At 42.7% G+C, this 115,343-nt stretch carries 110 protein-coding genes, 1 other RNA gene, 1 pseudogene, 1 riboswitch and 1 other annotated feature (1 of these 114 running past the window's edge); of the genes and pseudogenes, 24 read left to right on the top strand and 88 right to left on the bottom strand.

Features of this window, described 5'->3' with window-relative positions; genetic code table 11:
* Together ABE021_RS10645 and ABE021_RS10650 are read left to right on the top strand one after the other, a co-directional pair.
* On the top strand, window positions 1-442 hold a 442-nt coding region (locus ABE021_RS10645; RefSeq protein ID WP_430288606.1), incomplete at its 5' end, for a BclA C-terminal domain-containing protein.
* A gap of 903 nt (window positions 443-1,345) precedes the next feature.
* Window positions 1,346-1,510 carry an aspartyl-phosphate phosphatase Spo0E family protein gene (locus tag ABE021_RS10650; protein ID WP_430288607.1) on the top strand — a complete coding sequence of 55 codons (165 nt, stop codon included), beginning with the start codon at window positions 1,346-1,348 and terminating at the stop codon, window positions 1,508-1,510.
* Between the two features lie 233 nt (window positions 1,511-1,743).
* Here the strand turns inward: ABE021_RS10650 and ABE021_RS10655 are convergent, their stop codons facing one another.
* The 26 genes and pseudogenes from ABE021_RS10655 to purE all read right to left on the bottom strand — a co-directional run bounded on the left by ABE021_RS10655 (window position 1,744) and on the right by purE (window position 26,404).
* Window positions 1,744-2,610 carry a GNAT family N-acetyltransferase gene (locus tag ABE021_RS10655; protein ID WP_430288608.1) on the bottom strand — a complete coding sequence of 289 codons (867 nt, stop codon included), beginning with the start codon at window positions 2,608-2,610 and terminating at the stop codon, window positions 1,744-1,746.
* A gap of 218 nt (window positions 2,611-2,828) precedes the next feature.
* Complete coding sequence (locus ABE021_RS10660) at window positions 2,829-4,100, bottom strand: RidA family protein (RefSeq protein WP_430288609.1); 1,272 nt, start codon at window positions 4,098-4,100, stop codon at window positions 2,829-2,831.
* A 325-nt stretch (window positions 4,101-4,425) separates the two neighbouring features.
* Window positions 4,426-4,677 (bottom strand): hypothetical protein, encoded by a 252-nt coding sequence (locus ABE021_RS10665; RefSeq protein ID WP_430288611.1) that lies wholly within the window; start codon window positions 4,675-4,677, stop codon window positions 4,426-4,428.
* 800 nt (window positions 4,678-5,477) lie between these two features.
* Window positions 5,478-6,545, bottom strand: coding sequence for a beta-carotene 15,15'-monooxygenase (locus ABE021_RS10670; RefSeq protein WP_430288613.1), 1,068 nt, complete (start codon window positions 6,543-6,545; stop codon window positions 5,478-5,480).
* 87 nt (window positions 6,546-6,632) lie between these two features.
* On the bottom strand, window positions 6,633-6,947 hold the full coding sequence (locus tag ABE021_RS10675; RefSeq protein WP_430288614.1) for a hypothetical protein: 315 nt from the start codon (window positions 6,945-6,947) through the stop codon (window positions 6,633-6,635).
* Between the two features lie 139 nt (window positions 6,948-7,086).
* Entirely contained in the window at window positions 7,087-7,257 is a 171-nt protein-coding gene (locus ABE021_RS10680; RefSeq protein WP_430288615.1) for a hypothetical protein, read from the bottom strand.
* 226 nt (window positions 7,258-7,483) lie between these two features.
* On the bottom strand, window positions 7,484-8,104 hold the full coding sequence (locus ABE021_RS10685) for an FMN-binding negative transcriptional regulator (RefSeq protein WP_430288617.1): 621 nt from the start codon (window positions 8,102-8,104) through the stop codon (window positions 7,484-7,486).
* Window positions 8,105-8,336: 232 nt separating this feature from the next.
* On the bottom strand, window positions 8,337-8,528 hold the full coding sequence (locus tag ABE021_RS10690) for a DUF6366 family protein (protein ID WP_430288619.1): 192 nt from the start codon (window positions 8,526-8,528) through the stop codon (window positions 8,337-8,339).
* A gap of 331 nt (window positions 8,529-8,859) precedes the next feature.
* Window positions 8,860-9,417, bottom strand: coding sequence for an isochorismatase family protein (locus ABE021_RS10695; RefSeq protein WP_430288620.1), 558 nt, complete (start codon window positions 9,415-9,417; stop codon window positions 8,860-8,862).
* 223 nt (window positions 9,418-9,640) lie between these two features.
* A complete protein-coding gene (locus ABE021_RS10700; protein ID WP_430288622.1) occupies window positions 9,641-9,808 on the bottom strand; it encodes a hypothetical protein in 168 nt (55 codons plus the stop codon).
* A gap of 163 nt (window positions 9,809-9,971) precedes the next feature.
* Window positions 9,972-10,686: pseudogene (locus ABE021_RS10705) on the bottom strand (tyrosine-type recombinase/integrase).
* Between the two features lie 476 nt (window positions 10,687-11,162).
* Entirely contained in the window at window positions 11,163-11,702 is a 540-nt protein-coding gene (locus ABE021_RS10710; protein WP_430288624.1) for a GNAT family N-acetyltransferase, read from the bottom strand.
* 733 nt (window positions 11,703-12,435) lie between these two features.
* Complete coding sequence (locus ABE021_RS10715; protein WP_430288625.1) at window positions 12,436-12,666, bottom strand: hypothetical protein; 231 nt, start codon at window positions 12,664-12,666, stop codon at window positions 12,436-12,438.
* Between the two features lie 661 nt (window positions 12,667-13,327).
* Complete coding sequence (locus ABE021_RS10720; RefSeq protein ID WP_430288627.1) at window positions 13,328-13,621, bottom strand: DUF3784 domain-containing protein; 294 nt, start codon at window positions 13,619-13,621, stop codon at window positions 13,328-13,330.
* A gap of 453 nt (window positions 13,622-14,074) precedes the next feature.
* Complete coding sequence (locus tag ABE021_RS10725) at window positions 14,075-14,548, bottom strand: N-acetyltransferase family protein (RefSeq protein WP_430288628.1); 474 nt, start codon at window positions 14,546-14,548, stop codon at window positions 14,075-14,077.
* A gap of 358 nt (window positions 14,549-14,906) precedes the next feature.
* Complete coding sequence (purD, locus tag ABE021_RS10730; protein ID WP_430288629.1) at window positions 14,907-16,178, bottom strand: phosphoribosylamine--glycine ligase; 1,272 nt, start codon at window positions 16,176-16,178, stop codon at window positions 14,907-14,909.
* Window positions 16,179-16,229: 51 nt separating this feature from the next.
* Window positions 16,230-17,762: a bifunctional phosphoribosylaminoimidazolecarboxamide formyltransferase/IMP cyclohydrolase gene (gene purH / locus ABE021_RS10735; RefSeq protein ID WP_430288631.1), complete on the bottom strand. Its 1,533-nt coding sequence runs from the start codon at window positions 17,760-17,762 to the stop codon at window positions 16,230-16,232.
* 84 nt (window positions 17,763-17,846) lie between these two features.
* Window positions 17,847-18,434, bottom strand: coding sequence for a phosphoribosylglycinamide formyltransferase (gene purN, locus ABE021_RS10740; RefSeq protein ID WP_430288633.1), 588 nt, complete (start codon window positions 18,432-18,434; stop codon window positions 17,847-17,849).
* On the bottom strand, window positions 18,431-19,465 hold the full coding sequence (purM, locus tag ABE021_RS10745; RefSeq protein WP_430288634.1) for a phosphoribosylformylglycinamidine cyclo-ligase: 1,035 nt from the start codon (window positions 19,463-19,465) through the stop codon (window positions 18,431-18,433). The genes purN and purM overlap by 4 nt, the downstream gene beginning before the upstream one ends.
* Before the next feature lie 19 nt (window positions 19,466-19,484).
* Entirely contained in the window at window positions 19,485-20,897 is a 1,413-nt protein-coding gene (gene purF / locus ABE021_RS10750; RefSeq protein ID WP_430288636.1) for an amidophosphoribosyltransferase, read from the bottom strand.
* Window positions 20,882-23,101 carry a phosphoribosylformylglycinamidine synthase subunit PurL gene (gene purL, locus ABE021_RS10755; protein ID WP_430288638.1) on the bottom strand — a complete coding sequence of 740 codons (2,220 nt, stop codon included), beginning with the start codon at window positions 23,099-23,101 and terminating at the stop codon, window positions 20,882-20,884. Before purL ends, purF begins: the two co-directional genes overlap by 16 nt.
* Window positions 23,085-23,771: a phosphoribosylformylglycinamidine synthase subunit PurQ gene (purQ, locus tag ABE021_RS10760; RefSeq protein ID WP_430288640.1), complete on the bottom strand. Its 687-nt coding sequence runs from the start codon at window positions 23,769-23,771 to the stop codon at window positions 23,085-23,087. Before purQ ends, purL begins: the two co-directional genes overlap by 17 nt.
* The gene (purS, locus tag ABE021_RS10765; protein WP_430288641.1) at window positions 23,768-24,022 is read right to left on the bottom strand and encodes a phosphoribosylformylglycinamidine synthase subunit PurS; all 255 of its coding nucleotides are present in this window, start codon (window positions 24,020-24,022) and stop codon (window positions 23,768-23,770) included. The genes purQ and purS overlap by 4 nt, the downstream gene beginning before the upstream one ends.
* Entirely contained in the window at window positions 24,015-24,734 is a 720-nt protein-coding gene (purC, locus tag ABE021_RS10770; RefSeq protein WP_430288643.1) for a phosphoribosylaminoimidazolesuccinocarboxamide synthase, read from the bottom strand. Before purC ends, purS begins: the two co-directional genes overlap by 8 nt.
* Before the next feature lie 64 nt (window positions 24,735-24,798).
* Window positions 24,799-25,932 carry a 5-(carboxyamino)imidazole ribonucleotide synthase gene (gene purK, locus ABE021_RS10775; RefSeq protein ID WP_430288644.1) on the bottom strand — a complete coding sequence of 378 codons (1,134 nt, stop codon included), beginning with the start codon at window positions 25,930-25,932 and terminating at the stop codon, window positions 24,799-24,801.
* Complete coding sequence (gene purE / locus ABE021_RS10780) at window positions 25,916-26,404, bottom strand: 5-(carboxyamino)imidazole ribonucleotide mutase (RefSeq protein ID WP_430288645.1); 489 nt, start codon at window positions 26,402-26,404, stop codon at window positions 25,916-25,918. Before purE ends, purK begins: the two co-directional genes overlap by 17 nt.
* 130 nt (window positions 26,405-26,534) lie before the next feature.
* A riboswitch (purine riboswitch) is annotated at window positions 26,535-26,636 on the bottom strand.
* A gap of 491 nt (window positions 26,637-27,127) precedes the next feature.
* On the opposite strand from purE, the gene ABE021_RS10785 reads away from it, so the two are divergent.
* The gene (locus ABE021_RS10785) at window positions 27,128-27,553 is read left to right on the top strand and encodes a ferritin-like domain-containing protein (RefSeq protein WP_430288646.1); all 426 of its coding nucleotides are present in this window, start codon (window positions 27,128-27,130) and stop codon (window positions 27,551-27,553) included.
* Between the two features lie 190 nt (window positions 27,554-27,743).
* On the top strand, window positions 27,744-28,010 hold the full coding sequence (locus ABE021_RS10790; RefSeq protein ID WP_430288648.1) for a translation initiation factor 2: 267 nt from the start codon (window positions 27,744-27,746) through the stop codon (window positions 28,008-28,010).
* A gap of 530 nt (window positions 28,011-28,540) precedes the next feature.
* Here the strand turns inward: ABE021_RS10790 and ABE021_RS10795 are convergent.
* Both ABE021_RS10795 and ABE021_RS10800 read right to left on the bottom strand, forming a co-directional pair.
* Window positions 28,541-28,864, bottom strand: a complete 324-nt coding sequence (locus ABE021_RS10795; RefSeq protein WP_430288649.1) for an ArsR/SmtB family transcription factor — start codon at window positions 28,862-28,864, stop codon at window positions 28,541-28,543.
* Between the two features lies 1 nt (window position 28,865).
* Window positions 28,866-29,267 carry an SRPBCC family protein gene (locus ABE021_RS10800; protein WP_430288651.1) on the bottom strand — a complete coding sequence of 134 codons (402 nt, stop codon included), beginning with the start codon at window positions 29,265-29,267 and terminating at the stop codon, window positions 28,866-28,868.
* A 327-nt stretch (window positions 29,268-29,594) separates the two neighbouring features.
* Between ABE021_RS10800 and ABE021_RS10805 the strand changes: the two genes are divergently transcribed.
* Window positions 29,595-30,563 carry a linear amide C-N hydrolase gene (locus ABE021_RS10805; RefSeq protein WP_430288652.1) on the top strand — a complete coding sequence of 323 codons (969 nt, stop codon included), beginning with the start codon at window positions 29,595-29,597 and terminating at the stop codon, window positions 30,561-30,563.
* Window positions 30,564-30,844: 281 nt separating this feature from the next.
* Here ABE021_RS10805 and ABE021_RS10810 read toward each other — a convergent pair whose 3' ends face one another.
* From ABE021_RS10810 to ABE021_RS10820, 3 genes are all read right to left on the bottom strand, one after another.
* Window positions 30,845-31,810: an alpha/beta hydrolase gene (locus tag ABE021_RS10810; RefSeq protein ID WP_430288653.1), complete on the bottom strand. Its 966-nt coding sequence runs from the start codon at window positions 31,808-31,810 to the stop codon at window positions 30,845-30,847.
* 129 nt (window positions 31,811-31,939) lie between these two features.
* On the bottom strand, window positions 31,940-32,488 hold the full coding sequence (locus ABE021_RS10815) for a hypothetical protein (protein ID WP_430288655.1): 549 nt from the start codon (window positions 32,486-32,488) through the stop codon (window positions 31,940-31,942).
* A gap of 178 nt (window positions 32,489-32,666) precedes the next feature.
* Window positions 32,667-33,314, bottom strand: coding sequence for a DedA family protein (locus tag ABE021_RS10820; protein ID WP_430288657.1), 648 nt, complete (start codon window positions 33,312-33,314; stop codon window positions 32,667-32,669).
* Between the two features lie 704 nt (window positions 33,315-34,018).
* On the opposite strand from ABE021_RS10820, the gene ABE021_RS10825 reads away from it, so the two are divergent.
* Window positions 34,019-34,738 (top strand): YqcI/YcgG family protein, encoded by a 720-nt coding sequence (locus tag ABE021_RS10825; protein ID WP_430288935.1) that lies wholly within the window; start codon window positions 34,019-34,021, stop codon window positions 34,736-34,738.
* Between the two features lie 104 nt (window positions 34,739-34,842).
* Here ABE021_RS10825 and ABE021_RS10830 read toward each other — a convergent pair whose 3' ends face one another.
* The 5 genes from ABE021_RS10830 to ABE021_RS10850 form a co-directional block, all read right to left on the bottom strand.
* Window positions 34,843-35,493 carry a hypothetical protein gene (locus ABE021_RS10830; RefSeq protein WP_430288658.1) on the bottom strand — a complete coding sequence of 217 codons (651 nt, stop codon included), beginning with the start codon at window positions 35,491-35,493 and terminating at the stop codon, window positions 34,843-34,845.
* A gap of 149 nt (window positions 35,494-35,642) precedes the next feature.
* Window positions 35,643-36,965 carry a sodium-dependent transporter gene (locus tag ABE021_RS10835; RefSeq protein WP_430288659.1) on the bottom strand — a complete coding sequence of 441 codons (1,323 nt, stop codon included), beginning with the start codon at window positions 36,963-36,965 and terminating at the stop codon, window positions 35,643-35,645.
* 32 nt (window positions 36,966-36,997) lie between these two features.
* Complete coding sequence (locus tag ABE021_RS10840) at window positions 36,998-38,242, bottom strand: hypothetical protein (RefSeq protein ID WP_430288660.1); 1,245 nt, start codon at window positions 38,240-38,242, stop codon at window positions 36,998-37,000.
* Between the two features lie 20 nt (window positions 38,243-38,262).
* Entirely contained in the window at window positions 38,263-38,637 is a 375-nt protein-coding gene (locus tag ABE021_RS10845; protein ID WP_430288662.1) for a nucleotide excision repair endonuclease, read from the bottom strand.
* A 119-nt stretch (window positions 38,638-38,756) separates the two neighbouring features.
* Window positions 38,757-39,548, bottom strand: a complete 792-nt coding sequence (locus ABE021_RS10850) for a VLRF1 family aeRF1-type release factor (RefSeq protein ID WP_430288664.1) — start codon at window positions 39,546-39,548, stop codon at window positions 38,757-38,759.
* 215 nt (window positions 39,549-39,763) lie between these two features.
* Between ABE021_RS10850 and ABE021_RS10855 the strand changes: the two genes are divergently transcribed.
* Entirely contained in the window at window positions 39,764-40,456 is a 693-nt protein-coding gene (locus ABE021_RS10855) for a YjjG family noncanonical pyrimidine nucleotidase (RefSeq protein WP_430288666.1), read from the top strand.
* Between the two features lie 359 nt (window positions 40,457-40,815).
* Here ABE021_RS10855 and ABE021_RS10860 read toward each other — a convergent pair whose 3' ends face one another.
* The 4 genes from ABE021_RS10860 to ABE021_RS10875 form a co-directional block, all read right to left on the bottom strand.
* Entirely contained in the window at window positions 40,816-41,799 is a 984-nt protein-coding gene (locus tag ABE021_RS10860) for a YecA family protein (RefSeq protein ID WP_430288667.1), read from the bottom strand.
* A gap of 71 nt (window positions 41,800-41,870) precedes the next feature.
* Complete coding sequence (locus ABE021_RS10865; protein WP_430288668.1) at window positions 41,871-43,436, bottom strand: sensor domain-containing diguanylate cyclase; 1,566 nt, start codon at window positions 43,434-43,436, stop codon at window positions 41,871-41,873.
* A 91-nt stretch (window positions 43,437-43,527) separates the two neighbouring features.
* Entirely contained in the window at window positions 43,528-44,436 is a 909-nt protein-coding gene (locus ABE021_RS10870; RefSeq protein WP_430288670.1) for a patatin-like phospholipase family protein, read from the bottom strand.
* 415 nt (window positions 44,437-44,851) lie between these two features.
* Window positions 44,852-46,045: a CynX/NimT family MFS transporter gene (locus ABE021_RS10875; protein WP_430288671.1), complete on the bottom strand. Its 1,194-nt coding sequence runs from the start codon at window positions 46,043-46,045 to the stop codon at window positions 44,852-44,854.
* A gap of 83 nt (window positions 46,046-46,128) precedes the next feature.
* Here ABE021_RS10875 and ABE021_RS10880 point away from each other — a divergent pair, with 83 nt between their 5' ends.
* From ABE021_RS10880 to ABE021_RS10890, 3 genes are all read left to right on the top strand, one after another.
* Window positions 46,129-46,380: a hypothetical protein gene (locus tag ABE021_RS10880; protein WP_430288673.1), complete on the top strand. Its 252-nt coding sequence runs from the start codon at window positions 46,129-46,131 to the stop codon at window positions 46,378-46,380.
* Between the two features lie 127 nt (window positions 46,381-46,507).
* Window positions 46,508-48,115, top strand: coding sequence for an ABC-F family ATP-binding cassette domain-containing protein (locus tag ABE021_RS10885; protein WP_430288674.1), 1,608 nt, complete (start codon window positions 46,508-46,510; stop codon window positions 48,113-48,115).
* A gap of 138 nt (window positions 48,116-48,253) precedes the next feature.
* On the top strand, window positions 48,254-48,997 hold the full coding sequence (locus ABE021_RS10890) for a hypothetical protein (RefSeq protein WP_430288676.1): 744 nt from the start codon (window positions 48,254-48,256) through the stop codon (window positions 48,995-48,997).
* 48 nt (window positions 48,998-49,045) lie between these two features.
* Here the strand turns inward: ABE021_RS10890 and ABE021_RS10895 are convergent, their stop codons facing one another.
* Both ABE021_RS10895 and ABE021_RS10900 read right to left on the bottom strand, forming a co-directional pair.
* A complete protein-coding gene (locus tag ABE021_RS10895; RefSeq protein ID WP_191689461.1) occupies window positions 49,046-49,246 on the bottom strand; it encodes a cold-shock protein in 201 nt (66 codons plus the stop codon).
* A 203-nt stretch (window positions 49,247-49,449) separates the two neighbouring features.
* Window positions 49,450-49,755 carry a DUF1033 family protein gene (locus ABE021_RS10900; RefSeq protein WP_430288678.1) on the bottom strand — a complete coding sequence of 102 codons (306 nt, stop codon included), beginning with the start codon at window positions 49,753-49,755 and terminating at the stop codon, window positions 49,450-49,452.
* Window positions 49,756-49,961: 206 nt separating this feature from the next.
* Between ABE021_RS10900 and ABE021_RS10905 the strand changes: the two genes are divergently transcribed.
* Together ABE021_RS10905 and ABE021_RS10910 are read left to right on the top strand one after the other, a co-directional pair.
* Window positions 49,962-50,636 (top strand): 5-bromo-4-chloroindolyl phosphate hydrolysis family protein, encoded by a 675-nt coding sequence (locus ABE021_RS10905; protein WP_430288679.1) that lies wholly within the window; start codon window positions 49,962-49,964, stop codon window positions 50,634-50,636.
* Entirely contained in the window at window positions 50,611-51,807 is a 1,197-nt protein-coding gene (locus ABE021_RS10910) for a toxic anion resistance protein (protein WP_430288681.1), read from the top strand. The genes ABE021_RS10905 and ABE021_RS10910 overlap by 26 nt, the downstream gene beginning before the upstream one ends.
* A gap of 17 nt (window positions 51,808-51,824) precedes the next feature.
* On the opposite strand, the gene ABE021_RS10915 is transcribed toward ABE021_RS10910, so the two are convergent.
* The 6 genes from ABE021_RS10915 to ABE021_RS10940 all read right to left on the bottom strand — a co-directional run bounded on the left by ABE021_RS10915 (window position 51,825) and on the right by ABE021_RS10940 (window position 60,369).
* Window positions 51,825-53,729, bottom strand: a complete 1,905-nt coding sequence (locus ABE021_RS10915) for a vWA domain-containing protein (RefSeq protein WP_430288683.1) — start codon at window positions 53,727-53,729, stop codon at window positions 51,825-51,827.
* Window positions 53,730-53,738: 9 nt separating this feature from the next.
* Entirely contained in the window at window positions 53,739-54,602 is an 864-nt protein-coding gene (locus tag ABE021_RS10920; RefSeq protein WP_430288685.1) for an ATP-binding protein, read from the bottom strand.
* Between the two features lie 98 nt (window positions 54,603-54,700).
* Window positions 54,701-54,901, bottom strand: a complete 201-nt coding sequence (locus ABE021_RS10925) for a DUF6501 family protein (RefSeq protein WP_430288687.1) — start codon at window positions 54,899-54,901, stop codon at window positions 54,701-54,703.
* A 76-nt stretch (window positions 54,902-54,977) separates the two neighbouring features.
* The gene (gene odhB / locus ABE021_RS10930) at window positions 54,978-56,216 is read right to left on the bottom strand and encodes a 2-oxoglutarate dehydrogenase complex dihydrolipoyllysine-residue succinyltransferase (RefSeq protein ID WP_430288688.1); all 1,239 of its coding nucleotides are present in this window, start codon (window positions 56,214-56,216) and stop codon (window positions 54,978-54,980) included.
* Window positions 56,217-56,264: 48 nt separating this feature from the next.
* Window positions 56,265-59,087 carry a 2-oxoglutarate dehydrogenase E1 component gene (locus ABE021_RS10935; protein ID WP_430288689.1) on the bottom strand — a complete coding sequence of 941 codons (2,823 nt, stop codon included), beginning with the start codon at window positions 59,085-59,087 and terminating at the stop codon, window positions 56,265-56,267.
* A gap of 199 nt (window positions 59,088-59,286) precedes the next feature.
* Window positions 59,287-60,369 carry an undecaprenyldiphospho-muramoylpentapeptide beta-N-acetylglucosaminyltransferase gene (locus ABE021_RS10940; RefSeq protein WP_430288690.1) on the bottom strand — a complete coding sequence of 361 codons (1,083 nt, stop codon included), beginning with the start codon at window positions 60,367-60,369 and terminating at the stop codon, window positions 59,287-59,289.
* 306 nt (window positions 60,370-60,675) lie between these two features.
* Here ABE021_RS10940 and ABE021_RS10945 point away from each other — a divergent pair, with 306 nt between their 5' ends.
* Entirely contained in the window at window positions 60,676-62,031 is a 1,356-nt protein-coding gene (locus tag ABE021_RS10945; RefSeq protein WP_430288691.1) for an MATE family efflux transporter, read from the top strand.
* Window positions 62,032-62,077: 46 nt separating this feature from the next.
* On the opposite strand, the gene ABE021_RS10950 is transcribed toward ABE021_RS10945, so the two are convergent.
* From ABE021_RS10950 to ABE021_RS10995, 10 genes are all read right to left on the bottom strand, one after another.
* On the bottom strand, window positions 62,078-62,938 hold the full coding sequence (locus ABE021_RS10950) for a CAP domain-containing protein (RefSeq protein ID WP_430288693.1): 861 nt from the start codon (window positions 62,936-62,938) through the stop codon (window positions 62,078-62,080).
* Window positions 62,939-63,131: 193 nt separating this feature from the next.
* Complete coding sequence (locus ABE021_RS10955) at window positions 63,132-64,028, bottom strand: CobW family GTP-binding protein (RefSeq protein ID WP_430288694.1); 897 nt, start codon at window positions 64,026-64,028, stop codon at window positions 63,132-63,134.
* Between the two features lie 60 nt (window positions 64,029-64,088).
* Window positions 64,089-65,585, bottom strand: a complete 1,497-nt coding sequence (locus tag ABE021_RS10960) for a S41 family peptidase (RefSeq protein WP_430288695.1) — start codon at window positions 65,583-65,585, stop codon at window positions 64,089-64,091.
* Between the two features lie 78 nt (window positions 65,586-65,663).
* The gene (gene deoD, locus ABE021_RS10965) at window positions 65,664-66,368 is read right to left on the bottom strand and encodes a purine-nucleoside phosphorylase (protein WP_430288697.1); all 705 of its coding nucleotides are present in this window, start codon (window positions 66,366-66,368) and stop codon (window positions 65,664-65,666) included.
* A gap of 81 nt (window positions 66,369-66,449) precedes the next feature.
* Window positions 66,450-66,671: a YozE family protein gene (locus tag ABE021_RS10970; protein ID WP_430288699.1), complete on the bottom strand. Its 222-nt coding sequence runs from the start codon at window positions 66,669-66,671 to the stop codon at window positions 66,450-66,452.
* Between the two features lie 16 nt (window positions 66,672-66,687).
* Window positions 66,688-67,110 carry a peptide-methionine (R)-S-oxide reductase MsrB gene (gene msrB / locus ABE021_RS10975; protein WP_430288700.1) on the bottom strand — a complete coding sequence of 141 codons (423 nt, stop codon included), beginning with the start codon at window positions 67,108-67,110 and terminating at the stop codon, window positions 66,688-66,690.
* Window positions 67,111-67,112: 2 nt separating this feature from the next.
* The gene (gene msrA, locus ABE021_RS10980; protein ID WP_430288936.1) at window positions 67,113-67,637 is read right to left on the bottom strand and encodes a peptide-methionine (S)-S-oxide reductase MsrA; all 525 of its coding nucleotides are present in this window, start codon (window positions 67,635-67,637) and stop codon (window positions 67,113-67,115) included.
* 12 nt (window positions 67,638-67,649) lie between these two features.
* Entirely contained in the window at window positions 67,650-68,228 is a 579-nt protein-coding gene (locus tag ABE021_RS10985; RefSeq protein WP_430288702.1) for a YpmS family protein, read from the bottom strand.
* Window positions 68,229-68,239: 11 nt separating this feature from the next.
* Window positions 68,240-69,058 (bottom strand): SGNH/GDSL hydrolase family protein, encoded by an 819-nt coding sequence (locus tag ABE021_RS10990; protein ID WP_430288703.1) that lies wholly within the window; start codon window positions 69,056-69,058, stop codon window positions 68,240-68,242.
* A 61-nt stretch (window positions 69,059-69,119) separates the two neighbouring features.
* Window positions 69,120-69,959 (bottom strand): DegV family protein, encoded by an 840-nt coding sequence (locus ABE021_RS10995; protein WP_430288704.1) that lies wholly within the window; start codon window positions 69,957-69,959, stop codon window positions 69,120-69,122.
* A gap of 73 nt (window positions 69,960-70,032) precedes the next feature.
* On the opposite strand from ABE021_RS10995, the gene trhA reads away from it, so the two are divergent.
* Window positions 70,033-70,668 (top strand): PAQR family membrane homeostasis protein TrhA, encoded by a 636-nt coding sequence (gene trhA / locus ABE021_RS11000; protein WP_430288706.1) that lies wholly within the window; start codon window positions 70,033-70,035, stop codon window positions 70,666-70,668.
* Between the two features lie 32 nt (window positions 70,669-70,700).
* Here trhA and ABE021_RS11005 read toward each other — a convergent pair whose 3' ends face one another.
* The 5 genes from ABE021_RS11005 to ABE021_RS11025 all read right to left on the bottom strand — a co-directional run bounded on the left by ABE021_RS11005 (window position 70,701) and on the right by ABE021_RS11025 (window position 74,336).
* Entirely contained in the window at window positions 70,701-71,189 is a 489-nt protein-coding gene (locus ABE021_RS11005; RefSeq protein WP_430288707.1) for a dihydrofolate reductase, read from the bottom strand.
* A 16-nt stretch (window positions 71,190-71,205) separates the two neighbouring features.
* Entirely contained in the window at window positions 71,206-72,162 is a 957-nt protein-coding gene (locus ABE021_RS11010) for a thymidylate synthase (protein WP_430288709.1), read from the bottom strand.
* Between the two features lie 97 nt (window positions 72,163-72,259).
* The gene (locus ABE021_RS11015; protein WP_430288710.1) at window positions 72,260-72,856 is read right to left on the bottom strand and encodes a YpjP family protein; all 597 of its coding nucleotides are present in this window, start codon (window positions 72,854-72,856) and stop codon (window positions 72,260-72,262) included.
* 263 nt (window positions 72,857-73,119) lie between these two features.
* The gene (locus ABE021_RS11020; RefSeq protein WP_430288712.1) at window positions 73,120-73,902 is read right to left on the bottom strand and encodes a class I SAM-dependent methyltransferase; all 783 of its coding nucleotides are present in this window, start codon (window positions 73,900-73,902) and stop codon (window positions 73,120-73,122) included.
* Window positions 73,899-74,336, bottom strand: a complete 438-nt coding sequence (locus ABE021_RS11025; protein WP_430288713.1) for a BrxA/BrxB family bacilliredoxin — start codon at window positions 74,334-74,336, stop codon at window positions 73,899-73,901. Before ABE021_RS11025 ends, ABE021_RS11020 begins: the two co-directional genes overlap by 4 nt.
* A 160-nt stretch (window positions 74,337-74,496) precedes the next feature.
* On the opposite strand from ABE021_RS11025, the gene ABE021_RS11030 reads away from it, so the two are divergent.
* The gene (locus ABE021_RS11030; RefSeq protein WP_430288715.1) at window positions 74,497-75,150 is read left to right on the top strand and encodes a hypothetical protein; all 654 of its coding nucleotides are present in this window, start codon (window positions 74,497-74,499) and stop codon (window positions 75,148-75,150) included.
* 320 nt (window positions 75,151-75,470) lie between these two features.
* On the opposite strand, the gene ABE021_RS11035 is transcribed toward ABE021_RS11030, so the two are convergent.
* Window positions 75,471-76,598, bottom strand: a complete 1,128-nt coding sequence (locus tag ABE021_RS11035) for a virulence factor (RefSeq protein ID WP_430288717.1) — start codon at window positions 76,596-76,598, stop codon at window positions 75,471-75,473.
* A gap of 15 nt (window positions 76,599-76,613) precedes the next feature.
* The gene (locus tag ABE021_RS11040) at window positions 76,614-78,512 is read right to left on the bottom strand and encodes an ABC-F family ATP-binding cassette domain-containing protein (RefSeq protein WP_430288718.1); all 1,899 of its coding nucleotides are present in this window, start codon (window positions 78,510-78,512) and stop codon (window positions 76,614-76,616) included.
* Between the two features lie 299 nt (window positions 78,513-78,811).
* Here ABE021_RS11040 and ABE021_RS11045 point away from each other — a divergent pair, with 299 nt between their 5' ends.
* Together ABE021_RS11045 and ABE021_RS11050 are read left to right on the top strand one after the other, a co-directional pair.
* Complete coding sequence (locus tag ABE021_RS11045) at window positions 78,812-80,305, top strand: peptide MFS transporter (RefSeq protein WP_430288720.1); 1,494 nt, start codon at window positions 78,812-78,814, stop codon at window positions 80,303-80,305.
* A gap of 119 nt (window positions 80,306-80,424) precedes the next feature.
* Window positions 80,425-81,432: a DUF1646 family protein gene (locus ABE021_RS11050; RefSeq protein ID WP_430288722.1), complete on the top strand. Its 1,008-nt coding sequence runs from the start codon at window positions 80,425-80,427 to the stop codon at window positions 81,430-81,432.
* Between the two features lie 100 nt (window positions 81,433-81,532).
* On the opposite strand, the gene ABE021_RS11055 is transcribed toward ABE021_RS11050, so the two are convergent.
* On the bottom strand, window positions 81,533-82,507 hold the full coding sequence (locus tag ABE021_RS11055) for a proline dehydrogenase family protein (protein ID WP_430288723.1): 975 nt from the start codon (window positions 82,505-82,507) through the stop codon (window positions 81,533-81,535).
* A gap of 115 nt (window positions 82,508-82,622) precedes the next feature.
* Window positions 82,623-84,371 carry a methyl-accepting chemotaxis protein gene (locus ABE021_RS11060; RefSeq protein ID WP_430288725.1) on the bottom strand — a complete coding sequence of 583 codons (1,749 nt, stop codon included), beginning with the start codon at window positions 84,369-84,371 and terminating at the stop codon, window positions 82,623-82,625.
* Window positions 84,372-84,628: 257 nt separating this feature from the next.
* On the opposite strand from ABE021_RS11060, the gene ABE021_RS11065 reads away from it, so the two are divergent.
* The 3 genes from ABE021_RS11065 to ilvA all read left to right on the top strand — a co-directional run bounded on the left by ABE021_RS11065 (window position 84,629) and on the right by ilvA (window position 87,408).
* The gene (locus ABE021_RS11065; RefSeq protein ID WP_430288726.1) at window positions 84,629-85,072 is read left to right on the top strand and encodes a MarR family winged helix-turn-helix transcriptional regulator; all 444 of its coding nucleotides are present in this window, start codon (window positions 84,629-84,631) and stop codon (window positions 85,070-85,072) included.
* A 27-nt stretch (window positions 85,073-85,099) separates the two neighbouring features.
* Window positions 85,100-86,002, top strand: a complete 903-nt coding sequence (locus ABE021_RS11070; protein WP_430288728.1) for a diacylglycerol/lipid kinase family protein — start codon at window positions 85,100-85,102, stop codon at window positions 86,000-86,002.
* 134 nt (window positions 86,003-86,136) lie between these two features.
* Complete coding sequence (gene ilvA, locus ABE021_RS11075; protein ID WP_430288729.1) at window positions 86,137-87,408, top strand: threonine ammonia-lyase IlvA; 1,272 nt, start codon at window positions 86,137-86,139, stop codon at window positions 87,406-87,408.
* A 65-nt stretch (window positions 87,409-87,473) separates the two neighbouring features.
* On the opposite strand, the gene ABE021_RS11080 is transcribed toward ilvA, so the two are convergent.
* The gene (locus ABE021_RS11080) at window positions 87,474-88,892 is read right to left on the bottom strand and encodes an NAD-dependent succinate-semialdehyde dehydrogenase (protein WP_430288731.1); all 1,419 of its coding nucleotides are present in this window, start codon (window positions 88,890-88,892) and stop codon (window positions 87,474-87,476) included.
* Between the two features lie 196 nt (window positions 88,893-89,088).
* On the opposite strand from ABE021_RS11080, the gene selD reads away from it, so the two are divergent.
* Both selD and mnmH read left to right on the top strand, forming a co-directional pair.
* Complete coding sequence (gene selD, locus ABE021_RS11085; RefSeq protein WP_430288733.1) at window positions 89,089-90,132, top strand: selenide, water dikinase SelD; 1,044 nt, start codon at window positions 89,089-89,091, stop codon at window positions 90,130-90,132.
* A gap of 12 nt (window positions 90,133-90,144) precedes the next feature.
* Window positions 90,145-91,188 carry a tRNA 2-selenouridine(34) synthase MnmH gene (gene mnmH / locus ABE021_RS11090; protein WP_430288734.1) on the top strand — a complete coding sequence of 348 codons (1,044 nt, stop codon included), beginning with the start codon at window positions 90,145-90,147 and terminating at the stop codon, window positions 91,186-91,188.
* 146 nt (window positions 91,189-91,334) lie between these two features.
* Here mnmH and ABE021_RS11095 read toward each other — a convergent pair whose 3' ends face one another.
* The 4 genes from ABE021_RS11095 to hisS form a co-directional block, all read right to left on the bottom strand.
* Complete coding sequence (locus ABE021_RS11095; RefSeq protein WP_430288735.1) at window positions 91,335-92,105, bottom strand: tRNA threonylcarbamoyladenosine dehydratase; 771 nt, start codon at window positions 92,103-92,105, stop codon at window positions 91,335-91,337.
* 82 nt (window positions 92,106-92,187) lie between these two features.
* A non-coding RNA gene (ssrS, locus tag ABE021_RS11100) (6S RNA) lies at window positions 92,188-92,369 on the bottom strand.
* 88 nt (window positions 92,370-92,457) lie between these two features.
* Complete coding sequence (gene aspS / locus ABE021_RS11105) at window positions 92,458-94,224, bottom strand: aspartate--tRNA ligase (RefSeq protein ID WP_430288737.1); 1,767 nt, start codon at window positions 94,222-94,224, stop codon at window positions 92,458-92,460.
* Between the two features lie 20 nt (window positions 94,225-94,244).
* Window positions 94,245-95,507, bottom strand: coding sequence for a histidine--tRNA ligase (hisS, locus tag ABE021_RS11110; RefSeq protein ID WP_430288739.1), 1,263 nt, complete (start codon window positions 95,505-95,507; stop codon window positions 94,245-94,247).
* Between the two features lie 65 nt (window positions 95,508-95,572).
* Window positions 95,573-95,807 (bottom strand) — a binding site (T-box leader).
* A gap of 116 nt (window positions 95,808-95,923) precedes the next feature.
* On the opposite strand from hisS, the gene ABE021_RS11115 reads away from it, so the two are divergent.
* The gene (locus ABE021_RS11115; RefSeq protein ID WP_430288740.1) at window positions 95,924-97,471 is read left to right on the top strand and encodes an N-acetylmuramoyl-L-alanine amidase; all 1,548 of its coding nucleotides are present in this window, start codon (window positions 95,924-95,926) and stop codon (window positions 97,469-97,471) included.
* Window positions 97,472-97,517: 46 nt separating this feature from the next.
* On the opposite strand, the gene dtd is transcribed toward ABE021_RS11115, so the two are convergent.
* The 7 genes from dtd to ABE021_RS11150 form a co-directional block, all read right to left on the bottom strand.
* Complete coding sequence (gene dtd, locus ABE021_RS11120) at window positions 97,518-97,958, bottom strand: D-aminoacyl-tRNA deacylase (protein WP_430288742.1); 441 nt, start codon at window positions 97,956-97,958, stop codon at window positions 97,518-97,520.
* Between the two features lie 16 nt (window positions 97,959-97,974).
* Entirely contained in the window at window positions 97,975-100,173 is a 2,199-nt protein-coding gene (locus tag ABE021_RS11125; RefSeq protein ID WP_430288743.1) for a RelA/SpoT family protein, read from the bottom strand.
* Window positions 100,174-100,361: 188 nt separating this feature from the next.
* Window positions 100,362-100,874 carry an adenine phosphoribosyltransferase gene (locus tag ABE021_RS11130; protein ID WP_191689504.1) on the bottom strand — a complete coding sequence of 171 codons (513 nt, stop codon included), beginning with the start codon at window positions 100,872-100,874 and terminating at the stop codon, window positions 100,362-100,364.
* Window positions 100,865-103,216, bottom strand: coding sequence for a single-stranded-DNA-specific exonuclease RecJ (recJ, locus tag ABE021_RS11135; protein ID WP_430288744.1), 2,352 nt, complete (start codon window positions 103,214-103,216; stop codon window positions 100,865-100,867). The genes ABE021_RS11130 and recJ overlap by 10 nt, the downstream gene beginning before the upstream one ends.
* A 104-nt stretch (window positions 103,217-103,320) precedes the next feature.
* The gene (locus ABE021_RS11140) at window positions 103,321-103,665 is read right to left on the bottom strand and encodes a LapA family protein (RefSeq protein WP_430288746.1); all 345 of its coding nucleotides are present in this window, start codon (window positions 103,663-103,665) and stop codon (window positions 103,321-103,323) included.
* A 126-nt stretch (window positions 103,666-103,791) separates the two neighbouring features.
* Complete coding sequence (gene secDF / locus ABE021_RS11145; protein WP_430288747.1) at window positions 103,792-106,068, bottom strand: protein translocase subunit SecDF; 2,277 nt, start codon at window positions 106,066-106,068, stop codon at window positions 103,792-103,794.
* Window positions 106,069-106,193: 125 nt separating this feature from the next.
* A complete protein-coding gene (locus ABE021_RS11150) occupies window positions 106,194-106,511 on the bottom strand; it encodes a post-transcriptional regulator (RefSeq protein WP_430288748.1) in 318 nt (105 codons plus the stop codon).
* Window positions 106,512-106,611: 100 nt separating this feature from the next.
* Between ABE021_RS11150 and ABE021_RS11155 the strand changes: the two genes are divergently transcribed.
* Complete coding sequence (locus tag ABE021_RS11155; protein WP_430288749.1) at window positions 106,612-108,132, top strand: putative polysaccharide biosynthesis protein; 1,521 nt, start codon at window positions 106,612-106,614, stop codon at window positions 108,130-108,132.
* Here ABE021_RS11155 and ABE021_RS11160 read toward each other — a convergent pair.
* From ABE021_RS11160 to pheA, 9 genes are all read right to left on the bottom strand, one after another.
* Window positions 108,123-108,764 carry a DUF421 domain-containing protein gene (locus ABE021_RS11160; RefSeq protein WP_430288751.1) on the bottom strand — a complete coding sequence of 214 codons (642 nt, stop codon included), beginning with the start codon at window positions 108,762-108,764 and terminating at the stop codon, window positions 108,123-108,125. The two genes, ABE021_RS11155 and ABE021_RS11160, sit on opposite strands and share 10 nt — an antisense overlap.
* 114 nt (window positions 108,765-108,878) lie before the next feature.
* Window positions 108,879-109,154 carry a preprotein translocase subunit YajC gene (gene yajC, locus ABE021_RS11165; RefSeq protein WP_430288752.1) on the bottom strand — a complete coding sequence of 92 codons (276 nt, stop codon included), beginning with the start codon at window positions 109,152-109,154 and terminating at the stop codon, window positions 108,879-108,881.
* A gap of 35 nt (window positions 109,155-109,189) precedes the next feature.
* Window positions 109,190-110,329 carry a tRNA guanosine(34) transglycosylase Tgt gene (tgt, locus tag ABE021_RS11170; protein WP_430288753.1) on the bottom strand — a complete coding sequence of 380 codons (1,140 nt, stop codon included), beginning with the start codon at window positions 110,327-110,329 and terminating at the stop codon, window positions 109,190-109,192.
* On the bottom strand, window positions 110,329-111,381 hold the full coding sequence (gene queA, locus ABE021_RS11175; protein ID WP_430288755.1) for a tRNA preQ1(34) S-adenosylmethionine ribosyltransferase-isomerase QueA: 1,053 nt from the start codon (window positions 111,379-111,381) through the stop codon (window positions 110,329-110,331). The genes tgt and queA overlap by 1 nt, the downstream gene beginning before the upstream one ends.
* Before the next feature lie 28 nt (window positions 111,382-111,409).
* The gene (gene ruvB, locus ABE021_RS11180) at window positions 111,410-112,414 is read right to left on the bottom strand and encodes a Holliday junction branch migration DNA helicase RuvB (RefSeq protein ID WP_430288756.1); all 1,005 of its coding nucleotides are present in this window, start codon (window positions 112,412-112,414) and stop codon (window positions 111,410-111,412) included.
* Window positions 112,415-112,448: 34 nt separating this feature from the next.
* Window positions 112,449-113,057 carry a Holliday junction branch migration protein RuvA gene (gene ruvA / locus ABE021_RS11185; protein ID WP_430288758.1) on the bottom strand — a complete coding sequence of 203 codons (609 nt, stop codon included), beginning with the start codon at window positions 113,055-113,057 and terminating at the stop codon, window positions 112,449-112,451.
* A 115-nt stretch (window positions 113,058-113,172) separates the two neighbouring features.
* Window positions 113,173-114,060, bottom strand: a complete 888-nt coding sequence (locus ABE021_RS11190; RefSeq protein WP_430288760.1) for a phosphotransferase — start codon at window positions 114,058-114,060, stop codon at window positions 113,173-113,175.
* A gap of 6 nt (window positions 114,061-114,066) precedes the next feature.
* Window positions 114,067-115,161 (bottom strand): SafA/ExsA family spore coat assembly protein, encoded by a 1,095-nt coding sequence (gene safA, locus ABE021_RS11195; protein WP_430288761.1) that lies wholly within the window; start codon window positions 115,159-115,161, stop codon window positions 114,067-114,069.
* 141 nt (window positions 115,162-115,302) lie between these two features.
* Window positions 115,303-115,343 carry the end of a prephenate dehydratase gene (pheA, locus tag ABE021_RS11200; protein WP_430288762.1) on the bottom strand. It continues 844 nt past the right edge of the window, so the window shows 41 of its 885 coding nt (coding positions 845-885); its start codon lies off the right edge, out of view; its stop codon occupies window positions 115,303-115,305.

The following is a 115,343-nucleotide window of genomic DNA, read 5'->3' on the forward strand; positions in this document are numbered from 1 at the left end:
TGGAGCTACCGGTGCAACGGGAATGGCTGGTGGATTGTCAGAATTCGGATATGTTTACAATCTAACTCCTAGAACGGTAGCCATCGAGGAAGATGTCATTTTTGACTCGAACGGAATAATAACACCTGGAATTACGCATATTCTAGGAACTACTGACATAGTAGTTACTACTCCGGGAAACTACGAGGTTACTTTCTCCGTGTCGGGTACAGAACCCAACCAATTCGCATTATTCATAAATGGGGGACTAGTTGCAGGAACAGTTTATGGTTCAGGTGCGGGCACGCAGCAAAACAACGGCCAGGTTATAATGACCATGTCAGCTGGAGATGTTCTAACTCTTCGAAATCATTCGTCTGCAGCAGCAGTTGGCCTTGCCTCTAACATCGGGGGCACACAAGAAAACGTAAACGCATCTATTGTCATAAAATTATTAAGTTGATTCCACTGAATACAGAACTCTCACAAGATCACTGTGAAAACGCAAATAATTTTCAAACTTTTGATTGAGCGTGTCTGTCTGAATGAATTCATGAGTAACTCCTATGAATCTCATTATACAAATACTAATCTGTCAATATTGTACTTTAGTATCCGGAAAATGTATGATCCTGCGGAGGTAAATCTCTGCAGGATCTTTTTCTATTGTATTTGAAATCAGAAATCCTGCAATTGGTCTAGCTTTCTCTTTTCCTATTCCCGTTAATTTTTTTACTAAAAAACTGGATAGAAATTTTGTAGAATCTTTTCATTTTCTATCTTTTTCTTACGTATTTTCCTAAAGAATAAAAACTCATCAAATTCTTAATACTAAAAGATTTGAGAAGTTTTTAATTGGCTCACACTTATTCTATCTGAACCTTGTAACGTCCCAAGAGGACGTCATCATGACATCTTATGTGCAATAATAAAGGACTTTTAGAAAGTTTGTGTAGCGTTCGACCGCATCACAAAAACCCACTCATGGTACCATCATTCTTCGGATCAGGTTCAATATGCACCTGAGTCGGCGTACTCATAACACAAATAAAAAAGAGAAGGCATCTGCAGCTCTTTTTTTTCATATTAATTCTGTTGACAATTAATGTGCTAAAGCCATGATGTTGTAAGGTTAAAAGGAGAATTAACGAATCTGTAAGTTGTGCAAATTAGTCTTATCTGAAATTTTAATTGAATAGTTAGATTTCATTCACACTATCGTCATAATTCCACAGTAATTTGGAATTCACACATAATACGACATACTTTTCATACTGTATTTTATAAGATGGACAAGTTGCTTCTACTACTTAGAAGAAAGTGACTCCAAGACTTGAAGCGTAACCATTATTGCGGAGGCGTAGAGATGATTAATGCTGTGAAAAAGAATTTATTGTTGTTAAGAATTAAAGTTAAAAGAATTGGAATGTATAAGAAAGCGGAACTCTTCGGATTGACACATCCCAGCGTTGTAGAATGCAGTCAAGAACTGGATACCTTACTGAACAAAGCGCAGCGAATTTGTTCATAACTATAGAAATTGAAACCATACGGTCAATATATGAATCCAGTTTTCCAGAACCAACCTTTCAAATATTGTTTAACTTTAAGTGTCTTTTCGATTCAAGATAACTCAGTAACATGGTCGCTACTGGATTAAAGCCATTTGTTTTCCGGCGGCGAATTCTTCAGCAAGGCTCCACTTAAACTGAACGGTTCTGAACAGCAAAAGAGGGGCATCTGTCCCCTTTTTGCTCAACTTTTCTACATCCATTTCGTCATGAAGACCTGTGAAATTGAAGTATTTTCAAAACCACTTTCCCGTAACGATGATACTGCACGACCATTCCCTTTTAAGAAGTTATAAGTTGTCCGCTCTATGGCTTGATCATATTCTAATGCGTGAGCAAGCAGTTTGTTTAATGCTTCTTCATTGCCATTTTCCTTCACTTGAAATAAGGTGATGTTTTCCGGCTGATTGCCATACATACACTTTTTTCGAATAAGACAAGCCGCCTGTATTTCTCCATTTTTTGAAATCATCACGGCTTCTCCCCCTATTTTAGGTGTGTTGCTAGCATCCGTTTGCCAAGGGACGATATGTGGAAATAACTTTGTTCCAATAGTTTGGATCGCAGGAATTCTGATAAGTTCATAAGTGTCAAGATCGGGTAACTTCCTTTCTAACATACCATCTGCACGTAAAAAGAGTAACTCGTCCTCTACTTGGTAACCACAATTTTTATATAACGAAATAGCTGCCTTATTTTCAGAAAGAGATTCTAATGTTGCTAAGGAAACATTCAGTTCCTTTAAGAGTTTTTCCGCTTCACCTATCAAAGAATAACCTAATTTCCTCCCCCTGTATTCAGGAATAATCCCTGTTCCGCCATTCCACGAAAACTTTTGACCCTCTGCCTCCCTAATTCCTTGGAGCACAAAGCCAACCGGTTCTGTTCCATCAAATGCAACGATGGAAAGTGCCGGAGATAATCCATCGTTACTAAAACGACTCATGAATGTGTCAAAAGACAAATTCATCGGCACTAAATAACCTTCAAATCCTCGATTAAATAGGGCATGCGCGTCTTCAAAGCTTAATGAAGACATCAATTTATACGAAATGTTCATCGTTTTCCCTCACCTTATTAGAGAAGTTACTTGAAGTATGTAAGCCAAGTATAAAACTCTTCTGCATAGCAGGTATCTTTCCCTTTTTTTCGGTCTAAAAAAGGATGTCTCAATTTTCATTTGAGACATCCTCTTTTTGTGTATAGGAACAGCAATTTTGTACTCACCATAGGCATAACAAAACACCTATGTTGTCCCCTTATTACAATAAACTCCTATTATGCTTTTGGAGGTGTACCTTCAGCATTTCCTACAACTGCATCTATTTGGATTAATGCATCATTAGGTAAAGCAGACACGCCAACAGTTCTTCGTGCAGGAACACCGCCTGGGAAGAACGTTTTATATGCTTCGTCCACCGCATCCATGTCTTCGATATTTTTAACGAATAGATTCACTTTAACGATATCCTCCAAAACGTGATTGATACTTTCCACGATTGCCTTGATATTATTCAAGCACTGTTCAGCCTGCTCTTTCACACCACCTGCTACCAATTCTCCAGTTTTTGGATCCAACGGCAATTGAGCGGAAAGGTGATTGTAATGAGAGAATGCTACAGTTTGTGTAGATAGAGAATTCTTTGGTGCGTTCTCTGTGTTGTTTGCCCAAATAACGATACCATGTCTGTCTTCAATAGCTTGTGGCGGTGTACCATCTCCGTGGGAAACCACTGCTTCGATTTGTACCAAAGCACCCATAGGCAAAGCTGAAGCTTCAACAATTGTACGGGCAGGTACATAAGCTACAGCTCTCGCGATTGCTGAGTCCGGGAAGAATGTGGAATACACTTCGTTTACTGCTTCCGTATCCGATAAGTTTTTAAGGAAGACATTTACTTTTACAATATCGTCAAAAGGAACATCGATACTTTCTAAAATCGACTTGATATTTTTCAAGCTCTGAGCCGTCTGTTCTTTCACACCGCCAGTCACCAATCTTCCAGTTTTCGGATCGATCGGCAATTGAGCGGAAAGATTATTGTAATGAGAGAAAGATACGGTTTGCGTAGACAGAGGAGTTGTTGGTGCATTTACTGTGTTATTAGTAAGTTTAATAAGGTCGCCTGCTTGTGGTGCATTTGGAATTGTCCCTTCGCCGTGTGCAACAAGTGCTTCAATTTGCACCAAAGCATCCATAGGCAAGGCTGCAACTGCAACGGTTGTCCGTGAAGGAACATAGGTAGGGAAGAATGTTTTATATACTTCGTCTACAGCGTCAATATCTTGGATGTCTTTAACGAACACAGTGATTCTAACAATATCGCTCATCACATGATCGATGCTGGTTACAATCGCTTCGATATTCTTAAAGCACTGTTCCGCCTGCTCTTTAATGCCCCCAGGTACCAGTTTACCAGTTGCAGGATCGATCGGTAATTGAGCTGAAAGATTATTGTAATGGGAAAACGCAACTGTTTGTGAATATAGACCGTTTCCGTTTGGTGCGTTTTCCGTGTTTTTTGCTGATACTGCGTTAAAGTTAGTCATGAAAGTATTCCCCTTTTAGATGATTATTTATATACATGTTTATTAGCCCACGTTTCGCAGCGTTATCCGCGCTAAACGACGGTACGTGATTGCCAAGACAACGGTTTACGATTCGTGTTCATAGGAATCCACACCAGTCTCAAAATCAGTATATAAAATCACCTTACCATGGATATTCAAATAATCTATATGTTTAACGAAATTGCAATACTCTCGAAGCCGATTTTAATGTTTTTCAATACCTATCTCGAAATTTTAATACTAACGGCCTCGCATTTTTTCACATAGAAAAAGAACGTCTGAAAAGACGTTCCCTAGTTCCACCTTATTTGACTTGCTTATTCTTAATGGAATCCAAGCCTTTTGGAGTGATGGACAAAACCAGATTATCCGATCCTTCCCCATTGTCAAGAGCATAACCGTTTTCAATAAGATAGTCGATGGCTAATTTGCTCGTTACATCAGCATTCAGCATAGTCTTGGGCAGCGTGTAACTTCCTCCATTGTAAGCGAAGTGATAGTCATACAGGCTTTGCAACAGTACATCCGACATTTTAGTTACGTCTTCATTTGTCATAAGTAATCCCTCCTTCTTTCTATCTTACAATAAACTAGAAAAGAATCCTTCATATTTGAACTTCATAGCTGCGTAGTAGGATGAACTATTAAATTAAGTTAAATATATTCTCCTGATGAGACATTAAAGGACGTGGATTGGAATGACATCACAAAAATCGGACAATTTTTACAGCATTACCATAATAGCTATTTACATGAATCTATAATTGACTATACAAAAAGATTTACAATGTGAAAAGAATAAGCTTTATCATAAAATGCCTACACCAAGACGTTTCAAAATACTCCCCCACTTAATAGGCTATAGAAAAGGCAGCTACTCGACAACAACAGCCCCTTTGAAACGAAGACTAACTAACCACCTCATTAAGCCTTTGTTTACGGTTTAAGGTTATCTATTTTCTTCTCAATTCTATCGAGTTGCTTTTTACGTTTCTTGTTAGATCGAATCAATAAAGCTATCAAGACTATTATAATTACTGTAAAACCAAGTAAAACCAGTGTAAATGCGATATCCCCTATGTTTATTGTGCTATTAATAGAGTCTAATTTAAATGTTCTCTCCTCCTTCTAAACTTATAAAATAGCCTGACGGTCGAATAACAACATGTATTCCTTATACCAGAAAAACCCACTTTACAATGATTGAAAAACAGCTCATATAAGGTGTTTTACGAAACGTTATGGTCCGAATGCGTCATAAAAAGCTAACAGTTCACTGTTGACTTTGATTTCGCTTATGCAACAATCGCGCACGTTTGCGGATATACTTAATATTACTAAGTATACAGTTATCATTCAGATTGTTTTTTGTGATTTTATTTTTAGTAATTCCTTGAACTTTTCGGAGTCATCTACTCGAATAGCAACTTGCTCATATTTTTTCTTAATTCCCATAAGCAAAGTTGCTTCTTTTGGATGTTTTAATTTTAATATGACATCCGGGTAAGCTTTTTCAAAATCACGTGCTACAAAATCTATAGTGTCTTTAGTAAGCTTTTTCTCTAATGCGGTACGGTCTTCTATGATCTCGTCAATATCCTCCCACCTTAGTTCCATGCGTTTCAGTAATCCTAATGAGACATACATGCAATCATTATCAATTTGCAGAGGGTTAAAGCGTATAGCCTGGATATCGCCTAAAAGTAAAACAACTGAATAAATATTTACAGCTAATAATAGTAACGACAATATCAATGACTTATCATGTAGCCACCAATGAACTCCCAAAGTTTCGACTACAATTGCATGAATCATCATCACTTGAAATGCAATCAGACTTGATTTCTGATGAAGCGTAAACGTATTTTCTTTATTTACAGGCTCTTTCTTCCAAAGGAAAAAAGCATAATAGAACATCAGCATTTCTGAACAGATAGCTTGTATAACCGGATGCTTTCTTACCTTTTGGTCTACTGCATTCGAAAAAGAAAATAAAAGTGGTAAAGAACTATTTTTCACACTTCGGATAATTTCAGGCAAATATTTAAAGAGAGTTAACAACAATAATATCTCAAGTAAAATGAACGCAGCTTCCACTACAAAGCCCATTAGTGTAAGTGTCTTAAATGGAGTTAAATATTGCATTGGGATCATAAAGCGGGCGACAATTAGTCCTCCCGCCATTAAGGTGAGAAGATACTTCCAACTTAATTTTCTTTGCCAAGCTAAAAATGATACCGGAGCTACAATAGTTAGATCGATGAGAGAACCCATAACCACAGGATTGGTATTAGCCGGCAATATGCTGATTCCTAATGAAGAGCGATATAAAGCAAAGTTGGAAGCAAGTACAAGTAAAAATAGGGTAGGCCATATCATGCGTAGTGAGAATTTATTAAACACCATACTTTTCACCTCAGTCATTTTTAATTCTTAACTCCTTAGTTCTGCAATCTGGCGCGATTGTAGCACTACGTTGTATGACAATCGCGCCAGATTGCGGAAGTTCTTTTACCAATTAAATATCAACATTATGACGCTTGATAGAAGGAATACAGCAAAAAATGCAAGTATGTAATAAGTCTTTCCTTGTTTTTGGGTTTTATTTTTCTTTTCGTAATCCTTCCAACCAATAAATAAACCTACAAGCATTCCTATAATTCCTAAGCGTAAAATCAAAATTACATAGTCATAAATGGGCTTGTAAGAAATTTCGTAACTACCATTACCCAAATCTTGTACATCTTTATAACTAACAAATAGAATTGAAACAGCTAATCCTATTAGTAACCCATATAAGCCTGACCTCTGTAACTTCTTTTCCATATTTGTCCTCCATCATTTTCTAAAATTTGGCCCGATTTCAGAACAGACGAAAATTTTATTCGCAATCGCGCCCGATTCTGGATGGAACCCCATATACTACAACAGCCATTATTAATACTAGAATAATAATTCACTTTCTTTAATCATCTAAATCGTTTTTTATAAACGGTTTTTCATCTTCCTTGGAATTGTATTTTTTCTCAATAAGTTGACCAACAATGGACATGTTGATTCCATCTTTAACTGCTGTACGAATTAAGAAATACAGAATAAATAAACCTACTAACCAAAGGATAATAGCTCCACTCATTATTATTTCTCCTGTCTTTGATTAAGTTAAATGGCCCGAGTGCGGAACAACATTTATTTATCCACCATACCATAATCACCCAATTTAGAGTAATTAAAAAACACCTTATATAAGGTGTTGGTAAGACATGTTATGACCGTGATGCGCAAATCAGAGGTATATCTCTTTTATAACTAACACCTCTTTTTATTCAATATCCTTACACCATCCCATAATATTGAAACTGTTATCTAAATGACTCTCTTTTTCTCATCACATCTGCGATTTGATGAGAGTTATCACCTTTTTCTTCACTCAGCTTATCTATAATATTCGTGTAATCCTCTTCATTTCGGTTTTGGCTTAATTTATAGGCTGCTTGAACTTCTTGTATTTCAATCTTAAATCCAACAATGCCTTTTAGCTCTTTTTCTAATAGTTGAGGAGAAAGTTTATCCCATAGTACTGAATCTTTACGCTGTTTTTCGTACTTTTGCAGCAACCTGGTCAGATCCTGTTTTAACTCCTCTTCGTTCAAAATGCTAGCTACACCATATACATGTACAGATTGATAATTCCATGTCGGAACATTTTCTTCTTTATACCAGGAAGGAGAAATATAAGCGTGAGGACCTTGGAACATAACCAAAACATCGTCACAGGTTTCAAATGTTCTCCATTGAGAGTTCCCATATGCCATATGCCCTGTTATATAGGATGTGTCTCCTTCTGTACTTACCTGTAATGGCAAATGAGTAGCGATAGGTTTCCCTTGCTCTGTTGTTACAATCGTGCCAAAAGAGTTTTCTTGAACAAAGTCGAAGATTTCATCAAAATTTTCGACTTTAAAATACTTTGGAATATACATAGAAATCCACCTTTCTGGCCCGATAGCTTATTCACAATTCCCCACTACTTCATCGATAAATGTTTCTACTCGGCCAAAAGTTAGTAGAAGTACTTTTCATTTGAATAGTATCATAACTAGTAACTTAGTGGAACGTCTCTTTTAAAGTGTCGATACTCCACTTTATGGTCCGGGTGCGTCATAAAAAACCCCGTCTGTAAACGATCTCTTGCTGTTCAACTAATGTCCATGATTAACGAAAGAAAGTGGCGTATATAAGAAATCCAATTATCAATATAAGAATCATCAGTCCAGTACCTTTCCAACCTAAACCACCTACTAAATCTGAAAGTACGCTTCCGTGAATACTGCTTGCGGGATGCTTTAATTCCTTCTGCCTTAATCTTTCACGTCTTTCTTCAGGAGTTTCGTTATCTTTACTCATTTTATCACTCCCTATATATTCTTTAGGATGTTGAAAAAAGGCCTTATTGCAGAACAAAATCTGTTTATTACTTCACACCCTAATTCAGAAGAATTAAAAAAACATCATGATGGCTGTTGTTATGACTCGTTAAGGTCTGGATGCGTCTTTAATAAGAACGTCAAAAGATAAACTTATTGCGCCTTACAAACTGTGAGTACTAAAAATACACTTAATATAAGGTGTTGATACGACACGTCATGGTCCGGATGTGTTTTTAATAAGACCGTCAATAGATGATCTTATGTTGTTCTAAAACGCCCCATATTGAGAAGAATAATTTTATTAATATTTATCGATAATCATCGTGATTAGGTATAAATAAATTTTCAATCATATTTCTAACCACTGAAAAATTATCGACATTGTAATGTCCATGTAGGACTTCGTTATGATGGTCGATAATCTGCTCGGCAGTTATAGACTGGGAATCTGTTGTTGAGTGACCATCTCCAACTAAGGTGACATCGAAACCATTTATTGTTGCTGTTCTAACTGCTGTATCAATACAATGCTCTGTCTTGCAACCCATAACAACCAGGTGTTCAACCATGTTATCTTGTAAAAAATCCAATAATGGAGTGCCGTAAAACGAATTTGTTGCCTCTTTATCAAATATCTTTGCCTCTTTAGGAATATCAATCTCGGGATGAATCTCGAATCCTTTACCATGACCCTCTGCAACATCTTTATCTCTTATGAAAACAACAAAACTATCTGAGTCTAATGCCTTCCTCAACACTGAATTAATATTACCCAACAGATTACCTTTATTAAAAACACTTTTCTCTTTTTCATTACCGTTAATCAATTCTTGTTGCGCATCAATGACTAGTAAAGCTTGTTTCAATAAAAAAACTCCCTTTGTATTTAGTATTCTATTTTCGTTTATTCCCAAGATAATGGCCCGATTGCAGAACAGACGAAAATTTCTTTTTCGCGATCGCGCCCGATTGTTTAAGACTTCTTCTCGAACAACCACGTTTTTGATATATCTTGGTAACCTAGCTTTAAATACAAAGGATTTCCCATTTGACTAGAAACAAGGACAATTATGCAGAAGATCCAAAAATTCATTTTTTATTTTCCTTTACTACTAAATAAAACAGGAAAGTGATGATCACACTGCCTTGGATAGCTAAAACAACAAACCCTGTTTTAGCTTCCAAAGTACTTTCTACAATCACATAACTAGTAGAATTCAATGCTATTAGACCGATAAATATCCAAATAAACTTCATACAATTCTCCTCATTCTTGCGGGGTTCACTTTAAAATTTGGCCCGATTATGAACATCAACTACTTAAAATCTCTTTCCATCAGACTCATACGAACTGTTTAGATAATTCTAACATACATATAATTGAGTTGTTGAAATACTATACAAATAACAAGAGATATCTTTAAATATACTTGTTATAAAATTCATATCTTAATTTTCCGCTAAGATGAGCGTAAATCCTTGTCGTTTCACTTTTTTCATGACATAGAAGACTTTGAATCACTTCAAATGGAGCTCCATTGTCAACAAGATGTATAGCGTAGCTGTGACGTAATTGATGAGGATGAATTGTTTAGTTGATTCCAGCGCGTTTAGAAATACGTTTAACCACGTATCTCAAAGAATCTACACTCATACGTCTAATTGGTTTACGCTCTGTGACAAATAGATAGAGTTCTTCATCGTCGCGTTCGTCTAAATACCTTTTCAGCCAAATCGCACAGCGTATATTAAAATAAACATCTCTTTCCTTATCACCTTTCCCATGGATAATTACTGAGTTCCCCGCGAAGTTAATATCATTTCGATTTAATTTCGCAATTTCACCGATTCGACAACCTGCTGAATAAAAAAATTCAAATGAAGCATTCTCCAGCGATGTATCACAACCTTCCCGAAGAAGTTCAATCTCATGTTTGGAAAGAAATTTTGGAATTCGCTTTCCTAATTTAGGCTCTTTTAATTTTGCGGCCGGATTTTTAAAGATAAAACCTTCCTCATGAGTCCATTTAAACAACGACTTAATAAAGCGTACACGGTGACCCAAGCTAGCTGGTTTCAAATGTTCTCCAGCCTCCAAAGTATTGCTTGAGATTTTCGGTTGTAATGTCACCCATTATGACAGCACCAATATAACGCTTTAGAAGATTACATTGAAAGCCATACATCTTTAATGTTAAAGGTAAGTAACCTTCAATTCTTATGTCAAACTGATACTTTTCCCATGCTTCCTATAACAACATGTTATTCACGCTTCCATACTATAAATCAATTAATTTGATTACAGTATGATCGGTTTACTCAATCTCTATTCGATAATCGGAATGTATAATAGAGTACAAGCCCTTAGGATATCGAATAAGTTCAGATAAGGCGCCTTTGCTATTCAGGAAAAGCGTATTCTGGCACAACATTATTCAATTAACGCGCCCGTTTGCTGAAGATTGTTATTGAAGTAATCTGCTCTACATTACTGTTCGCGGAAGCATGCACTTTTTTGCACGGCTAATGTTGTGCTTTCATTTTGCATTTTTGCTATTGACTTCGCATAGTTGGTCTTATACTGTACGATGCATTATTCAAATTGTTAGCTTTATAATCCGAGTCTGGCTCCTACTTCTGCATACTCTATATCTTTTCTTTCTGCATTCCAATTACCCCCTGTTTGTCCGTCCCATATCGCTCCTGTTTCAACGAAACCGACAGACGCAAACAACTTCCGGACGGCTTCGTTTACCATCCAATATGATGTAGCAACTGCATCGGCTTTTCCTTGTGGAAACGACTTTATGTAATGAATAACTTTCATCATTGCTTGTTTGCCAAATCCTTTGCCTTGATGCTTTTTATCAATCATAAAGCGATTAAGTCCATAAGTAGATTTATCTCCATATTTTTCACATAAAATAGAACTTTCCGCCAATTCGTAAAATCCAATATCGACATATCCTATGACTTCATCATTGTTGTATATAGCGAAGATCATAGGAGGTTTTTCGTCGTTGAGTATCTTTACATAGGCTTTAGCCAAACAATATATGCTGGAATCCACATTTCCTTTCTGCTCGTCTGTTATGCTTAAATTCAACACTGCCTCAAGATTATCGTGGGTAATCTTTCTTAATTCAATCATTTTTCTTCCCTACTTCCTAAAAATTCTATTATTCGCCCTTTGTTATTCAAGTATCCTGACCCGTTAGCAGAAAGGTTGCTGCCTAATTTAACAATTGCACTCATTTTATTTCTCGCCTATTAGTATTCAACATAATGGCCCGATAGTTGTATAACAGTTTCTAATCCCTAGTACCATAATCACCCCATTTGGAGTAATTTAAAAACCTAATTATAGGGTGGTGTTACGACATGTTAGGGTCCGGATGTGTAAAAAAAGCCAACAGATCACTGTTGACTTCGATTACGCTCCTTCAACAATCGCCCCCGATTCTAGAACACTTTTCGTAGCTAAATCTCCTCATATTTCTTTTTGAAAAGAACAGCCGGTCTTTAAAAAAGGACTGTACAGCACGCAACTATTATAGTTTGGTTTGAGATTGTTGATGGATATTTATCAATAGCTGTGGTGAGGACTATAAAAAACACTCCAATATGAAATAAGCGAGGTTTTCTCATCAACCTCTACTCAAATTCAGTCAGATAATTGAATTACAGTATTTATTCCATCGTGTCATAATCAAAAAAACGGAGTAATTAAAAAACCTAATATAAGGTTTTGTTACGACAGGTTAGGGTCGGATGTGTCATTAGTAAGAACGTCAATAGTTGATCTTATGTTGTTCTACAAACACGCCCGATTTTTTTAATACAGTCTTTCATAAAAATGGATTACTTCATCCCCAAAATCCATTTTACGGATAGGCTGAAAAAGACCATGCGATTAAAAAGATGCTTATTATTCCCCAAAGAAAAGCTCCCCATATCCACCATACAACGGGGCTAGGTAATATCTGTTTGCCTTCCATACTGTCCTTGTATTCGATTGCTAAAGCAACTCTTTTCTCCATGTTTTTTTTCATTGAAATAAAAACAAAAAATCCGACTATGATAAAACCAACAGTTATCCAAGGTAACAAATTCATTTTAACACCCCATTCGTATACGTTACTTTCTATTCCAGCTCTCCCTAAATTATGTTCAAATTGAATCTTCTAGTTTTATTCCGTTAAATGGACCGTTTGAGGAATAAAGTTTATCTCATCACACCATGTCCTTCAGAGTCGGAGAAATTAAAAAACTTCTGAAATAAGATGTTGCTACGACACGCTATGTTCCGAGTGCGACATAAAAAAACGTCACTCGACGATCACTTGTTGTTCAACCAACGTGCACGCTTATTGAATATAGAAATTACATGGCTTTAATTTCGCTAATGAATAACAAGAGAATAAATCCACCAACAACTACAAAGCCTAAAATGAGCCAAATCAATAAAAGACCACTCGCGGTAAAAAATATTTTTTCAAACCATTTGCTATTGATAAACCTCATTTTCTACCTCCGTCCATAGTGAATCTTGCCCTTTTACGGAACGAAACTTATTTATTCCATCGAACCATAATCAACCAATTTTGAGTAACAAAAAACCTTATATAAGGTGTTGTTACGACAAGTTAGGGTCCGGATGCGCCATACAAAAGACCATCAATAGACAATCTCTTGGTGTTCAACTCCTACCCTTTAGTGTAAGTACAATTACCCACAATGACTTCACTTGGAATAGAAATTGTTACATTTTTATTCTTAAAATTTTATATACACAAAACAAGCTATTGTGCTAATGACAACAATGACTCCGTATAACGCGCCTGTAATAGAACCAATAAATTCCAAACCGAACGGTAGAAAAAAAGTTAAGATACCGGTTTCGAGTAAAAGAATCCCAACTCCCTTAGCTAACTTTTCTTTATCGCCGCTATAAGTTTTTTCGTTATATCCGGATATTAATGAGAGTTCCTTTTTCCTCCAAATTAAAAAGCTGAACAAAAAACAAAAAACACTGACAAATAAACAAGCAATAAAACCACTTAAAAACATTCTCTTCAGCACCTCCTACTCAAGGAAATACGATCTTTAATAAGTTAAACCTTCGTATATTTAGCTCTTATGATAATATATTCTGTTATTTTAAATAATAATTCCGTAAAAAACTGGCCGATTGCGGGATAAGCCGTAACAATTTATCATAGAAATGTAAAAAAGATACAATCCTTTTAAAGATACCCTGATATTCCTTACTATTTATTTGAGTGGAGTATTTATTTTATTTAATGCTAACTACTTCAACTAAATGGCCGGATAAATGAATAACAATATTTAACCCATCGTACCATAATCACCCAATTTCTAGTAAAAAAAACATCTAATATTAGTGTTACTACGACATGTTATGGTCCGGGTGCGACATAGAAAGCCAACAATTCGTATATGGACTTGAGTAATCCTTATTAAACATACGCACCCGATAGCTTGAAACAGTCTTCTTAATTCTTATAATCTTAAAGACATCTTCCTGCTGAGATTTTCCATTGCGTGGCTTTTATAAAAACCAATGGCTTTCTCGTTAAACTCCCAAACATTTAAGTCTAATGAAGAGGCTCCCTTTTTTTTAGACCATTCCACGCACGCTTCAAATAACTTGCTTCCGATTCCTCTTTTTTGGCAACTATTTTTAACTCCGAAATCATTCATATAGGCAAATGTTCTTTTCGACATAGATTGGAATGATGGGGATTCGTTCAGTTCCATCACTGCATATCCGACTACTTCTTCATCTATTTTTGCAACTAAAATATCAGTATTTGGGTCTTCCAATAATTCTCGGAAATAACTTTCAGGCATTACTTCATCAACCTTCGTAAAGATATCGGGTAATACTTCTGAATGTTCGTCATGTCCTTCTTTTACAATTAAATTAATATCTGTAAAGTCTTCGAAATTGGCAAGTTCTAAATTAATCCCCATTCTAATCCCCTTCCATCCTCTATCAGAATCAATACAAGACATTTCCCACATAATGGAGAAATAGTTGAATAACAGTATTTATTTTATAATACCATAATCAACCAATTTAGAGTAATTAAAAAAACACCTCATATAAGGTGTTAATACGACACGTTATGGTCCTAATACGTCGTAAAAGCAAGTCAATTTGAATTGCATTGCTTATTTTTCTTTCCATGCCCCAATGACAAAAAACCACAGTTTGTAGATTTATCTACAAACTGTGGTTTTACATAGTGATAACTCCCCAAAAGAGAATTACCTATTTTAGACGTGTTATAAAAAATTAGACGTAGGTCTCAAACAGTCATTATAGTTCTCACGAAAAATCATACTGAATGGCACGATGCCCAATATCACGTCTCCAGAAAACTCCCTCTTTCTCAATCTTTTCTAACTCCGTATAAACTAACGTACGTGCGGCAAGAAGATCCTCACCCTTCGCAGTCGTGAGCAACACTCTTCCGCCATTCGTCACGTACTTCCCGTTTACATTCTTAGAAGTTCCTGCGTGATATATGTCTACATCTGGGCCGATTTTATCCAATCCAACAAGCGGAGTCCCTTTGGTATATACACCCGGATAGCCTTCCGCAGCAATGACCACTCCTATCACCGATGCTTCATCCCATTCTAGCTCGCAATGCTCTCCTGCGAGGACAGCGAGCAACGTTTCGACCAAATCATTCTTCAATCGTGGAAGTACGACTTGGGTTTCGGGATCACCGAAGCGTGCATTGAATTCGATGACTTTCGTTCCTTGTTCCGTAGCGATCAAACCTGCAAAGAGCACACCGGTAAAAGGACGATTTTCTGCTGTCATGGCGTTTGCAGCAGGTTTAACGACTCGTTCGATCGCTTCAGAAATCGTGCTTTCCGGAATTTGCGGTACTGGAGAATAGGCACCCATCCCTCCCGTGTTCGGTCCAGTATCTCCGTCGAATGCTCGCTTATGGTCTTGAGCGATCACCATAGGATAGACATTCTGTCCATTTACAAAGGCCATTAACGAAAACTCTTCACCTTCCAGGAATTCTTCCATGACAACAGATGCGGACGCTTCCCCGAACTTCGCCTGTACGAGCATATCTTGAAGTGCTTCCGCTGCTTCTTCTTTCGTTTGAGCGACGACAACGCCTTTGCCAGCTGCGAGCCCATCTGCTTTGATGACGATGGGAACGCCGACTTCATCTAAATACTTCATGGCGGGTTCTAGATCGGTAAAGGTTTCGTAGGCGGCAGTAGGGATTCCATATTTCTTCATTAACTCTTTTGCGAAGGTTTTGCTTCCTTCAATAATGGATGCGCGTTTGTCAGGTCCGAATACCGGCAGACCTGCTGCGTTGAAATCGTCCACTATGCCATTGACCAAAGGCACTTCGGCTCCTATGATGGTTAAGGAAATGTTCTGTTCTTTAGCGAAAGCAATGAGTTCCTGATGATTCTCTTCAGCAATCGGAACAAGTTGTGCGACATCTTCCATACCTGGATTGCCCGGGGCTACAAAAACCGTTTGGACACGTGGACTCCTCGTGCATTTCTTCGCGAGCGCGTGTTCGCGACCGCCTCTGCCAATCACTAATATGTTCATGGAATCACCTCTGTGTATAATCGAATTATGTACGGTTTCTTCTTAAGGAACTTAGTGTTTAAAGTGTCGGACGCCTGTAAAGACCATTGCAATTCCGTATTCATCTGCTTTTTTAATGGAATCTTCGTCGCGTACTGAACCGCCTGGCTGGATAATCGCAGTAATTCCTGCTTTGGCTGCCACTTCGACTGTATCATCCATCGGGAAAAATGCATCGGATGCGAGTGCGGCTCCAGTTGCTTTTTCACCTGCTTGTGCGAGCGCAATGTTCGCAGCCCCGACGCGGTTCATTTGCCCTGCGCCAATTCCATATGTCATCTGTTCTCCGCTAACGACTATGGCGTTGGATTTCACGTGTTTCACGACTTTCCATCCCAGTTTCAAAGCCGCCCACTCCTCTTCAGAAGGCTCGCGTTTTGTAGGAATCGTAATGGTTGCCTCATCTAGTCCGTATGTGTCCAAATCCTGTACTAATAATCCGCCTAGGATTGAAGTAGTTTTCCGCTCGGTTTTCCGTTCCCCTCCGAAATCGACAGTCAAAAGACGGATATTCTTTTTAGCCGTCAAGACTTCCAACGCTTCATCTGTAAAAGAAGGTGCAATGATGATTTCCAAGAAGATTTCACGAAGCATGGTTGCCGTTTCTAGATCCACTTCACGGTTCAACGCGATGATTCCACCAAAAATCGAAGTCGAGTCCGCCTCGTACGCTTTCTTGAATGCTTCAGTCAGTGTTTCCCCGACACCTACACCGCATGGATTCATATGCTTCACTGCAACTGCGGCTGGTTGGTCAAAATCACGGACGATCAGCAACGCTGCGTCTGCATCATTGATATTGTTATAGGAAAGTTCCTTGCCGTGCAATTGGTTACTGTAGGCAACAGAGAACTTCGAGCCTAGTGGTTTTTGGTAAAATGAAGCGTGTTGATGTGGATTTTCTCCATATCGAAGGGATTGTTTCAAGTTATATGTGAGTGTCAAACTTTCCGGGTTCTCTTCTTCAGCCAGCTGGGTCATATACTCGGATATCACGGCATCATAAGCTGCAGTATGACGGAACACTTTTGCAGCGAGCTGACGTTTCTTCTGCTTTGTCACGTCACCATTTTCCGCTAGCTGCGTTAAGACCGCTTCATAATCTGAAGGATCCACGACTACAGTGACGAATTCGTGGTTTTTCGCAGCGGAACGGAGCATGGTAGGACCGCCAATATCGATGTTTTCAATCGCTTCTTCAGAAGTCACGTCAGGTTGTGCAATCGTCTGCTGGAAAGGGTATAAATTGACGCACACGAGGTCGATCGGTTGAATATGGTGTTCTGCTAATTGTGCGAGATGGTGATCATCATTCCTTTTCGCCAACAATCCGCCATGGACATTCGGATGCAATGTTTTCACTCTGCCATCCATGATTTCAGGAAATTTTGTTACTTCCTCAATCCCGATGACTTCAATTCCATTATCCGCAAGTGTTTTTTTCGTCCCCCCTGTAGAAACGATTTCAAATCCTGCCTCTTTCAGACCTTTTGAAAACTCAATTATCCCTGTTTTATCGGAAACACTGATCAATGCTCGTTTCATTCGATAATTCCTCCCTATTTTTGCGAAAGTGTGCTGCTCCCCTCGAACTGTTTCTGCCGCTCAATAAAATAATTGACTTCTCTATTAGAGAGATACACTTGTTTTCCCTTTAGTGAAAAGTTCCTGGAGTATTTCTGGGTAAATCAAGTGCTCTTGTTGCTGAATGCGTTTTTGCAGGTCAACCTTTGAATCATCGGAAAGGATCCTGATTTCTTTTTGAGCGATAATCGGACCTGTATCCATACCGGCATCCACATAATGAATGGTCAGACCGCTTACCTGGACCCCTGCATCAAGTGCTTGTCCGATTGCATCCTTACCGGGAAAAGCTGGAAGTAAGGAGGGATGGATATTGACGATTGCTCCGGGATATTCCTGTAATAGCGTGGGTCCGATGAGCCGCATATACCCTGCTAAAACGATGAATTCCACATCCCGTAATTTAAGCTGCTGGACGATTTCCGTTTCAAAAGCTCCCTTATCAGGGAAATCCTTCGGTGAAATGGATAACCAGTCGATTTCTTCTTTATGGGCTCTTTGTAGGACACTTGCAGACGGCTGATCACATACGAGCAAACGAATATCCGCTTCAAGTGTGCCGGCTTTCACCGCATCCACCAATGCTTGAAAATTACTTCCCGTTCCGGAAGCGAATACTGCAATTTTTTTCATGACTCACCCAGGATCGTCACACCGGATCCGTTTACAACGTGACCAATTCGATAGGCGTGTTCTCCGTGTTTTTCAAACAAATCAAGGAGTGCATCCGCCGTTTCCTCTTGCACTACAAGGGCCATGCCTATTCCCATATTGAAGATATTATACATATCCTCACGGGCGATGTTCCCTTTTTCCTGAATAAGCTTGAATATAGGCTGGATTTCCCACGTACCGGACTCAATTTCAACACCTAAATCCTCTGGCATCATCCTTGGGAGGTTTTCGATGAATCCGCCACCTGTAATATGTGCCATTCCTTTGATGTCAAATTCTTTCATTGCAGCCAAAATGGATTTCACATAGATTTTGGTAGGTTTCAACAGCTCTTCTCCAAGAGAACAACCAAGTTCGGGAACGACTTCCGTGAGATCCATTTCTGAATCCTCGAGCAAAACTTTTCGTACGAGCGAATAACCGTTACTATGAATACCGCTAGAAGCCAAACCGATTATACAATCGCCAGGTTGAATGTTCTGTCCTGTAATCAGGTCTTGCTTTTCACAGGCCCCAACAGTAAATCCTGCTACGTCATACTCTTCCTCGCTATAAAGGCCAGGCATTTCAGCTGTTTCCCCGCCAATCAACGCGCAGCCAGCTTGTGCGCAGCCATCCGCAATTCCTTTCACAATGCTCTCTATCTTTTCAGGATCCGCTTTTCCACAAGCGATGTAGTCCAGAAAATAGAGTGGCTCTGCACCTTGTACAATGATATCGTTCACACACATGGCCACACAGTCGATTCCGATGGTATCATGTTGGTCCATCATCATTGCTAGCATCAGTTTCGTCCCTACTCCATCTGTTCCTGAAACAAGTACTGGCTCCTGTAAATCCAGCTGGGATAAATCGAATATTCCACCGAAACCGCCCAGTCCGCTCAGCACTTGGGGACGCATCGTTTTCAGTACATGTTTTTTCATGCGTGATACAGCTTCGTAGCCCGCTTCAATATCTACTCCCGCTGATTTGTATGCTTTTGACATGGATTGAAATCTCCTTCGCTCAGCTTTTTATGAAATCTATTTCTTGGTCCGAAAAGATTTCTGTAGGATACTTTCCGTTAAAACAAGCCAGACATTGTCCCCGGTTCTCACCTTCAAACTGCCTTCCAATCGCTTCAACAGTACCTTCGACACTTAGAAATGTCAGAGAGTCCGCTCCAATCAGTTCGCGAATTTCTTCTACTGATTTTTTAGCAGCGATCAGTTCTTCCTTATCGGATGTGTCAATTCCATAAAAACATGGATTTTTAATCGGTGGTGAGCTGATCAATACGTGTACTTCCGTCGCTCCCGCTTCCTTCAGCATTCTGACAATCCGTTTGCTTGTCGTACCACGGACAATGGAATCGTCCACCATGACAACTCTTTTCCCTTCCACAACTCCGCGGACTGGTGAAAGTTTCATTTTCACCCCTTGTTCTCTGAGGGATTGGGAAGGCTGAATGAACGTCCTCCCAACATATCTATTTTTAAGTAAACCCATTTCATATGGGATGCCACTTGCTTCGGCATACCCGATCGCAGCGGAATTCCCTGAATCCGGAACCCCTGTAACTACATCCGCTTCGATTAATTTTTCGACTGCGAGTTGCTTTCCAAGATTCTTCCGGGCTGTATGGACATTGATGCCATCAATGTTGCTGTCTGGGCGGGAAAAATAGACATATTCCATCGTACACATCGATCGTTGTGAACAAGTGGCGAATCGTTCACTTGTGATTCCTTCATCATTGATAACCAGAAGTTCGCCGGGTTCAATATCCCTGAGAAAATCTGCTCCTACAATATCCAGCGCACACGTTTCGGAAGCCACGACATATGCCTCACCTAGCAATCCAAGAGATAAAGGTCTGAGCCCATTCGGGTCCATGGCGACGAATAGTTCCGAATCCGTCATGATTAAGTAAGCATAAGCGCCTTTTAATGAGCTAAGCCCATTTGTTATGCGCTGTTTCAATTCTGAAAAGCCGCCTTTTCGGATTAGATGCGCCAATACTTCAGTATCAGAGGTGCTATGAAAGATACTTCCTTGACCTTCAAGCTGGGCTTTCAACTGATCAGCATTCACGATATTCCCATTGTGGGCCATTGCCATGGATTCACTTTGAAAGTTGAATAATAGAGGCTGAACGTTCTCATAACCACCCCCGCCTGCTGTTGTATAACGGACATGACCGATTGCTGCATTACCGGATAAGTTTTGCATTTTCTCCTCAGTGAAAACTTCTGTGACCAAGCCCTCACCTTTCGAACTGATCAGTTTTCCATCTTGAGCGAGAACCATTCCAGTACCTTCTTGGCCACGATGCTGAAGACTATGCAATCCGTAATAGGTAACTTGCGCGGCATCCGGGTGTCCCCAGATGCCGAACAAGCCGCATTCCTCATTCAATCCCTTTAGTTCAGCAAGCATGGAATCGCACCTTTCCAAGCTTGCTCTAATGATTGGACAGGTGTATCGATTAGAAGTCCTTCTTGCTCATGGGAGATGGTCAAAAACCGATTATTTGTGACAGTACCTACACACCTTGCATCTTGCACGATCGCTTCAAAAGCATCACGGTGTTCCGGTGCAACGGATACAACGAACCGGGATTGGGTTTCACTGAACAATTCCGAAACTGCGTCCATATCCACAATAATCCGAGCACCTAGCTCCGTTCCAAACAAGGATTCTGACAAAGCAACAGCAAGACCGCCTTCAGAAAGATCGTGAGCTGACGCGACACATCCTTTTTGAATCGCTCTCAAGAGCTGCTGTTGGCGAAGCTTTTCAAGTTCCAAGTTAATAGAAGGAGATTTTCCGGAGATTTTCCCTTCCGTCATTTTTTGCAACTCACTGCCGCCGAACTCAGTTTTTGCATCCCCGATCACATAGATCAGATCTCCGGGCTTTTTGAATTCCTGGGTTGTGATATGAGCCAGATCCTTGATGAGCCCTACCATCCCAATAACAGGAGTCGGATAAATCGACACACCATTCGTCTCGTTATAAAGGGATACATTCCCTCCGATTACAGGAGTGCTTAACACTCTGCAAGCTTCACTGATCCCGTCTGCGGATTTCTCGATTTGCCAGAAAATCTCCGGCTTCTCGGGATTTCCAAAGTTCAAGTTATCCGTCACTGCCAGGGGTTCTGCACCTGAACAGATGATATTACGAGCCGCTTCAGCTACAGCGATTTTCCCTCCTGTTTCCGGGTCAAGATGAAGGTAACGGGAATTGCAATCGGTCGTCATGGCAAGCGCCTTATTCGTTTCACGAATCCGTACTACAGCCGCATCCGAACCTGGAGGGACGACCGTATTTGTCCTTACCGTATGGTCGAACTGCCGGTAAACCCACTCCTTACTTGCAATGGTCGGCTGTGAAAGCAATTTAACGAGTGTTTCATTAAAGTTAACAACGATAGGGGCAGAGTTTGCCATCGCTTGGAAATCACGGAAGTATTGCGGTTCCGCAGAGGGTTTGTGGTAGACTGGCGCTTCTTTCACTAAGGCGTCCACAGGAACGAAAGCAGCCACTTCCCCTTGATGGGTAAGCTTCAGCATCTTTTCTTCTGTAACGAAACCGACAGCCACTGCTTCAAGACCATACGTTGAAAACAACTCAGCAATTTCCTGTTCGCTTCCCTTTTCAACTACAATGAGCATCCGCTCTTGCGACTCTGACAACATCATTTCATAAGCGGTCATACCAGGTTCACGCTGTGGGACGAGGTCAAGGTTCATCTCGATTCCCATACCAGCTTTAGAAGCCATTTCCGCCGATGAACTCGCAAGTCCCGCTGCACCCATATCCTGGATTCCGATAAGTGCATCATGTTGAATGAGTTCAAGGCACGCTTCCAGCAGCAGTTTCTCCATGAATGGATCTCCTACTTGCACTGCCGGGCGTTTCCCATCAGACGAATCCGTCAATTCTTCAGACGCAAAGGTCGCTCCATGGATGCCATCGCGTCCTGTTTTCGCACCTACATGCATGACAATATTGCCGGCACCGTGAGCTTGACCTTTTTGGATATCTTCATGGTTGATCAAACCGACGCACATTGCATTGACTAGCGGATTCCCCTCGTAGGAAGGATCGAATTGAATTTCACCGCCGACTGTCGGAACTCCAATACAGTTCCCATATCCGCCAATTCCTGCAACCACTTCTTTGAACAAATACTTGACACGAGCACTCTCCAGTTCACCGAAACGGAGTGAATTCAAAACCGCGATTGGACGAGCCCCCATTGAAAATACATCCCGTATAATCCCACCGACTCCAGTTGCCGCACCTTGATAAGGTTCAATTGCAGAAGGGTGATTATGGCTTTCAATTTTGAAGACAACCGCCTGACCATCACCAATATCCACAATCCCTGCTCCTTCACCAGGTCCCTGGAGCACGTTTTCCCCGGTAGTGGGGAACTTTTGTAAAATGGGTTTAGAATTTTTATAGGAACAGTGTTCAGACCACATCACTGAAAACAAACCCGTTTCTGTATAGTTCGGTGTCCGTCCCAGAATGTTCTCCACCATCGCAAACTCTTCATCCGTAAGACCCATTGCTGCATATTCCCGCTGTGATTTAATCATTTCGGGGTTTGGTTCAAGCATTAACGACATGATTTTCCCTCCAATTTCTTACGATTGATTGAAATAGTTTTAAACCGTCAGCACTTCCTAATAATTCATCGACGGCACGTTCAGGATGGGGCATCATTCCAAGCACATTTCCTTGCTCATTCGTTATTCCTGCGATATCTTCGAGACTGCCATTCGGGTTTTCACCATGATACGTAAACGTGATTTGGTTGTTTTTCTTTAACATGGCCAACGTTTCTTCATTGCAATAGTAATTGCCTTCTCCATGAGCAATCGGCAAAGTAATCGTTTCGTCTTTTTCGTAACTGCTCGTAAACATCGTGTTGTTGTTCACAACTCTCAGCTGGGTCGGTTTACAAATGAATGCAAGGTCTCGATTTTTTCTCATCGCACCTGGCAGCAATCCTGCTTCCAGTAAAATCTGGAACCCATTACAAACTCCTAGTATCGGAACCCCTTCATTCCCCGCCTTCACCACTTCTCCCATCACTTTTGAGAAACGTGCAATGGCGCCTGTGCGCAAATAGTCTCCGTACGAAAAACCGCCAGGCAAAAGAATGCCATCATAGCCTTCTAAGCTTTCTGCTGTATGCGGAACATATTCAACTTCTTCACCTAGTTCGTCCTGAATAGCATGAAACATATCGATATCACAGTTGGAGCCCGGAAACACGATCACGGCAAATTTCACAGCGCGACAACCTCCTCGATTTCATAGCGATAATCCTCAATAACTGTATTCGCTAACAGACGTTCGCACATTTCTTTCACGATTTCATCGATGTCCTGATCGCTCTTTTCGATCGTCAGTTCCATATATTTCCCGATCCGCACATCAGAAACGGTTTCATACGACATGCTGTGAAGGGATGATTTCACGGCTGCTCCTTGAGGATCCAAAACATTTTCTCTTAACGTGATATAGACCTTTACTTTAAACATACTGACGACCTCCTAGTTTTGTATAAATCGTTTCATAGACATCTACTAAACTTCCCAAATCACGACGGAATACATCCTTATCAAGCTTTTCTTCTGTTTCGGAGTCCCACAAGCGGCACGTGTCCGGGGAGATTTCATCTGCTAACAGAATCTCACCATCTGCAAGTTTTCCGAATTCAAGCTTAAAGTCTATTAAACGAACTCCTAGATCAGCAAAAAGGCTAGATAAAACGGTATTCACTTCCAAAGCTTTTTGCTGTAAGAGTTGGACTTCTTCTTTAGTCGCAAGATCCAATTCCTGTATATGGGCTTCTGTCAGCAGTGGATCACCAAGCGCATCGTCCTTGTAATAGAATTCAACGAGTTTGTGTTTTAACAACTGTCCCTCATCCAGCCCGAGTCGCTTGGATAGGCTTCCCGCAACTACATTGCGTGTCACCACTTCAAGAGGGATGATCGAAACTTTCTTTACAAGCTGCTCTGTGGAGGAAATCCGTTTAATGAAATGAGTAGGAATTCCAGCCTCATGGAGCTTTGAAAATAGCAAACTCGTAATTCCATTCGTCAATGCACCTTTGCCGACAATTTCCTCTTTTTTCTCACCATTGAAAGCTGTTGCCGCATCTTTGTATTCCACCCAGGCGACACCTTCGTCAGTTGTTGCATAAATCTTCTTCGCCTTACCTTCATACAGCAATTCTCGCTTTTCCATTTGAAGAACCTCCGCAGTAAAGAATAATGTTATGTTCCAGCAGCCACTTGCTAGCTCTTTCTGGTCAATGACTCCAAATCCCACTCACTTCAATTTCATCAAGAGCTAGCTCCACCGAGTCTCTCAACACATTGACATGACCCATTTTTCGTTTAACAATCGCGTCTTTCTTCCCGTAAAGATGAACTTTCCAATCTTCTAATTCCGAAATTGCGTTTAGGATGTCTTGCAGATGTTCACCAAGAATATTGACCATCACAACGGGACTCATTAAATCCGTTTTTCCTAACGGCCAATTGCAGACTGCCCGTATGTGCTGTTCGAACTGTGATGTCAGACAAGCTTCCATCGTGTAATGACCTGAATTATGGGGTCGCGGTGCCAATTCGTTTACAATAAGCTCTTTCTGTTCAGTCACAAACATTTCAACAGCTAGCGTTCCAACGAGGTGAAGCTGAGTGGCTAGTTGCTCAGCAAGTTCCACAGCTTTCCGTGATACTTCTTCACTGATACGTGCAGGAACGATGCTTTTGTGCAAAATGTTTTCGTGATGGATATTTTCTGCAACAGGGAAACACTTCATCATGCCATTCGTTTTCCTAGTGACGATTACAGAAATCTCTTTTGTAAAAGGGATCCACTTTTCAATGACACACGTGCTATTATTCAGGAGCCCTGAAGCCAGCTCAATATCAGATTCTGAATGAATGACAATCTGTCCCTTACCGTCGTATCCCCCACGTGTTTTTTTCATCACACACGGATAGCTTACCTTGCTGACAACTTCATGAATGTCACTTACATTTTTCACGACGCCGTAGGGAGCTACTGGAACTCCCGCTTTTGTGATCGCTTCTTTTTCAGTGATCCGATCTTGAGTGATTTTTAAAAGTTCCGCTCCTTGAGGCAAATAACTATTTTCTTTTAACCAAGCTAATGCTTCAAAACTCACATTTTCGAATTCATATGTAACGACATCGCTCACTTCAGCAAGTTGTCGGATCGCCTCCAAGTCGTCATAATCACCATGAATTTCAATATCTGCAACTTGCCCGCACGGACAGTTCGGTGTTGGATCTAAAACCGCAATACGAAATCCCATAGCTTTTGCCGACAAAGCCATCATGCGGCCAAGCTGGCCCCCGCCGATGATTCCAATCGTTTGTCCCGGTAAAATCACCTTAGATAAGTTGTTCATTGCTTTTTAACACCTTTTCTTTCGTTTCATTTCGAAGGGTTTCCAATCTTCCTGCAATTTCCATGTCATTGCTGCCTATGATCTGTGCAGCCAGTAATCCAGCATTGACAGCACCTGCTTTTCCAATCGCGACTGTCGCTACAGGCACTCCGCCAGGCATCTGAACGATGGAAAGTAAGGAGTCCATCCCTTTTAACGCCTTCGTTTGAACAGGGACACCAATGACTGGCAATGTGGTTTTGGCAGCTGTCATACCCGGCAGATGAGCCGCACCGCCAGCACCCGCGATAATGACTTTAATACCTCGGTCACGTGCGCTTTCTGCATAATTGAAAAGTAAATCCGGTGTACGGTGTGCCGAAACCACTTTTTTTTCATAAGGAATCTTCATTTGTTCCAATGCTTCACACGCATGTTTCATCGTTTCCCAATCGGAAACACTTCCCATAATGACTCCAACTTGTGCGTTCACTGTCTTCCCTCCCACGTTTGGATAGATAGGTATCGAGTAGAAAAAAAGACAGGAAACTTTCTCGTAGAAGAGAAAGTTCCCTGTCCGGGATAAGTCGCCTTTAAGAAAAAAGGACAGTCCTATCCTGTGTTAAGGATGCACTTTCTCTCATAGTCCAACAATTTACGGTTATTGGGTAGAAACGTCCGGGCCATATTCCCGAGTATATATGAGAGATATTAGTAAGTTCGTAATCATCTTAACAATCACTTGAACTGTCGTCAACAGAAAAGGCGAATATAATTCACCAATAAAGTTTTAACGTTCGTATAAATGCGTTTTTTGGATGCAAAACAAGCTGATATACCAATGTTTATCATCATTTTGACGGAAACTCAGTTTTACCCTTAGAGATCATTGTGGATACCACAACTAGTAGCGCTTCCTCTATACCGGGTCACATTGACATTTCAAACTCTTTCTTTTTTATTGCTACAGTCAATTTTGCAAGAGATTTAGTCTTTACTCACTAAAAATAAAGTTAATTCCATATTTAAATTTTTTCTAAAAAGAGGAGTTTAATCCCGTCAATATAATCGACAACATAACTGCACCTCATCAGTTTGGCTATGTCCTGTTTCAACAATGGAATCTTCGGATTCTGGTAAAAGATCCTTCGTCCTTCCTAATACAAGCTACAAGTTGTTAGGTTGACTCATACTATGGGGAAAGGGGGATTTCAAATTGAATCAAAGTTCTATGCGAATTTCTAAAGACACGAAAATTTTGGACGACATTTCGAAAGCGATTGACGGTGAATATACTGCGATAGCTTGTTATGAAATATTGGCTAATCAGGCTCCGAATGATGAAATAAAGAAACGAATTTTAGAAATCAGAAAAGATGAAATCAGGCACTACGAAGCTTTTTGGTACCTTTATCTTTCACTAACGGATAAGAAACCAACACCCAAAGTAACGAAACAATGTCCTGCAGATTATAAAACTGGAGTGATAGATGCATTCATCGATGAACAGGAAGCCGTTGATTTTTATCACACAGTCGCAAGAAGTACGGATAATCCAATTATAAAAAATCTATTTACTCAAACTTCTGCTGATGAACAAAATCACGCAGTCTGGAATTTATATTTTATCAATCTACTCTAATCCGAAAAAACGTGGTTTCTCAATTTTTCTCGAAATTTACATTCTTATGGTGTAGGAGATTGCCTTTACGGGCCTGAAAGATATTCGTCAGATTATATGTAAACCAGTGAATGACTCTCAATTAACCACATCATTTACTCATGATTTCATACTATACTTAGAAACCATTATTCAATAAAGGGCGTGTAACATGAATAACTTTAATAATAATCCGCAAGGTGTAAATAATCCCTCACCAGAAATTTACGCCGCAAGGATTGGATTTATTGGAACGATACTCTCAACCTTAGGTGATGGTCTTCAGTCGATTGGAGCTGGAATCACATTACAACAATTAGAGGTTTCCAGTATTCAAGATGCACAAACGCAAACAGATCAATCCGACCAATTTGACTCCATGCAAAAACAAATTGATCAATTAACTAGAAAAATTGAAGAAATGGAGAGAAAGAGGTAAGTGAAATGAATAGTGTACAAAAATCCTCAACTTGATCAGGTACTACTTATATATGGTATCGTACGAATCTCCTTTCATTTCAGGATGTCAGTATTCCAGTACCGGATGGAATACTGACACTTTTGCGGATCACTGTCACTTTCTTCACTTCAAATTGTGAGGGCACTCTTGAAGCTTTTAGAGTGTTGAACATACAAATACCCCATCAATGGATGATGGGGTCATACTGTAAGCAATCTATGGAAATCACGGGATTGTTTGCAGTCATTTTAAAAAAAACAGTACAAACTCTGAAGCTATGATTCGCCCGGAGACCGAACGGCTTGCTCGCCTCTGAATTCTCCAGTTCCCCCACACTTTCTAATAAGGGGTGGATATGTTTACGGTTGAATAGGCAGTGCTGAATGACTAATGAGGCCTTGCATACGATGCAGCAAACTTCTTCACTGCTGAGAAACCTACTGGATCAACCACTTCTTACTTCTTTTAGAAAAAAACCAATATATCCCTGCTGCTTCGATTTTTTGAATTTAATCGCTAGTGCCCTCGACAAACTTCTTGAGCGCAGCTAGCTGGTCATCCCAATAGGGTTCAAAAAATTCCAGATAATTTTGTACCTCAGTGAGTGGTTTCGCTTTCAAGGTATACCGGGTTTCCCGTCCGAATTTACGACTTTCCACAACTCCTGCATTGGAAAGAATCGTTAGATGCTTATTAACTGCGGTCCTACTGACCGGGAATTGAGCGGCTATCTCAGCTATGGACATGTCTTTATCCACCAACCGTTTTAAAAGTACACGCCTAGTTGGATCGGAAATAGCCTGGAATACATCGTGTTTTTTCTGACTAGGCATATTAAGCCTCTATATATGCTGGTAATTTGTTATTCACGATGTTTTCCCAACCACCGTTCATCGTTACACGTTTCGAAGCTTGTTCTTCAGTCCATCCCGAGTGGATGAGGGTGAACTCCGTTTGTTGGTCGCCTGCTTCTTTCAATTCAAATGCCAGGTGCCAGTCTTTGTCCCAGTCAAATCCTACACGATATGGGGGTTCCAGTTCGGTCACAGTGCACGGTGAGTCCCCAAAGGGTCCTGCATGAAGGACAAAATCCTTTCCTAACACGGGTTCAAATGTATTGGGCATCCACCAGGCCGCCAGTCCTTCCGACGTGGAAACAGCCTTCCATACTTTTTCAATCGGAGCGTTCAGGACAATGGTTTTTCGGATTTCGGGGAGTTTATTATCTGTACGCATATTTTATTCCTCCTAAACTGATATGACACCTTAAAGTGTTACATTACATCTTAACACGGAAGGATTCCTCTCACAATATTGATAATGCACAACGTTTTCTTACTAAAAGTGACTTCATTTGACGAAATCGAGATTCATCGATAATCCGATTGTTTAAGAAAAAATATCAGTTCCTTTAGTGATACACCTGCTCATTGCATTCTTTGCTGAACAATCTTGTCTAACTTAAACATAGACAAAGTTCTTTCACACTGATTGCAGATGCCGACAAGGGGATTTGAATCTTTAATAGAAGTAGTACTAAGATGCATTCTAGGAGGGATGATAATGTGTACAACTATCGGTTTTTCTTATAAGGATGGAATTGTATTCGGCCGGACGTTAGAGGTCGGGATGCCACTGGACAACCACATTCTTTTTGTCCCTAAGAGTCTTGAAGGGTTCATTCAAACTCTAGGGGCAACCTACTCATCAAAATATGCGGTTCTAGGTACAGGTTTTTTTAAGCATCCGATGTTCGGTGATGGCATTAACGAAATGGGGTTAATGGGTTCGAATAATTTGTATCCTGGATATGCAACGTTTGCAACGCACCCAGTGGAAAATAAGGTCAATTTAACCATAGCGCCTGCATTCAATTATTTACTTAGCAGATGTAAAAACGTAGAAGAAATACGAGAAGAAGCAAATAAAATGAGGATCCTAGCAGAAGGAGACTCTAAGGATGATGTTTCTACTGAGCAGCACTTCTTTTTCATGGACGCCGAAGGCAATGGAATTGTTCTGCAACCGAAAGATGGTGAATTGCTCATTCATGAAAACCCGTATGGTGTGTTAACGAATTCACCTGAATTCCCTTGGCATGTGACGAATTTAAGGAATTACATTCACTTGCAGCCTGATAACGTTCAACAGAACAATATGAACGGTGTACCACTTTCAAAATTCGGAGAAGGAAGCGGAATGGTCGGACTTCCCGGTGACTTCACCCCTCCTTCCCGATTCGTTCGGGCGGCTTCGTTTGTTTCCGCTACTCCCAAAGATTTGGAGCGAAAGGAGGCAATCTTGCAAGGATTCCGGATTTTATCCCAATCGGATATTCCTACAGGAGCAGTTATCGATCCTATCGAAGGACATCGCGATGAAACACTATATACCGCGATCATGGATACGAAGAAAAAAGCCTATTTCATCAAATTCCATGACAACATCAATATTCAACCATTCTATTTGGATGACTATTCAGATGAAAAAGAAGCGTTGTTCTTTGATATTGAGAAAACGATGAATCTTTAACCGTGCAAGCCGGATCAAAAGAGTTAGCATGATGGCTAAAGCATATACTACCGGTGCTCTTGCAGAGAAAGCATATGTCAAACAAATCCCAACTTGCTAACTTGGCGAGTTGGGTTTTGATACACACTTAAGCTCTAGCGCCGCTGGACAATCTTGCTTTAAACAACTTGGATATCCAACTAGTATTAATGTAATCGGATTTTGTATGGAAGACTCTGACAGTTTTATCAATCATTCTTTGGCGCGTATTCCCAGTTGACGCATTCTAGAATCACTGAAAATCATTCAATTGTATGATCAAGGAACTGCTGAACTTTTTGTTTATACTCTTCAGGTTGCGCCGCATAAGACTCACCATGGTTTGCATCCTCAACCAGGAAGATTTCAGAACTGCTGGACGTATTCTCATACAACTCGATTGCATTCTTCACTGGCACAAACGTATCCGCTTTTCCATGGATGTACAATATCGGTACCTCTGTTTTCCGCACAGCTTTCAGAGCACTCGCTTCCTTGAACAAATAGCCAGCCCGCATCTTCGTCACTAGACTTGTACTATCCAACAATGGAAATGCTGGAAGATGAAACATACGATTCATTTGATAAGCGAACAACTGATAAACAGATCCATACGGACTGTCTGCGACAATCGCCTTCACTTGTGACGGTAACTCCGCTTCCCCGCTCGCCATGAGAACGGTTGCTGCACCCATCGACAATCCGTGGTAGACGACTTCCGTGTCTGAACCGAGCCTCTCGACTAACCTGTTCGTCCAGTCGATCAAGTCCAATCGATCTGGCCATCCAAAGCCATAATATTCCCCTTCACTCTTTCCATGCCCCCGTGCATCTGGCATGAAAATGTTATAACCTAATTCCTGATAATAAAAAATACCGAATAGCCCCATTTGTTTCGCGTTCCCTAAATAGCCATGTGTCAAAATGACCAGCTTCTTTGTGGGTGAAGCTGCAGGTAGAAAATAACCCGACAATTGTAAGCCGTCTCGTGATTCTAACGTTAACTCTTCAAACTCCTGGTCGTGGACCCAGTCTATCCAATCACCATTTACATACAGATCCATAGTTTCATCGGCGACGTCTAAGTCCGCATTATTTTGTAAAAAGTCTTTCGGCCCTCTCTTAATAGCAAGATCATAGAAAAACACTCCCCCCATGACTTGGAGACTGAATAAAGCCACTACCACTAATAGCAAAACCTTTTTCCAATTCCTCTTTATGCTCTTCACTCGATTACCCTCAGTCCGTCATATTCTTTCTGACTTCCAAGTATACAGGAATGACCATGAGAGTATGTGAAAAAAATTATTGAAATACTGGATATTATTTCTCGTAGATCTGATTATTCATGGACAGTTTTATTTAAAAGAAGGATGTGCCCACCATTCATCAGCAATATCGGGCAGGTTCTCTTCTTTGAAATTCTTTCTATCTTTATTCAAACGTTGTAGGGTGTCACCAGAATAATTGGATTTAATAACATAACGGTCAGAGGAGTTCCCGTATTTATCTGTAAATGGATATTTAACATTCACCTTAATATGATCAATGTTCAAATCCAATTCTTTTATGGCATAAACGGCATCACGTACAGTAAGTTGAATACTTTTTACGGTCATTTTATCTGAAAGGTTTTCTTTCCCTTTGTACTCGATTTTCAGGGAATATGGTTCTGGAGTATTGAGTCCTTCCACACCTACTAAGTCACCAAATTTGTTCTCTTGAAGTGCTGCTTCCACTAGTTTTTTCCTCAACTCAGGATTTTTCTCTTTTTCAATAACCGCTGAAGTTATTTGGCCGGCCATTACCTCTTGAGTAGTCGTTCCCTTATTATTATTCATTCCTTCATGCTTTCCACAAGCCGTAAGCAGCAAAGTGCACATTCCTATGGCAAATAATCGTTTCATCCTGATTGCCCCTCTCTATGCATACAGAATGCCTCAAGCAGCTCTGCTTCATACAAGAGTTTCAATGAAAAAAGCATCCGAATTCAGCTCCCTTCCTAGAAGGAATGCTGAATTCGGATGCAGTTTAAATTTGGATAGTCATTCAAAATGCACTTCTGTTGTACTCTGTATGCTGTCTTCACTTTGTACGTAAACGGCTATTCACGTAAGAAATGATGGGTGGCAAGATTGAAAGCACAATGACTCCCATGATGATCGTAGAGAAATTGTCTTTTACGAAGGGGATATTTCCAAAAAGATATCCAACGGTTGTGAACAGTCCAACCCACAGCGCCGCGCCCACAATATTGTATGTCAGGAAATATCGATAATCCATACGACTGGAGCCGGCAATGAATGGAATGAATGTGCGGATGAATGGCATGAATCGAGCAATTACAATTGTTTTCCCACCGTGTTTTTGAAAAAACTTCTCAGCTTTATCGACTTTTTCCTGATTAATCATGCGACCGACCCAGCGATTTTGTGTGATCGCGGTGCCTAGTGTCTTGCCGATATGATAATTGACGGTATCCCCGATAACTGCAGCTATGAAGAATACGAAAATCAAGATCCCAAGATTGAACACTTGCTTAGTTGCTGCGATAGCGCCTGCTGCAAACAGAAGTGAGTCTCCCGGAAGAAACGGAAAAATTACGATACCTGTTTCCGTAAATACAATCAGGAATAGAATTACATAGGACCAAGCGCCAAAGTTCTGGATAATCTCAATTAAATGTTCGTCGATGTGTAAAATAAAGCTGATCATAGATTGAATGAATGACATATGGATTCTCACTTTCGATTGGAGTTATGCAAGGTTACTTCCAATTGTCTGTAAATATCTCAACAGAAATCAGTAACCTTCATTATCATACTTCAATTCGCACGGCTTGTCGTGAATTATCTAGTCGGTTCCGAAATTTTTATGAACTAGGACAAAGCAACATTTGATCTAAGCTTTATATTATGAGTTTCGTTTTCCTCGATTTCTTATATGTGTTTCCCATCTCCTGAATAGAATGATCGATGAACATGCTCAAAACCCCAGCCTCGCTACTAGTAAAAGTAGCGAGACTGGGGTTTTTTAAGATGTTACTAGTTAGCTGCATCTTGTTTTATTAGTAATGGAGATCTGTAATCGAATGGGTTGCGGCACTACTAGGCAATCCCTAGTCGGAATAGGCTGCGTATTGTTTTCCACTTTCCGGCGAAAGTGCCCCGTTCGCGGGACAGAGCGGTGCCGCGCCTCTGTGATTAGTAGTATACGCAGTTATGAAGCAATGTATTCACTAACATACTGCTGATCTATTTTGCGTATTCTGATCATATAGAGTCTCAATCCATGAATTTGTGTAAGTCATAACGGAACATTCAGTAAATCATGAGAAACTTTTTTAGGTTTTGAGTTCGATATTCAGGGAAATATCCTAATAGTACATGACTGAGAAGGGACGAAATCAATTGATAGATACCAAAAAGGCACTACTGATGAAAGAGGATTTTGAAACGCGCACCGATTTACCGGATTGGCTTATCGAAGAGTATCAGACTTTCCATAATACCGTGACGGATAAAACGTTTCCTTGCTATTTTGGAATGAATGGTGAAAAGAAAGGTGAGCTGCGTTATGCCTATATTACGAAAGATGACTGGAGTAATCTCCCTCTCGCACTCATTGAGTTCCTAGCTCTCTTTGAAAACCCGAAGCATAAGAGGCATGGTTTATTTGTATTTGTAGAACCTTTTTCACCAGAAGGAACATTGGAAGACTATCGCCAACACTTTTGGGACATCCTGCAATACTTGCACGATGTCGATGATGTCAAGTGGCCAATGGAGAGTCCTCGTGACCCTGATCACTATTTGTGGGATTTCATGTTTCACGGAGAGCCTATTTTCGCATTCGGTAATACACCTGCTTATAAGCAACGGAAGACGCGAGATTTAGGGAATGCGATGGTGATTGGATTCCAACCACGCAAAATATTCGAAGGGTTAAAAGGCACGAAAAAAGGCGGGATCATGTCTCGGGAAAAAGTACGGGAACGTGTAGAAGCTTGGGACCATCTGCCGAAACACCCTGACATCAGTCACTTTGGAGATCCGGAACATAATGAATGGAAGCAGTTTTTCATCGGAGATGACAGTGAACCGATTCAGGGGAAATGTCCATTTATCCATAAAGAGATGAAACAAAAGCCGTCCTGATGGGCGGCTTTTTTAGAGCAGTATCTAAGATGGATCATAGATAAAAAAGCCCATGTAGATACGGAACAAAAGAATCGATTAAAGGATGTTTAATCGATTGTCTTTCATTCTCCTCCACCGAGTTCCAATATCTTCTTTGAAAGTGTCTGATCCTTCTGTCCGAGTTGAAAGTAACCAATTTTCCCTTCCTTTGTTGAGAAAATCGCTTTTCCTTCAAGTTCATGTTGCGAAGGCTCTTCACCAGGTGTTGAGAATTCAACAGTCGCTTTTATTAAATATTGATTACTCGCTGTATCGATTTCACTTTGCTTCACTTCTGAACTTAAAAGTCGTAACTGGTACTCTTCTTCGAAAGTATAGAAAGATTGGTATTGAAATAACATCCCTACACTCTCAGTTCTCGATAACCCGTCTTCTGAGAAATAGGGAAGATACTTTTTTTTCATATAACTAGTTAGTCTCATCTCATCTTCTTTTTGTTTCACACTGCCCTGGTCTTCCGTTCCATCCATAGCTGCATTTACTAACTGAATGTATTGCTCATCGGGACCATTAAGTTCGAGTTTCAACACAGTTTCAATCGTCTTGATATTCCCTTCAACTGATTGTTCTATTGTTGGAGAAATTTCAGTTTCTATCTTTTTCTCTTTCTTTTCAATTACTACACCCTTTGGGCTGCATCCTAAAGTAATTATGCAAGCTAATGCTAAGGTAGTAAGAATCTCTATTCTCTTTCGAGTACTGTGAACATTCATCACAATCCCCCTCTCTCATCTCTAAGTTTGCAGAATGTATTATGGGTAGTGCCTTAGCAACTTATACGTTTTACCATAATATTAGTTTCATTATTCTATCTTTTGTCAAAAAAATTTAAGCCATGTGCTGGTTAGCACATGGCTTAAAATTATAATTCGATAATCCAAGTCAAGAAAATAATGACAATGGCTGTTGGGACAATATATTGTACAAGGACTTTCCAGATTTTATGGAGAGTTGGATTCATGCTCAGTTCGTCTTCAGTGTCTTTTTGGCTGAGCACATAACCAGCAAAGATCGACACAGCTAATGCACCAAGGGGCATAGCGATTCGACTCGTTATCAGATCAGCGAAATCGAATATTGTACCACCGAAAATTTGAATGTCTCCAAGAAGCCCGAATGACAGTGCACTCGGAATTCCGACCAAGAAAATCAACCCGCCGAAAATCCAAGCCGCTCGTTTTCGTTTTTCATGCTTCTTACGGATCCCTGTAGACACAACAATTTCAAGCATTGCAATCGCCGACGTCAACGTTGCGAATAGCATGAGGATAAAGAATACAATCAAGAAAAATCCGCCGAACGGAATTTCATTGAAAATAGCAGGCAGTACTACAAAAATAAGACCGGGTCCTTCAGTCGGTGAGTGACCAAGTGCAAATACTGCAGGAAAAATGACGATTCCGGCGAGAAGAGAGATGACAATATTCAATATTGACACATTGAAAGCGGACTGACCAAGTCGTTCTTCTTTTTGCAAGTACGAAGCATAGGTCATCATCGCCGTCACACCGACACTCAAGGAGAAAAATGCTTGACCAAGTGCCAAAAGCAACGTTTTACCAGTCAAGTAGCTCCAATCCGGCACGAACAGGAAACGGATTCCCTCCATTGCCCCGTCAAGTGTCAGAGAACGGACTGCAAGTAAAATGAAAAAGATGAACAATAAAGGCATCATCCATCTGCTCGCACGCTCAATTCCCCCGCGAATACCACTTTGTACTATCCAGACTGTAATCGCAAGAAACGCAGCTTGAGCGATTAACACTTCCATCGGATTTGCAATGATATCGTTAAATAATCCACCATAGTCCACGCCAGAAAGGCTCCCCATCAACGAACGGACGAGATAAGATAAAATCCAGCCACCAACAACGCTATAAAACGACAAAATGATGAATGATGCAACAAGGCCCATCCAACCTACCCAATTCCATTTCCGTCCTTTAGACAACTTTTCAAGAGACGTGACGACATCCGCTTGTCCCCGTCTGCCGATAACGAATTCCGCCAGTAAAATCGGTAATCCGATAAGAAGTGTACTTAATATGAATAACAACACGAACACACTGCCGCCGTTCATTCCTGCCATATAAGGGAATTTCCAAATAGCACCCAGACCAATTGCGCTTCCGGCTGCTGCTAATATAAATCCGATTTTTGACGTCCATTGTTCCCGTTCTTTCATTTTCCAACCCCGTTTCAAGCAAACCAAAAAGTTTACAAATCATTTAATTGTTTCAGTTCGCCTGTAACGGCATCTATGCATTCCCCTGCATCTAACAACCCACACAGTTTATAGGTTGCTGTTGAATGATGATATACATATCTCGGATCGAGAGTAATGTATGAAATCATTTTTTCAAAAGCGTCTTCCTGAGAAACCGTTTGGACGCGCGGCTGAGTGTACCCCTCAAATAGTGGCGCCATTTCATTTGAATCCATGAAATTCATGACTTCATATGTATCTTTCTTGAGCATGATTAATATCTTCCTACGAAGAGGTCCTGCAATTTCACCTAATTTGCGGCAGACAACTTCAATACTTCCTGGCTGGTGCATAACGCGATAGACTTCCCATTTGCTAGATTCATCAGGAAGCACGGTAGACAAAAATTCGATTGAAGATTGTATACAATTTCCAATCGCTTCATCCGTTAGAAGATTGCTGGGATGCTTTAAAATCTTGAAGGCTTCTTCAGAGCTTACTTCAGTGCTGAAAGGCTGAATACTCATTTTATCGAACTGGTAATTTGAAGCCGTTTCCCACTTTAAAACTTCCATTGGGTAGTGTGCCGATTGTTCTTCAGAAAAATAAGGCAGGGCTGTTCCATCTTGCGTAATGTATACTTCATCAATTGCATAGTAATCCGCAAATCGGGCCTCCTCTTCAATAGGCAGTCGAATCGCAGTGAGCTGTTGTCTTACCAATGGCTCAATCGCTTCAAGTGTCATTGAAAAAGGACCGTCTTCAAATTCATTTGTCACAAGAATCGGCAAAATACATTGAAGCAGTCTTCCGGACTCATCCCATTGAAGCTCTAAGACACCATCCGTTTGAACAGAGACATTATGATGCATGACATCGCCTTCAATTCCATATCGGCTACGGTTCGTTAAGACAAGAGTGTCCCCAGCAAACAATCCAGTCTGCTGCTGTATCCACATTAAAAATGCCTCTTCATTTTCAGCGATCGGCTCGGCAAATGAGTTCATACCTTGAGTGGACACATTCCGCAATTGCTGAAAACGCAAAGAATACCGTGTAGAGACGGTTCCATCTGGAAGCATATCGTCCTCATCAGCGATCGTTACTGCAGGCGGAAGCCAGTCTGCAATCAGCAAGATATCAAACCCGCCAAATGCAGACACTTCTTGTGAAAGTGAGTGTGTGTGAAGAACGAACTGCTGAAGTCCCAGCGTATTTTTCAGTTCTTCCAGCACAGCTTCAATCCGTTTGTCCAAAGTGCTCGCCTCCTCTTGTCTTACTCGAAAAACACTTTCTCTGTGTTGTACTTTGCACGCTTTGTATTAATAATGTATGTCTCATAAATTTCGCGTTCCATTGCATCTTCCACAACGATCACAGCAATTTTATTCACTTCATCGCGATGTGGTTTTAAAGGTGAGACGTTATCTTCCAAATGTTTCTTAACACGGGGACGCAGCTTACGTGCTTTTCCGACAAACAGTAACTCGTCTTGTTTGTTGTAAAATAAAATGATTCCGCCTTTGTCACGTGGAATCTCATGTAGGTCCACGAAACCGCAAATCGGTTTGATCGGCACAATATTGGCAGATACTTTTTGAAGCCGTTGTTCAATTTTTACATCATTTTCAGGAATAGTAATAGAAATCATCAATGTCACGTCCTATCTGGTTTTGTTATAAATCCTACCATAGATTGTCGCAGAATGCGATTTGTCGATATATTACGACGAATAGACCGCCCTTTTTAGAGGACGGTCGTAGGTTTTAGTTATTTTTCAAATACTTCGTGCAAAACTTTGTCCGGAGTCGAATTGTTCAAATTTTTATGGATGACACTTTTCGGTTTTTTATTGAGCGCGGATGCGAATGATTGGGAGGATTCGGCTTCTCCAACGACATGAATCTCATCCCAATTCCGTTCTTTTTTCATCTTTTCCACATCTGCCGCCATCGATTTATAAAACCGCTCCAGGTTTTCCTTCATGCGTTGATCGAAATCATCCGAATGGCTGCCGCCGGTACTTCTATTCCCTGTGGGGTTCATGTCATTATCTAGACGCCATACATCTAAGCCGTAGTCGTAATTGTAGACCAAATCATCTCCTACATATCCCATCGCAGTATCTAAAATACGTACATTTCCTATACTCGGCATGATGATTCCTGAATTAGGATAGGCTTTCAGCATATAATGCAATTCTTCAGTTACAGGATGGTTTTCCCAATGAAAACTTGTTTTAACCGCAATTTGCACATAATGGACAGACCATAAATCCGGGTCATCCGCAGCAAAAATAATGACTCCTTTTTTCAAATCATTTTGATTTTTTTCGATTTCTTCCGTTACTCTCGTTTTAGCCTTTTTGAATGCAGTAAGTTCTTTGTCGTTCGAAGCTTCCAAGTATTCCTCCAGACGCTTCAACCCGGATTTCAAATGGATCTTCCAAGCGCCTTTCTGCTGATCTGGATCAGCAGGATTGGTATTCAAATACACACTTAGTACGCACCTGTCCTCGCATTGGTAATCTTTCAGAGTTTGAAGTTCTTCACTTAATGTCATTAATGCTTCGACCTCCTCATGATCTGCTTCTCTTTGTGTGATACCCTCCCGAGAAAAAACTAAACGAACAAAATTTCCCTAAAATCAGAATTCTAGATCCCCTTACAATGAATAAGTTTTCAGAGCACATGCATGCTCCATGTGAAAGCTTGTATTCGAACTATAGGGAGTGATATACTCGTTTAAAATTAATAATGCAGACAGGTGATGATTGTATGAACTATGATGTTTTCCTTTTCGACTTGGATGATACGCTTATGGAATTCGATGTAAGTGAGCAGAATGCATTCCGGAATGCTTTTATCGGGGCCGGCCTTGCAGAAGGACTCGATGCTTATCGAACGGAATACAAAGCGATAAGCAAGATACTTTGGAGACAGTTGGAAGAAGGCACAACGACGTTGCAAGAACTGAGTGTAACCCGTTTCCGCCAACTATTTGACAAATTCGGTATTGAACTTGATCCAACTGACTTTGCTGAATCGTATTTGGCTTTTCTAGGAAAAGAAGCCCACTTGATTGATGGGGTCCTCGATATGCTGGATCGCCTAGGGGATGTACGACTCGCAATTGTGACGAATGGATTTTTCAAAGCTCAAATTGCTCGAGTAGCTTGTTCCTCTTTGAATAAGCGCTTTGAAACGATAGTGTCCTCTGAAGAAGCCGGTTTCCAAAAGCCGCGCCCTGAGATTTTTCAGGAAACGTTGAATCGTCTTGGCGTAACAGATACATCCAGAGTATTAATGACAGGGGATTCCCTAACTTCAGACATACGCGGCGGCAACAACTTTGGTATCGATACGTGTTGGTATAACCCAAATGGTTTGGAAAATACATCGGGACACAAACCTACTTACGAAATCCGGAATTGGGAAGAGTTCTGCGTTAAAGAAAAAGCGGCAAATTGAATTTGAAAAGCTGCTGGAAGTCAGATCCTCTGACTTCCAGCAGCTTTTTTGGTGGTGTGAGAGGAACAGCAGATTTTGCTTTTACTAAAAATGTTCCGAAATCATCTTTGGAGATGAAGCATTTGAGATTTATGAGCGGTTTCCACAGTTTATGAGCACTTCTAGCGTTTTATGAGCTCTTTCCATGATTTATGAGCACTCCTGGCGTTTTATGAGCTCTTTCCGTGATTTATGAGCACTCCTTGAGTTTTATGAGCATTTCCGATGGTTTATGAGCAACAGCAGAGAGTTGTTTTCGTGTTAAAGTCAATTCCCCATAGTAAAACCCCATACTCACTAAGAGTATGGGGTACAACTGGTTATACGTTCGTTTTCAATTTTGCGTATTCCGTGAGTCCGTTGTAATAGCGATTCAGAGAGGACGGAGAGACTTCGAATTCGTCAGCAATCGCTTTGACCGTGAGCTCCAGTGGTTCAAACAGCGCGTGTTCTTGTCCGTAGCGGATGGCGCCTGCTGCAATTGCCACGTCTTTACGAGCGTTTGGCTGCTCCTCAACTAAGTAATCCTCGATCAATTCCAGGAGTGCATCGGATTTCCGATCATTTGCTTCTAAAAATGAAGCAATCCTTGAAAGGACTCCTTGTTCAAAATTGGTGAATTCATCCCCTTTATACCCGTTCTCCGCTAGCTTTTCCCATAGAGTGACGGAGTGGTTTTTCATATACGTTTCAGAATCCTGATCGATATTGGAAAAATCAGTGACAAATTCATCAAATACAGAACTTTGGTCGACCGGGAAAAAGATCAGCGTCGATACAGCAAGAACTCCATCCACGCCGTCTGGTAACGTAAAGCACCAGAGATGAACGTCTTCTGGAACGGGCTTGTCTGACTCTCTTCGCAGCAAGACATTCCGATTATTTAACCGGTCATATACGGTTAAATAGGATTCTTCTGTTTTAATGACTTGCCCTAGAAGTGTCTGCGGAACCGACCAACTTTCAAGAACCTTAATAACGGATGGACGAACGGTTTTCTTTAATTGCTTACGTACAAAACCTTCCCAGATATCTGTACGATTATGGAAAAAGAATTCGTCTAAGGCGATCGCTTCAATCATTTCTTCCGAATATGCTGCAGATAGTGGCAGTTTCCATTGAATAGCAAACTCGCGATAATCAGCAAAGTCTTTCTGTTTTGGATACTCGTCATAAAATGACTGTAAAATGCGTTCCATTTCTTCCGCTTGTACCACTTCGACTGTCAGTTCTTCTTTACCTGCACAGCACTTCTTATATTTCTTTCCGCTGCCGCAAGGGCATGGATCATTTCTACCGATCATCTTCAACACCTGCTTCTTCTTAAGCTGTTGTCCAGTTTACCACTTTTTTAATCCGGATGGAAGCTTGCTCTCTATGAATTGAACCGTTCATTCACATTGACCACTTTGTTTCTTCCTGTCTCCTTCGCAAGATATAGACATTCATCTGCTAGTTCAAGAAGTCTTAAGAAGTGTTCTGCGTGTTCCGGTATGTTAGCCACACCTGCTGAAAATGTTATCGGCTCACCGATTGGACTCATTTCGTTAGATAGTTCTCCCCTGATTTCGTTCATCCAATCGCTTGCTTGCTCATTGTCAATCTGCGGAAACAAGACTACGAACTCTTCACCACCAAATCGATAGCACAATCCTTTATCTTTTGTTCGTTGCTGCAATTTTTTTGCTAGATCTTTTAGAACTTCATCCCCCATCGTATGACCGTATGTATCATTCACTCGTTTAAACCGATCGATATCTAAAATTGCTAAGGAAAAAGAGACTTTTTTTTCTACAAGCGTCCTTGCTTGCTCGTTAAGTGCCCGTCTATTTAATAAACCTGTAAGAGGGTCTGTAAATGATTCTTGAATGAAATGATCGACTTGATCCTGAAAACGGCTAAAGCTATCCGTTAACGCAAGATCGAGCTGTATCGCCTCATGATACCATGCGCCGCTCTCTAGTGGCTTATGCCCGTCCCTTTCTAATTGATTCGATGCATAACTTGCCAGTTTCTCAAGCGGCTTTGCTATTTTATAAGCAAAGTAGAGAATGATAAGTGCTGATAGTAATATGAAAGGAAGGGACTTCACAATCATTTCTTTCACCATCTCTTTAGAGGAAGCCAGTGCGGTCTCCGTGGGTCTTTGAGTTACTATCCCCCATTTTGTCAGGGGAACGGATGCGTAACCTGCCAACATATCCTGATCTTTACTATTCATCAGCCTCATGCTGCCGCTATGCCCCTTTCTAAGCTCCTCAATTACCGGGTTTTTTGTTACAACTTCTCCCACACGTTCACGTTTCAAATGGTACAGCAACATTCCGTCTTCATCTACGACATATACGTAAGAACCATCCTCATAGAAGTGTTGCCCTAAAATATCATTCAGTACGTTTTTTTCTTTTAAGTAAATACTTCCGCCGATCATCCCGATTACATTACTTGAAGAGTCTGTAATCGGTGAGGTTATAAAGACAACCAATTTGTCTGTCTGCGTTTGATAAGGCTTACTAATAGAAGGCTTACCCGTAGATAATGTCTCTTTACCTGCTTCATCCAAAAGAGGCATTCCAATAAGATTTCTAATTTCTGAAGAAGTCCCCTGGATTGTCCCTTCTCTATCAGTAATCAGGACCGAACTCAACGCCTCACCTTGGACAACTAATCGTTCAGCTTCGTCACTGAGTTGCTGCCGATCGCCTTCAGTTAAATAAGGTGACAGATCGTTCGCAGAATAAGCAAGGAGTCTTTCAGTTCTCAATAAATAATCTTCTGTCATTTTCGCTAACTTTTGCGCATAGGCAAAATTCGTTTCCAATGTCGTGTTCATAAGGGTTTGCTGATCAGCACGATATCCGGCATAAAGACTGCTTGCTAAAGTTAACGCGATGGAAAGCCAAGCGATAGCTAATAACAAATGTTTTAAGGAAATTCTCATACCGGACACCGCCTTTTCAGCCATATTTTCTCATCTACTTGAGACTATTATACCACGATTGAGAACGCCAGCATATATTTTTTGTTCTCTATTAGATAACTCTCCTCATAATTGCTGTCTTTGTCCATGACTTCAAAAAATTTGTTGCAGATATTTCCCCGCTCAGGACAAGGGAATCTTTTTGTTCATCCGATAAATCAAATTGGACAGCGGATATACCGTCAGTTGGTATGAACAGAACGTCTTTTTCCAGACGCTTTGATACATGTTTTTCGTCGTGTGCATCTTTCATCGTCGAGAAAAGTGCTTCGTAAAGTCCTAAACCATTACGGATTACAGTTTTTTTCTTATCCGCTGGATTATGACTGAGCTTCATACCAACGATAGGTCGTGTCACTCCATTTTCAGGTTCATTGAAAACCCAGAGTGGAAAGTTACTGAGCACCCCGCCATCAACAGTCACTGAGTTTCCTGCTAATGAATGGAGAACGACCGGTTCGAAAAAGAAAGGAATGCTTGTGCTCATCCTTAGCGCCCGGGCCACAGGGAAAAAGTCAGGCCTTAACCCGTATTCCCCTAAATCATCAGGCAATACAATCAGTTTGCCGTTGGTTAAATCGGACACAATGATTTTAAGCGAATCCTCCGGCAGATCAGCAAACGTGTATACCCCTTTTTCAGCCAGAACGTCACTGAACCAATTTTCAAGAGCTGTTCCTTGATACAGCCCCATCCTCCAATAGAGCTGAAGCCACTTCATGAATGGAATCGGAATAAATGTCTTTCTTGCATCCAGTAACTCAGGAAAATTCTGTTTTTGCATAATCTGTTCCATTTCCCTTGCTGTGTATCCAGCTGCCAGCATTGCAGCAACGATAGCACCAGCACTTGTGCCGACCGTCCTCTTAAACGTATACCCGTTTTCTTCGAACACTTTACACGCACCTACTAAAGCCAGACCCTTTAACCCGCCACCTGAAAAGACGCCATCAATTTCCACACATTCTCCACCTCTCTGACACCATATAGCTTACTGTAGGAAACATCCCTTCCTTTTAGAACTAGTTGCCTCATAAAAAACTCTTATACAGTTTATATTGACTAACTAACAAATAGATGATATAATTATTAAGTTATAACCAGTTAGCTGATTCTTGAATACTGGCATTCTGCGGAATGTTTACCCATTATACGTATTCAAACTGGCGCGGCTATAGGGCCGCAAGGACGCAAAAGTAGGTAGGGTTTGCGTTGCTTATGTTAGGAAACAACTGCTGAACAACGACCGCGGCAATGATCGTTGTGAGTAAGTACACAATTCTAGATGACAAAAGATGTAAGTTTTTTCTCATATATTCAATAATCGGCTATACAAAAAACAAAGGGATGCCCCAACTGGGCATCCCTTTTCCAATTCATTCCTCTTTATCACCAATCAGAATAGCCAAGCAAATCATGCCAAAAAATAATAGGCCGAATAAAGCAATTGTCACCTGATGATTCTCTGTAAAGTCATGAAACACTCCGATTATTAGCGGTAAAATTCCTCCGATGATGTAACCCCCAGTTTGCATCATCGCCGTCCAGGAATTCGTCTCTGCTGCGTTTTCTGTTTCATCCAACGGCAGCACGAGAGCAATTGGGAACATTCCACCTAGTGGAACACCCATTAATATCGCACCTACCCAAAGTAAAGGTATGTGACCTGTACCGAATAGTGCAACTGCAACGACACCAATGAAGAGGATGAATAACAGCCACATTTTACGTCCTGGATATCGTTCCATCATTAGAGGAATTGTAATATTTAAAACAATTTGTACCGCCGTCATGAGACTGACTAACGTACCCGCCTGTACAATTGTCATTCCATTTGACATCGCGATGGGCGCAAGCCAGATAACAATCGAGAAAAAAGCAGCGGACTGTAATCCGAAAAACAATAGGAATAACCATGCTTTTCTATTTTTCCAAGGAGACCGGACTGCCTTCAGTTTTTCTTTAGACGCGCTTATCCCGTGTTGCCGAACGATTAGCTGGTCGTTTGCTGAAACGATCCAAGCTGCGATTCCTACAAACGCTAGAACCGCCCATATGCTGAGCGCAAAAGAATAGGATCCAGTTAGCTCGTAGAAGTAAGCGGACAATCCTGTACTCGCAGTCGCTCCTGCCCCAAGCCCGAATGAGTAGATTCCAATTACAGGGCCAGCCCGGTGCGGGAAATTCTGTTTGATCATAGCAGAAAGGAGCGGTCCAGCTATAGCAATCGCTATCCCTACTCCTATAGAAGAAACTAACAGCATCGTGTATGTAGGAATGAATTCACGAAGGGCCGTCATTAATCCGATAATCGCCACCATTAAGATCATAGTTGCATTCAAGCCGAATTTGCGGTTCAACACGGGTGCCAGTGAAGCGAACACGCCCATACAGATGACAGGTAATGCGGTAAGCAGGCTCACTTGGACATTATTCAGTGCCAGTGCCAGCCGTATTGTTTCGAGAAGCGGGCCGATTGACGTTATAGCAGGTCGCATGTTTAAAGATACTGCGAATATTGCAACAATCAGGAGAACCGTTTTTTTAGTAGTAAAAACGTTAAAATTCATAAGTTTTCCTTTCTAATCAGGATTCATCGAACTTGCGTTTGTTTTTTTCAGGACGTATAATTTTCTGAGAAAGGATGAAGTCTATGAAACTATTTCATTGGTCCTATACTCGGAAGTATCAAGTGAAAGGTGTGTTTGACTCCTTTCCTGACACTGTCGTCATTTTTCGGCAAATCAATGGGTACTACTTCATTAACACGATGAGAGGGCTTGATCCACTGGACTTACCTTCACGCAAACATTACGTGCAGATGGAGTACTTGATCAATAAAGAAATGGGCACGTTGGCAGCTTATAAAAACCGGAGAGCACTTCAAAAGAGAGAAAGTTCTTAAACCATGTAAACGATATACCCATAGATGTATTGTAAGCTTGAAAAATGGATTTTGCCACTGTAATTTCCCCCACCCTAGCGACAATCCGTGCTATAATGGGCAAAGTGTGAATTTTAGGAGGTCAATTATGTTAGCAGTAAGTAATGTAAGTCTTCGATTTGGAGACCGGAAACTATTTGAAGATGTTAATATACAATTTAACCCAGGTAATTGTTACGGGCTAATCGGTGCGAATGGTGCTGGTAAATCAACATTCATTAAAATACTTTCTGGTGATATTGAACCCCAAACTGGGAATGTCATTTTAAATAATGACGATCGCCTCGCTGTACTTAAGCAGGATCACTTCGAATTCGAAGAAGAAGAAGTTCTTGAAACGGTTATCATGGGTCACAAACGACTCTATGATATCATGACCGAAAAAAATGCAATCTATATGAAAGAAGACTTTTCAGATGAGGACGGTATGCGCGCAGCTGAACTCGAAGGAGAGTTTGGAGAACTGAACGGATGGGAAGCTGAATCAGAAGCAGCCATCCTCCTCCAAGGTCTAGGAATTCCCGAAAAGTTGCACACAATGAAAATGGCGGAACTGACAGGTTCTGACAAAGTGAAGGTCTTGCTTGCTCAAGCGCTCTTTGGTAAACCGGACGTTTTACTTCTGGATGAGCCGACCAACCACTTGGACTTAAAAGCGATCCAATGGTTAGAAGAGTTCTTGATTAACTTCCAGAATACTGTAATCGTTGTTTCTCATGACCGTCACTTCTTGAACAAAGTCTGTACGCACATTGCTGACTTGGACTTCAGTAAAATCCAAATCTACGCAGGTAACTATGATTTCTGGTATGAGTCTAGCCAGTTAGCGCTTAAACTATCCCAGGAGCAAAATAAGAAAAAAGAAGAAAAAGTCAAGGAATTACAAGCCTTCATTGCGCGATTCAGTGCAAATGCTTCGAAATCGAAGCAAGCAACGTCTCGTAAAAAGACTTTGGATAAAATAGATATAGATGATATTAAACCATCATCACGCCGCTATCCATATGTGAACTTCCAAATGGGCCGCGAAATCGGAAATGACGTGTTAATGGTCCGCGATCTTTCTAAAACCCAAGACGGGGTTCAACTATTAAAAGACGCCTCATTCACATTGAACAAAGAAGATAAAGTAATTCTGATCGGAAATCCGATTGCAAAAACAGCATTACTTGAAGTCTTAGCAGGTGAGCAAGAACCCGATGCAGGAAGTGTTAAATGGGGAGTGACTACGTCACAAGCATACTTCCCTATTGACAACAGCAAGTTTTTCGAAGGTGACGAGAAATCTCTTGTTGAATGGTTACGTCCCTACTCACCTGAAGATGAAACCGAAACGTTTTTGCGTGGATTCCTCGGTAGAATGCTTTTCTCCGGTGAAGAAGTGAATAAAAAACCTTCTGTCCTTTCTGGTGGAGAAAAAGTTCGTTGTATGTTATCTAAAATGATGTTGACACACTCAAATGTCCTTTTATTGGATGAGCCGACAAACCACTTGGACCTGGAATCGATTCAAGCGTTAAATAATGGTCTCATTGCATATAAAGGTGTTATGCTCTTCACTTCACATGACCATCAATTCATCCAGACGATTGCTAATCGTGTAATTGAAATCAATGAGGATGGTACTATTTTTGACAAAATGATGAGCTATGACGAGTACTTGGAGTGGAAAGAAGCTCAGCCTTCCTCAAAATGATGTGCTGATTTAATTGCTTTTAAAAAGAGCAATCGCTAAGACTAGCGGTTGCTCTTTTGCTCGTTTATATTTAACGACTTGCAGTCGCACATACTTTTCTGAAACAAGGTGATACTATTGGAAAAGGAGTGTTCGACCATGAAAAAGTCTCCGTTGTTGTATTTCTTACTTATTTGTCTCCTCGTAGTCTCCGCCTGCTCAAAATTGAACGGTGAAGATGTCACCGCACCTGATAATTCCGGGAACAGCGGCCATAAGAGTCCTCTTGATAAAACAGATTCGGATGCTGGGGGCGAAATAAAGGACAAGGATAACGATAAAGATGGCGTTGAAGAATTGGATGATCCGAATGGAAAAATCAAAGATCCTGCCATGCTTGACTATTTGTTACCGGACAGTTCAAAATCCCATTATGAAGGTACTGGAAACGAGTATGCCGAGCTGGATGTGCAAGTATATCATCCATACGAAAATTACGTCATGATCTACGAGAACAATGGGGCAGCTCTTCTACGAAAACTATATAAAGTGGAAAAAGACCGTATATTAATCCTTGAAGAAAAGCATGTAGATATTGAAGAGAACGCACCCTCTGTAGAAACCTTGAAAAAGATGGAAGTCACAGGTATTTACTTACAAAAACCGTTTGAAAAAGGGGCAGCATTCGGGAAATGGACGATCGTAGATACGGATGCAACTGTAGACACGCCTTATAAAAAGTTTGAACATGCAATTGTCATTGAAGAAAAAGGTGAGAATTACACGAATCGAAAATATTTTGTCGAGGGCTTTGGAGAAGTGAAACGCGAATCCATGATGACTAAAAAGGGCGAAGCAGATATGCTTGTGACCTCGTCAATGGAATCCGTTACCCAACCATAACCAAAAAAAGGGACCCACTCAGATAAGCGGGCCCCTTTTTGTTTGTTATTAGAGTTTTGTAACGTTTGCTGCTTGTAGACCGCGGTTACCTTCAACGATTTCGAACTCAACCTGCTGGCCTTCGTCCAATGATTTGAAACCATCACCTTGAATAGCTGAGAAGTGTACGAATACGTCGTCTTCTCCGTCAACCTCGATGAAACCGAAACCTTTTTCTGCGTTGAACCACTTAACTGTACCTTGTTTCATAAATGAAAACCTCCAAATAATAATTGCTAATACATGAACCAGCTTCAAAAAAGAAAATTCACGTATTAGAAAAAGTACCGACAGCGCCGATCACTTTTTGTAATACGTGAATACGTTTCTCGTCGCAAGCACTTGTTATTAACCTTACTACTACTATACCATACCGCTTTTGAATGTCAATTAAACCTAATGAAATATTCTAATTATTTTTCGTCAATAAAAGTGACCGGTTCACAGTCCTTTAACATGAATACGCCGTGATATAATTGCAGGTCATCGTCACATCCATCACAGTAAGTTCTCTCACCTGGATTCCAAAAAGCTGCGTAAGATCCTTTCCGAGTCTTCTCATGTGAAAAACATCTCCGCATTTCATCCATAATCGAGTTTGCAAATTCCACTGCATCCTCTAGCTCTTCAAATGATCTTCTCAAACGAACCATCTCTTCCCAACCTTCAAACATCCACCAAGGCTCATAATCCGCTTTCATATAAATAACTTCGTACATGGTCAAACCTCATTTCCTTTACAGTTGACAATTATACAAAGCAGCTTCAATTTTTCCAAGCAATCTGAACTGATCTCCATTTCAAATGTTCGTCTGAACGCGTTTAATACGTTATACTAAAGAGAGAATATGAATCCGATGAAACTTTTGCTCACGCTTGCACGTAATAAGTATAGAACATTAACGATAAGGAGGGCTGACCGAAGATGAAAAAAGTCAAACAGTTTTTTATGCGGCACTTCATCGTGGCGCCCGTCAGTTTTGGGACATACCTTTTTTTGTTACTTGGAACTGGCCTCAACCCTTTTGCAGCGACCGGTATCCTCATCGCCATGTATCTGGGTGGTACGTTTGCCATTAAACAAGTCCAGTTAAACTCATCAGTGAAAGAACTTGGAATGACCCGCTCCGAGTATCGACATATTGAATTACAACTCCAAGAAGCCAAGAACAAAATCAAGAAATTGAATAGTCTATATGGACAGGTTCGCTCGGTCCAGGCATTCCGACAAGTATATGAGTTAAGTAACCTATCTAGAAAAGTGCTCACCATAGTACGGAATGACCCGAAAAAGTTTTATCAAACAGAACAGTTCTTCTACGCTCATCTGGACTCTGCAGTTGAACTGACTTCAAAATATGCTTTGCTTGCCAATCAACAATTGAAAGAAAAGGAAGTACGCATCGCACTTCAGCATACCCGTGAAACAATTACGGACGTCACCCACCAATTGGAAAAAGATTTACAAGATGCACTTTCAACTGATTTGGCAGCTTTACAACTAGAACTCGATTATGTGGATATTACGATGGCACGCAAAAAATCCTTGCCTCACTCGAAGGGAGAACCATTAGATGACCGAAAATCAGCCAATGAATAATGATGTAAAATCTTTTGACGATCTACTCAGCAATCCATTCGATAAAAGCGAACCTATGTTACCAAAAGAAATGCAGACGGCACAAGCCGATAACAGTGCATCTGTAGCTTTGTTGGATCGCTTATCGCCAGAAGAACAGCAAAAAGCTAAAGAACTCGCGGAGCAGATTCCTGTAGGCGATTATGAAGCTATTTTAACATACGGAGCTACAGCACAAAATGAACTGTCGCGTTTTTCCCATAAAATGTTGGACCACGTGCAAAGTAAAGACATCGGCCCTGTTGGGGATGTGTTAAACGATTTGATGGGGAAGTTATCTGAAATCGACCCTGACGATTTATCTGAAAAGAAAAAGACCGGTCTTAGCCGCATCTTTAATAAAGCATCTCGTTCCATCCAGGAAATGATGACGAAATACCAAAAACTCAGTACACAAATCGACCGGATCGGTGTGCAGCTGGAACATTCAAAACGTGGTTTAATCGAAGACGTGCAGATGCTCGATAATCTGTATGAGCAGAACAAGACGTACTTCCAAGCTCTTAACGTATATATCGCTGCAGCGGAAATTAAGCGTGACGAACTGGCTGCCATCACGATTCCACAAATGCGTGAAGCTGCCCAACTGTCGAATGATCAGATGGCAATACAAGAGGTCAATGATATGAACCAGTTTCTAGATCGACTTGAAAAACGGTTGTATGATTTACAGTTGTCGCGCCAGCTGACCATCCAAAGCGCACCCCAAATCCGTATGATACAGCAGACGAACCAAACGCTGGCGGAAAAAATCCAATCATCCATCATGACATCCATTCCGTTATGGAAAAATCAGATTGCGATTGCCTTGACATTGAATCGCCAAAAGAAAGCTGTTGAGTCGCAGCGTCTCGTTACGAAGACGACGAATGATTTGCTGCTTCGTAATTCCGAGATGTTGAAACTGAATTCAATCGAAACTGCAAAAGAAAACGAACGTGGAATCATTGAAATTGATACGTTGAAAAAAACGCAGGAAAACTTGATCCAAACTATTGAAGAAACACTTGTCATCCAGGCTGATGGACGGGTTAAGCGCAAAGAAGCGGAACGCGAAATCGGCAGAATGGAAGAAGAGTTGAAGCAACGCCTGCTCAATGTCCATGAAAAAACGCAAAACCGTCCTTTATAAGGGAGGTTTTGCGTTTTTCATTGTACGGCGATGGCTAGTAGCTTCCTTAGGATGCGCAACGTTTGATGCGCGAATTCTTCTACTGAGTCAGATGCGGCAGTTTTGTTGCCAAACATCGTAGTGAACAACACTTTTTGTTCTTCAGTCGGCTGTTCGGTTGATAAAAACAAATGGACTACAGAGATCCCTCGCTTTTCTGCCTCCCATACCGCTTCTGCTGTGTCGATAATTCCATTTCGATCATAGCCGAAGGCAGAAGGTTCTCCGTCAGAAAAGACAAGCAGGAATTTGTGCTGTTCGGACCTTTCCGCAAGTCGATTCCCCATCCATCGAATCGCAAATCCGTCGCGATTATCTTCATGTGCTTCAAAATTCATAATTGCTGGTCCACTGTCGATATGGATTTCATCGAACGTATGCATCACTTCAAAAAAATTCGGTTGCTCTTCTTTGGACGCTTCAAACGCGTCTTCATAATATGCAGTAATTTCATGGGATACTCGAAGTTTCCGCAGGACGTCATGAAAAAGAATGACCGCCTCTTTTGTCTCCTCCACTTTGTCGATCATGGAAGCTGATCCGTCAACGAGTAACCCGAACACCGCATCAAGCTCTGGCGAAGGGGCTTGTTTTCGATAGAACGGTTTGGGACGTTCATCTGTCAGCATGCTGGTCAGCTTTGTGGAAAGGCGGCCTTTCGTCAAGTTTTCACGCTTTTGCTGTTTTTTTCTTTCCAATCTTTTTTTCATCTCGGTAACTAGAGCTCGTACGATTGGTAAATGGTCGTTTCGCCATTGTGTCAGCATGGCAGTAGATGAAGTTTTTTCGATGTTCGGCATTTTTCTTACACTGAACGTCACTTGAGTATGGGCTGGACCGTAATCCGAACCGGCTTTAACTGAAGGTTGTTCTAAACGTTCACCGCCCAAGTCAGCTTGCTCATTTAGCACCGCTTCCTTGTCATTCCCCTCAGAGTTCCCCAATCCGAACTGCTGAGCCTCTGCGTTCTCATCACCTGGTGTTGTTGCTGAAGAGTCTGCAGCTCCTAGTTTGCCTTCTTGGAGTTCGAATTCCAGATGCGAGCCCTTTTCATCTTCAGTTTCACTATGCCACGACCGAAACTCCTCTTCTATTGTTTCCTTCACTTCCTGGTTCTCTCGATCTTCCGGATCGGGCATAGCCCTAACATCCAGATTCATCTTTATGCCTTCTTCGAAGAATTCTCCAAAGGTGTATAAGGGGAGAATAATGTCCTTTGTTAGTTGCTCTTCCACTAGTTCTATGACTCTTTTTGCTAATACTGCACTCTGTGTAGTTGTTTCTACCTCGTATACCCGTTGTATGATATGCCGGATACGATCCATAGGAATACGATCTAACGATTCATGCGGGGAGGTTGTCATTTCTACATGAATATCCAAAAATAGTTGGTTGACTAACGCATCTGCTAGAAACCCTCGTTTGGCATTAGATATAAGCCGATCCCTGTGGAATTCCGCGTACACTTTACTACGTATCTGAAATGCCCTCTGCGTGCCGGCACGTGTTCTTTGTATGGATTCCATCATTCTGAACTCTTCAAGCAACATCAGTAATTGACCAGCTAACTTCGGATGACGGCTCTGCTTCATCTCTAAAGTGAATGCCTTCCATTCAGCTAAGTCGAACTGTCGGTAAAAGCCTACAGCAAGTAAATAGATGTCTGAAAGACGGCCTAAATGTGTCACCTGTTCAGGGCGATGTCGCCAAAACACACTCATTGCAAGAGTCGCCTCTTTTGGTTGGTACTCGATCAACTGGCGTTCTGTAATCTTTATAAAAGGCGCATTCGCCAGCGACTGAGCAATCTTTTCATAAAGCAGGATTTGACGTGTCTCTACGGATTCGTCGTTAAATTGGATGAACCGATTGACCTTATCCATCATGATCCCTCATTTCACCCAAGTGGCTGTCAATTCATTCACCAGATCCCGCTCCATCTTATCTTCCAAAAGCTCAGCAATTGCATAGGCCACAGCTCTCTCTACAGGGATGTGAACCGCGAGTTGAAGAGCATCGATGAGACTTCTGACGGAAGCCGCCTCGTCAGCGAGCAATCCATTGGCAGCCTGCTTCGACAAGTCCCCTGACAGATTCATTATTGTATCCACCACAGACGCCCCTGCTTCTGGCACTGCATTTTCTAAAACAGTTCGTAATTGTTCCGCCTCCAAATAAGGGATTGAAAATGAAACGAATCGGTTTTTTAACGCTTCGTTCATCGGAGAAGTTCCAATATACCCTTCATTGATCGCTGAGACGACTGAAAAATCTTCATGGGCCACGATGACCTCACCTGTAAATGGATTGGTAAGCATACGACGATGATCTAGCAGACTATGCAATATCGGCAGTGTTTCCGGCTTGGCCATATTGATTTCATCTATATACAAAATATGGCCACGCTTCATAGCTGTCACGACAGGACCATCTACAAATTCGATCGTGCTCTGGCCATCGTGCGAGACAATTGTCTTAAATCCTAACAGCGCTTCAGCATCCAGATCCACAGAACAATTGACACTTTGCATAGGTTGCTGAAACAAAGCCGATATGCTTTGAGCCAAACGGGTCTTCCCGCTGCCGGAAGGTCCTTTCAATAGTATCGGCTTTTTCAAAGAAAGAGCAATAAGTATATCATTAAACAAATTGGGAGTCGGACTTATATAACCGCCCTGTTGTATGAGAAGTCGTTCTTCATCTGTATATGACCTCTTTGTACGAATCGCTTGCGTTTGTTCGATTAACGAGTTCATGTCCTCATGTCTCCTTCTATATAAAACGGCCTGATGCTCTAACCGCATCAGACCGTTTTATTCATCAGTAGTTTACTGAAGCTACCTGCAAATGCAGATTACTCAAAATATGTTTTATAATATCCGCCGACTTTGCCTGTGTTGTCAACGACGAAAAGAAATTCTTCTGTTTCGTTTTTTACATCATAAACCTTACCAGGCGTGAGTACATTTGTCACCAAATATTTTTCTGCGTCTGCATGTTTACAGACGACTTGCCGGGATGCCGGCGCATGAAGCCATTCTTTGAACGAAGACATTGTAGGATCCCGCCTTTCCTGTTGAAAAGTATAAGAGTAAATCCGCCCGCTGAAAACGGGCGGCTCATTTTATCAATTATGATCCAAGAAGGAGGTCTTCTGGATTTTCGATTAATTCCTTAATCATTTTCAAGAAACCTACTGAATCTTTTCCATCGATGACACGGTGGTCATAAGAAAGCGCCACGTACATCATCGGACGGATTTCAACGTTATTCCCAACTGCAATCGGTCGTTTTTGGATCGTGTGCATTCCAAGAATACCCACTTGAGTTCCGTTCAGGATTGGAGTGGAAAGAAGTGAACCGAATACCCCGCCATTGGTAATGGTGAAAGAGCCACCTGACATATCAGCTAGTGTCAACTTGTTATCACGTGCTTTTTTAGCAAGTTCTCCGATTGTCGCTTCGATTTCCGCAAAGTTTTTACGGTCTGCATCGACTACGTTCGGTACAACCAAACCGCCTTCAGTTGAAACAGCGATACCGATATCGAAGTAGTTCTTCATGATCAATTCATCACCGTCAAGCTCCGAATTGACATTTGGATACTTTTTAAGGGCAGCTACAACAGCCTTCGTAAAGAATGACATGAAGCCAAGACGAACGTCGTTCTTATCGAAGAACTCGTCTTTCTTACGTGAACGTAGTTCCATCACATTTGTCATATCAATTTCGTTGAATGTTGTTAGCATAGCTGTGTTTTGCTTCACTTCAAGCAAACGCTTCGCAATCGTCTGACGACGACGGCTCATTTTTACGCGTTCGACACGGCCATCGTCCACTTTTACTTCTTGCTTAGGAGCAGCTGGTGCAGCTGGTTGCGCTTTAGGAGCAGTACCATGTGCTTCCACGTCTTGAACACGCACGCGTCCCATTGGATCTACTGGTGAAATATCTGCAAGGTTAATGCCTTTTTCACGTGCTAGTTTACGCGCTGCAGGACTTGCTATCAGACGATCTCCTGAAGTTGCTTCTTCAGCAGGCGCTTGTTCAGCAACTGGTTCAGCCGCTGCTGGTACAGCTTGTTCTTGTGCAGGTTGAGCAGGTGCAGCGGACGGTTGTTGTGCCGGTGCTCCAGAACCTGCTCCTACAATTGCAATGACTTGACCGACTTCAACAGTATCGCCTTCAGCGGCCATTAGTTCTTGAACCGTTCCGGCTTCCTCAGAAATCACTTCAACGTTTACTTTATCCGTTTCAAGTTCAACGATGAATTCACCTTTGTCAACTGTTTCACCAGGTTGTTTAAGCCACTTTGCAATTGTTCCTTCGGTAATCGATTCTGCCAGTTCGGGTACTCGGATCTCTGCCACAATAATTTCCTCCTCTAATATCGTTCAATCATTCGGGAATTGGTCTACTTAGTTTTTAAGTGCTTCTTCAATGATGCGTTGCTGTTCGAGCTTATGCATCGTGCCGTTTCCTTCAGAAGGACTTGCGCGATGGATACGCCCTACGTAATTCACTTTTAATCCTTGTGAAATTTCGTATAAATATGGAAGTGCAAATGACCAGGATCCCATATTCTTCGGTTCTTCTTGTACCCAAACAATTTCTTCTGCGTTCGGGAATCGTTGAATGATTGCAGACAATTTGTCAGATGGGAATGGATATAGTTGTTCTACACGTGCTATGTGCAAGTGGTCGAATCCTTCTCCATCTTTCACTTTCTCTGCTAGGTCAATTGCCATTTTACCGCTAGTCATAATCACTTTCTTCACGCTGTCTGCATTTTTACCAGTATTCGGTTCTTCCAATACTGTTTCAAAGTGACCTTCTGTCAAGTCAGATAGATCCGCGCCGACAAGTGGATGACGCAAAAGTGATTTAGGTGTTGCTATAACGAGTGGACGTTCTGCTTCATCACCAAGAATTGCTGCTTGTCTGCGAAGTACATGGAAGTAGTTTGCTGCACTTGAAATGTTCGTAACTGTCCAGTTGTTTTCAGCACACAATTGCAAGTAACGTTCGATCCGGCTGCTTGAATGCTCCGGTCCTTGACCTTCGTAACCGTGTGGCAACATCATGATCAAACCGGATTGTTGACCCCACTTCGAATTACTGGACGATATGAACTGGTCATACATCACTTGAGCCATATTGGAGAAGTCTCCATATTGTGCTTCCCAAATTGTGACTGTTTTCTCTTCTTCTAAATTATAACCGAATTCAAAACCGACAACGCCAGCTTCAGTCAATGGACTGTTATATGCAACAAACGATGCGTTGGAATCACTGATGTGATGCAGCGGAACAAATTCTTCTCCTGTTTTTTCATCATGTAATACAAGGTGACGATGGGCAAATGTACCACGTTGAATATCTTGGCCCGACATACGGATCGGCTTGCCATCTTGAAGAATCGATGCGAATGCAAGTTGTTCTGCATGTGCCCAGTCGATTTTCCCTTTTCCGTTAAAAGGATCTTGGCGACGCTTCAGAATTTTATCCAATTTCCCGAACACGTTGAAGCTTTCAGGATAAGAGAGCAATTCTTCGTTCATGCGACGAAGACGTTCCTCCGCTACACCTGTTTGGAGATCTCTTGGATAGCCAGCGAGAACAGCATCAGGGGTTGCGTTGGAAATCGTGCTAGTATCTGATGCGAACTCTTTCACTTTATCGTAAGCACGCTGCATTTCAGCGAAAACTTCTGCATCCAATGTCTCAACGTCTTGAGCAGTCAGGATACCTTCCTTCACTAACTTTTCACCATACAATTGACGAGCAGTCGGATGGTTATGCACGTCCTGGTACATGACCGGGTTTGTAACCATCGGTTCATCCATTTCATTGTGCCCATAGCGGCGGTACCCAATGAGGTCGATCAGCACGTCTTTACCGAATTTTTGGCGGTAATTAAATGCAAGTAATGCAGCGCCAATAACTTCCTCGGGACTGTCTGCATTCACATGGAGGATGGGTACTTCGAATCCCTTCGCCATATCCGAAGAATAATGTGTTGAACGCGAATCGTAATACTCCGTTGTAAACCCGATCATATTATTCGCAATGACGTGAATCGATCCGCCCGTCTGGAATCCACGAACGCGGCTGAAATTGAATGTTTCCTGTGTAATTCCTTCGCCAGGGAACGCAGCATCTCCGTGAACCATGACTGCGTATGCAGCATTCGTATCTTGTACCGGGATGCCAGGATGATCCGTATTCTCCTGGGCAGCTCTTGTTTGTCCTGCAATAACAGGATTCACGACTTCCAAGTGAGACGGGTTATATGCAAGAAAACGATCCATGCCTTTTTGGCCTTTATACAATGCACCAAGGTGATACTTTACATCACCGAACCAGCCGCGTGTCACTTCTACAGATCCATCTTCAGGTAAAAACGGTTCTGAAGGAACACCCGCAAACTCTGCGAACATCATTTCATAAGGTTTGTTCAAGATGTGTGTAAGAACGTTCAATCGTCCTCTATGCGCCATTCCGATTAACATCTTCTTCGTTTGTGCTTCTTCGGAACGCCGTACCAACTCATCAAGGAAGACAACAAGTGTGTCGAGTCCTTCAATCGAGAAACGCTTCGCTCCTACAAACGTTCTGTGGATGAACTTCTCGAAGCCTTCGATTCTAGTCAGACGGTCCAACAATTGTTTTTTATCATCTGATGTTAGAGTGATCGCTAACTTACCAGTTTCAATATTTTCCTGGATCCAATGCTTTTCCTCTTCTTCTATCAGGTGAGCAAATTCATAAGCGATTTTCCCTGTATAAAGGGATTTCAAATAATTGACTGCGTCTAATGCATTCTCTACTTGTGATGGGACTTCCGTTAAGAAGAGTGACGCCGGCATTGCTTCCAGGTCACGTTCAGATAGATCATAAGCTGAAAGTTCAATTCGTGAAGCGTCTTTAGGACGGTCATTCAGCGGGTAAATATCAGCGTTTAAGTGTCCGTATGCCCGTATTGCATCCATAAGTTTGTAGGCGGAAAGAACTTTACGGAAATCCGCTGGATTCCCTTGAGTACCATCCGAGCTTGTTAAACTTGAGAGGTGATTACCTCCGCTTTCAGGAGTACCATTTCGCTTAAAGAATTCAGCAAGTTCTGGATCGATGGATTCTGGTGCATTTTTGTAAAGCTCATACATTTCCATTACATAGCCAAGGTTCGGACCTGAAAAAGCTGCATACGGTGAACGCTCGGAACCAACACTGTTCGACATGAGTTATTACCTCCACATTTGCCTTTCGGCATGTTGCGCAAATTTTTTATATCCTTTTCTATGTTACCATGCAAACACTTGAACTGAAAGGGTTTCGTTCTAGCATGTGCATGTATTATCCGCGGACTAGTTTACACCTTGTGGACTCTCTATGCAAGAATTTATAAAAAGCAAGTGTCCATTTTGTGGATAATCCGAATTACGACTCCGTTCGACAGGATAGAATCAGATTCGCCATTTCATCAGGCGTTTTGGTCGCATCTGTTTGATCCATCGTCGACAAGATGTTCGATTTATCCTCCGCCAGCTTGACGAGACCTTCAAGTAATGACGCTTCCGTAATGTCCTCTTCGTTAAGGACATGCGCGAACCCAAGTTTCTTAAAGTGTTGTGCATTTAAGATTTGGTCTCCCCTACTCTTTTCAGCAGACAATGGTACAAGCAGCATCGGTATTCGCACAGCTAGTAATTCAAAAATGGCATTCGAACCTGCACGGGACAGCGCTATTTCAGAAGCTGCCATCAAGTGAGGTAATCCTTCCGTAACATATTCGAACTGTACATATCCGTTTGTCCGGTCAAGTGACTCGTCAAGATTCCCTTTTCCACACAGATGAATGATCTGAAAGTCTTCTAGGATTGTTGGGAGGTTCCCTCGCAGCGCATCATTCAGGACAGCAGAACCTTGACTTCCCCCCATTACGATAACAACTGGTTTTTCCTCGGACAACCCAGACATACGTAATCCTGTCTGACGATCCCCTTCAAATAGCTCAGGGCGGATTATGGCTCCCGAACAAGAGGATCTTTCTGCAGGGACGTAGGAGAGCGTTTCTTCAAATACTGTGAAGATATGCTTCGCGAACGGTAGCGCGATCTTGTTTGCAAGCCCGGGAGATACATCCGATTCGTGTGCAACTACAGGAATACGTGCAAGTTTAGCAGCAAGCACAACAGGTACCGATACAAAGCCCCCTTTTGAAAAGATGATTTCCGGTTTCAATTTCCTCAGAATCGAATACGCTTGCAAGACACCCGCTCCAACGCGGAAAGGGTCTGTGAAATTTCTCATTGAAAAATAACGTCTGAGTTTACCACTATCAATTGCATGGTAGGTCACTTCTGGATGACCCGTACCGATTAAGTCCCGCTCAATACCTTCATGAGATCCGATATAATGAATCTCATATCCTTTTTCTAAGAACGCAGGGATTATTGCCTCATTAACCGAGACGTGACCTGCCGTTCCTCCACCTGTTAATACGATTACTGGCCGTTTCATAAGGGCCGTTCACCTCTTCTATTCATTAAGTTTCAATTACGCCTCGGAGGAATTACGTCCCGATTTTTTCGAGTGTACTTGAAAAGTTCCTATGAAAAAATCTGCAACATCCGCCGGAGACATTATGTTTGTTCAGCAATGATTTGAGCTTTTGCCGAACATGAAAAAGAAATCATTCATCTTATCACCTATAGAGGCGGCATTTTATATTGAACGAAGATAAAATCAATCTCATTTGTTTCTTTTGATAGTATACCAAAATAAGCATGATACAATAAGGGTTGATATAAAAAAGGAGGGAAACCGATGGAATCTTCTCTTCCTATGGAAAGAAAATCGTTCCGTTTCGCCAAAATTGTCATGCCGATTTTAATCACTCAGGTAGCACTATACTTAGTTACATTCTTTGATATTCTTATGACCGGAAGATACGATACATACCACTTAGCAGGCGTTACAATTGGGTCGTCATTTTGGGTTCCAGTCTACACCGGCCTGGCGGGAATCCTCATGGCTCTAACTCCGATCATAGCTCAACACGTGGGTGCTCGGCGTAATGAGCACGTTCAACCATCTGTTCAACAAGGGATCTATGTATCCATCGCTTTAGCAGCTGTAGTTTTTGGACTCATTGTTTTTGTTTTCTTCCCGATCATCCGCAGCATGTCACTTGAAGCACCAGTACACATTATTGCAATTGACTATTTGAAAGGGATGAGCGTCGGACTTGCCCCACTATTCGCATATACCGTATTGCGATCGTTCTTCGATGCACTCGGATCTACACGGGTGTCGATGGTTATCATACTCATTTCGGCGCCGATCAATATCTTATTGAACTACTTATTGATCTATGGGCACTTCGGTTTCCCAGAACTCGGAGGGGCTGGTGCCGGTTATGCTTCAGGAATTACGTATTGGATTGTGTTTGCCATTGCTGGTGTTGTTGCGGTGGCTGGGAAACCCTTTAAAAAATACGAGTTACTGAAACAATGGCAGTTACCGCGTTGGTCGTATTGGAAAGAAATTTTATTCATCGGTGTGCCGATCGGTATGTCCATTTTCATTGAAACAAGTATCTTTTCAGTGGTCACGTTATTGATGAGCTCTTATTCGACAGAAGTAATTTCCGCACACCAAGTCGCGCTGAACTTCACTTCTTTGTTGTATATGATTCCACTTAGCATTTCGATGGGAGCGACTATACTTGTTGGACAATCCATTGGTGCAGATCATCCTGAAGATGCGAAGAAGTACAGCTTACTTGGCATAAGTTTCGCTGTGACCTTCAGTTTTCTAGCCATCGCGATATTACTCATATTCAGAGAACCGATCGCTTCGTTATATACAACAGACGGTTCGATCATTACACTCGCTTCTCAGTTTTTCATATTCGCTTCCTTGTTTCAGTTATCGGATGCTGTTCAAGCCCCCATTCAAGGGGCATTGCGCGGCTACAAAGATGTCAATACTACGTTCTTCGTGGGCTTCATATCCCTTTGGGCTATCGGACTGCCTGTAGGATATTTATCCGCAACCTATACCGACCTAGGACCTTTCGGATATTGGATCGGGTTAATCGCCGGGTTAACGGTCGGGGCTATCACATTAAGCATTCGGCTAAAAATTGTACAGAGAAGACACCAGCTGCTAAATCGATAAAAAACCGCCTAATCAGCGAGAATCCTTGCTGATTAGGCGGTTTTCATTATTTTTGAATGAACTGCTGTGTCCAATAGTTACCTCTTGCATCATAACCGATTCCGATATGAGTGAATCCAGGAGTCAAGATATTTTGACGGTGTCCTGGGGACTCCATCCAACCTTTCACGACTTCTTCTGCACTGCGTTGACCCATAGCGATGTTTTCAGCAGCGGCACGATATGTAATACCGTTCGCTTTCATCTGATCAAACGGCGAGCCATATGTCGGACTCGTATGAGAGAAGTAGTTTTTTGAAGCCATGTCAGCAGATTTCGCACGAGCAGTTTTCATTAGCTTCTCATCCATTTGAAGAGATTTCAATCCTGCTTTTTGTCGTTCGGCATTCGTTAGCGTCAAGACCGCTTGTTCGATCTGACTCGCAGAAACTTGGCCTTGTTCAGGTGTCGGATCAGGTTTAACTTCTGGTGCTGGTTTGGTTGGTGGTGTCGGCTCTGGAGTGACGTCCGGTTTTTGTTCTGGCTGAGGGGTCGGCACTGGCTTTTCGGTAACAGGCGGTGTCGGTTTCTCTACAGGTTTTTCCGGTTGTACTTCCGGCGACGGTTTCTGGTCCGGCTTTGGCATCGGCACTGGTTTTTCGACTGGTGCATCCGGCTTTTCTACAGGTTTTTCCTGTGGCTGGATATAGTGTTTCTTGAGCCAACTCGCCAATTCCTTGTAATAAGCTTCCAGATCCGCCTTGTTGTATTGAAGCGTCGCAGGGAGCTGGTGGAAATCCCCCTCCACTTTAAATGCTTTTACTACTGTTTTCGTTTGGACAGAAGTTAGAGTAGATGCTTCTGCCTGGCTAGTGTTCGGCAATACGAGTGCCGAACCGAGTAAGATGACTGCAATCGATTTTTTCATCTTGTACGCCTCCCTTCGAAACTATCGTAAACGAAGAAGGCGTAAGTAAAACTGGAACTCTTTGGATAGATCCCCACAACCTATCTATAAGTCTTTGAAAAGGAGTTGGAGAAAGATCTTAATGGATATCTCTGGATAAGAGATGAATTATTGGATAACAAATCGTATTGACAAAGCATGTTCAAGCCTTTGTTCAACTACTCCAGTCAATATGATCAATGCCTTCACCGATCACAACAAGGCGCTCGGGCATTTTTACGTATTCAGGCATCCAATTGACCATTCCGTAAGCATATTGGAAAAGCATAGGGTTTTTTACCCCTTCAACAGGAATATAACCTTTCATCCGGTAAACGGTATCAGGGAGGGCTGCCGTCCACGCTTCCACGTCAGCTTTCTTTACCGGATTTGAAAAAGTAATGACTTTTGACGAAAGCGGTAAGTGCTTACCTGAAACAATCGGCTGTTGAGTAGTTGGTTTAACTGATAGAGTTTTTTCAATGAAAGAAAAATCCAGTTTTCCCTGCACCGTCTGAACAATAGGTGCAGTTGAATTCAAGTTAGCAAGCTCCATTGAAATTGTCGCTAACTGGGACTCCGTCACTAAGTCGGATTTGTTCAAAGCGATGATATGGGCGTGACGAATTTGTTCCAGCATTAAGGAATGTATTCTTGGTGAAAGTTCTTCACGATGGACCCATCGAGGTGCATCTGCTACTGTGACAATTCCTTTCACACGCAGTCGATCTGCAAATAATGGTGAATAGACTGCGTCCAAAGCTTCCACAGGGTGAGCAGCACCCGTTGTTTCGATCAAGATGACGTCAATGTCCTCATAGTCTTCCAGGAGCGCTTGCAATTGCGCTTCCGTCTTTTCAGATCCCGTGCAGCAAATGCAGCCACTCAATAATTCTTTTAACGGTACTTCCCCGGTTGCCGCTACGGAATCCGAATCGACCGGGATTTCTCCGAACTCGTTCATCAGGACTGCCGGTTTTTTCCCTGCCGCTTTTAGTTGTGATATGGAATTTAGCAGAAGGGACGTTTTTCCGCTCCCTAAAAAACCGCTATAAAGATATACATCAATCATTTCATTACGTCCTTTCTCGTGGAGAAGGCGCCCAATCCGGTTGGATTGGGCGCCTTCAGCTCATTTACCGAGTTTATCGAGCACAACTTGTTTAGCTTTCAACAATTGTGGATCGTCTTTTTCGATTTTTTCACGGAGTTTGTTCATGAGACCAATTGTCGTATCTCCTGTCAAAACACCATTTTCCTCAAGTTTTAAATCAGCTTGAAGTTTTTTAACGGCTTGTGTCATGGACGCATCAAATAGTCCATCAACTTGACCTATGTCATACCCCACTGCTTTCAACATTTCTTTAGCAGTTTCTGTGTTAGCAGAAACTTGTCCTTCCTTCATCTCTTCAGAAGGATCTAGGAAAGGCAGCATTGCATATGAAGGATAATCGACTTTCACATCTGGCTCAATTCCTTTTTTGTGGATCCAGTTGCCGTCTGGTGTTAACCATTTCGCAGTTGTGATCTTCAAGTTGGAACCGTCTTTCATATCCAGCGGCGATTGTACGGTACCCTTACCAAATGTTTTGATACCTACAATTGGAATATCCGAAGATTCTTTCAACGCACCCGCTAGAATTTCGGATGCAGAAGCACTTCCGTCATCGACAACTAGAGCAACCGGTACTTCAATTTTTCGTCCCTCAGAGGCTGGGTAGAGAACTGCTTTCTTCCCTTTTTCCTTGGTTTGAAGGATTGTTTTCCCTTTGTCCACAAACAAATCGGAAATTTTCAGGGCTCCATCCAGTACACCGCCTGGATTTTGTCGTACATCAAGTACAAGCCCTTTCATTCCTTTGGCTTCCATTTCATCCAGCGCTGTCAATAACTCATCATACGTATGCTCGGAGAACGTCGTCATACGAATATGGGCAATTCCTCCATCAAGCATATCTGCATAAACAGTCTCTATCGGGATATCGTCACGCTTAATCTTCACTTCAAAAGGTTCAGCCTTTTCTCCACGCTTGATCATTAACGTAACTGTCGTCCCTTTTTCACCGCGGATGAGCATGACGGCTTCAGAAGAAGACATCCCTTGGATGCTTTCTCCATCTACCGCTTGAATAAGGTCGTTAGGCAACAAGCCTTCTTTTTCAGCAGGTGAATTTTTAATAGGCGATACCACTTTGATATAACCATCCGCTTCTTGGATCTCAGCACCGATGCCTTGGAAACTGGATGAGATATTTTCCATCAGATGTTCCGTCTCTTCTGTATTCAAGTAATCGGAATACGGATCATCCAAAGAATCTACCATTCCATTAATCGCGCCGTCCAAAACTGCTTTTTCGTCAATATCCTCAAAATAACTTTTCTTGATTTCGTCGTAGGCGTCATACAACTTTTGGAATTCTTGACGATCGCTTTTTTGAGGATTTACCACTTCGACAACTTTATCTTCGCCAAACGTAAGCGCAAAAAACGTGATGCCTGCCGTAAGGATGACCAATGTAAAAATCAACATGACGAAGGAGAACGGTTTTATTTTAAAATATCGATTATGAGCCGGGTGCTGTTCCGGTTCTGGTGGCCGGTTCTGCTCTTTTTGTTCATTTTCATCCATTCGCGATCCCACTTTCTACTTCAATAATACGTGTTTAGTCGAAAAAGGGCCGCTAACTGGCTTGCGGCCCCATTTGGATTATTCCTGAATAGCAGCTTCTAGAGCGACTTCAATCATCTCATTGAACGTTGTTTGACGTTCTTCAGAAGTTGTCGCTTCACCTGTCAGAATATGATCGCTTACTGTAAGAACTGAAAGTGCTTGACAACCATGCTTTGCAGCAAGGGTATATAATGCAGCAGTTTCCATTTCAACAGCTAGAACTCCGTAAGAAGCAAGCTTTTCGTGTTCCGCATGCTCATTGTAGAAGAAGTCTTCCGTGAAGACATTTCCTACTTGAAGGTGTAAACCTTTCTCTTTTCCTGCATTATATGCTTTCAAAAGCAAGTCGAAGTCTGCAGTTGGTGCATAATCCACACCATTGAAGAACGTGCGGTTAATAGGTGAATTTGTCGTAGCACTTTGTGCAAGGATGACGTCACGTACTTTCACGTCTTTTTGAATAGCTCCACAAGTTCCGACGCGGATCAGTTTCTTCACACCAAATTCTTGCATCAGTTCTGTCGTATAGATTGAGATGGATGGAACTCCCATGCCAGTTCCTTGTACAGAAATGCGCTTTCCTTTGTAAGTTCCCGTGTAGCCGAACATATTACGGACTTCGTTGTATTGGACGACATCTTCCAGGAATGTTTCTGCAATATACTTCGCACGAAGGGGATCTCCAGGAAGCAGGATCGTATCGGCGACATCGCCTTTTTTCGCATTAATATGTATACTCATCTCTACATAGCACCTCTTTTTTCATTTTCTGTACCCATCATACAGTTAAACAGGCGGTATTGCAACGGTTCTACCGCCCATTTAAAGGAATCGGTCTTCGAAATGCCGATACAGTTCATCAAACAGAACTGAGGGCATTTGTGAATCGGCTTTCTCTTCAATATACCGTGATAGCGCATCGAACGATCGTTCATATCTCGGAAAACTTTGATCATTGAACATAGTCTCTGCAAATTCTGAATAAGGATCGTTCTTTTCGCCACCGCGATAGGCTAATACAAATTGATAAAAAGAGCGGTCCATCCGCGGACCCCCTTTCTTATTGGAATTGAGGTTTGTAGTCGCTCAGACCTTCTTCATCGAACTTTTCAACAGGTACAAATCGAAGCGCCGCTGAGTTAATGCAATACCGTGTTCCTGCTTCGCCAGGACCATCTGGGAAGACATGTCCTAAGTGTGAGTCAGCTGTTTTGCTGCGTACTTCCGTTCTGCGCATTCCATGTGCTGTGTCGGAGTGCTCAGTCACTTCTTCTTTTTGAATAGGTTTTGTAAAACTTGGCCATCCGCATCCAGCATCATATTTGTCTTTTGAACTGAAAAGCGGCTCCCCTGAAACAATATCGACATAAATACCTTCTTCAAAGTGGTTGTCAAACTCATTTCGGAATGGCGGTTCAGTTCCTTGTTCTTGTGTGACATGATATTGCATTTCGGTCAATCGACTTTTTAAATCCTCTTTCATGATCACTCACTCCAGTTCTCTGTTTTGAATCGTTCTCTGCCCGAACCTACTGAATAGCGTGTGTAATGTTCGGGATTTTTCTTATAATAATCTTGATGGCCCTCTTCTGCCAAATAAAAAGGTTTCGCCGGTAAAATGTCGGTTGCAATGGACTTAGTGAATTTCCCGGATTGTTCAAGTTCCAGTTTAGATTTCTCCGCTTCACGGTGTTGTTCCTCGGAATGATAAAAAATCGCGGTTTGGTAAGATTCCCCTCTATCAAAAAATTGTCCTCCACGATCGGTAGGATCGATTTGACGCCAAAAAATATTCAAAAGATCCCGGTATGAAATGATTTCGTCGTCAAATTCAATTTGAACAGCTTCCCGATGTCCTGTAGTTTCTGAACAGACTAACTCATAGGAGGGGTTCGGTATATCTCCGCCTGTATAGCCGGAGACCACTGAGTATACCCCCTCATATTTGTCAAAAGGCTTCACCATACACCAAAAACAACCGCCTGCAAACGTTGCATACTGTTTCATGATGGATATCACTCCTTATTTTTTGAGGATGGATACTTCGAGTAGGATTTCATCCTTTTCCAGATTGAACGATTTTGCACGTACCGATACATCTTTTGACACTGGCACTTTCGAAAGGTCAATGAAAAGCTCTTCCTCGTTCGGGCGGACGATCATCCAAGAAGGCAACTTCACCGAATCCCGTAATACTTTCAGGACAGTTGCAGGCGGTATGTTCAATTGTCCCAGTTCCATGGAAGACTGTTTTAAAATCAAGTTCCCATCCTTACGTACAATGGGATCGAAATGCATGATGACTGGAAGTGTAAACGAAAAGACAGTGAGCTCGGAGTAGAGAATCACGTCATCTTTCACCTTCATTTGAACAGGAAGTTTCTCACCTTTCATAGCTTCGCGAATATAAGTATTCGCGATTCCTTCAAAATCACTCTTAGTTGTCCGTACTGTAAGAATATTGGCGTCACCATCTTCAATCACTTCTGATTTAGGTAACGGCTCTGAAGTTCCTGTAGATCCTATTAAAAAGAGGACCCCTGCAAATCCTGCTGCTATTAATCCTGATAATGTGAAAAACGCGATTTTCCATCGGTTCAAGCGATCATCTCCTACCTGTCCATTTCCCCTTGGAGGAATTCTTGTAAACCCCATTCTTCCAAGTATTCAATATAACGTTGTTCCATTAATGTGTACCCCTGAGCATTCGGATGAAAAAAGTCCGTATGGTAAACAATATTCGTATTTTCTTCAAACAAGTCAGCTACCGGTATAAAGCAGCTGTTTCCGTCCAATTCAACTCTCGTTTCAATTACTGAATTCCAATCAGCGATGATATCTTCGAATTCTTTTACTTCATCCGTAATGAGGAGGATTGGATTATAAAGTCCAGACATAACTATCGGTGCGTCTGGATTGAGAGCTCGAATGGTTCCGAAAATCTTATCCAATCGTTTTTCGTAACTTTTGAGCTCGCTATAAAAAGGTTTTGTTTTCAATTTGAATAAATTGGCTTTCAATACTTTCATAATATCATTTCCACCAATAGTTATGAAAATCACGTCCGCATCTTGAATGGACGATTGAATGTCACTTTCTTCAAGTTGTTTGGCGAGCTGGTCACTTCGACGACCACGTTTTGCCAAGTTCTCCGTTTCTACGTAAGAGATCCCTTCCCATTCAGTCAGGTCTGAAGCTACCCGTTCAAAATAACCGCCCTTTTTTTCCTCATCTCCGACACCTTGTGTCAACGAATCTCCCAATCCTACAACATGTAAAGATTTCGGCAAAAAGTTGATTGGAATTTCCCAATTGGAAAACTCTATGTCTCGTCTTTCGGTAAAAGGTTCTGCATTATTTCTGAACACCTGATCACATCCTGTCAGTACCAATGAGAAGGCAAGTAAAATTATCCATGCTCTTCTTCTCATTTTGAAATTTCCTCTTTTCCTTTAAATTATCCACCATCCCACTTCCGAATGAGTCATCTCCTCATTCGGTGTAATACATGAAACCGATCGCGCCTGCACCAGTATGAGTACTGACGACAGGAGAAGTGAATGAAAACCTTATATCCGTGAAACCACTCTCTTCAATCAAGCGTTTCAATGGATCTGCCATCGCTAAACCTTGCGCGTGGGAAATCCCTACTCCTTTCACTATTTTCCCGGCTGTATCTTCTTTAAACGATTCGTAAAGTTGAGCGGCAACTTGCTTATGACTTCTCGCTTTGCCGACCGGCGTATAGACACCGTCTTGAAGGGAAGCGATTGGCTTAATGTTAAGCAATGATCCGATCATCGCCTTACCTTTTCCGATTCGTCCACCTTTCACAAGATTATCCAACTTATCAACGACGACAAAAAGCATGGTCTTTGCCCGTACTTCGTTCAAATGTTGTACAATTTCAGCCATTGACTTCCCTTGTTGAGCCAATTTAGCCGCTTCGATCACTTGAAAAGATAATGCGTGCGAAATGTAACGTGAATCGATAACCGTAACAGGTGTATCTGTCATCTCTGCAGCTGCCTCCGCCGATTTCACAGTTCCGCTCATTCCGCCTGTCATATGAATCGAAATCACTTCACTGCCATCTTTACCGAGTTCATTGTACAATTCGGTAAAAGCACCGGAGGAAGGTTGGGAGCTTTTTGGCAATTCATCCGCTGCTGCCATCTTATCTAAAAATTCCAGTGGTTGAATATCGATTTGGTCCTGATAGATATCTCCGTCAATATGGATCGATAATGGGATTACCCGGATTCCATATTCACTGATTTCTTCTTTTGTAAGGTCTGCCGTGGAGTCTGTTACGACTTTGATTTTGCTCATTTGATTCTCTCCTCTGTCAGTGGAAACTATGTTTCTATTTTAGTATAATGTACGAAAAGGAGGCTTTTCGACAATGGAAGGCGCGTTCGATTATAAAACTCGTAAAGAGGAACGATGGAATGCCATAACACATGGCATCGGAGTACTTTTAAGTATACCGGCTCTCGTGTTCCTGATCTTAAAAGGGATTCAGCAAGGGAATACACTTGCGCTGGTCAGTTATATCATTTTTGGTGTATCCATGATTTTGTTGTACACCATGAGTACACTTCTCCATAGTTTACCGGAGAATTTCAAGAAACTCTTTTCAATCTTTGATCACTCAGCGATCTACTTTTTAATTGCAGGTACCTATACCCCATTAGTCTTGCTTGCAATCGGCGGAGCATTCGGATGGACACTTTTCAGTATCGTGTGGGGGCTCGCAATATTCGGTACGCTTTTTAAAGTGTTCTTCATCCATCGGTTCGAGACAGTGTCTCTCCTCCTGTATATCGTGATGGGGTGGCTAATTATTATCGCGATAAAACCATTATACGAGACACTCACTGGAACTGGTATTGCTTTGCTCGTAGCGGGCGGAATGTTGTATACGCTCGGTGCTTTAGTGTATGCATGGCGCAGTCTCCCATACAACCATGCGATTTGGCATCTGTTTGTTTTAGCAGGGAGTGCATGCATGTATTTTAGTGTTTTGTTCTTTGTATAGCTAAGGAAGGCAGCCAAAGACGGCTGCCTTTTTTATGCGGCTGTTTCGCGTTCATAAATGTGATAGGCATACGAAAGCCCGTCTTCTGTCCGATGATCTTTCGATTCTGAGATGAGTTTCCACCCGACGTTGTATGGCGGGAAGAACGTATCCCCTTTATATGTACGACGGATGATGGTCGTGTAAAGTCGATCCGCGAAAGGCATTGCCATCTCAAAAATTTGAGCGCCGCCAATTACCATTACTTCATCAGCATAGCTTTCTGCCCGTGCAATCGCTTCTTCTAACGAATGGACGATTAGGACTCCTTCAGCTTTGTACTCCCGGTCACGCGTAAGTATGATATTCAGCCGTCCAGGCAACGGTCTACCGATCGATTCGAACGTTTTTCTGCCCATAATGATGCCTTTCCCCATCGTTTTTTCTTTGAAATACTTCAATTCCTCCGGGATATGCCAAGGCATTTTGTTGTCTGCTCCAATCACACGATTTTCGTCATGCGCTGCTAATAATGAAATCATTATGTCCCTCCTTTTTTTAAACAGCAATCGGTGCTTTGATTTTAGGATGTGGATTATAATTAGTCAGGACAATATCAGATGTTGTGAGGTCAAAAATGGACTTCCCTTCCATGTTGACACGAATTGTCGGTAGCTCCCTAGGTTCCCTGCTCAACTGCTCTTTTACTTGATTCACATGGTTCGAATAAATATGAGCATCTCCTAATGTGTGGATCAATTCTCCTGGAATCAGGCCTGTTTCCAATGCGATTAAATGAATCAGCAATGCGTACGATGCAATGTTAAAAGGCACGCCGATGAATATATCAGCACTACGCTGATAGAGTTGGCAAGACAGTTTACCATCTGCTACATAGAATTGGAATAACGCATGGCAAGGCGGTAGAGCCATCTCTTCCATTTCCGTAGGATTCCAAGCGGTAACGATATGTCTTCTCGAATCAGGATTATTTTTCAACCCCTCAATCAGTTGAGCGATTTGGTCAATCGGCTTTTGCCCCGATTCCCCTGTGCCTGTCCCCCAGCTACGCCATTGCTTTCCATAAACCGGACCCAGATCTCCATAGGAATCTGCAAACGAGGGTTCTTCCAGGATCCTTTTTTTAAAGGAATCCATTTCAGCTTCATATTGAACACGGAATTCCTCATCCACTGGGGCGCGTCTTCCGAAGTCCGACATATCGGGTCCCGTATACTCTTCACTTGTGACCCATTTTTCAAACGCCCATTCATCCCATATCGGGTTTTTTTCTTCCACTAAAGAGCGGACATTGGTATCCCCTTTTAAAAACCAAAGAAGTTCTGATACGATTAAACGGAACGCGGTCTTTTTAGTTGTCATTAACGGGAATCCTTTTTGAAGATCGTAACGCATCTGATAACCGAATACACTGAGTGTGCCGGTGCCAGTGCGATCCCCTTTTTGAATGCCTGTGTCCAGTACATGCTGGCAAAGATCTAAATATTGTTTCATAATACAGCCCTCCTGTTACTCTCTCGTCTTACTATACCAAGTGAAGGATACCTATTACAAATTCCAAGAAGTCAACAAAAAACCACCAAACCAGCTGTCAGGACAGCCACTTCGGTGGTGTGTTTTTTGACCAGTAGACATCTCCTAATGGGTGGTGTGTTTGATAATCGTCTTCAGGGAGATGGTAATGGAAGTTAAAGAAATATCCATCTTGTGGTCGCTTCTCAGTTCTCACATGGAAAAGCAGCAAATTTTTGTCCGCGTCCAAATCTTTTATGTTAAAGATTTTTTCCGCTGTGCCGCCAGATGGGTGTTCCGAGATGGCTAATTTACGATTCATTTGCACATGGTCGCCAATTTTTTCACGAATGACTTGCTCGATCTGAGGAAAAATCACTTCGTCGAATTCATCTTCAATAATCGGTCCGATTTTCGAACCGAACTTTGTGAAGGCAAGTGTGTGTGCACCACTGATAAGGTCCTCTTCAGTTAGATAGTCTTCAGGATTTTCCGGCGTAGTAAAATATCGATCGTCGAAATGCACAGCATACTTCGTTGTATGCTGAGGATGTTCAGTTTCTTTTACATCTTCTTTCTCATGGAGCGTTGACCAGATTTCATGAGAAGGAGAAATGACACCGAATGTCACGAATGCGACTGATATGATCATCAGTTGCTGCAACCATTTTTTCATATCCCATCACCTACATTTATGTATTTTAAAACAAGCGCTTTCTGAAGAGTACGAAAAATAACCGAAAAGGTTCCCTCTTTTCTAATTTCATTGTACAATAAACTTTAGAGTACGTGTATGTTTTTTTAAGGAGGTTACTCAGATGGATGTTCAATTAATCGCCGGAATCGGCATGCTGGTATTCGTCCTATACTTAAGCTCACTCAATTTCACGCATTGATCCACAAAACGCCAACCGGTTTCTTTCGAGACCGATTGGCGTTTCATTTTTCTATATATCCGAAATGGAATTTCGTATTCGGTCTTTTAATCCGCGTAAAATCAAACTGTTCAAATACCGTATCCTTAAAATGTGCTTTCACAACAACTCGTTTGCCAGCTACACGTATTGCCTCGGCTACCCAATCTTCGGTCAGCCCCCCTTGCACCCCAACTTGTTTTAACGGCGCAAAGCTGGTGGACTCAGCGATCGTTTGTGTGAACATGGGGTCTACATAGACAACATCCCATGAATGATCCGGTATCTTGGATAAGACTGAGATCGCTGTACCCTGCATTACAGAAATTCTCCGCATCGAGTCTTGCAGTTCTTGGAATTTCGGTTCGAATTGTGCTAATCCTGCCGCGGTAATGAACGCAACATCCGGATCTGCTTCTATCCCTTTAACTTCACCTGAAACTCCCACTGCAAATGATGCCACGATACAATCTGTCGCTAAACCAAGCGTACAATCCAAAAAGGAGTTTCCAGGAGCGAGCTGACACGCTTCTATGAGTGGATCCGTTTCCCCTTTCATCAACCGCTTCAAACGAAATGCAGCTGTATCAGGATGAAAGAAGAAAGGCTCACACATGGACCGCCTATATAATTCGTATCGCTCCTTACCCGCTATTAGGACATCACTCTCATACGTCGCCATTAGGGCTTCCACTGAACGTTTGCTGCGCGGAATCACTTCATAGCCAAGTGCTTGCTTCGCAGCGGATGCACGAGCTTGTGAAAACGCATCCGGTCGTCCAGCGGTGGAAATCACTACCCGGTTCACGAAACAGTGACTTGGTTAAGAGCGCCTGTCAAATGGTCTCTCACTTGCTCCATTTCATATCCTTCGATCTGTTCACGAGGTATGAAGTAAGCAAGTTCGCCATTCTTTACAATTGCAATGGATGGTGAACTTGGAGGGACTTCCGGAAAATAATTCCGCATTTTGGCAGTTGCTTCTTTTTCTTGTCCCGCAAATACAGTGAATAAATGGTCCGGTTGCTGATTGGCTTGGCTCAATGCTTCACGTACCGCAGGTCTCGCCAGGCCGGCTGCACATCCACAAACCGAATTGATGACAACTAAAGCGGTTCCTTTGTGCATTTCCATCGCAGATGTAACATCTTCTTCCGTCAGCAACTCAGTAAACCCGCTAGCAACCAACTCTTGACGCATTGGCTGAACAATTCCTTGCATGTATTCTTCATACGCATTCATAGTAAATAGCCTCCTTCAAGTTCTTTGGTGATTTTGTCAATCACCGCTCGTTTCCATTCTACATCGAAAGCACCCGAAAGAAAACGAACTTCATCTGAAACCGGAAACGCAGCAAGCTGTGATACACTACATAGAGACTTTACACGCAAGGAGAATTTTAATGGATATTAAACACAAACAACTCAATGCTTATTATTACAACCGCTTCGCTCAAAGGAATTTTGATGAAAAAGATGTTCTTGGCTTTTTATCCGCAGCAGGTGCACATCCTCAATTTGAAGTGCTGTTTGCATTAACGGAACTTGTAACAACACGGAATACGAATGCTGACTCTGTCAAAGCTTATTTTAATCGTGCACATGACGTCATTAGTCGTCTTGGCTCTGGCGGTCCGAAGGAAAAAATCGAGGTGCTTTTTTCTTTCAAGGAAATTAGAAATGGCATCAACCATTATTTCACAGAAAACGGATTCGGCAAGTTGGAAATCGGTGCAATCAGTGATATACTGCTATGCTGCATTTCCTTGCTACAAGGTATAACGATTCAAGCCGGAAAAAACCAGCGTATAGTCGGTAATCTATGCTTCGGAGCGTCTCATAAGGAACTCCTGCTAATGGGGACGATTAAAACAATGGTTCGAGGACGCTCCGTCCCCGTCACCTTCCCGATACTTGCTGTTAAAAACGACTATGAAAACGTTCAAAAGCAAGATGATGCGGATAGTCCTTACCTTTTCGAAACCACCATTGCAGAAATCGTCACAGATGAAGGTAAGCTTATTGTCACATTTCCTGAAATACCATCCGAATCATAAAAAACGAAGTCAGACTGTAGACAAAAGGGTTGGGAATCGCTATGATTACCAACCCTTTTGGTTTTGCCTGGGTAAATTTGCAAGGGGCAAGAGCCGTTGATCTCAGTTCCGGGCGGAAATCAACTTTTCATTGTTAAAGAATAAAGACTGTAGGCAACCCCCATGATTTCTGGAGTTTATCTACAGTCTGAAATGTCTGCTGAATTTCCATCAGCAGACACTTTTTTTCTAGTTATACGTCGGTTGTCCTGTAATCAGGTTATCAAGTTCAACGATTCAATTGATGAGAAACTTCGTGATATCCTACTATAAGCTTAACTTCACTTCGTAGCGCTTCGCAATTCCGTCATTTGTTTCCATATGGAACCTTTTGCATCTTCTCCGCCATCAATCCGTTCAATTGCCATCTGGATTTGTAATTTCACTTCAAATTCAGAGTCTTCAGCAGCTTGACGAAGAGCAGGCAGCGATTCTTCTGTTCCGGTTTCGTATAAAAACATGGCTGCACGCCACCGTACAAGTTTGTTCTTGTCCTTTAAAATCACCCTCGCTGCAGGTTCAAATTCAGGGAATCCTAAATCACTCATGCAGTCTCCTGCGGTACGGCGTACTGCCCAGCTTTTGTCTTGTAATGCTTTCTCAATATACGGCACAACCTCTAACGATTCGATCATCCCTAGGTATACTGCAGCTAGCCGTCTGATCGACATTTTTTCATCCGACAATGCACAATCGAGCAATGGTAAATCTTCTACAGTTGGATCCGCCATCTGGTCGAGTAATCGGAATCGTGTCTCCCACTCTTCCGTTTCAAAGTCAGCTAACGAAACTTTTTTGCGTTCAAGGCTACCTTGAGAATCCCCTTGGAGTGAGCTGGCCACAATTGCAGTCAGCCGTTCCTCAGGATAAGCGGCTTCGACTTCTTTTACAATGGTTTCACCGATTTCCTCTTTACTGCCATAGCGGATTCCATAATCAGCCCATTTCCGAAGCAGGATATAATTCTCAACTTCAGCACTGTGGACTTGCTCCATAGCTGCAAGGAATCGTTCACTTAACGCAAACCGCTGTTCACTCTCGCTATCGAATACTTTGACTTGAAGGGGGATCTCCTTATAAGTTTGGACATGGACATAGACTTCCCCAAAAGACTCGGCTGCTGCGGACTCGACTTCAGTCTGCACGGTATTCCCTTCGTTGAATACCTGGCGAACCTCCGCTAGAATTGTTTCCCATTGGACATTACCTGCACGTTCGATCGCCATGAAATTCATGACGTGATAAATTCCTTTGATCCCTGTTATTTTCAATAATTGAGCAACAGGTTCTGGCGCTGAGGACGCGTCTTCTTTTTTATAATTGTGTGTTTCCAACATCGGGAGCTCCGTATCAAGCACAATCTTCATCGAATTCGGGCTCGGTGTCGGTTCGATCGATACAATATTCATCACTTGGTACCTCCTTTAAGTTCCCATCAATTCTTCCAAAAAAGTCCATCTCTCTATTAGGTGTTCGTATCGTTCATTCAGCGCATCCAGTTTCTTCGTCAGATCATTCAACTTATCATAATCTGCACCGCACGTACTCATTTCTGTTTCCGTGGTAAGGATAGCTGCTTCGGTTTCTTCAATTTCTTTTTCAATGGTTTCCCATTCGCGTTTTTCTTTATATGTCGCTTTCTTTTTAACAGATACTTCCGTGATGTATTCAGCTGGTTTCTCTTCGGCGTCATCCTGCTCAGAAACTTGTTTCGAAGCTTCTTTGAAACGAGCGCTCTCTAGGTAATCGGTGTAGGACATGAATACCGTGTCTATATTCCCTTTCCCATCAAGCACCCAAAGCTTAGTCGACGTCCGGTCCAAGAAAAATCTGTCGTGGGAGATCGTCAGGACGACTCCCGGGAAAGTATCTATGAACGTTTCAAGGACGGACAGCGTTTCCAAGTCCAAGTCATTTGTCGGCTCGTCCAACAATAAGACGTTCGGTTGCTCCATAAGAAGCTTCAGTAAGTAGAGACGCTTCCGTTCACCACCAGAAAGTTTGCCGATAGGTGTGCCATGCGCGGATGTCGGGAATAAAAAGCGTTCCAGCATTTGAGAAGCAGAAATCCGGTTGCCTTCACCATCTTCAATGTCATTGGAAGTTTCCCGGATATATTCAATAATGCGTTGTTTTTTATTCATTTCCGGTAAATGCTGTTTGAAATATGCGATTTTAACCGTTGTTCCCCGTTCGATGAATCCTTCGTCAGGCTCCAATAATCCGTCAAACATATTGACCAACGTGGTTTTCCCCGCACCATTGGGACCTACAATTGCGATACGGTCCCCCGATTGCAGGAGAGCAGAAAACTTACGAATGACAATTTTACCGTTAAACGATTTGGAAACATCTTTTGCTTCCAGTACTTTTTTTCCTAAACGGGAAGTTTTAAGTCCTGCGTCCATCTCTTCTTTCGATGTGCTGCTTTTCACTTGCTGTTCAAGTTCTTCAAAACGCCCTATCCGTGCTTTTTGCTTTGTAGATCGCGCCTTCGCACCGCGCCGTATCCACTTCAATTCGGATCGATAACGGTTTTTAAGCTTATCTTCCGTTGCTGCGTTCATTTCCTCGCGAAGCGCTTTAGCCTCGATGTAATCACCGTAGTTGCCTTTATGGGCATAAAGTGTCTTATCAGCGAGTTCGAAAATGGAAGTCGCGATTGCATCCAAGAAATACCGATCGTGAGTCACAAATAACACGGCGCCTGATAAATTTTTTACATAGTCTTGCAGCCAGGTAATGGAGGCGACATCCAAATGGTTGGTTGGTTCGTCGAGCAATAAAAGATCTGCGGGTTCAATGAGAGTTTTGGCAAGCATAACCCGTTTGTGTTGTCCGCCAGATAGTTCACCCAGTTTTTTGTCGTATGTTTCAATTCCGAGTTTCGAAAGAATCATTCTTGCTTGTGTATTAATATCCCATGCATTTTGCTCATCCATCTGTGTTTGGTAATTAGCAAAACGCGATTGGTTCTCTACAGAGTCAGGATTTTCAGTGAGCGCCTGCAACGCATGCTCATAGTTTAAATTCAGTTTGATAATCGCAGCTTCGCTTTGAAATACCGCCTCCATCACCGTTAAGGATGGATCGACTTGAGGATCTTGCGGTAAATATGCGATTCGATAATTATTAGGATGATCTATGGAAATCGTATCAGCATCTTCAATACCAGCTACTATCGAAAGTAATGTCGACTTTCCCGTTCCATTAATGCCAAGTAGGCCAGTTTTTTCTCCAGATGTAATGGTGAGATCTATGGCGTGAAATAAGGTCTTCTCGCCAACCGTTTTTGTTAGATTTTCAATGATCATTTGACTCATGACAACACTTCCTTCTATAACCTGCTATTTGTATAATACCTTATATTCATCCTTAATTGTAGGGATAGCATATTTGTGCGAGTGTAACATCTGATTTTTTTGGAAGAAAATCCGCATTGAGATAGTTGCCCCGCCCTTAAGTTATCTAAGAATAACTTATCAAACCAATTCAATCTATTCAGATAAACAAAAAAGTCTCCTAAATCAGCATTATAAGACTTATTTTATTTTAGAATATATTATTTTCAGACTACCACTAGAAGTGGTACTATAATCTTTATATAAAAGGAGGATTTATCATGTCACAGCTGTCAAAACAGGAAATCGTTGAAAGCGTCCCGCAAAAAGGCTTCTTCGGTCACCCTAAAGGTCTGTTCTCGTTATTCTTCACTGAATTTTGGGAGCGCTTTTCATACTACGGGATGCGGGCTCTTCTCGTCTATTATATGTACTATGAAGTGTCAAAAGGCGGTTTAGGACTTAGTGAAGGCACAGCACTTGCTATTGTTTCTCTCTACGGGTCTCTCGTCTATATGTCAGGGATTATAGGTGGCTGGTTAGCCGACAGAGTTTTTGGTACGTCACGTTCCGTCTTCATCGGAGGAATTTTCATAATGCTCGGGCATATTGTTCTTTCTTTCCCTGGAAATCTCAGCATGTTCTTCGTTTCCATGGCGTTGATCGTCATTGGTACAGGTCTACTCAAGCCAAACGTTTCTAGTATGGTGGGAGATATTTACGCTGTGGGTGATAATCGCCAAGATGCTGGCTTCAGTATTTTCTATATGGGTATCAATCTCGGTAGTTTCCTCGCACCGTTAACTGTCGGAACACTCGGAATGAAATACAATTTCCACTTAGGTTTCGGTTTAGCTGCAGTTGGTATGTTCTTAGGATTGTTGTTGTTCGTATTTACAAAAAAGAAAAATCTAGGACTTGCAGGTACTTATGTGGCGAACCCACTATCACCTTCTGAGAAAAAGAAAACAATCAAAATTGTCGGAATTGCAGTTGTTATCTTAGCAATTTTGGTTGCTATTGCGATTCCTACTGGATATTTAACTTTAAATTCATTCACAGCACTGATCGGAATTCTCGGATTTGCAATCCCTGCTACTTATTTCTTCATCATGTATCGCAGCCCCAAAACAACGCGCGACGAAAAATCTCGTGTACTGGCTTACATACCACTGTTCTTAACAGCTGTAATGTTTTGGTCGATTGCAGAACAAGGCTCTACGATATTAGCATTGTACGCAGATAAGAGAACGAATCTGGATTTCCTAGGGATTCAAATTTCTCCTGCATGGTTCCAGTCACTGAACCCATTATTCATCATCCTTTTTGCACCTGTATTTGCATGGCTATGGGTGAAACTTGGTGACCGTCAGCCTTCAATCCCGCACAAGTTTTCTCTCGGTTTGCTATTTGCCGGTATTTCATTTATCGTCATCCTGCTTCCTGGTGTTTTAAGCGGTACGGATGCAAAGGTAAGTCCAATTTGGTTGGCGTTGAGTATCTTCACACTCGTCCTTGGGGAATTGTGTATTTCTCCAGTCGGCCTTTCTGCAACGACTAAACTGGCTCCTTCTGCGTTCACCGCACAGACGATGAGTCTTTGGTTCTTATCGAATGCAGCAGCGCAGGCATTGAATGCACAGCTCGTTAAATTCTATTCAGCTGATACTGAGATGCTCTACTTCGGGATCATCGGAGGAACAGCAATCGTGCTTTCTATCATAGTGTTCTTCATTTCACCTATCATTTCACGCTATATGAAGGGCGTTCATTAAGAAAACTAGCGAAAACGGTTTCCTTTTAGGAGACCGTTTTTTGTGTGCTGTGATTTTACTGAATGGCTTCGCATACCTTAATAGAACTCTATTCAGTACTGTTAAGTGAGGGATGCTAAATGACTTTTTTGCTGCTCCTACTGCTTGTCGCTGTTCTATTAGGACCCTTTATATTTTCTATTGCTGAGAGACAATTGGAACTCTATCTTTTCATGTTAGGAATTTGCGCCGTATGGACTTCCGGGGTTTGGAGCCGATCCTTATTTTTCACTGTCCTTACCGATCCTTTAGCTATTACGTGCGCGGTACTGATCGCTGGTTGGTTGTTCCGTATTTTTCAGCAGCCTTTCGGTAAGGCCATCAGCTTTGCGGCTCGTCACATCCCTGCACGCATTTTTGCTGCGCTTATTGTCATCACGATCGGGTTGATATCGAGTTTCATAACAGCTATTATTGCTGCTATTTTACTGGTTTCAATCGTGAGTTTGCTCAATTATGACAGACAGACTAGAATCCGCTTAGTGATTATCTCTTGCTACTCTATTGGATTAGGAGCGGTTTTGACCCCACTCGGTGAACCTTTGTCTACCATTGCAACCAGTCGTCTGGGTGAAACTTTCTTTTACCTATTCACATTGTTGGGGAGCGATGTCGTTATTGCCATCTTACTACTTGGTGTCATTGCAGGCATCGTTATACCGCCGCCTTCAATAAACAGAAGAAATGGAAAGAATCTAGAGAAAGAATCGTGGAGCGCTATTATTAGCAGAAGCGGTAAAGTATACATATTTGTTATGGCGCTCACTCTATTAGGCACTGGATTTGAACCGTTGCTTCATCCGGTACTGGATGGGAAGAGCCCTGCATTCCTTTATTGGGCCAACATGATATCCGCTGTGCTGGATAACGCTACACTCGCTTCAATCGAACTCAGTTCCACAATGGACGAACCGACTATACGCGCGATTCTGATGGGCCTATTGATAAGTGGGGGGATGCTGATTCCAGGGAATATCCCGAACATCATTGCTGCAGGCAAATTATCCATCACTAGTAAAGAATGGGCTCGCTTCGGCCTCCCTTTCGGCCTCTTCGCGATGATGATTTACTTCTTTGTTGTTTTTTGACGAGTAATGACGAGAAAGTGTAAAACCGCTCCATTGTTGCTAACAGAAAAGGCTGCTCAGAAATCAGTTTGCACTGACGTCCTGAACAGCCTTTCAAGTTTTATAATTTATTTCGCTTCGTCACACGACCAAGTGCAAATGCACCCGCAGCCAGTCCGATTAGTGTATTCGTCTTTTTGTTGAACACTTGTTTTACAATCAAATTCATGTTTTGTGGACGCTCTGCAAGACGTCGCATGAAATAGCCATACCAGTCTTCGCCGAAAGGAACGTATGTCGTGAAGTTGTACCCTTCTTTCGCAAGCTCCAACTGCATATCTTTACGGAATCCATAGAGCATTTGGAATTCGAACTTATCATATGAAATATCATTTTCTTTCACGAATCGCTTCACATGGTTAATGACGTGGTGATCATGTGTTGCAATTGACGTGAACTTTCCGTTCAACAAATGCCATTCAATAAGTTTCACAAAGTTTTCATCGATATCTGTTTTGTCCTGATATGCAACTGCAGGAGACTCTTTATAAGCCCCTTTTACAATACGTAAACGGAAGTCTTTGTGTTGTTTCATATAATCTTCGGCTTCAAAAAAGTAAGCTTGGATGACTGTGCCGACATTTTTATACGTTTTCGCCAAATCATCGAGAATATCGAAAGATGGCTTTAACCGATCATAGTCTTCCATATCGAAGTTGACAAAAATATCAAATTCGTTAGCTTTACTTACAATTTCACGTAAATTCTCTTCACAGAAATCCTGATCGATATCAAGACCGAGCTGAGATGGCTTCAGTGAAATCGTGGCATCGACACCGTTTTCATGAATTGCTTCAATCACACTTAAAATTTGTTTTTTTGCCGCAGTTGCTTCTTCGCGATTGTAAACGAATTCACCCAGATTGTCGACTGTACAAGAAATCCCATACGCGTTCAGTTCCTTGATACTTTCAATTGTCTCAGGAATATTTGTTCCTGCCACTACGTTTTGAGCACCCAGCTTCAGACCGTATTTTTTTGCTGCGCTGTTTAAAGTCTGATTTTGGGAAAGACCCATAAATAAATCTTTTAGCATGTCGATAACTCCTCAGAACTAAATTTTTTCACTACTTCATTATATCATATATCGCGGCAATACAACATGAACTGACACGTGAAAAATCTTCAATCTGTGTCCAGCAGGAACACCATTATACGGTTCTGTCATTTGAAGAGGCTTTTGTATCATCTTGAGTTAATCGGAAGAGTTGTACACTCGCATCCAATTCAACAGCAAGTCGTTTCATTTCGTTTGATTGTTCTGCCACATCGCTGATCGTAGCGGAAGTTTCTTCACCTGATGCTGAAATGTTCGAAGTCATTTCCTCCAAAGAACGAAGGGCACCTGCTAACATGCGTATGAATCGTTCTGCTTCTTCTGACTTTTGAGCTTCACGCATCAGACTTTCAGAAATGGCCGAAACCTCAGCAACCGTATCCTCCACCGCTGTGGAAATACCACTCAATGTTTGGGCAGTTTGCCGGACTGTTTCTGAACCGGTTTCGATCAATCCTCCGCTTTCTTCTGTTGAATTCACCACCTCTGCAATACTGGTTGAAATGTCTTTAATGAGCTGGCCAACTTCCTGGACATCTTGGTTCGATTGTTCAGCAAGACGACGGACTTCGTCAGCAACGACCGCAAAACCTTTACCATGCTCTCCAGCTCTGGCTGCCTCTATCGACGCATTCAAGGCAAGTAAGTTGGTCTGGTCAGCAATATCAGAAATCGACTCCGTGATTGTCTGAATCTTTTTTGCGGAATCTATCAATCCTTGAATTGCAGACTTTGTAATCGAAGAAGAAACTGATATTTTCTTCATATCCTCACTTAGGGAAACTGCTCGTTCTCTGCCCTCTTCAGCCAACACCATAGTGTTAGATGAGATCGATGTAGCTTTTTTTGCACGCTCATCCGCTTGGTGGAGATCCTGCGCTAAGTCTTGAATGAGTTGTGAAACTTGATCTACACTCACATTGCCATCCACTACTGAGCTCGCAGCTTCATTTATACTTTCGGAAACCATGTGGGCGGCTCCTTCCATTTCTTTTAAAGAATCCACTGTTTGCGTTGTGCTCAGTGTCAATTTGGAAGAAGTCGTTTTGACCGTCCCTATCATATTCCTTAAATTCGAAGCAAGTGTATTCAATGTCATCCCAAGATCTCCAACTTCATCCTTGCTTGTAACCTGTACATCGGCAATCCCTAAATTTCCAGCTGCCAAATGTTTGGAGTGCTCTATCAGCTCTGAAATCGGCTTCGTTTTTTTACGGAGCAAGAAAATCGTCAATAGTGCAGCGAGCAGTAAAGGGACGATACTGATTAAAATACCGTTTCGGACTACTGCCCATGTACGGGATGTGACAATTCCAGCATCGAAGTCAATGACACTTACGGCAATCACTTCTTTAGCAGGGTCCTGATCCTTAAAAATCGGAGCATATCCTGACAAACGTTTCATACCTGCAAAATTATACGCTTCGGAATATGTAGGGTGTTTCATTTCCGCTAGCATAGCAATTGCTTCATCATCTACTTTGAACTTATCTCCCGGATTGAACCCTTGTGCTTTTAAATTATCATCGACCGCAACTAACGTCCCATCCAATGTTACAATGTATTGGGTTTCAAAGATATCCTTGTGGGATGTTGTCCAGTTCAGTTGGTCTCCAACTTTCTCTTGTGTCGATGTATCCCCTTCCAGTGCTCGATCCATATCTTCCGGGAGAATAAGACCAGTAGTTATATTGGCGCAGCCATATGCTTCAATGCCGGCTGCATCGAAAAGTTTGTCATATGCCGTTTTATAGGTTGCAACCGAGGTAATTGCAAGCATGACGATAAGAATTCCGATTATTAAAGTACCCAGCTGAAACGTCAATGATCTTTTCATGTTCATGATTCATAATACCTCTTTCCAATTTCATTTATTAAGACTTTACTACTCTATCCTAGAATTGGGCGAAAAACTATATAAACATAGTTCATTCACAAAACCTTCACTAACCCTACATAAGTAATATCGACTCAAAATCTTGTTTTCGAAGACATTTCCCTCTATTTTTCATAAGCTTTGAGGTATGATAAAATAGTCTATTACTTTGAATAACTTACAATTGTTCATGGAGTAAGTTTACTACTACCGGAGGGTTTCTAATGTCTAATAAAAATGATAAAAATATTTTCGAATTGCTACATACGATTGATAAAATCAGCTATAAAATGATTGTTAAATGGCAGCAGCGCTCTGATAACGATCTAGGTATATCTCATATACTTGTTCTCCAAGAGTTATTGAATGAGGGAGAAAGCAGACCATCGGATATCGCGAAAAAACTGAATTTCACTCCTGCCTCGCTTACTCATCTTGCTATGAAGCTAACGAATCAAGGTCTGATTGTAAGAAGACAAGCCGAAGAAGATAAGAGAACAAAGTACTTATCCATAACAGAATCTGGAAAAGAACTTGTGCAAAAAGCATATAATGATGGAATCGAAGTACGAAGAGAGTTATTTTCCCACATTTCACAGGAGGAACAGCAAGTAATGTTAGCGATTTATAGAAAGCTTGATGAGGCATTATCAAAACCTTCGAACTGACATTTGAGATAAGATGAGGTGAGCATCATGTATGCAGTCATTGTCAATCCTTTCTCTGGACGTGAGAATGCTACCCAGCTATTCCAACAAGTCGAGCATTTACTGAAGCAACATGATATGCAGTATAAGGCTTTGCTCAGTGACTCTAAAGATGCCACCCACAACTTTCTGGAAATGTTATTAGAAAGCTGTGCCCTCTCAGCGGTTGTCGTCATTGGGGGTGACGGGACATCAGGATCAGTCACGGAATTCGCGTCCATGTACCATATCCCGCTTGCCATTTTACCTGCGGGATCGGGCAATGATGCCGCAAGAGCTTTTGGGCTTTCCGGAAATCCTGTGGTATTTGTTAGAAAGCTAAGGGATTTTTCTATCCGGCCGGTCGATTTACTAAATGTGAATGGAAATCTCGGACTCACCATTGCGGCTGCCGGTGTAGATGCAGATATCGGGGAAAAGGCGAATCGCTCTTTTTACAAATTACTGTTAAACAGAATAGGATTAGGCGGATTCGTCTATCCGATTGCAGCTATCCATACGTTAGGCATTTTCTCTCCATTTGAAGTGAATCTCTCTATTGACAATAAACCTTATTATTGGTCGCGCACATGGCTGATTGCTGCCGGAAACACCCCTTCATATGGAGGAGGTCTGCGAGTCTGTCCGGAAGCACTTACTGATGATGGGTTATTGCATATTACAGTTGCACATTCAGCGAGCAGATTTTCACTTCTGCTTCGCTTATTTCCGAAACTTCTCCAAGGGAATCCGATTCGCAGCACTTCGATCACTAATTTCACAGGAATTGATCTAACCTTACAAGCGTCTCGTAATATCCTGCTCATATTAGATGGCGAACCAATATATTCTCCCATTTTCAAAATACGTATCCAACCAAAGTCACTGAAACTTGTGGATACAAGCGAATAGTACATAATTTCATTAAGAAAACGCTTACATAAAATTTCCGAACTAAATGTTCAAACTATTTAGACTTAACTGTTGTATTTCCTTCCCTCCTCATGGTAGTATTGAAAAATGCTAGTGTTGAGGAGGTCGACCCAGTGACTAATGTTCAAGAAGCAGAGAAGAAAAAATTAGGGATTGAGGATATTTTAATTGCGAATCAGGTGTTGAAAGATATAGTGGCCCATACCCCTCTTCAAAAAAACGAGCGGTTGTCAGAACAATACGGATGCTCAGTTTACATTAAACGGGAAGATCTGCAGCACGTCCGATCATTCAAGTTAAGAGGAGCTTATTACAAGGTTAAACGCATGGAATCTGACGCTTTGGAAAAAGGGATTGTTTGCGCCAGTGCTGGAAACCATGCACAAGGTGTTGCCTTTGCTTGTGCACAGCTCGGGATTGACGGGAAAATTTACATGCCGCTAACCACCCCTAAACAAAAAGTGGATCAAGTTAAAATGTTCGGTAAAGGATTTATAGAAATTTTATTAACAGGTGACACATTCGATGATTCCTTCGAAAGTGCTATCCATTGTACAGAAGAAGAAGACAGGATCTTCATTCATCCTTTTGATGATTTCGATATTATCGCCGGTCAAGCGACGGTCGCTGTCGAAATTATGAATGACATTGACCAGCCTATTGACTTCGTATTTTCGAGTATCGGCGGAGGCGGACTCATGGCTGGAATGAGTACTTATATTAAAAATCTATCACCACTCACTCGGATGATCGGAGTTGAGCCAGCAGGGGCAGCAAGTATGAAAACATCTTTTAAAAGAGGACAATTAACATCTTTGACTACTATAGATAAATTTGTTGACGGCGCTGCGGTGAAATGCCCCGGACAGAAGACGTTTGATATCTGTTACGAACTGGTGGAAGATATAGTAGCAGTTCCTGAAGGAAAAGTATGCTCTGCTATTCTGGATTTATATAATAAGCATGCGATCATAGCGGAACCTGCTGGTGCACTTCCTATTGCAGCCCTCGATTACTATAAAGATGAAATTAAAGGAAAGTCGATCGTCGTTGTCATTAGCGGAGGGAATAATGATATCGGAAGAATGCAGGAAATCAAAGAAAAGTCATTGATCCATGAAGGATTATTGTATTATTTCATTGTGAATTTCCCGCAGCGTGCAGGAGCATTACGCCAATTTCTGGATAACGTCCTTGGGCCGAATGACGATATTACAACTTTTGAATACACAAAAAAGAATAACAAGGAAAACGGTCCTGGCCTTGTTGGAATTGAATTGAAACACCCAGAGGATTACAATGGATTACTTGAAAGAATGCGTTCGAACGGATTCTCTTTCACTGAAGTGAATAATGACAGTACGTTATTCGAGCTGCTGATTTAACGGAACAGAAAAACAGGCAAAGCCTATGATTTTCGGCTTTGCCTGTTTTTGTCCCGTTTTAGTTCTCATAATCCAATTGAAATGTATTTAACCTCAACAAATTCTTCGATTCCTTGACGACCTCCCTCGCGACCCAGACCACTTTGTTTGAATCCGCCGAATGGAGCTTGAGCTGAAGAGGGAGATCCGTCGTTCAAGCCGACGATACCATATTCAAGCTGTTCACTCATCCGGATGCCTCTGCTGAGATTTTCGGTGAATAGATAGGCCGCCAGCCCATAAATTGTATCGTTGGCCCTTTGTATCGCTTCCTCTTCCGTTTTAAAAGTGGAAATCGGAGCGACTGGACCAAAGGTTTCTTCGTTCATACATAACATATCTTCAGTTACCCCTGTAAGGACAGTAGGTTCATAGATCAGTCCATCCACCTTTTGTCCGCCAGTTGCAACTTCCGCTCCCTTGTCAAGAGCATCTTGCACATGATTTCCCACTTTTTCAAGCGCTTTCTTATCAATCAACGGACCAATTTGAGTCCCTTCTTCGAGACCATCACCAGTTTTGAGCGCCTTTACTTTCTCTGTGAAAATTTTTGTGAACTCCTCGGCAATGGACTCTTGCACATAGATCCGGTTCGCACAGACACAAGTCTGCCCGGCATTTCTGAATTTCGTAGCGATGACACCGTCCGCAGCCTTCTCCAGATCGCTGTCATCCATTACGATGGCCGGAGCTAAACCGCCCAGTTCCAATGACACTTTCTTCACGGTATCCGATGCCTTCTTCATAAGACTTCGACCTACTTCCGTGGATCCTGTGAACGTGATTTTTTTGACTCGTCCGTCTTCGAGCCAGGCATCGCTAATCGCTTTGGACTCCCCTGTGACTATATTCACGACTCCTTCAGGAATCCCAGCTTCCAACGCAAGTCTTCCAAGCTTTATAGCCGTCAAGGGGGTTTGACTCGATGGTTTGATGACGACGGTACATCCTACTGCGAGTGCAGGTGCCACTTTCCGTGTAATCATCGCGGCTGGGAAATTCCATGGTGTGATTGCAGCTACGACTCCAACCGGTTGTTTCTTCACAATCATCCGTTTATGTGGATGGGTGGCTGGGATCGTTTCTCCGTAAAGACGTTTCCCTTCTTCTGCATACCACTTGTTGAAATCGTTAGCGTACTCGATTTCACCAAGTGCTTCTTTAGTTGGTTTTCCCTGTTCCAGCGTCATCGTTTGTGCTAAATCTTCTTTGTCGCGTTCAATCAGTTCATGCCATTTCATGAGCAGTGTGCTCCGTTCATATGCAGGAAGAGCAGCCCAGTCCGGAAATGCATGATGTGCTTTATCCACTGCACGGATCGCCTCTTGTTCCCCACCTTTAGGTACATATGCTATTTCTTTCTGTGTGTACGGATTCACAATCGCGATTTTCTCAAGTTCTTTACCGAAGTCTGGTTTACCAATAATCATTTCATAACTTTCCATTACTAATTCCTCCTTAAGAACCGTTTGTTAAATTATTTTAAATCCTCACTTGGGGTGTGAGATAACCATTTTGTATCGATAGTTGTCTTTTCCAGAATGCTTCACAACAGATAACAGTACGTTTTATGATAAACTGAACGATAGCAAGCTTTTTTCGGCTTACTGAACAAACTTAGAAATGTGAGGCGACGTAGACATGGAAACAACCGTTAAACTAACGACACTTACAAAAAAAGGCGGCTGTGGCTGCAAAATCGGACCAGCGGACTTAGCTGAAGTTTTGCGCACACTCCCCACTGCAACACCTGATTCGAATCTGTTAGTAGGATTGGATACGAGCGATGACGCGGGTGTTTACAAGTTAACAGACGATCTTGCAATTGTCCAAACACTGGATTTCTTCACACCTATCGTCGATGATCCGTACGATTTCGGCCAAATTGCTGCAACAAATGCAATCAGTGATGTCTATGCAATGGGAGGTACTCCAATAACTGCCCTTAATATAGTTGCATTCCCTATTGCAGCACTCGACAAAACTATTTTGACCGAAATTCTCCGTGGCGCTGGTGACAAATTGAAAGAAGCAGGTGTAGCACTTGTCGGCGGACACTCGATAGACGACCAGGAACCGAAGTTCGGTCTTGCAGTAACAGGAACAGTCCATCCTGACAAAATCCGTCCGAATGCAGGCGCACTTCCTGGAGATATCCTCCTTCTTACAAAGCCGATCGGAGTGGGCATCTATACAACTTCGCTGAAACACGGAAAGTTGTCTGATGAAGAAATCAAACAGGTTACGTCGATTATGACAACATTGAACAAAACGGCTGCTGAAACTATGGCAGATTACGATGTTCATGCAGTAACCGATGTGACTGGTTTCGGATTACTTGGACATACTTCCGAAATGGCGAAAGGCAGTAATGCAGGAATCACATTGAATGCAAAAGCTGTTCCTATCCTGCCTCGTGCCAAGGAGTTAGCAGAAGGTGGACACGTTCCTGGCGGTACAAAAAATAACTTTGCACACCTTCAGCCGGATGTCACCTTTGCAAGTCATTTAGATCAGGTCGACCAATGGATTTTGTGTGATGCTGTCACGTCTGGCGGATTGCTGATCGCGGTTTCTCCGAATGATGCGGATGAACTTCTTGCTACTCTTCAGAAGAATGGTGTAGATGCAAAACAAATTGGTGAGGTCACTTCCGATAATCCTGGACACATTTCTGTCCAATAAGAAGGTGCATGTATGTTTCGAGATATAACGTTGCGGGATTTAATGGTGCTCAATGCAAAAGAGCCCCATACAATGATCGATGTCCGATCACCTAAAGAATTTGCAGAGGCAAGTATTCCAGGAGCCCTGAATATTCCTGTTTTTAATGATGAGGAACGCGCAGAAGTCGGCACGATTTATAAGCAAGTCGGTCAGGCGGAAGCGAAAAAAAGAGGACTCGCCATATTTGCTGAAAAACTCCCTGCTTTCATTGCGGAGTTTGAAAAAATCGAAACGTCGATGACCGTATTTTGCTGGCGCGGCGGGATGCGCAGTAAAACGGCAGCGACGGTGCTCGATCTAATGGGAATCCATGCTCACAGACTGACTGGAGGTATCCGGACGTATCGCCAATGGGTGGTGGAGGAGCTCACTGATTTCGATTACCGACCTGAACTGATTGTATTGAATGGATATACAGGGTCAGGGAAAACGGTGATTTTGCATAAGCTGGCAGAAGCGGGTGAACCGATTATAGATTTAGAACGTCTTGCTGGTCACCGAGGGTCTATTTTTGGGCAGATCGGGTTAACTGGGAGCAATCAGAAAAACTTCGAATCGTTACTCTTACATGATTTAAAACGGACGTTGGATGAAAAAGCTGTGTTTATCGAGGGCGAGAGTAAGAGGATAGGTAAAGTGACGATGCCTGGCTTCTTGTTTGAAAAAAAGGAACATAGCCGACAGTTGATCATCAAACTGCCGATTGAAGAGCGTGTGAGAATTACGCTGGAAGATTACAAACCAGCCGAGCGACCCGAAGAGTTCGAAGCTGCTTTTGAGCAGATCCGACGCCGGATTCACGTACCCATTGCGAAGGAAATCGAGGTTGCATTGAATACTGGCAATTTCGAGACAGCAACTCTATTGCTTCTTGAGCATTACTACGATCCACGCTATCAGCATTCAACCGGAAAAGTGGACGATGACTTGAAAGTGACGATTGCAGCGGAAACTGTGGACGAGGCATTCGAGAAAGTACTGGCTTGGAAACAGGAATATGTGAGAAATAAATAAGGAAAGCATGCACACCTTTGGGAACTCCTCGGTGTGCATGCTTTTTGTTGTGTGGGTGTTTAAGGTTATGAGCGCTTTCTTTTGTTTATGATCATTTTTCACGGTTTATGAGCGTTTCCTTCTGTTATTCATTCCCCATGAACCAATTACTTCTTCGCGTCACTCACGCGTTCCAAAGGGATATCTGCAGTGATGTCATTCAACACCCAACTTGCACAGACGAGTCCTGCTACAGATGGACAATAGGAATTCGATGCTGGGGGCATTTTCGCTTTCCGGATTTCAGCGTCTGGCTTCCCTACCGTTTCTACGACGTCAGGCCGTACAATGATAGGACTTTCATCCGAAAATACGACTGGAACCCCTTTATGGATACCAAGTTTGCGCAAACGCGTGCGGATCACTTTTGCAATCGGATCTGTGTGTGTGTTAGAAATATCCGCAATCTGGAAACGGGTCGGATCGATTTTGTTCGCAGCACCCATACTTGAAATAATTTTGATGCCCCGCTTATGACATTGTTCAATCAGATGGATCTTATAGCTGATTGTGTCCGATGCATCAATCACGTAGTCCGGCTTCTGTTCAAAAAAGCGCTCTGCGGTCTCTTCCGTATAAAACATATGTAGCGGTACAATTTCACACTTGTCATTTATATCTTGGATGCGCTCGACCATCACTTCCACTTTTGAACGCCCCACTGTAGATAAATACGCAACTAATTGCCGATTGATATTCGTAATATCGACATCATCTTTATCCACTAATATAATTTTCCCAACACCACTTCGTGCGCAGGCTTCCGCAGCAAAAGAACCTACTCCGCCAACTCCTAGTATAGCGACAGTCGTATCGCTCATTCGCTTGACGCCTTCTTTACCAATGGATAATTCGTTTCTTGAAAACTGATTCAGCATGTGATAACAACCTTTCTTTTCAGGATTCGACGAATAAAAACCTCTCAGCAAGATTGCCGAGAGGTGAACATTCACATAAGAAACAAATCCCGAATGTGCCGTCTTTGTAATATCGTTTTGAACCCGCACGATGCAGGTGGGTGTCCGATCTTCTCACTTCTGAGGTCCCATGACAGGCATGTCATCATGAGGAGAATCTAAACTCCCGACGATTGAAGTGTTCGGTCAAAACTGTCTGGCAAATAACGAACACCTCAGGATTTGTTGTTAGATGTATCATATCATACGACTTCACGAGATTCAATAATTTGAATAAGAAATTATCTATTTAATTCAGAAAAGTCCTAATTCCCTATTTTTGTTCGTTAGCTAATTGGATGTGCAGTTCCTTCAGTTGTTTCGGGTCAACCGCGTCTGGCGCTGCCGTCAACAGGTCGGTTGCACTTGCCGTTTTCGGGAATGCAATCGTATCGCGCAGATTAGTAGAACCTGAAAGCAACATGACAAGACGGTCGAGACCGAATGCGATTCCGCCGTGTGGTGGAGTTCCATATTCGAATGCATCGAGCAAGAAACCGAATTGCTCGCGCGCTTGCTCGTCTGTAAATCCGAGTGCTTTGAACATTTTTTCTTGGACGTCACGTTCGTAAATCCGAAGAGATCCTCCGCCTAATTCGTAGCCATTTAGAACCAAGTCATATGCAAGTGCTTTGACTGTTTCCGGGCTGGATACGAGCTCTTCCACATCAGCAGGCATTGTGAATGGATGGTGTGCTGCATAATAACGGCCATCTTCCTCGTCGTATTCGAACAATGGCCATTCTGTGACCCATAGGAAGTTATAAAGGGACTCATCGATAAGACCACGTTCGCGGCCGAACTTCATGCGGAGCGCCCCAAGTGTATCTGCAACAACTGACTTTTTATCAGCAGCGAATAATAACAAGTCACCTGGTTGTGCATCTGCAGCTGTTTTAAGTGCTTCTGCTGTTTCGCCTTCAAAGAATTTTGAAATCGGACCTTTCAAGCCGTCTTCCTCACATTTCAACCAAGCTAAACCTTTTGCACCGTAAACTGCTGCAAATTCACCAAAGCCATCGATATCCTTTCGGGAATAATCTGGTGCGGCGCCTTTTACGTTGATCAGTTTCACTTGGCCACCAGCTTCTAATGCACCAGTGAACACTTTAAATGCTGTTTCTTGGACAACTTCAGAAACATCGATGAGTTCCATCTCGAAACGTGTATCCGGTTTATCGGATCCATAACGATTCATCGCATCCGTATACGTTATCCGTTTAAACGGTCCGTCAATCGTAACGTTTTTCACATCTCTCATTACTTTTTGCATGAGACGCTCATTTAACTCGATAATTTCTTCGATGGACATGAAACTCATTTCCATATCAATCTGGGTGAATTCAGGCTGGCGGTCTGCACGCAAGTCTTCGTCACGGAAACAACGGGCGATTTGGAAATACCGGTCAAATCCTGACACCATCAGCATCTGTTTGAAAAGCTGAGGTGATTGTGGAAGCGCATAGAACTCCCCATCGTGAACGCGACTTGGTACGAGATAGTCACGAGCGCCTTCAGGTGTGGATTTTGTCAGAATTGGTGTCTCCACTTCCAGGAAACCTTCTCCATCCAAAAAGTTACGGACGGTCTTTGTAATATCAGATCGCATTTTGAATGTACGCGCTAATTGTGGACGGCGGAGATCCAAGTACCGATATTTCAAACGTAACTCTTCACTGACGTCCGTGTCATCTTCAATTAGAAACGGAGGGTTTTTTGCTTCATTGATAATTGTGAGTTCTGACACTTGAACTTCGATTGCGCCAGTTTTCAAGTTTTTGTTCTTCGTCCGTTCTTCCCGTTCCACTACACTGCCTGTAATTGAAATGACGAATTCGCTGCGGAGTTTGTCAGCGATAGCGAGCGCTTCTTCAGAAATCGCAGGATTGAAAACCGTTTGTACGATTCCTGTTCGGTCCCGCATATCGACGAAGATCAGTCCTCCGAGGTCACGACGCTTTTGAACCCACCCTTTTAATGTTACTTTCTGACCGATATGTTGCTCATTTAGTTCTCCACAATATTGTGTACGCTGCATCATTCAACACTGCCTCTCTTCAATTAGCCTTTAATAAGTTCAATTAGTTCTGTGACGGATACGGATTGTTGCGTTCCCTCCGCCATGTTTTTAAGTTGGACAATCTGCTGTTCGACTTCCTCTTCCCCGATCACCGTTACCCATTTGGACTGCAGTCGGTCTGCAGACTTCATCTGCGCTTTCATCTTCCGATCCAGATAGTCCATGTCCGCTCGGATGCCCGCTGACCGCAACTGTTGGAGTATATGGAATCCTTGTTTTTTCGCTGCTTCACCAAGCGTCACGACATATACGTCAAGCTCATCGTCATTTGCCAGTGGGACTTGTTCCGCTTCAAGAGCTAGCAGCAGACGTTCGATACTCATACCAAAGCCGATACCTGGAGCTGGTGGTCCGCCGATTTCTTCAGATAGTCCATCATAGCGGCCTCCGCCACAAAGTGTCGTGATGGCTCCGAAGCCTTGTGCTGTACTCATGATTTCAAAGGCGGTGTGGTTATAGTAATCGAGACCTCTTACAAGATTTGGATCCAGTTCATAGGAGATTCCCGCTATCGTCAACAATTCCTTCAATGCTTCAAAGTACGCCCGTGATTCATCATTCAAGTAGTCTGTAAGCGATGGAGCTGTTTTCATGAGCGGGTGCTCCCGGTCCACTTTACAATCCAGGATTCGTAAAGGATTTTTCTCCAGACGGTTTTGGCAATCACTGCAGAACTCGTCAATATGAGGAGTGAAGTGTGCAACGAGAGCATCTCTGTGGGCTATACGCGATTCTTTGTCTCCAAGGGAATTCAAGACCAGCTTGATGTCCTTCAGACCTGCCCGCTTGTAGACTTCAAGAGCAAGTGCGATCACTTCAGCATCGATTGCCGGATCAGCACTACCGATCGCTTCTGTACCGAATTGAACAAATTGGCGATAGCGTCCAGCTTGTTGACGCTCGTAACGGAACATCGGCTCAATGTAGTATAATTTTACAGGTTGGTCCACCCAGCCGAACATTTTGTGTTCAACGAATGATCGGACAACAGGTGCCGTCCCTTCAGGACGCAGTGTCATGGAACGGTCCCCGCGGTCTTTGAACGTATACATCTCTTTTGATACGATATCGGTTGTATCCCCTACTGCCCGCTGGAAAAGTTCCGTCTGTTCGAACATTGGTGTGCGAATTTCTGAATAACGATAGACTTCACATGTTTCCCTGATCAGTTGTTCCGCTTTTTGCCACTTCCATGATTCGCTTGGCAGAATGTCTTGTGTTCCTCTTGGCACTTTAAACTTCATTGCTAAACCCCTCTCATCTGTTTCAATTCAACGGAAATACAAAAAAGCTCCCACCCCTTGCGTATGCAAGGGACGAGAGCTTGTATCAGCTTCCGCGGTTCCACCCAAATTGACGTCAAGGACGTCCACTCGTATCCGGGTAACGGCCGGCTCCGTCTTTACCTAGTATGCCACTCGGGCGTTTCAGTAAAGAGTCTCATTGGTGTTGTTCGTCAAGTTGGTCTGCAGGGGGATTTCAGCCACGTCCGCCCTTCTCTGTTCAGCTACAGTCTTGAGTACTTTCCAAGTCATCGACATGAATTCTTCATGCAGTTAACAATAATAGTACCATCTGAAGCAAATGTGTCAACCTTTTTCATTTCCTCTAGTCTTTTTCGACAATCTCTTTTACAATAATGAGAAAGGAGAGTGATGAAATGGCGAGACTTGCCAAACTCGTAGCCGCTATCCTGTTGTTATCGGTTACCTTACTAGATGCGCGGCTAGCAACTGCAGAATCTTCAGGACAAACGGTCATTGTCGATTCTCCTACGTTAAATGTGCGTTCCGGGCCAGGGCTCACCTATTCTTTGATAGGAAAGCTGAAAGACGGACAAAAATTGGAAGTCCTTGACCGTTCTGATGATTGGCTGCAAATTTCGGTTGATGGTGAAACCGGATGGATTGCTTCTTGGCTTACTAAGTCCAACGATAGCGGATCCAATGAAAACAAAACCATCGTCTCACGTGTCGATTCGCTGAATATCCGGTCGTCACCGTCGATTACATCTGCAGCTATCGGGAAATTACGCTCCGGTGACCTTGCTAAACTGGTTGAATACCAAGGGGAATGGGCGTCAATTATCGTTGATGGCATGGAAGGATGGGTCCATACGACATACATAACTGAAGTGGAGGAAGGCCAAAAACTGGGTGCATCCGAGTCCGAAAAACCTAAAGTTACGGATGCCAATTCGTTTACTGTAATCGTGGATAGATTGAATGTCCGAAAGAAGCCTGATCAGACATCAAAGCGGATCGGGACTGTCAGCAAGAACGACACGTACCCCATTGAAAAAATTGACGGCAATTGGGTCAAGATTTCATTGGATGGCAAAAAGTCTGGATGGGTGTATGCTTTCCATGGCGAACTTTCAAGCAAGTCCTCGAAGTCCTCCGACAATTCAAATACCGTCGGAAAGACTGTCTCGATTGTCACGAACGGCACAAACGTACGTGTAGAACCCACAACAGCCTCTGACGTTGCTTTACGTGCAGACGCCGGTGATGTGTTCCAGGTGGTCGAGAAGAAGGATGACTGGTATGAAATCCAACTCTCAGATGGGGGCACAGCTTATGTCGCTGAGTGGGTTGTGAATTCTGCAGAAACATCTGCCAGTTCTGCGAATGCTGCCACTAAAAAACCGAAGCGGATTCCTGGAACTTTGAAAGGCATTACCATTGCTCTCGATCCGGGTCATGGCGGAAATGACCGGGGGACAACAGGAACACGCGGATCAGATGAAAAGGACCTTACTTTACAAACGGCTGAACTCCTTGCAGGTAAATTGAAAGATGCCGGGGCTAAAGTCATCATGACACGAGATTCGGATTCCTACGTTTCACTCCGCAAACGGACATCCATAGCTCACGAAGAAGACGCAGATGTGTTCGTCAGCCTGCATTATGATGCGAATCCTGATCGATCGATTACAGGGTTCACTACCTATTACACACAGTCTGCCCAACAAGCGTTTGCACAATCCGTTAATGAAGGACTTTCAAGTACCATTGATTTGCCGAACCGGGGAACGCAGCCAGCAGATTACTTGGTCCTCCGTGAAAACAGATTGCCCGCCGTTCTGATTGAATTAGGATTTTTGTCGAATTCATCTGAAGAACGGGTATTGACGAGTTCATACTTCCGGGAACAAGCTTCCCAAGGAATTTACAAAGGACTTCTCCATTATTTTGACACAAACTGAAAAAACGTCCGTTGCACGCCAATCCTTTGGCCGCAGCGGACGTTTTTCATTTGGATTCAACAATTATTGTAACCGGGCCATCGTTGAGGAGTTCGACATCCATCATCGCACCGAAGACACCTGTTTCCACCGTTAACCCATACGAACGGAGCTGTTCGTTGAAATAATTATAGAGGGGCTCTGCCGCTTCCGGTCTCGCTGCTTCTATAAAGCTTGGCCGTCTCCCTTTGCGCGTATCCCCGTAAAGGGTGAATTGGGATACCGAAAGAATAGCCCCACCTGTTTCATCGATGGAGCGATTCATCTTCCCGTCTTCATCCTCGAACAATCTGAGCCCTGCAATCTTTTTTGCAACATAAACAGCATCTTCTTTTGTATCAGTATGTGTCAGCCCTACGAGCAGGACATAGCCCTGATCGATAGAACCTGCAACTATGCCATTGACTGACACTGAGGCCTTCTTGGAACGCTGAAGCACCACTCTCATAGACGACACCTCTTTTTCAGTTAATAATTCGTTGAACGGAGTAGATGTCCCGAACTTGCTTGATTTTATCGACAATGCGTTGCAAGTGCAGCAAATCGGTAATCTTGATGGACATACTGATGTGAGCGATTTTTACCCGGTCAGCTTTTCCTGAAACGGCTACGATCGGCGTTTTTGTATCCACTACCGCCATCATCACTTCGTTCAACAAACCTTGGCGATCATATCCTGTAATTTCAATATCCACCTGGAATTCCTTCTTGACGCTCTCAGTTCCCGATACGGCCCAGTTGACATCTATCAAACGATCCTCTTGCTCACCTTCTGCATGGATATTCGGACAATCGACTCGGTGAACCGATACGCCGCGTCCTTTTGTGATGAACCCTACGATTTCATCACCAGGAACGGGATTGCAGCATTTGGATAATCGGATAAGAAGGTTTTCCAGCCCTTTGACAACCACGCCCGATTCAGTCATCGGCTGAGGCGGCTGGATCTTTATCTCGGAAACGATCTTATCTATCGCGTCTTTTTGCTCCCGTTCTTTGCGGATCTTATCTGTCATACGGTTGACGACTTGCTGTGCGGTAATTCCGCCTGACCCGATTGCTGCATACATATCTTCTTCAGATGTAAAGCTGTATTTATCGATCACGCGCCGCAAACTCTCGGCTGTGACGACTTCACGCAGCACATATTCTTGTTGCTTGACTTCTTTTTCAAGCAATTCTTTTCCACGATAAATATTCTCTTCTCGCAATTGCTTTTTAAAATACTGGCGGATCTTGTTACGTGCTTGAGAGGTATTGGCGATTTTCAACCAATCACGGCTTGGTCCAAACGATTGTTTAGACGTTAACACTTCTACGATATCGCCTGTAAATAATTCGGTCTCAAGAGGAACCATTTTACCATTCACTTTCGCACCGATTGTCCGGTTCCCCACTTCGGAATGGACACGATAGGCAAAGTCGATGGGAATGGAACCTTTAGGAAGTTCGATGACATCACCTTCAGGTGTGAACACGTAAACCATGTCCGAAAACAAATCGAATTTCAGTGACTCCATGAACTCTTCCGCATTCGATGATTCGTTCTGCATTTCCAAGATTTCACGGAACCAAGTCAGTTTCGAGTCGATTGTGTCAGGATGATCCGCCGTAATCCCCTCTTTGTATGCCCAGTGTGCAGCAACCCCGAATTCAGCGATCTTGTGCATCTCTTCCGTACGGATCTGCACTTCCAGCGGGTCTCCAGCGGGGCCGACCACGGTCGTATGCAAGGATTGATACAAGTTTTGCTTCGGCATGGCAATGTAGTCTTTAAAACGGCCAGGCATCGGCTTCCAGAGCGTATGGATGATACCCAGAACCGCATAGCAGTCTTTGATGCTGCCGACGACGATACGGACTGCCAGTAAATCGTAAATTTCGTTGAATTCTTTTTTCTGCAACACCATTTTGCGGTAAATCGAGTACAAATGTTTTGGACGGCCAGACAAATCTGCGTGAATGTCCATCGTTCCAATTTCGTTATTAATTTGTTCCATTACATTTTTCAAGTAATTTTCACGTTCTACGCGTTTCTGTTTCATGAGGTTGACGATGCGGTAATATTGCTGAGGGTTTAAATAGCGAAGGGCGATGTCTTCTAGCTCCCATTTAATCGCAGATATTCCGAGTCGATGCGCAAGAGGTGCAAATATTTCAAGGGTTTCTGCAGAAATCCTACGTTGTTTTTCTTCTTTTACATACTTTAATGTCCTCATATTGTGCAAACGATCCGCCAATTTTATTAGAATGACCCGAATGTCCTGAGCCATTGCAATAAACATTTTACGGTGGTTTTCAGCTTGTTTTTCTTCATTTGTTTTAAACTTCAACTTCTCCAGTTTGGTGACGCCATCGACAAGCATCGCGACTTCTTCCCCGAAGTCCCGAACGATGTCCTCTCTTCCGATTTCCGTATCTTCCACCACGTCATGCAAAAATCCTGCAGCTACTGTCGAAGGGTCCATCTGAAGTTCCGCAAGAATTCCAGCTACTTGCACTGGATGGAGAATGTAAGGTTCTCCAGAACTTCTGAACTGACCTTCATGCGCTCTCTTTGCAGCGTCGTACGCTCTTTCGACAAACGCGACGTGTTCGTTATTCATGTACGAACCGACTAGTTCAAAGATATCCTCTGCCGTCAAATCCTGACTTTTAGCCATTCTCTCACCTCTTTCAATCGATTTCCGAAAAAATAAACATACCTCTATTGTATGGCGAAAATAGAAGATTTGTAAAGAAATGAATTCAAGGAGTTTTGCCACTGTGTCGAAAACATGTCGAATTGTGTTTTTGTGCAATAGGATGATGACAAAAAACTCCCCCGCGAAAAATGCGGAGGAGAAAGAATTCAGTATTTCATAAGAGAGCGAATGTTATGGTTCTCCAACTTCCGACGACCATCCAAGTACGTGAGTTCAATGAGGAATGCACATCCTGCAACGACGCCGCCTAGTTTTTCAACAAGTTCGACTGTCGCTCCAACTGTTCCGCCAGTAGCCAGAAGGTCGTCCACAATAAGAACGCGCTGTCCTGGTTTAATGGCATCTTTATGGATCGTCAATTGGTCTACACCATACTCTAAGTCATAGTTGACAGCAATCGTTTCGCGAGGTAATTTCCCTGGTTTACGAACCGGTGCAAAACCGATTTCAAGTGCATAGGCAACCGGACAACCGATGATGAACCCCCGTGCTTCAGGGCCAACAATCAGTTCCGCACCCATCTCTTTTGCGTATTCCACGATTTGATCAGTCGCATATTTGTAGGCTTCACCATTATCCATGATGGTCGTAATATCTTTAAAGCTAATCCCTTTTTTTGGATAATCTGGAACAACTGTTACGAATTGTTTCAAGTCCATACTGTTTCCTCCTTGACGGCTATCTCCTGATGCACCTTTTGAAACCATAGTTTGAGCTCATGGTAAGGAGCATACAGCAGCCGTTCTTCCATTTCAATCTGGCTTTTCCGTTCTTGATAAGCAGGTGCTTCGGCAAGATCTTTCTTACCTGCTGTCGGTTCGATAGTAACCACACCATTTTCTATCTTAACAAATCCTAAATCAAAAAACACTTTGGACATGAAATAAATCGTGTCTAATTTCCAACCTTTGTGTTTCGCCAACTGCTCCGCTTGTGAGGATAAATCAAATGTCACGCGTTTTTTCAGGAAGCTGAAGTACCATCCGAACTCTTTCCGGTCCGGGATGCCATCGAAATAGCGTGAGTCCGGAGCATAGAAATGCGCGTATATTCGTCCCGGATTATACTCATTCATTAGCGACGCGAGCTGTTCTTGGTGTACAGGTATATCGAGCAGAACAATGTGGTCTATAGTTTCGACAGAATGACGGTCCTCATACAAGGTGATTTCCCTCCCTTGAAGGATCGGCAGGAAGTGGGTTTTCGTTTGAGGTTGGAACGCTATATAGAGTGCATTTTCCTTCGGTATTGTATGAATCCAACGAAGCGGATCCCGAATTCCTCTCAAATCGAATACTTGACGCTCATCGGAACGGATGTCCTGAATTAGTATTTGCGGTTTTTTAAAGTTATTCCACTCATTCACTTGCAAGTCACCTGTCACAGTGAGCGACATGCCATGGGTCATTTCATCGGCGAGATCTCCTGCCCCGAAGCTGATCGCATCCAACTTGCTCGCACCATCTTCCAGTTCGAGCTTTAAATGATTTTTCGCAGATCCGATTTTCCGGATTGAACCGACCGTGATCTGCTCAACCATATACACCGGTTTCGGGAAATCCATCCCGAAAGGACGCAGCAGTTCCAATGATTCCAATACATCCACTTCAATTTCATCGATTGTCAGTGGGACGTCGATTTGAACATTCGCGATGAGCTGCTCTTCCGTTAATATTTGTGCTGCTTGCTTATTCAGGCGGTCACGCAAATCATCTACATCCGCTAATGCAAGTGTCATCCCTGCAGCCATTGCGTGTCCTCCGAAATGGGGCAGTATTTCTTTGTTCTTCGTGAGCTCCTGATAAAGGTCGAACCCATCGATACTGCGGGCTGATCCTTTCGCGGTTTTTGCAGACGGATCGATAGCTAATACAATGGACGGCCGGTGGAACTTCTCAGTCAATCGGGAAGCGACGATCCCAATAACGCCGGGGTTCCAGCCTTCTTTAGCGAGAACAAATACATAGGGTATGGCGGCCCCGTAATCTTGCTCGATCATAGAGAGGGCTTCTTCTGTGATTCCATTGACGAGAGCCTGTCTCTCTTTGTTAAGACGATCCAGCTCATTTGCGATTCCGGTTGCAACTGCGCTATCCTCCGCTTTCAATAGTTCTACAGCAGGGTCTGCATCTCCAAGTCGTCCCGGAGCATTCAGACGAGGTCCAACCATGAACCCAAGCGTCTCTTCCGTGAATTGCCGCTGTTCTGTTCCGCCGATTTTCGCTAAGGCCTGGATCCCTGGACGACTCGACATGCGGAGGCGGCGGATACCTTCTTTCACAAGGTACCGGTTTTCATCCAACAGCGGGACGAGATCGGCTACTGTACCGATTGCCGCAAACTCCAGAAGGTCAAGAGGCGCTTCACCGAGAAGTGCTGACGCTAGTTTAAATGCTACACCAACACCCGCAAGCTCTCCAAACGGGTAACTTCCCTCAGGATGTCGAGGATGGATGACCGCATCTGCTTGAGGTAAGGATTCACCGATTTCGTGGTGATCCGTTATGATGATATCGAGTCCGATCGATTTGGCAAATGCCGTCTGCTCAATGCCGGAAATCCCGTTATCCACTGTGATGACAAGAGAGGCGCCAAGATCCGCAATTTCCTGAAATAGCTCGCTGTTGGGCCCGTAGCCATGCTCGAATCGATTAGGGATAACAAAGGTGACATCCGCACCTAATCTTTCTAAAGCTGTTGTCAGGACGGAAACACTGGTCACCCCATCGGCATCGTAATCACCATAGACGACAATGTGTTCACTGTTCTCGATAGCCGCTTGTATTCGGCTGACTGCTTTGTCCATGTCATACAATAGAAATGGATCATGCAGAACGGAGGCGTCTGCCGTTAGAAACTTTTTGACTGACGCAGGATCCTGAAAACCTCGGGAAACCAGAATCTTCGCGTGGAGGGATGGCAACTTTAATTCTGCCATCAAGTTTTTTACTATCTCTTCGTCAGGTCTATGGATCTTCCAATTCTTATTTGATTTGATCAATTCATTCACTTCCTCATTGATAGTATACCGGCAATAGATAATTTCCGAAAGGATAGTATGCGAAAAAAAACGCCTTTGCAGTAACTGCAAAGACGCTCGCTCTATTACTTATTAGCATCATACTGATCGTTCATTACTTCATTTGCAAGTCCGGGTGATTTCTGAAGCATCGCAATTTCGTTTTGTTGATTGGCAATCACACTTTCTTTTTCAGTGATCTGCCTTTGCAGAACACTGACTTCACGTCTCGTCCTGACAGAACGGAAGACAGTAAAGAGACCACTTGCGAGAGCCCCGAGTAATGCGGATCCGAGAATGACCAGAACAAGCGGCCAGTGCGCTTCCCCGAAAACATAGTCGACTGGTACTTTGCCGACATTGAATACAGCAAAAACTGCAATGATAAGTGCGAATAATAATCCGAAAACCAGCATCCATTGGGATTTCATAGGGCTTCCTCCTTTGTTTATAAGCTGCAACTATAGAAATAGGATTCCTTACACCTGCAAATTATGCAACTAGACAAAAAAACAGGTATACCTGAGTATACCTGTTAAAGGAGTCGATGAAACGTATTATACTACGGGTTCGTCCGAGCCCCATTGTTTCTTTTCTTTAACTGTTTTAAGTTTACCGTGTTTCTTGATTTCACGCTTTTTCAAGTCGAACCAGATTTGAGCGGAAATGTAGATCGATGAATACGTACCTGCGATGAGACCAATCAGCAATGCAATCGAGAAAGGTCGGATGGCTTCTGCACCTAACGCAATGAGCGCGACGACAACGATGAGAACTGTCAGTACGGTATTCACAGATCGCCCTAACGTTTGGCGAAGTGACTTGTTGACGATATCCGCCAAATCATTCTCATTATCCAAGTGACCGATCTTATGAAGATTTTCACGTATCCGGTCAAACGTGACGATGGTGTCGTTGATGGAATACCCGACAATCGTCAATACTGCCGCAATGAAAGTGATGTCCACTTCCAGTCGCAAGATACTGAAGATCGCAATCATGAAGAATGCATCATGTACCAGTCCGATAATGGCTGAAACTCCCATCCTCCATTCAAAACGGAATGCTACGTAGATAATGATACCAAGCGCTGCAAGCAGTAATGCTTTAATCGCATTTTTCGCCAGTTCTTTACCGACTTTGTCAGATACGGTTGAAATGTTCGGTTCAGAACCATACTTTTCAGCAACTTGAGTCTTGATGTCGTTCACTTCTTTTTGACTGAACTCCTCTTTGAATCGAGCAACACCAATGTTGCTCTTTTCTCCGGAGATGACGACATCGTCAGTAGGATGACCAATGTCTTCCAAATACGTACTGATTTCCTCTTTCGTTAACGGGCTTTCCGAAAGAATCTCCGCGCGCGTCCCACTAGAGAAGTCAATTCCTAAGTTCAATTTAAAGATTCCCAGGACAATCATCCCTGCAATAAGCAAGACGATCGAAAGAGTATAGAATCGTTTGCGGCTATGGACAAAATCGAAACGATCGAACTTAGTCGTCAATTCGAGAGTATCCACGTGATCTTCTAACGGATGAACGCGTTTCGGAGAAACACCGAACCAGCCTGTTTTCCCGTCGAATATTCCGCTGTTAACAAGTAATCCTAGAAGCAAACGGGAACCCCATACAGCAGTTAGGAAGCTGACAGCAATACTGATGATGAGCATCGTAGCGAATCCTTTGACCGAGCTTGTCCCGAAGATGAACAATACGACCGCTGCAAGCAGAGTAGTAACGTTGGCATCTAAAATTGCAGTGAAAGATTCCTTAGCCCCACGTGTGAACGCGGTCTTTATGGAACTGCCAACCCGTAGCTCCTCTTTTATCCGTTCATACGTCAGAATATTGGCATCGACTGCCATACCGACCCCGAGCAATAATGCCGCAATACCAGGAAGCGTCAGCACCCCGTTGATGAGTGTGAAGACTGACATGATCAAGAAAATATATACAGAAAGTGTAATAACCGCTACTAATCCCGGAATACGGTAGTACACGAGCATAAACAGGAAGATCAACGAAACGCCAACAATCCCTGCAGTTATCGTCTTATCCAATGCTTGTTCACCGAATTGTGCACCTACCGATGTCGAGTACACCTCTTCAAGGTGGACCGGAAGTGCCCCTGCATTCAGGATACCTGCAAGATTTTTAGTCTCTTCAACTGTGAAACTACCGGAAATTTCAACGTTTGAGGAATTGATCGTCTGTCGTACAGATGGTGCAGAGATGAAGCGTGGATCCGGTTTTTTCATCTCTTCTTTGTAGGAATCTTTGCCCTCTTCAAAGTCCAGCCAGATGACCATTACATTTTCAGGAGCTTTTGCAGCGACTGAAGCTGTAACTTCGGCAAATTTAGAAGGATCTTTCATTTCAAGTGTAACGACAGGATTGCCGCCTTCACCGAAGTTTGCCTTTGCTTTACCTGCTTTTAAATCATCACCGTCAAGCAATAATTTATCATCCGCATCACGGAACGTTAAATTCGCTTGAGTCGAAAGTAATTCACGCGCCTTCTTCTGGTCATCTACACCAGCAAGCTGGACGCGGATCCGATTGTTCGATTCAATCTGAATACTCGGTTCACTGACTCCGAGTACGTCGATCCGATTACGAAGTGCTTTCGCAGTATCCGCGACGACATCTTCAGTAATCTTCTGATTGTTCGATCCCGTTTTCAATGGCTCGACTTCATACAAGACTTCGAATCCACCTTGCAGGTCCAGACCTAACTTAACATTTTTTAAAATCGGGTTCGCTGTACTGCCGATTGTTGCTGCAAAAATGACGAGCAGCAGTAAAAAGGCGACCAGCCTTCCTCTTTTCTTCATGATCCATTTTCCCCCTCTATATGTGAAGCGGTATTACTTTGATTACGTTGTTATGTAAGAAGAATCATCAACACAACAATTATGAAACAGTGCGTCTCCCGTGTCAAATGCTATCGTACTAAAATCTAAATTTCTGAATTCTTCTTAGGGGAAAGCAATAATTGCAGCTCGTCACTATTCAAGTCTGAAAACCAATCAGAGCTTCTCTGTTCTTCTATTTGTGTGTAGGTCATATATTCAGCAGGTGTAAGCTCCATGACATCGTTGATCAGTACATACGTCCTCATTTCACTGATATTTCGCTTACGCCACTTTTTTTGCACGCAATATTTCCAAATATCCGCTTCAGTTACAGTGGAATATCCATAAAAATGAAATTCGTTCATCTTACTTTCAATTGCAGGGCGGACATGGTCGAACAATTGCTCGTATTTGTTATCCACTCACGTTCATCCCTTCTTTAATCGACAGTTGTAAATGTACATGTTTCCGCATACTAGTAGTGTATATGAATTGGTTGGACTTGAGAAGGAGTTGTTTTCATTGTCTTCATTTATTCGCGGGACTGTCATCTTGATGATTGCGGTTTTCATGACAAAACTACTTGGATTTGTTTATCGGATACAATTTATGAGGGTTGCTGGCGAAGAAGCGGTGGGCATTTACATGACGGCTTATCCGGCATTCATCTTTTTCTTATCCCTCGTACAGCTAGGCATTCCAATCGCTATTGCGAAAGTCATCGCTGAACTGAAAGCGAAAGGCGAAACTGCCCGCTATTCACAAGTGATGCGCACTTCCACCTTCATTACATTGTGCACGGCTTTCATTTTCATCCCGCTGTCCGTCTTGTTTGTACCGTATCTTTCCGGTACCTTGTTAGGTAATTCCGCAACGGCAACGACTCTTTACGTCGGGATTGCGATCATTCCTATTGCAGCGATCGGGGGAATGATTCGAGGCTTTTTTCAAGGTATCGCCCGATTGGAAGAGACGGCTTGGTCTCAAATCCTGGAACAGTTCATCCGAATCATACTTATCACTGGGCTGCTCCCTTATTTCCTGGTAGATGGGAATACTTCGTTGAATGCTGCTATTGCCATGGTGATCACATTATTAGCAGAAGCAGCATCGGTATTCTATTTGTGGCTCAAATATAAAAAACACAAAAAAAACACCCCTGCTGTACGCGACAAGGATGGACAATATCCATTCAAACCTCTGCTATCTGTAGCTTTACCATCATCGGGAAGTCGATTGTTCGGAACGTTCACTTGGTTTTTAGAGCCAATCATCTTTTTACGTGCACTTGCTGTATCGGGAATAACAGCTGCCGCGGCAACTTCACTCTATGGTGTGATTTCAGGTGTGCTCATTCCCCTGTTGCTCTTTCCGTCCTTCATTTCTTATGCGCTTTCTGTGGTGCTCATACCAGCTGTCAGCGGCGCATCGGCAGCCGGAAATATTAGCAAGCTCCAAGAACGCATTCACCTATCACTCCGATTATCCGCCTTGACAGGTGCATTTGCAGCAGCGGTATTTTTCATACATGGTAAAGAAATGGCTGAATCCCTTTTCCACATTACAAAGGGTGCATCCTATATGGCGATGCTTGCACCAATCTTTTTCTTCTACTACATTCAAAGTCCGTTGTTTTCCATTTTGCAAGCAACAAATGAAGCGAAAGCGGCTATGATGAACTCCGTTTACGGCGGTATTGCCAAGTTGGTTGTCATGTTCGTACTCGCGTCCCAACCCGGACTCCAAGAAACAGGGGCTATTTTAGCGATTGGATTCGGTGTCTTGATCACCTCATTTCTACATATCGCAACGTTGAGGAAAAACAGAAAGACGAATACGGGGTTTACAATGTTTGCACTTCCCTATGCCTCGTTCATTATGACTGCGATCATGCGCCCCATCTTTCTCCCTGTCGGCAATTACGGACTTTGGGTCGATTGCGGGATTACCGCATTATTTCTAGCTGTTGTCCTCTTCTTCACAGGACAGTTACAGCGCAATGACATCCGACATTTCAAGAAACTATTCGCCCGTTACAAATAATCTTGTTTCAGCTGAACCTTCAGTTCTCCATTTTCATACGAACAGTAGAAAACATGTTGGGGATCTTCAATCCCTTTTTTGCGGAGCTCTGCTAATAACCACTCATTCGTTTTTTTATAGATCTTCAAATGTCGATGATCGATGTCTCCATCAGATATCAACGGAAGAACAGGCGCGGTTTCTCCATATTTGAATACCGATAAATTACCGGACGGTTCCAAATATGCGTATGCCACTTCAAACACCGAACCAATTTGCTGTTCACGTAATTGCTGGAACAAGTCATCTAGATTATAGCGCTGTTTACGCATCTCTTCTTCTAGTATTTTTCCATCTTGAATGAGTATCGTTGTATCTCCGTCAACAATGTCGCGGAACTTCTTATTCTTCAAAGAAATAAACGACGATACAAACTGAATAACGAGTAAAATGAGCATAGGGAAAATCGAGTTAATGAGCTTGACGTCGGGAGAGTCTAACGCAAATGCCGCCACTTCAGCAATAATGACAAACACGACAATGTCAATGACACTGAGTTCACCGACTTCTCTCTTTCCCATAAGTCGAAGGATGAGAACGATGAGCGCATATAATAGTACTGTGCGATATCCGATAATGACCAAATCATGCATGACTGTACCCTCCTTATCGTTCGTAGCTTGCCCACAAGAGCTTTCGCTTAAACGGATAAAGGTATAAAAATAGACCTGCCCACGAACGCGGGCAGGTCTCCTTCAATTTCAGTATTAAATAGCGGTTGTGCTATCTGTAACTCGACCGACAGCTTGACGATCAAATTGCAGTACAGCGCCGTCTGCAGTTTTCAAAAATACAGAAGTTTCGTCGACCGCATCGATTGTTCCGTGTAAACCACCGATTGTCACGACACGATCTCCACGCTTCAAGCTTGTCTGCATCTCTTTTGTTGCTTTTTGACGTTTTTGTGCTGGTCGAATCAACAAAAACCACATAATTGCGATCATCGCTACGAACGGCAGCAAATTCATTAAAGTTGCATTCATCTAAATCCCCCCTTACTTTGACTAGTATACAAGAATTAAAAGTTTTTTGCATTTGGTTTGTTGAAACCATATTGTTCGAAAAACTCTTCCCGGAAATCGCCGAGACGATCATTCCGGATTGCATCTCGTACTTGCTCCATTAAATTGAGCAAAAAGTACAAGTTATGATATGACGCGAGACGCAGACCAAAAGTTTCATTACATTTAATTAGGTGACGGATATATGCACGGCTGTAATTTTTGCAAGTATGACAATCACAGTTTTCATCTATCGGTCCAAAGTCTCTTTCGTATTTTGCGTTTTTGATGACAACTCGTCCATTACTTGTCATTAATGTGCCATTACGGGCAATTCGTGTTGGTAATACGCAGTCGAACATATCCACTCCGCGGATCGCCCCATCAATCAGGGAATCCGGAGAACCTACGCCCATTAAATAACGCGGTTTGTCTGCAGGTAACAGTGGCGTTGTGAATTCAAGTACGCGGTTCATAATATCTTTCGGTTCACCGACCGATAGCCCGCCAATTGCGTATCCAGGGAAATCGAGTGATGTGAGATCTTTTGCACTTTGTTTGCGTAACTCCTCGAATTCGCCACCTTGCACGATTCCGAACAAACCTTGGTCGTTAGGACGCTGATGTGCAGTAAGGCACCGTTCTGCCCAGCGGGAAGTCCGCTCGACGCTCGCTTTCATATACTCGTAGGTTGCAGGAAAAGGCGGACATTCATCGAACGCCATCATGATGTCGGAACCAAGTGCATTTTGAATGTCCATCGCTTTTTCCGGACTAAGGAAAAGCTTACTTCCGTTCAAATGGTGTCTGAAGTGAACACCCTCTTCTTCGATTTTCCGCATATCACTTAACGAAAACACTTGGAATCCGCCTGAATCGGTTAGAATCGGTCGATCCCAGTTCATGAATTTATGAAGACCGCCTGCTTCGCGGATAATTTCATGACCCGGACGCAGCCATAAGTGATACGTATTGCTCAAGATGATCCCTGCACCGATCTCCTTCAACTCTTCAGGGGACATCGTTTTCACAGTCGCCATCGTTCCCACAGGCATGAATGCCGGAGTTTCAAAAGAGCCGTGGGGTGTATGGACAATTCCGAGACGGGCTCCTGTTTGCTTACATGTTTTAATATGTTCGTACGTAACTGCTGGCATTATTCGTTCTCCTTCTTTCTTGACGGGCGGATGAACATCGCATCTCCGAAACTGAAGAAACGATACTCTTCTTCAATCGCCTGGTCATAAGCATTTAAAATATATTCTCGAGTGGATAGCGCGGATACGAGCATGACCAATGTTGATTTCGGTAAGTGGAAATTCGTAATGAGTCCATCCACTGCTTTAAATTCATATCCTGGGAAGATGAAAATCGATGTCCATCCAGAACCTGCAACCATCTTTCCATCATTTTCGCTTGCAATCGTTTCGAGCGTCCGAGTGGACGTTGTACCCACGGCAATCACACGTCCCCCCGCTTCTCTTGTACGGTTAATCGCAGAAGCGGTGTGCTCAGTCACCTGATAGTACTCCGCGTGCATTTCGTGATCTTCAATCGAATCGACACTTACAGGGCGGAATGTTCCGAGACCTACGTGAAGTGTGATGAATTCAACACCCACACCTTTAGCGCGCAACTCCTCTAAAATATCTTCCGTGAAGTGCAATCCTGCAGTCGGAGCTGCTGCGGAACCCCTCTCTTTTGCAAACACAGTCTGGTACCGCGATTGGTCATCCAGCGATTCCGTTATATAGGGAGGCAGAGGCATTTTCCCTAGAGCGTCCAGCAGTTCGTAGAATATCCCTTCATACGTAAACTTGAACGTCCGGCCGCCTTGGTCAGCAACCCCTATACATTCAGCAGACAACCTGCCGTCACCGAAAGTAATGACAGTCCCGGGTTTCACTCGTTTCGCAGGCTTGACAAGTGTTTCCCATTCGTTGTCACCGGTTTCTTTCAATAACAGGACTTCGATGGAAGCACCTGTTTCTTCTTTCACGCCAACCAATCGGGCGGGTAACACTTTCGTGTCATTCAGCACAAGCAGATCTCCAGCTTCCAACTCTTCGACAATTGCACGGAAGTGTTTATGTGCAACGTCGCCTGTCTCACTATTCATCACAAGCATCCGGCTTGCGGTTCGGTCCGCAAGCGGAGTCTGTGCAATCAACCTTTGGGGTAAGTCAAAGTCAAAATCATGTACATCCATTCCATCTAATCTCCTTAATGTCGTAAAGTCAGCGTTCTTCAGGTATCGGATACCCAAAGTGTTCATACGCCAAATGTGTCGCCACCCTGCCTCGCGGGGTCCGTTGAATGAACCCGATCTGCAATAGATAGGGTTCGTAGACGTCTTCCAACGTGACCGACTCTTCCCCGATACTAGCAGCTAAAGTCTCCAGTCCGACGGGTCCGCCTCGGAACCTTTCAATCATTCCGGTCAACAACTTATGATCGATGTGATCCAGTCCGTGGGAATCCACTTGCAGCATTTCCAGTGCCTCTTTTGCTATGTCGAGAGAAATTGTACCATTCCCACGCACTTGCGCATAGTCTCGCACTCTGCGCAGCAGACGATTTGAAATACGCGGGGTCCCCCGTGATCTGCGGGCGATTTCCATAGCCGCTTGGTCATCGATTTTCACATCGAACAACCCTGCACTTCTCATGACTATTTCCTTAAGCGGTTCCATCTCATAATACTCCAGACGCAACGGAACGCCAAAGCGATCCCGGAGCGGAGCGGAAAGTGATCCCGCCCTAGTAGTTGCCCCAATCAGAGTGAATGGAGGCAAATCGAGCCGGATCGATTTGGCAGATGGACCTTTTCCAACGACAATGTCCAGGCAAAAGTCTTCCATGGCAGGATACAGCACTTCTTCAATTGCCCGGTTCAACCGATGGATTTCATCGATGAATAAGACATCTCCTGGCTCGAGTGATGAAACGACCGCCGCCAAATCGCCCGGCCGTTCAATTGCAGGACCGCTTGTCATGCGTAAGTTGACGCCCATCTCATTTGCAATGACCGCGGCAAGGGTTGTCTTTCCAAGTCCAGGCGGTCCATATAATAAGACGTGATCCAAACTTTCACTCCGCCCTCGGGCGGCTTCAATGAAAATCGACAAATTGTCTTTCACTTTTTCTTGACCAATATACTGCACTAACCTTTGGGGGCGTAGGGATTGTTCAAATCCTTCGTCGAAATCTGAAAGTTCACTTGAAAGTACGCGTGAATCCATTGTTCTCCCTCCTTTTCAACTAGCGTAGCTTGTATTATTGCTGCTTCAACAACAGCTGCAATGCGCGTTTCATATAGCCCTCAGTCGTTAAGTCCTCTTTTTCGAGCGCTTTTTTCACTTTCGCGATTTCCCGTGCCGAATAACCAAGCGCTTCCAATGCAAGCATTGCTTCTTCAAGTGCGCCGTTTTCTGTAAGTGTGAATAAGGTATTTCCATCGTCTTCCGGCATGTCCAATTCTGTGAAGAGATCCACCAATTTTCCTTTCAAATCCAGGATCATTTGACGCGCCGTCTTCTTACCGACTCCAGGAAACTGCACTAGGAACGCCTCGTCTTCGCGTTCGATGGCACTGATCACTTGTGAAGGGATCCCACTTGAAAGAATGGCCAGTGCCCCCTTCGGACCGATTCCTGATACGGTAATCAGTTTCCGGAACAGTTCCCGCTGCTCCAACGACAGGAATCCCATGAGCAGCTGCGCATCTTCCCGCACATGATGATGAATGAAGATCTGCTGTTCTGTTTCCGTCACATGGAACGCATACGGATTCGGCGTCAGTATTTGATAACCAATTCCTCTGTTTTCAATCGTAATATATTCTGGTGTCACTCGGGTAACGAACCCTTTTATGTAATCATACAATGCCATTTACCCCCTAGAGTCTTATCTTCAAGTATACCACATGAACGTACTATACAGCGCAGTCTAAACACCAAAAAGAACTGCCTGGCTTAGACAATACGGCCTCAGGCAGTCCTTATGGGAGATAGTGATTGTGTTCAAGTAAATCGTTGGAAAATCGACATAAGTCCGGCCACCGAATCAATGCCATTTCCGTAAATGGCACGAGCTGCTGTGCTAAAATCTGTTGGCGTTCTTCAGGAAGAGTCGTTAAATACGACCACTCTCGTAATACTTCATTCGGATACTGCAACATGGCGATCGGCTGATGACCCAATACTTGCAATCTAGGTTCTTCTTCAAACAATAAGGCTGCGTTATAATCGACTTTCGGTAGCACACGATGAAGCCATAATGCGATTTCCACATCCGGATGACCCGTGCACGCAAGATCAAAGTCAATTAACATCACATTGCCATCAGAAGTTTTCAATAAGTTGTGATGGACCACATCTCCATGAAGGAGTGTATGGGTTGATTTTCTAGCAGGTGCAGTCTGTAAGCAGTCAAGTCCCCGCTCACTATACCATTCAATCAGATTGAATGCATCCTCCCCTAAATAAGAGGTAATGCATTGACGATTGCAGCGAAACCTTTCCAGTCGCCATCTCCATTTATCCAACACTGAATAGGTTTTTAAAAACGGAAGCGATTCCCAATCCACAACACTTTCCGTTTCATGGAGGGCCTCCAGTGCAGTCAAGGAAGCCCTCCGATCCATTTGTTTCGTGAAATCCGCCGGACTAGCATCCAGTATCCAAGGTTGTACGACAATGTGAGCATTCCCTTTTTCCGTGATTGGTGTGCAAAAAGGAAATTCCACGTTTTGTAACATTTCATGTATTTGCCTGATTTTGTCGGCATCCCGAGCATCCGCATAACGTTTCACGGAATACTCAATCCCGCCTTCTTCTAATCTCCAAACATTTTTTTTAATGCGAGAAAATCTCTTCTCAACTTCCACGGCCGATCAATACGAACCCATTTGGTTTTGCCCGTAGTGACCTTGTGAAGGATACCCCATTTGTGGATAACTTCCGTATAAAGGCTGTACCCCCATCATTGGCATTCCGTAATACGGAGTCGGTGTCATATTTGAACCGCAAGATGAGCATAAATGCATGTATTGCGGGTGTTGAGCAGCCTGAATCCCTTGCATCGGCAATTGCTGACTAGTTGGGTACTGCTGCGGGTAGCTCTGTTGCGGCACCTGTTGTGGAACAAATCCTTGTTCAGGCGGACAATAGGCAGGTGGGGATAAGTCAAATCCTGAAGACTCGACATTCGGCATTTCAACCATTGGAGATTCCCACTTCTTCATACTATCGCAATGATTTGGAGAAACACCCGGCCCTTGGCCAGCCATAATCGGGGACTCATCTTTACATTCCGGTGATTCGGGCTGCATGTTCCATAATGGCGGTTGTACAGGAACTTGCGGCGGCATCGAAGGCATCGGAGGCATCATCGGTTGATGCATATGATGTTGCATCGGATGTGCGCAAGGATGGCAGTCAGCGTCGTAAATCGGCATCCAACCACAAGGAATGCCAATATACATCGGATGAACAACCGGTTGGTGCTGGACCGGCGGCAGCGGCGGTGCTGGTGGCGCTTCGCAGTTCGGGGATTCCGGTTTAGGTATCGGCTTCACTTCAGGCTTTGGCGGCGCTGGAGGTTTAGGCAACGGTTGTGGCTTCACTTCCGGTTCTGGCGCCGGTTGTGGTTTCACTTCCGGTTTCGGTGCTGGCTTCGGCGGTGGCGGAGCTGGTTTCTGCGTTGGTGGTGCTGGTTTCGGAATTGGAGCAGCTGGTGGAGCCGGTGGCGCTGGTTGTGGTGCTGGTGTCATCGGCTTTTCATGATGCTGAGGTTGTTTTTCTTTCCCCCCGTGTTTTACAGGTGATTTAGGTCCTTTACCTTCAGGCAGAAAAATTTTCATACCTGGCACAATATAGTCTGGATTGGCTAAATGTGCATTCACCTTTTTCAATTCTTCAAACGCAATTCCGTACTGACGCGCTATCTTCCAAAGCGTGTCACCTTTTACAACAATATGGACATTCACTCTGTAAAGTCCCCCTTCCATCGACTCATCTTATGAACGGGTGCCTGGATGTGTGACCACGCTTTCGGTTAGGCACCTTCTCTTTCAACTATACGAATCAGTAGAGGTAAATAGTACTTCTTCACAAAAAATACCTGCCGTTTACTTGCCGGCAGGTGAATGTTGGTTATACGTACTGTAGG

It is taken from the genome of Sporosarcina gallistercoris, from assembly GCF_050459885.1.
Taxonomy (GTDB): domain Bacteria; phylum Bacillota; class Bacilli; order Bacillales_A; family Planococcaceae; genus Sporosarcina; species Sporosarcina gallistercoris_A.

Bases quoted from the DNA above. Each gene is read 5' to 3' on its own strand.
- ABE021_RS10650 (WP_430288607.1), top strand. From the start codon at position 1,346: ATGATTAATGCTGTGAAAAAGAATTTATTGTTGTTAAGAATTAAAGTT.
- ABE021_RS10655 (WP_430288608.1), bottom strand. From the start codon at position 2,610: ATGAACATTTCGTATAAATTGATGTCTTCATTAAGCTTTGAAGACGCG.
- ABE021_RS10660 (WP_430288609.1), bottom strand. From the start codon at position 4,100: ATGACTAACTTTAACGCAGTATCAGCAAAAAACACGGAAAACGCACCA.
- ABE021_RS10665 (WP_430288611.1), bottom strand. From the start codon at position 4,677: ATGACAAATGAAGACGTAACTAAAATGTCGGATGTACTGTTGCAAAGC.
- ABE021_RS10670 (WP_430288613.1), bottom strand. From the start codon at position 6,545: ATGACTGAGGTGAAAAGTATGGTGTTTAATAAATTCTCACTACGCATG.
- ABE021_RS10675 (WP_430288614.1), bottom strand. From the start codon at position 6,947: ATGGAAAAGAAGTTACAGAGGTCAGGCTTATATGGGTTACTAATAGGA.
- ABE021_RS10680 (WP_430288615.1), bottom strand. From the start codon at position 7,257: ATGAGTGGAGCTATTATCCTTTGGTTAGTAGGTTTATTTATTCTGTAT.
- ABE021_RS10685 (WP_430288617.1), bottom strand. From the start codon at position 8,104: ATGTATATTCCAAAGTATTTTAAAGTCGAAAATTTTGATGAAATCTTC.
- ABE021_RS10690 (WP_430288619.1), bottom strand. From the start codon at position 8,528: ATGAGTAAAGATAACGAAACTCCTGAAGAAAGACGTGAAAGATTAAGG.
- ABE021_RS10700 (WP_430288622.1), bottom strand. From the start codon at position 9,808: ATGAAGTTTATTTGGATATTTATCGGTCTAATAGCATTGAATTCTACT.
- ABE021_RS10710 (WP_430288624.1), bottom strand. From the start codon at position 11,702: ATGATTGAATTAAGAAAGATTACCCACGATAATCTTGAGGCAGTGTTG.
- ABE021_RS10715 (WP_430288625.1), bottom strand. From the start codon at position 12,666: ATGAATTTGTTACCTTGGATAACTGTTGGTTTTATCATAGTCGGATTT.
- ABE021_RS10720 (WP_430288627.1), bottom strand. From the start codon at position 13,621: ATGTTTTTAAGTGGTTTTATTGCTTGTTTATTTGTCAGTGTTTTTTGT.
- ABE021_RS10725 (WP_430288628.1), bottom strand. From the start codon at position 14,548: ATGGGGATTAATTTAGAACTTGCCAATTTCGAAGACTTTACAGATATT.
- purD (WP_430288629.1), bottom strand. From the start codon at position 16,178: ATGAACATATTAGTGATTGGCAGAGGCGGTCGCGAACACGCGCTCGCG.
- purH (WP_430288631.1), bottom strand. From the start codon at position 17,762: ATGAAACGAGCATTGATCAGTGTTTCCGATAAAACAGGGATAATTGAG.
- purN (WP_430288633.1), bottom strand. From the start codon at position 18,434: ATGAAAAAAATTGCAGTATTCGCTTCCGGAACGGGAAGTAATTTTCAA.
- purM (WP_430288634.1), bottom strand. From the start codon at position 19,465: ATGTCAAAAGCATACAAATCAGCGGGAGTAGATATTGAAGCGGGCTAC.
- purF (WP_430288636.1), bottom strand. From the start codon at position 20,897: ATGCTTGCTGAACTAAAGGGATTGAATGAGGAATGCGGCTTGTTCGGC.
- purL (WP_430288638.1), bottom strand. From the start codon at position 23,101: ATGTCGTTAATGCTTGAACCAAACCCCGAAATGATTAAATCACAGCGG.
- purS (WP_430288641.1), bottom strand. From the start codon at position 24,022: ATGTTTAAAGTAAAGGTCTATATCACGTTAAGAGAAAATGTTTTGGAT.
- purC (WP_430288643.1), bottom strand. From the start codon at position 24,734: ATGGAAAAGCGAGAATTGCTGTATGAAGGTAAGGCGAAGAAGATTTAT.
- purK (WP_430288644.1), bottom strand. From the start codon at position 25,932: ATGAACAACTTATCTAAGGTGATTTTACCGGGACAAACGATTGGAATC.
- ABE021_RS10790 (WP_430288648.1), top strand. From the start codon at position 27,744: ATGAATAACTTTAATAATAATCCGCAAGGTGTAAATAATCCCTCACCA.
- ABE021_RS10795 (WP_430288649.1), bottom strand. From the start codon at position 28,864: ATGCCTAGTCAGAAAAAACACGATGTATTCCAGGCTATTTCCGATCCA.
- ABE021_RS10800 (WP_430288651.1), bottom strand. From the start codon at position 29,267: ATGCGTACAGATAATAAACTCCCCGAAATCCGAAAAACCATTGTCCTG.
- ABE021_RS10805 (WP_430288652.1), top strand. From the start codon at position 29,595: ATGTGTACAACTATCGGTTTTTCTTATAAGGATGGAATTGTATTCGGC.
- ABE021_RS10815 (WP_430288655.1), bottom strand. From the start codon at position 32,488: ATGAAACGATTATTTGCCATAGGAATGTGCACTTTGCTGCTTACGGCT.
- ABE021_RS10820 (WP_430288657.1), bottom strand. From the start codon at position 33,314: ATGTCATTCATTCAATCTATGATCAGCTTTATTTTACACATCGACGAA.
- ABE021_RS10825 (WP_430288935.1), top strand. From the start codon at position 34,019: ATGAAAGAGGATTTTGAAACGCGCACCGATTTACCGGATTGGCTTATC.
- ABE021_RS10830 (WP_430288658.1), bottom strand. From the start codon at position 35,493: ATGAATGTTCACAGTACTCGAAAGAGAATAGAGATTCTTACTACCTTA.
- ABE021_RS10835 (WP_430288659.1), bottom strand. From the start codon at position 36,965: ATGAAAGAACGGGAACAATGGACGTCAAAAATCGGATTTATATTAGCA.
- ABE021_RS10845 (WP_430288662.1), bottom strand. From the start codon at position 38,637: ATGATTTCTATTACTATTCCTGAAAATGATGTAAAAATTGAACAACGG.
- ABE021_RS10850 (WP_430288664.1), bottom strand. From the start codon at position 39,548: ATGACATTAAGTGAAGAACTTCAAACTCTGAAAGATTACCAATGCGAG.
- ABE021_RS10855 (WP_430288666.1), top strand. From the start codon at position 39,764: ATGAACTATGATGTTTTCCTTTTCGACTTGGATGATACGCTTATGGAA.
- ABE021_RS10860 (WP_430288667.1), bottom strand. From the start codon at position 41,799: ATGATCGGTAGAAATGATCCATGCCCTTGCGGCAGCGGAAAGAAATAT.
- ABE021_RS10865 (WP_430288668.1), bottom strand. From the start codon at position 43,436: ATGAGAATTTCCTTAAAACATTTGTTATTAGCTATCGCTTGGCTTTCC.
- ABE021_RS10875 (WP_430288671.1), bottom strand. From the start codon at position 46,045: ATGAATTTTAACGTTTTTACTACTAAAAAAACGGTTCTCCTGATTGTT.
- ABE021_RS10880 (WP_430288673.1), top strand. From the start codon at position 46,129: ATGAAACTATTTCATTGGTCCTATACTCGGAAGTATCAAGTGAAAGGT.
- ABE021_RS10885 (WP_430288674.1), top strand. From the start codon at position 46,508: ATGTTAGCAGTAAGTAATGTAAGTCTTCGATTTGGAGACCGGAAACTA.
- ABE021_RS10890 (WP_430288676.1), top strand. From the start codon at position 48,254: ATGAAAAAGTCTCCGTTGTTGTATTTCTTACTTATTTGTCTCCTCGTA.
- ABE021_RS10895 (WP_191689461.1), bottom strand. From the start codon at position 49,246: ATGAAACAAGGTACAGTTAAGTGGTTCAACGCAGAAAAAGGTTTCGGT.
- ABE021_RS10900 (WP_430288678.1), bottom strand. From the start codon at position 49,755: ATGTACGAAGTTATTTATATGAAAGCGGATTATGAGCCTTGGTGGATG.
- ABE021_RS10905 (WP_430288679.1), top strand. From the start codon at position 49,962: ATGAAAAAAGTCAAACAGTTTTTTATGCGGCACTTCATCGTGGCGCCC.
- ABE021_RS10910 (WP_430288681.1), top strand. From the start codon at position 50,611: ATGACCGAAAATCAGCCAATGAATAATGATGTAAAATCTTTTGACGAT.
- ABE021_RS10915 (WP_430288683.1), bottom strand. From the start codon at position 53,729: ATGGATAAGGTCAATCGGTTCATCCAATTTAACGACGAATCCGTAGAG.
- ABE021_RS10920 (WP_430288685.1), bottom strand. From the start codon at position 54,602: ATGAACTCGTTAATCGAACAAACGCAAGCGATTCGTACAAAGAGGTCA.
- ABE021_RS10925 (WP_430288687.1), bottom strand. From the start codon at position 54,901: ATGTCTTCGTTCAAAGAATGGCTTCATGCGCCGGCATCCCGGCAAGTC.
- ABE021_RS10935 (WP_430288689.1), bottom strand. From the start codon at position 59,087: ATGTCGAACAGTGTTGGTTCCGAGCGTTCACCGTATGCAGCTTTTTCA.
- ABE021_RS10940 (WP_430288690.1), bottom strand. From the start codon at position 60,369: ATGAAACGGCCAGTAATCGTATTAACAGGTGGAGGAACGGCAGGTCAC.
- ABE021_RS10945 (WP_430288691.1), top strand. From the start codon at position 60,676: ATGGAATCTTCTCTTCCTATGGAAAGAAAATCGTTCCGTTTCGCCAAA.
- ABE021_RS10950 (WP_430288693.1), bottom strand. From the start codon at position 62,938: ATGAAAAAATCGATTGCAGTCATCTTACTCGGTTCGGCACTCGTATTG.
- ABE021_RS10955 (WP_430288694.1), bottom strand. From the start codon at position 64,028: ATGATTGATGTATATCTTTATAGCGGTTTTTTAGGGAGCGGAAAAACG.
- ABE021_RS10960 (WP_430288695.1), bottom strand. From the start codon at position 65,585: ATGGATGAAAATGAACAAAAAGAGCAGAACCGGCCACCAGAACCGGAA.
- deoD (WP_430288697.1), bottom strand. From the start codon at position 66,368: ATGAGTATACATATTAATGCGAAAAAAGGCGATGTCGCCGATACGATC.
- ABE021_RS10970 (WP_430288699.1), bottom strand. From the start codon at position 66,671: ATGGACCGCTCTTTTTATCAATTTGTATTAGCCTATCGCGGTGGCGAA.
- msrB (WP_430288700.1), bottom strand. From the start codon at position 67,110: ATGAAAGAGGATTTAAAAAGTCGATTGACCGAAATGCAATATCATGTC.
- ABE021_RS10990 (WP_430288703.1), bottom strand. From the start codon at position 69,058: ATGAGAAGAAGAGCATGGATAATTTTACTTGCCTTCTCATTGGTACTG.
- ABE021_RS10995 (WP_430288704.1), bottom strand. From the start codon at position 69,959: ATGAGCAAAATCAAAGTCGTAACAGACTCCACGGCAGACCTTACAAAA.
- trhA (WP_430288706.1), top strand. From the start codon at position 70,033: ATGGAAGGCGCGTTCGATTATAAAACTCGTAAAGAGGAACGATGGAAT.
- ABE021_RS11005 (WP_430288707.1), bottom strand. From the start codon at position 71,189: ATGATTTCATTATTAGCAGCGCATGACGAAAATCGTGTGATTGGAGCA.
- ABE021_RS11010 (WP_430288709.1), bottom strand. From the start codon at position 72,162: ATGAAACAATATTTAGATCTTTGCCAGCATGTACTGGACACAGGCATT.
- ABE021_RS11015 (WP_430288710.1), bottom strand. From the start codon at position 72,856: ATGAAAAAATGGTTGCAGCAACTGATGATCATATCAGTCGCATTCGTG.
- ABE021_RS11025 (WP_430288713.1), bottom strand. From the start codon at position 74,336: ATGAATGCGTATGAAGAATACATGCAAGGAATTGTTCAGCCAATGCGT.
- ABE021_RS11030 (WP_430288715.1), top strand. From the start codon at position 74,497: ATGGATATTAAACACAAACAACTCAATGCTTATTATTACAACCGCTTC.
- ABE021_RS11035 (WP_430288717.1), bottom strand. From the start codon at position 76,598: ATGAATATTGTATCGATCGAACCGACACCGAGCCCGAATTCGATGAAG.
- ABE021_RS11040 (WP_430288718.1), bottom strand. From the start codon at position 78,512: ATGAGTCAAATGATCATTGAAAATCTAACAAAAACGGTTGGCGAGAAG.
- ABE021_RS11045 (WP_430288720.1), top strand. From the start codon at position 78,812: ATGTCACAGCTGTCAAAACAGGAAATCGTTGAAAGCGTCCCGCAAAAA.
- ABE021_RS11050 (WP_430288722.1), top strand. From the start codon at position 80,425: ATGACTTTTTTGCTGCTCCTACTGCTTGTCGCTGTTCTATTAGGACCC.
- ABE021_RS11055 (WP_430288723.1), bottom strand. From the start codon at position 82,507: ATGCTAAAAGATTTATTTATGGGTCTTTCCCAAAATCAGACTTTAAAC.
- ABE021_RS11060 (WP_430288725.1), bottom strand. From the start codon at position 84,371: ATGAACATGAAAAGATCATTGACGTTTCAGCTGGGTACTTTAATAATC.
- ABE021_RS11065 (WP_430288726.1), top strand. From the start codon at position 84,629: ATGTCTAATAAAAATGATAAAAATATTTTCGAATTGCTACATACGATT.
- ABE021_RS11070 (WP_430288728.1), top strand. From the start codon at position 85,100: ATGTATGCAGTCATTGTCAATCCTTTCTCTGGACGTGAGAATGCTACC.
- ABE021_RS11080 (WP_430288731.1), bottom strand. From the start codon at position 88,892: ATGGAAAGTTATGAAATGATTATTGGTAAACCAGACTTCGGTAAAGAA.
- selD (WP_430288733.1), top strand. From the start codon at position 89,089: ATGGAAACAACCGTTAAACTAACGACACTTACAAAAAAAGGCGGCTGT.
- mnmH (WP_430288734.1), top strand. From the start codon at position 90,145: ATGTTTCGAGATATAACGTTGCGGGATTTAATGGTGCTCAATGCAAAA.
- ABE021_RS11095 (WP_430288735.1), bottom strand. From the start codon at position 92,105: ATGCTGAATCAGTTTTCAAGAAACGAATTATCCATTGGTAAAGAAGGC.
- aspS (WP_430288737.1), bottom strand. From the start codon at position 94,224: ATGATGCAGCGTACACAATATTGTGGAGAACTAAATGAGCAACATATC.
- hisS (WP_430288739.1), bottom strand. From the start codon at position 95,507: ATGAAGTTTAAAGTGCCAAGAGGAACACAAGACATTCTGCCAAGCGAA.
- ABE021_RS11115 (WP_430288740.1), top strand. From the start codon at position 95,924: ATGGCGAGACTTGCCAAACTCGTAGCCGCTATCCTGTTGTTATCGGTT.
- dtd (WP_430288742.1), bottom strand. From the start codon at position 97,958: ATGAGAGTGGTGCTTCAGCGTTCCAAGAAGGCCTCAGTGTCAGTCAAT.
- ABE021_RS11125 (WP_430288743.1), bottom strand. From the start codon at position 100,173: ATGGCTAAAAGTCAGGATTTGACGGCAGAGGATATCTTTGAACTAGTC.
- ABE021_RS11130 (WP_191689504.1), bottom strand. From the start codon at position 100,874: ATGGACTTGAAACAATTCGTAACAGTTGTTCCAGATTATCCAAAAAAA.
- ABE021_RS11140 (WP_430288746.1), bottom strand. From the start codon at position 103,665: ATGAAATCCCAATGGATGCTGGTTTTCGGATTATTATTCGCACTTATC.
- secDF (WP_430288747.1), bottom strand. From the start codon at position 106,068: ATGAAGAAAAGAGGAAGGCTGGTCGCCTTTTTACTGCTGCTCGTCATT.
- ABE021_RS11160 (WP_430288751.1), bottom strand. From the start codon at position 108,764: ATGCATGATTTGGTCATTATCGGATATCGCACAGTACTATTATATGCG.
- yajC (WP_430288752.1), bottom strand. From the start codon at position 109,154: ATGAATGCAACTTTAATGAATTTGCTGCCGTTCGTAGCGATGATCGCA.
- tgt (WP_430288753.1), bottom strand. From the start codon at position 110,329: ATGCCAGCAGTTACGTACGAACATATTAAAACATGTAAGCAAACAGGA.
- queA (WP_430288755.1), bottom strand. From the start codon at position 111,381: ATGGATGTACATGATTTTGACTTTGACTTACCCCAAAGGTTGATTGCA.
- ruvB (WP_430288756.1), bottom strand. From the start codon at position 112,414: ATGGATTCACGCGTACTTTCAAGTGAACTTTCAGATTTCGACGAAGGA.